The organism is Plantibacter sp. CFBP 8775 (assembly GCF_014839505.1).
GTDB classification, from domain to species: Bacteria; Actinomycetota; Actinomycetes; order Actinomycetales; family Microbacteriaceae; genus Plantibacter; species Plantibacter auratus.
This window is the reverse complement of record NZ_JACYNV010000001.1, coordinates 509,969-619,093: the sequence shown is the minus strand read 5'-3', so window position 1 is coordinate 619,093 and position 109,125 is coordinate 509,969. Positions and strand designations below refer to the sequence as shown.

The 109,125-nt window shown below is 69.7% G+C and carries 117 protein-coding genes and 1 pseudogene (2 of these 118 only partly in view); 61 read left to right on the top strand and 57 right to left on the bottom strand.

Annotation, left to right across the window (positions count from 1 at the left end):
* Both IFR14_RS02925 and IFR14_RS02920 read left to right on the top strand, forming a co-directional pair.
* Positions 1-548: the end of a serine hydrolase domain-containing protein gene (locus IFR14_RS02925; protein WP_191940161.1), read on the top strand. Its footprint begins 925 nt before the window's first position; only the last 548 of its 1,473 coding nucleotides appear in the window; the start codon falls outside the window, past its left edge; it ends in the stop codon at positions 546-548.
* Positions 549-745: 197 nt separating this feature from the next.
* The gene (locus tag IFR14_RS02920) at positions 746-1,750 is read left to right on the top strand and encodes a zinc-dependent alcohol dehydrogenase (RefSeq protein WP_191940160.1); all 1,005 of its coding nucleotides are present in this window, start codon (positions 746-748) and stop codon (positions 1,748-1,750) included.
* A gap of 44 nt (positions 1,751-1,794) precedes the next feature.
* Here IFR14_RS02920 and IFR14_RS02915 read toward each other — a convergent pair whose 3' ends face one another.
* The 4 genes from IFR14_RS02915 to IFR14_RS02900 form a co-directional block, all read right to left on the bottom strand.
* On the bottom strand, positions 1,795-2,769 hold the full coding sequence (locus IFR14_RS02915) for a LacI family DNA-binding transcriptional regulator (protein WP_342365628.1): 975 nt from the start codon (positions 2,767-2,769) through the stop codon (positions 1,795-1,797).
* Positions 2,770-2,863: 94 nt separating this feature from the next.
* Positions 2,864-3,763, bottom strand: a complete 900-nt coding sequence (locus IFR14_RS02910; protein ID WP_079704633.1) for a carbohydrate ABC transporter permease — start codon at positions 3,761-3,763, stop codon at positions 2,864-2,866.
* Positions 3,760-4,824, bottom strand: coding sequence for a carbohydrate ABC transporter permease (locus IFR14_RS02905; RefSeq protein ID WP_191940159.1), 1,065 nt, complete (start codon positions 4,822-4,824; stop codon positions 3,760-3,762). The genes IFR14_RS02910 and IFR14_RS02905 overlap by 4 nt, the downstream gene beginning before the upstream one ends.
* A gap of 89 nt (positions 4,825-4,913) precedes the next feature.
* Positions 4,914-6,215 carry an ABC transporter substrate-binding protein gene (locus tag IFR14_RS02900; RefSeq protein ID WP_446728072.1) on the bottom strand — a complete coding sequence of 434 codons (1,302 nt, stop codon included), beginning with the start codon at positions 6,213-6,215 and terminating at the stop codon, positions 4,914-4,916.
* Between the two features lie 235 nt (positions 6,216-6,450).
* Here IFR14_RS02900 and IFR14_RS02895 point away from each other — a divergent pair, with 235 nt between their 5' ends.
* The gene (locus tag IFR14_RS02895) at positions 6,451-7,299 is read left to right on the top strand and encodes a DNA/RNA non-specific endonuclease (RefSeq protein ID WP_191940157.1); all 849 of its coding nucleotides are present in this window, start codon (positions 6,451-6,453) and stop codon (positions 7,297-7,299) included.
* Between the two features lie 28 nt (positions 7,300-7,327).
* On the opposite strand, the gene IFR14_RS02890 is transcribed toward IFR14_RS02895, so the two are convergent.
* Positions 7,328-7,828: a MarR family winged helix-turn-helix transcriptional regulator gene (locus tag IFR14_RS02890; RefSeq protein WP_079704629.1), complete on the bottom strand. Its 501-nt coding sequence runs from the start codon at positions 7,826-7,828 to the stop codon at positions 7,328-7,330.
* A 106-nt stretch (positions 7,829-7,934) separates the two neighbouring features.
* Positions 7,935-8,546: a TetR/AcrR family transcriptional regulator C-terminal domain-containing protein gene (locus IFR14_RS02885; RefSeq protein ID WP_079704628.1), complete on the bottom strand. Its 612-nt coding sequence runs from the start codon at positions 8,544-8,546 to the stop codon at positions 7,935-7,937.
* Between the two features lie 94 nt (positions 8,547-8,640).
* Between IFR14_RS02885 and IFR14_RS02880 the strand changes: the two genes are divergently transcribed.
* The 8 genes from IFR14_RS02880 (at position 8,641) to IFR14_RS02845 (ending at position 13,928) form a co-directional block, all read left to right on the top strand.
* Positions 8,641-9,246 (top strand): biotin transporter BioY, encoded by a 606-nt coding sequence (locus IFR14_RS02880; protein ID WP_191940156.1) that lies wholly within the window; start codon positions 8,641-8,643, stop codon positions 9,244-9,246.
* Positions 9,243-10,400, top strand: a complete 1,158-nt coding sequence (locus IFR14_RS02875; protein WP_191940155.1) for a class I adenylate-forming enzyme family protein — start codon at positions 9,243-9,245, stop codon at positions 10,398-10,400. Before IFR14_RS02880 ends, IFR14_RS02875 begins: the two co-directional genes overlap by 4 nt.
* Positions 10,393-11,541 carry a thiolase family protein gene (locus IFR14_RS02870; protein WP_191940154.1) on the top strand — a complete coding sequence of 383 codons (1,149 nt, stop codon included), beginning with the start codon at positions 10,393-10,395 and terminating at the stop codon, positions 11,539-11,541. Before IFR14_RS02875 ends, IFR14_RS02870 begins: the two co-directional genes overlap by 8 nt.
* Entirely contained in the window at positions 11,538-12,248 is a 711-nt protein-coding gene (locus IFR14_RS02865) for an energy-coupling factor ABC transporter ATP-binding protein (RefSeq protein ID WP_159877003.1), read from the top strand. The genes IFR14_RS02870 and IFR14_RS02865 overlap by 4 nt, the downstream gene beginning before the upstream one ends.
* A 4-nt stretch (positions 12,249-12,252) precedes the next feature.
* Entirely contained in the window at positions 12,253-12,849 is a 597-nt protein-coding gene (locus IFR14_RS02860; protein ID WP_191940153.1) for an energy-coupling factor transporter transmembrane protein EcfT, read from the top strand.
* On the top strand, positions 12,846-13,175 hold the full coding sequence (locus tag IFR14_RS02855; protein ID WP_191940152.1) for a CHY zinc finger protein: 330 nt from the start codon (positions 12,846-12,848) through the stop codon (positions 13,173-13,175). Before IFR14_RS02860 ends, IFR14_RS02855 begins: the two co-directional genes overlap by 4 nt.
* A gap of 100 nt (positions 13,176-13,275) precedes the next feature.
* A complete protein-coding gene (locus IFR14_RS02850) occupies positions 13,276-13,542 on the top strand; it encodes a hypothetical protein (protein WP_191940151.1) in 267 nt (88 codons plus the stop codon).
* Entirely contained in the window at positions 13,539-13,928 is a 390-nt protein-coding gene (locus IFR14_RS02845) for a PIN domain-containing protein (protein ID WP_191940150.1), read from the top strand. Before IFR14_RS02850 ends, IFR14_RS02845 begins: the two co-directional genes overlap by 4 nt.
* Before the next feature lie 99 nt (positions 13,929-14,027).
* On the opposite strand, the gene nhaA is transcribed toward IFR14_RS02845, so the two are convergent.
* Entirely contained in the window at positions 14,028-15,329 is a 1,302-nt protein-coding gene (gene nhaA, locus IFR14_RS02840; RefSeq protein WP_191940149.1) for a Na+/H+ antiporter NhaA, read from the bottom strand.
* A gap of 160 nt (positions 15,330-15,489) precedes the next feature.
* On the opposite strand from nhaA, the gene IFR14_RS02835 reads away from it, so the two are divergent.
* The 3 genes from IFR14_RS02835 (at position 15,490) to IFR14_RS02825 (ending at position 18,143) form a co-directional block, all read left to right on the top strand.
* A complete protein-coding gene (locus tag IFR14_RS02835) occupies positions 15,490-16,218 on the top strand; it encodes a VIT1/CCC1 transporter family protein (RefSeq protein ID WP_137242670.1) in 729 nt (242 codons plus the stop codon).
* A gap of 199 nt (positions 16,219-16,417) precedes the next feature.
* The gene (locus IFR14_RS02830) at positions 16,418-16,591 is read left to right on the top strand and encodes a CsbD family protein (protein ID WP_086472763.1); all 174 of its coding nucleotides are present in this window, start codon (positions 16,418-16,420) and stop codon (positions 16,589-16,591) included.
* Positions 16,592-16,871: 280 nt separating this feature from the next.
* Positions 16,872-18,143, top strand: a complete 1,272-nt coding sequence (locus tag IFR14_RS02825) for an HNH endonuclease signature motif containing protein (RefSeq protein ID WP_191940148.1) — start codon at positions 16,872-16,874, stop codon at positions 18,141-18,143.
* A gap of 514 nt (positions 18,144-18,657) precedes the next feature.
* On the opposite strand, the gene IFR14_RS02820 is transcribed toward IFR14_RS02825, so the two are convergent.
* Entirely contained in the window at positions 18,658-19,311 is a 654-nt protein-coding gene (locus IFR14_RS02820) for a hypothetical protein (RefSeq protein ID WP_191940147.1), read from the bottom strand.
* A gap of 207 nt (positions 19,312-19,518) precedes the next feature.
* On the opposite strand from IFR14_RS02820, the gene IFR14_RS02815 reads away from it, so the two are divergent.
* Complete coding sequence (locus IFR14_RS02815) at positions 19,519-21,039, top strand: glycosyltransferase family 39 protein (protein WP_191940146.1); 1,521 nt, start codon at positions 19,519-19,521, stop codon at positions 21,037-21,039.
* Positions 21,040-21,043: 4 nt separating this feature from the next.
* A complete protein-coding gene (locus IFR14_RS02810) occupies positions 21,044-21,541 on the top strand; it encodes a GtrA family protein (RefSeq protein WP_137242673.1) in 498 nt (165 codons plus the stop codon).
* Between the two features lie 10 nt (positions 21,542-21,551).
* Here the strand turns inward: IFR14_RS02810 and IFR14_RS21105 are convergent, their stop codons facing one another.
* Positions 21,552-22,043 (bottom strand): MarR family winged helix-turn-helix transcriptional regulator, encoded by a 492-nt coding sequence (locus tag IFR14_RS21105; RefSeq protein ID WP_079704614.1) that lies wholly within the window; start codon positions 22,041-22,043, stop codon positions 21,552-21,554.
* 122 nt (positions 22,044-22,165) lie between these two features.
* Between IFR14_RS21105 and IFR14_RS02800 the strand changes: the two genes are divergently transcribed.
* The 11 genes from IFR14_RS02800 (at position 22,166) to IFR14_RS02750 (ending at position 32,540) form a co-directional block, all read left to right on the top strand.
* Positions 22,166-23,389 (top strand): TerC family protein, encoded by a 1,224-nt coding sequence (locus IFR14_RS02800; RefSeq protein WP_079704613.1) that lies wholly within the window; start codon positions 22,166-22,168, stop codon positions 23,387-23,389.
* A 129-nt stretch (positions 23,390-23,518) separates the two neighbouring features.
* The gene (locus tag IFR14_RS02795; protein ID WP_079704612.1) at positions 23,519-24,109 is read left to right on the top strand and encodes a TerD family protein; all 591 of its coding nucleotides are present in this window, start codon (positions 23,519-23,521) and stop codon (positions 24,107-24,109) included.
* 58 nt (positions 24,110-24,167) lie between these two features.
* Positions 24,168-24,746: a TerD family protein gene (locus tag IFR14_RS02790; protein WP_079704611.1), complete on the top strand. Its 579-nt coding sequence runs from the start codon at positions 24,168-24,170 to the stop codon at positions 24,744-24,746.
* A 52-nt stretch (positions 24,747-24,798) separates the two neighbouring features.
* Complete coding sequence (locus tag IFR14_RS02785) at positions 24,799-26,010, top strand: toxic anion resistance protein (RefSeq protein WP_079704610.1); 1,212 nt, start codon at positions 24,799-24,801, stop codon at positions 26,008-26,010.
* Positions 26,011-26,065: 55 nt separating this feature from the next.
* Positions 26,066-26,581, top strand: coding sequence for a hypothetical protein (locus IFR14_RS02780; RefSeq protein ID WP_079704609.1), 516 nt, complete (start codon positions 26,066-26,068; stop codon positions 26,579-26,581).
* On the top strand, positions 26,581-27,132 hold the full coding sequence (locus IFR14_RS02775; protein WP_064295863.1) for a TerD family protein: 552 nt from the start codon (positions 26,581-26,583) through the stop codon (positions 27,130-27,132). The genes IFR14_RS02780 and IFR14_RS02775 overlap by 1 nt, the downstream gene beginning before the upstream one ends.
* Positions 27,133-27,135: 3 nt before the next feature.
* A complete protein-coding gene (locus tag IFR14_RS02770; protein WP_191940145.1) occupies positions 27,136-27,993 on the top strand; it encodes a hypothetical protein in 858 nt (285 codons plus the stop codon).
* A gap of 2 nt (positions 27,994-27,995) precedes the next feature.
* Positions 27,996-29,189, top strand: coding sequence for an HpcH/HpaI aldolase/citrate lyase family protein (locus tag IFR14_RS02765; RefSeq protein ID WP_138945983.1), 1,194 nt, complete (start codon positions 27,996-27,998; stop codon positions 29,187-29,189).
* The gene (locus IFR14_RS02760; protein WP_191940144.1) at positions 29,186-30,580 is read left to right on the top strand and encodes a phosphoribosyltransferase domain-containing protein; all 1,395 of its coding nucleotides are present in this window, start codon (positions 29,186-29,188) and stop codon (positions 30,578-30,580) included. Before IFR14_RS02765 ends, IFR14_RS02760 begins: the two co-directional genes overlap by 4 nt.
* A complete protein-coding gene (locus IFR14_RS02755) occupies positions 30,577-31,731 on the top strand; it encodes a cysteine protease StiP domain-containing protein (RefSeq protein WP_191940143.1) in 1,155 nt (384 codons plus the stop codon). Before IFR14_RS02760 ends, IFR14_RS02755 begins: the two co-directional genes overlap by 4 nt.
* Positions 31,728-32,540 (top strand): HAD family hydrolase, encoded by an 813-nt coding sequence (locus tag IFR14_RS02750; RefSeq protein WP_191940142.1) that lies wholly within the window; start codon positions 31,728-31,730, stop codon positions 32,538-32,540. Before IFR14_RS02755 ends, IFR14_RS02750 begins: the two co-directional genes overlap by 4 nt.
* A 12-nt stretch (positions 32,541-32,552) precedes the next feature.
* Here IFR14_RS02750 and IFR14_RS02745 read toward each other — a convergent pair whose 3' ends face one another.
* Genes IFR14_RS02745 through mobA form a run of 3 tightly spaced genes read right to left on the bottom strand, consistent with a single transcriptional unit; the run spans position 32,553 to position 34,734 of the window.
* Positions 32,553-33,791, bottom strand: coding sequence for a molybdopterin molybdotransferase MoeA (locus IFR14_RS02745; RefSeq protein WP_191940141.1), 1,239 nt, complete (start codon positions 33,789-33,791; stop codon positions 32,553-32,555).
* Positions 33,788-34,060 (bottom strand): DUF6457 domain-containing protein, encoded by a 273-nt coding sequence (locus IFR14_RS02740; protein WP_191940140.1) that lies wholly within the window; start codon positions 34,058-34,060, stop codon positions 33,788-33,790. The genes IFR14_RS02745 and IFR14_RS02740 overlap by 4 nt, the downstream gene beginning before the upstream one ends.
* Positions 34,057-34,734 carry a molybdenum cofactor guanylyltransferase gene (gene mobA, locus IFR14_RS02735; RefSeq protein WP_191940139.1) on the bottom strand — a complete coding sequence of 226 codons (678 nt, stop codon included), beginning with the start codon at positions 34,732-34,734 and terminating at the stop codon, positions 34,057-34,059. Before mobA ends, IFR14_RS02740 begins: the two co-directional genes overlap by 4 nt.
* A gap of 93 nt (positions 34,735-34,827) precedes the next feature.
* Between mobA and fdhD the strand changes: the two genes are divergently transcribed.
* The 5 genes from fdhD (at position 34,828) to IFR14_RS02710 (ending at position 39,573) form a co-directional block, all read left to right on the top strand.
* Positions 34,828-35,706, top strand: a complete 879-nt coding sequence (gene fdhD, locus IFR14_RS02730) for a formate dehydrogenase accessory sulfurtransferase FdhD (protein ID WP_191940138.1) — start codon at positions 34,828-34,830, stop codon at positions 35,704-35,706.
* Positions 35,703-37,994, top strand: coding sequence for an FdhF/YdeP family oxidoreductase (locus tag IFR14_RS02725; protein ID WP_191940137.1), 2,292 nt, complete (start codon positions 35,703-35,705; stop codon positions 37,992-37,994). Before fdhD ends, IFR14_RS02725 begins: the two co-directional genes overlap by 4 nt.
* A 211-nt stretch (positions 37,995-38,205) precedes the next feature.
* Positions 38,206-38,655: a hypothetical protein gene (locus tag IFR14_RS02720; RefSeq protein WP_191940136.1), complete on the top strand. Its 450-nt coding sequence runs from the start codon at positions 38,206-38,208 to the stop codon at positions 38,653-38,655.
* Between the two features lie 38 nt (positions 38,656-38,693).
* Positions 38,694-39,083 carry a helix-turn-helix domain-containing protein gene (locus IFR14_RS02715; RefSeq protein WP_191940135.1) on the top strand — a complete coding sequence of 130 codons (390 nt, stop codon included), beginning with the start codon at positions 38,694-38,696 and terminating at the stop codon, positions 39,081-39,083.
* 46 nt (positions 39,084-39,129) lie between these two features.
* Positions 39,130-39,573, top strand: a complete 444-nt coding sequence (locus IFR14_RS02710) for a hypothetical protein (RefSeq protein ID WP_191940134.1) — start codon at positions 39,130-39,132, stop codon at positions 39,571-39,573.
* Positions 39,574-39,980: 407 nt separating this feature from the next.
* Here the strand turns inward: IFR14_RS02710 and IFR14_RS02705 are convergent, their stop codons facing one another.
* The 4 genes from IFR14_RS02705 to IFR14_RS02690 form a co-directional block, all read right to left on the bottom strand.
* Positions 39,981-40,241, bottom strand: a complete 261-nt coding sequence (locus IFR14_RS02705; RefSeq protein ID WP_191940133.1) for a hypothetical protein — start codon at positions 40,239-40,241, stop codon at positions 39,981-39,983.
* Positions 40,242-40,331: 90 nt separating this feature from the next.
* Positions 40,332-41,276, bottom strand: a complete 945-nt coding sequence (locus IFR14_RS02700; RefSeq protein ID WP_191940132.1) for an alpha/beta fold hydrolase — start codon at positions 41,274-41,276, stop codon at positions 40,332-40,334.
* A 209-nt stretch (positions 41,277-41,485) separates the two neighbouring features.
* Positions 41,486-42,643, bottom strand: a complete 1,158-nt coding sequence (locus tag IFR14_RS02695; protein WP_191940131.1) for a hypothetical protein — start codon at positions 42,641-42,643, stop codon at positions 41,486-41,488.
* A gap of 132 nt (positions 42,644-42,775) precedes the next feature.
* Positions 42,776-43,177 (bottom strand): (R)-mandelonitrile lyase, encoded by a 402-nt coding sequence (locus IFR14_RS02690; RefSeq protein ID WP_191940130.1) that lies wholly within the window; start codon positions 43,175-43,177, stop codon positions 42,776-42,778.
* A 133-nt stretch (positions 43,178-43,310) separates the two neighbouring features.
* On the opposite strand from IFR14_RS02690, the gene IFR14_RS02685 reads away from it, so the two are divergent.
* Positions 43,311-44,204 carry a DUF808 domain-containing protein gene (locus IFR14_RS02685; RefSeq protein WP_079704599.1) on the top strand — a complete coding sequence of 298 codons (894 nt, stop codon included), beginning with the start codon at positions 43,311-43,313 and terminating at the stop codon, positions 44,202-44,204.
* Between the two features lie 24 nt (positions 44,205-44,228).
* Here IFR14_RS02685 and IFR14_RS02680 read toward each other — a convergent pair whose 3' ends face one another.
* Entirely contained in the window at positions 44,229-44,723 is a 495-nt protein-coding gene (locus tag IFR14_RS02680) for a GNAT family N-acetyltransferase (protein ID WP_079704598.1), read from the bottom strand.
* 172 nt (positions 44,724-44,895) lie between these two features.
* Between IFR14_RS02680 and IFR14_RS21100 the strand changes: the two genes are divergently transcribed.
* Positions 44,896-45,792 (top strand): alpha/beta hydrolase fold domain-containing protein, encoded by an 897-nt coding sequence (locus IFR14_RS21100; RefSeq protein ID WP_191940129.1) that lies wholly within the window; start codon positions 44,896-44,898, stop codon positions 45,790-45,792.
* 73 nt (positions 45,793-45,865) lie between these two features.
* On the opposite strand, the gene IFR14_RS02670 is transcribed toward IFR14_RS21100, so the two are convergent.
* Complete coding sequence (locus IFR14_RS02670) at positions 45,866-46,177, bottom strand: metalloregulator ArsR/SmtB family transcription factor (protein ID WP_064295846.1); 312 nt, start codon at positions 46,175-46,177, stop codon at positions 45,866-45,868.
* Positions 46,178-46,242: 65 nt separating this feature from the next.
* On the opposite strand from IFR14_RS02670, the gene IFR14_RS02665 reads away from it, so the two are divergent.
* Entirely contained in the window at positions 46,243-47,142 is a 900-nt protein-coding gene (locus IFR14_RS02665; protein ID WP_191940128.1) for an NAD-dependent epimerase/dehydratase family protein, read from the top strand.
* A 51-nt stretch (positions 47,143-47,193) separates the two neighbouring features.
* On the opposite strand, the gene IFR14_RS02660 is transcribed toward IFR14_RS02665, so the two are convergent.
* The gene (locus tag IFR14_RS02660; RefSeq protein ID WP_198425022.1) at positions 47,194-48,252 is read right to left on the bottom strand and encodes a LacI family DNA-binding transcriptional regulator; all 1,059 of its coding nucleotides are present in this window, start codon (positions 48,250-48,252) and stop codon (positions 47,194-47,196) included.
* A 166-nt stretch (positions 48,253-48,418) separates the two neighbouring features.
* On the opposite strand from IFR14_RS02660, the gene IFR14_RS02655 reads away from it, so the two are divergent.
* Complete coding sequence (locus IFR14_RS02655) at positions 48,419-50,854, top strand: glycoside hydrolase family 2 TIM barrel-domain containing protein (RefSeq protein ID WP_191940127.1); 2,436 nt, start codon at positions 48,419-48,421, stop codon at positions 50,852-50,854.
* A 51-nt stretch (positions 50,855-50,905) separates the two neighbouring features.
* On the opposite strand, the gene IFR14_RS02650 is transcribed toward IFR14_RS02655, so the two are convergent.
* From IFR14_RS02650 to IFR14_RS02640, 3 genes are all read right to left on the bottom strand, one after another.
* On the bottom strand, positions 50,906-51,892 hold the full coding sequence (locus IFR14_RS02650; protein ID WP_191940126.1) for a hypothetical protein: 987 nt from the start codon (positions 51,890-51,892) through the stop codon (positions 50,906-50,908).
* 64 nt (positions 51,893-51,956) lie between these two features.
* Entirely contained in the window at positions 51,957-52,925 is a 969-nt protein-coding gene (locus tag IFR14_RS02645) for an alpha/beta hydrolase (RefSeq protein WP_124768177.1), read from the bottom strand.
* A gap of 188 nt (positions 52,926-53,113) precedes the next feature.
* On the bottom strand, positions 53,114-53,869 hold the full coding sequence (locus IFR14_RS02640) for an SDR family oxidoreductase (protein WP_124768175.1): 756 nt from the start codon (positions 53,867-53,869) through the stop codon (positions 53,114-53,116).
* Positions 53,870-53,969: 100 nt separating this feature from the next.
* Here IFR14_RS02640 and IFR14_RS02635 point away from each other — a divergent pair, with 100 nt between their 5' ends.
* Positions 53,970-54,815 carry a helix-turn-helix transcriptional regulator gene (locus IFR14_RS02635; RefSeq protein ID WP_191940125.1) on the top strand — a complete coding sequence of 282 codons (846 nt, stop codon included), beginning with the start codon at positions 53,970-53,972 and terminating at the stop codon, positions 54,813-54,815.
* A gap of 21 nt (positions 54,816-54,836) precedes the next feature.
* Here IFR14_RS02635 and IFR14_RS02630 read toward each other — a convergent pair whose 3' ends face one another.
* Complete coding sequence (locus IFR14_RS02630; RefSeq protein ID WP_191940124.1) at positions 54,837-55,253, bottom strand: hypothetical protein; 417 nt, start codon at positions 55,251-55,253, stop codon at positions 54,837-54,839.
* 105 nt (positions 55,254-55,358) lie between these two features.
* Between IFR14_RS02630 and IFR14_RS02625 the strand changes: the two genes are divergently transcribed.
* From IFR14_RS02625 to IFR14_RS02600, 6 genes are all read left to right on the top strand, one after another.
* Complete coding sequence (locus IFR14_RS02625; RefSeq protein ID WP_191940123.1) at positions 55,359-55,928, top strand: hypothetical protein; 570 nt, start codon at positions 55,359-55,361, stop codon at positions 55,926-55,928.
* Positions 55,929-55,990: 62 nt separating this feature from the next.
* Positions 55,991-56,803 carry an isocitrate lyase/PEP mutase family protein gene (locus IFR14_RS02620; protein ID WP_191940122.1) on the top strand — a complete coding sequence of 271 codons (813 nt, stop codon included), beginning with the start codon at positions 55,991-55,993 and terminating at the stop codon, positions 56,801-56,803.
* Positions 56,804-56,964: 161 nt separating this feature from the next.
* Positions 56,965-57,255 carry a hypothetical protein gene (locus IFR14_RS02615; RefSeq protein WP_137242696.1) on the top strand — a complete coding sequence of 97 codons (291 nt, stop codon included), beginning with the start codon at positions 56,965-56,967 and terminating at the stop codon, positions 57,253-57,255.
* 196 nt (positions 57,256-57,451) lie between these two features.
* Positions 57,452-58,351, top strand: coding sequence for a pentapeptide repeat-containing protein (locus IFR14_RS02610; protein WP_191940121.1), 900 nt, complete (start codon positions 57,452-57,454; stop codon positions 58,349-58,351).
* A gap of 34 nt (positions 58,352-58,385) precedes the next feature.
* Positions 58,386-58,919, top strand: coding sequence for a hypothetical protein (locus tag IFR14_RS02605; RefSeq protein WP_137242698.1), 534 nt, complete (start codon positions 58,386-58,388; stop codon positions 58,917-58,919).
* 133 nt (positions 58,920-59,052) lie between these two features.
* Complete coding sequence (locus IFR14_RS02600; protein WP_191940120.1) at positions 59,053-60,954, top strand: FAD-binding monooxygenase; 1,902 nt, start codon at positions 59,053-59,055, stop codon at positions 60,952-60,954.
* Between the two features lie 3 nt (positions 60,955-60,957).
* Here the strand turns inward: IFR14_RS02600 and IFR14_RS02595 are convergent, their stop codons facing one another.
* The gene (locus tag IFR14_RS02595; RefSeq protein ID WP_191940119.1) at positions 60,958-62,004 is read right to left on the bottom strand and encodes an NAD(P)-dependent alcohol dehydrogenase; all 1,047 of its coding nucleotides are present in this window, start codon (positions 62,002-62,004) and stop codon (positions 60,958-60,960) included.
* 46 nt (positions 62,005-62,050) lie between these two features.
* Between IFR14_RS02595 and IFR14_RS20725 the strand changes: the two are divergent.
* A pseudogene (locus tag IFR14_RS20725) lies at positions 62,051-62,539 on the top strand (TetR family transcriptional regulator); the annotation flags it as partial.
* Here IFR14_RS20725 and IFR14_RS02585 read toward each other — a convergent pair.
* The 5 genes from IFR14_RS02585 to IFR14_RS02565 form a co-directional block, all read right to left on the bottom strand.
* Complete coding sequence (locus IFR14_RS02585; RefSeq protein WP_191940118.1) at positions 62,486-63,898, bottom strand: acyltransferase family protein; 1,413 nt, start codon at positions 63,896-63,898, stop codon at positions 62,486-62,488. The pseudogene IFR14_RS20725 and the gene IFR14_RS02585 overlap by 54 nt on opposite strands.
* Positions 63,899-64,016: 118 nt before the next feature.
* Positions 64,017-64,685 carry a response regulator gene (locus IFR14_RS02580; protein WP_086472721.1) on the bottom strand — a complete coding sequence of 223 codons (669 nt, stop codon included), beginning with the start codon at positions 64,683-64,685 and terminating at the stop codon, positions 64,017-64,019.
* Positions 64,682-65,917: a sensor histidine kinase gene (locus tag IFR14_RS02575; protein ID WP_249406887.1), complete on the bottom strand. Its 1,236-nt coding sequence runs from the start codon at positions 65,915-65,917 to the stop codon at positions 64,682-64,684. The genes IFR14_RS02580 and IFR14_RS02575 overlap by 4 nt, the downstream gene beginning before the upstream one ends.
* A 5-nt stretch (positions 65,918-65,922) precedes the next feature.
* On the bottom strand, positions 65,923-66,603 hold the full coding sequence (locus IFR14_RS02570; RefSeq protein WP_191940116.1) for a DedA family protein: 681 nt from the start codon (positions 66,601-66,603) through the stop codon (positions 65,923-65,925).
* 129 nt (positions 66,604-66,732) lie between these two features.
* Positions 66,733-68,052: an ammonium transporter gene (locus IFR14_RS02565; RefSeq protein WP_191940115.1), complete on the bottom strand. Its 1,320-nt coding sequence runs from the start codon at positions 68,050-68,052 to the stop codon at positions 66,733-66,735.
* A 167-nt stretch (positions 68,053-68,219) separates the two neighbouring features.
* Here IFR14_RS02565 and IFR14_RS02560 point away from each other — a divergent pair, with 167 nt between their 5' ends.
* Positions 68,220-68,756: a GrpB family protein gene (locus IFR14_RS02560; RefSeq protein WP_191940114.1), complete on the top strand. Its 537-nt coding sequence runs from the start codon at positions 68,220-68,222 to the stop codon at positions 68,754-68,756.
* 28 nt (positions 68,757-68,784) lie between these two features.
* Here the strand turns inward: IFR14_RS02560 and IFR14_RS02555 are convergent, their stop codons facing one another.
* Positions 68,785-69,171 (bottom strand): hypothetical protein, encoded by a 387-nt coding sequence (locus IFR14_RS02555; protein WP_191940113.1) that lies wholly within the window; start codon positions 69,169-69,171, stop codon positions 68,785-68,787.
* Between the two features lie 116 nt (positions 69,172-69,287).
* Here IFR14_RS02555 and IFR14_RS02550 point away from each other — a divergent pair, with 116 nt between their 5' ends.
* A complete protein-coding gene (locus IFR14_RS02550) occupies positions 69,288-69,824 on the top strand; it encodes a phosphoribosyltransferase family protein (RefSeq protein ID WP_191940112.1) in 537 nt (178 codons plus the stop codon).
* 53 nt (positions 69,825-69,877) lie between these two features.
* Here the strand turns inward: IFR14_RS02550 and IFR14_RS02545 are convergent, their stop codons facing one another.
* From IFR14_RS02545 to IFR14_RS02505, 9 genes are all read right to left on the bottom strand, one after another.
* Positions 69,878-70,219 carry a hypothetical protein gene (locus IFR14_RS02545; protein WP_191940111.1) on the bottom strand — a complete coding sequence of 114 codons (342 nt, stop codon included), beginning with the start codon at positions 70,217-70,219 and terminating at the stop codon, positions 69,878-69,880.
* Positions 70,209-70,979, bottom strand: a complete 771-nt coding sequence (locus tag IFR14_RS02540; protein WP_191940110.1) for a TetR/AcrR family transcriptional regulator — start codon at positions 70,977-70,979, stop codon at positions 70,209-70,211. Before IFR14_RS02540 ends, IFR14_RS02545 begins: the two co-directional genes overlap by 11 nt.
* A 104-nt stretch (positions 70,980-71,083) precedes the next feature.
* A complete protein-coding gene (locus tag IFR14_RS02535; RefSeq protein ID WP_191940109.1) occupies positions 71,084-71,815 on the bottom strand; it encodes an RES domain-containing protein in 732 nt (243 codons plus the stop codon).
* A complete protein-coding gene (locus IFR14_RS02530; RefSeq protein WP_085511227.1) occupies positions 71,815-72,204 on the bottom strand; it encodes a hypothetical protein in 390 nt (129 codons plus the stop codon). The genes IFR14_RS02535 and IFR14_RS02530 overlap by 1 nt, the downstream gene beginning before the upstream one ends.
* 102 nt (positions 72,205-72,306) lie before the next feature.
* A complete protein-coding gene (locus IFR14_RS02525) occupies positions 72,307-73,305 on the bottom strand; it encodes an alpha/beta fold hydrolase (RefSeq protein ID WP_191940108.1) in 999 nt (332 codons plus the stop codon).
* Between the two features lie 5 nt (positions 73,306-73,310).
* Positions 73,311-74,672, bottom strand: coding sequence for a type III glutamate--ammonia ligase (gene glnT / locus IFR14_RS02520; protein WP_191940107.1), 1,362 nt, complete (start codon positions 74,670-74,672; stop codon positions 73,311-73,313).
* Between the two features lie 192 nt (positions 74,673-74,864).
* Positions 74,865-75,911, bottom strand: coding sequence for an NAD(P)-dependent alcohol dehydrogenase (locus IFR14_RS02515; RefSeq protein ID WP_191940106.1), 1,047 nt, complete (start codon positions 75,909-75,911; stop codon positions 74,865-74,867).
* A 142-nt stretch (positions 75,912-76,053) separates the two neighbouring features.
* Positions 76,054-76,587, bottom strand: a complete 534-nt coding sequence (locus IFR14_RS02510; protein WP_191940105.1) for a hypothetical protein — start codon at positions 76,585-76,587, stop codon at positions 76,054-76,056.
* A gap of 33 nt (positions 76,588-76,620) precedes the next feature.
* The gene (locus tag IFR14_RS02505) at positions 76,621-76,989 is read right to left on the bottom strand and encodes a VOC family protein (RefSeq protein WP_191940104.1); all 369 of its coding nucleotides are present in this window, start codon (positions 76,987-76,989) and stop codon (positions 76,621-76,623) included.
* Between the two features lie 63 nt (positions 76,990-77,052).
* Here IFR14_RS02505 and IFR14_RS02500 point away from each other — a divergent pair, with 63 nt between their 5' ends.
* A complete protein-coding gene (locus IFR14_RS02500) occupies positions 77,053-77,499 on the top strand; it encodes a MarR family winged helix-turn-helix transcriptional regulator (protein ID WP_191940103.1) in 447 nt (148 codons plus the stop codon).
* Between the two features lie 8 nt (positions 77,500-77,507).
* Here IFR14_RS02500 and IFR14_RS02495 read toward each other — a convergent pair whose 3' ends face one another.
* On the bottom strand, positions 77,508-78,638 hold the full coding sequence (locus IFR14_RS02495) for an epoxide hydrolase family protein (RefSeq protein ID WP_191940102.1): 1,131 nt from the start codon (positions 78,636-78,638) through the stop codon (positions 77,508-77,510).
* A 109-nt stretch (positions 78,639-78,747) separates the two neighbouring features.
* On the opposite strand from IFR14_RS02495, the gene IFR14_RS02490 reads away from it, so the two are divergent.
* Entirely contained in the window at positions 78,748-79,329 is a 582-nt protein-coding gene (locus IFR14_RS02490; RefSeq protein ID WP_191940101.1) for a hypothetical protein, read from the top strand.
* Positions 79,330-79,390: 61 nt separating this feature from the next.
* Here the strand turns inward: IFR14_RS02490 and IFR14_RS02485 are convergent, their stop codons facing one another.
* The 4 genes from IFR14_RS02485 to IFR14_RS02470 form a co-directional block, all read right to left on the bottom strand.
* On the bottom strand, positions 79,391-79,927 hold the full coding sequence (locus IFR14_RS02485; protein ID WP_191940100.1) for a GNAT family N-acetyltransferase: 537 nt from the start codon (positions 79,925-79,927) through the stop codon (positions 79,391-79,393).
* Positions 79,928-80,322: 395 nt separating this feature from the next.
* Positions 80,323-81,291, bottom strand: a complete 969-nt coding sequence (locus IFR14_RS02480) for an NAD-dependent epimerase/dehydratase family protein (protein WP_191940099.1) — start codon at positions 81,289-81,291, stop codon at positions 80,323-80,325.
* Positions 81,288-83,966, bottom strand: coding sequence for an alpha/beta fold hydrolase (locus IFR14_RS02475; RefSeq protein WP_342365626.1), 2,679 nt, complete (start codon positions 83,964-83,966; stop codon positions 81,288-81,290). Before IFR14_RS02475 ends, IFR14_RS02480 begins: the two co-directional genes overlap by 4 nt.
* Positions 83,960-84,946, bottom strand: a complete 987-nt coding sequence (locus IFR14_RS02470; RefSeq protein WP_194718740.1) for a 3-oxoacyl-ACP synthase III — start codon at positions 84,944-84,946, stop codon at positions 83,960-83,962. The genes IFR14_RS02475 and IFR14_RS02470 overlap by 7 nt, the downstream gene beginning before the upstream one ends.
* A 228-nt stretch (positions 84,947-85,174) precedes the next feature.
* Between IFR14_RS02470 and IFR14_RS02465 the strand changes: the two genes are divergently transcribed.
* Positions 85,175-86,248 (top strand): hypothetical protein, encoded by a 1,074-nt coding sequence (locus tag IFR14_RS02465; RefSeq protein ID WP_137242714.1) that lies wholly within the window; start codon positions 85,175-85,177, stop codon positions 86,246-86,248.
* Positions 86,249-86,326: 78 nt separating this feature from the next.
* Positions 86,327-87,553 carry a pyridoxal phosphate-dependent aminotransferase gene (locus tag IFR14_RS02460; RefSeq protein WP_138945938.1) on the top strand — a complete coding sequence of 409 codons (1,227 nt, stop codon included), beginning with the start codon at positions 86,327-86,329 and terminating at the stop codon, positions 87,551-87,553.
* Between the two features lie 93 nt (positions 87,554-87,646).
* Here IFR14_RS02460 and IFR14_RS02455 read toward each other — a convergent pair whose 3' ends face one another.
* Positions 87,647-88,315, bottom strand: coding sequence for a YitT family protein (locus IFR14_RS02455; protein WP_086472703.1), 669 nt, complete (start codon positions 88,313-88,315; stop codon positions 87,647-87,649).
* A gap of 91 nt (positions 88,316-88,406) precedes the next feature.
* On the opposite strand from IFR14_RS02455, the gene IFR14_RS02450 reads away from it, so the two are divergent.
* Complete coding sequence (locus tag IFR14_RS02450; protein WP_191940098.1) at positions 88,407-88,898, top strand: Lrp/AsnC family transcriptional regulator; 492 nt, start codon at positions 88,407-88,409, stop codon at positions 88,896-88,898.
* Positions 88,899-88,903: 5 nt separating this feature from the next.
* Here the strand turns inward: IFR14_RS02450 and IFR14_RS02445 are convergent, their stop codons facing one another.
* Positions 88,904-90,139, bottom strand: a complete 1,236-nt coding sequence (locus tag IFR14_RS02445) for an MFS transporter (RefSeq protein ID WP_342365625.1) — start codon at positions 90,137-90,139, stop codon at positions 88,904-88,906.
* 82 nt (positions 90,140-90,221) lie between these two features.
* Here IFR14_RS02445 and IFR14_RS02440 point away from each other — a divergent pair, with 82 nt between their 5' ends.
* Together IFR14_RS02440 and IFR14_RS02435 are read left to right on the top strand one after the other, a co-directional pair.
* Complete coding sequence (locus IFR14_RS02440) at positions 90,222-90,536, top strand: ArsR/SmtB family transcription factor (RefSeq protein ID WP_064295809.1); 315 nt, start codon at positions 90,222-90,224, stop codon at positions 90,534-90,536.
* 101 nt (positions 90,537-90,637) lie between these two features.
* Positions 90,638-90,955 carry a DUF7882 family protein gene (locus IFR14_RS02435; RefSeq protein WP_191940097.1) on the top strand — a complete coding sequence of 106 codons (318 nt, stop codon included), beginning with the start codon at positions 90,638-90,640 and terminating at the stop codon, positions 90,953-90,955.
* 192 nt (positions 90,956-91,147) lie between these two features.
* On the opposite strand, the gene IFR14_RS20720 is transcribed toward IFR14_RS02435, so the two are convergent.
* Both IFR14_RS20720 and IFR14_RS02425 read right to left on the bottom strand, forming a co-directional pair.
* A complete protein-coding gene (locus IFR14_RS20720) occupies positions 91,148-91,432 on the bottom strand; it encodes a hypothetical protein (protein WP_241160991.1) in 285 nt (94 codons plus the stop codon).
* A 446-nt stretch (positions 91,433-91,878) separates the two neighbouring features.
* Positions 91,879-92,400 carry a MarR family winged helix-turn-helix transcriptional regulator gene (locus tag IFR14_RS02425; protein ID WP_191940095.1) on the bottom strand — a complete coding sequence of 174 codons (522 nt, stop codon included), beginning with the start codon at positions 92,398-92,400 and terminating at the stop codon, positions 91,879-91,881.
* A gap of 131 nt (positions 92,401-92,531) precedes the next feature.
* Between IFR14_RS02425 and IFR14_RS02420 the strand changes: the two genes are divergently transcribed.
* From IFR14_RS02420 to IFR14_RS02405, 4 genes are read left to right on the top strand one after another with little or no spacing between them, the layout of a single operon-like run.
* Positions 92,532-92,834: a hypothetical protein gene (locus IFR14_RS02420; protein ID WP_079704558.1), complete on the top strand. Its 303-nt coding sequence runs from the start codon at positions 92,532-92,534 to the stop codon at positions 92,832-92,834.
* A 7-nt stretch (positions 92,835-92,841) separates the two neighbouring features.
* A complete protein-coding gene (locus IFR14_RS02415) occupies positions 92,842-93,393 on the top strand; it encodes an RNA polymerase sigma factor (protein ID WP_085511244.1) in 552 nt (183 codons plus the stop codon).
* Positions 93,390-94,007 (top strand): hypothetical protein, encoded by a 618-nt coding sequence (locus tag IFR14_RS02410; RefSeq protein ID WP_240043982.1) that lies wholly within the window; start codon positions 93,390-93,392, stop codon positions 94,005-94,007. The genes IFR14_RS02415 and IFR14_RS02410 overlap by 4 nt, the downstream gene beginning before the upstream one ends.
* Positions 94,007-94,390 (top strand): hypothetical protein, encoded by a 384-nt coding sequence (locus tag IFR14_RS02405; RefSeq protein WP_191940094.1) that lies wholly within the window; start codon positions 94,007-94,009, stop codon positions 94,388-94,390. Before IFR14_RS02410 ends, IFR14_RS02405 begins: the two co-directional genes overlap by 1 nt.
* 6 nt (positions 94,391-94,396) lie before the next feature.
* On the opposite strand, the gene IFR14_RS02400 is transcribed toward IFR14_RS02405, so the two are convergent.
* Positions 94,397-95,335: a DMT family transporter gene (locus tag IFR14_RS02400; protein ID WP_137242724.1), complete on the bottom strand. Its 939-nt coding sequence runs from the start codon at positions 95,333-95,335 to the stop codon at positions 94,397-94,399.
* Between the two features lie 72 nt (positions 95,336-95,407).
* On the opposite strand from IFR14_RS02400, the gene IFR14_RS02395 reads away from it, so the two are divergent.
* The gene (locus IFR14_RS02395) at positions 95,408-96,331 is read left to right on the top strand and encodes a LysR family transcriptional regulator (RefSeq protein ID WP_191940093.1); all 924 of its coding nucleotides are present in this window, start codon (positions 95,408-95,410) and stop codon (positions 96,329-96,331) included.
* A 90-nt stretch (positions 96,332-96,421) separates the two neighbouring features.
* Entirely contained in the window at positions 96,422-97,603 is a 1,182-nt protein-coding gene (locus IFR14_RS02390; protein WP_137242726.1) for an alcohol dehydrogenase catalytic domain-containing protein, read from the top strand.
* An 84-nt stretch (positions 97,604-97,687) separates the two neighbouring features.
* On the opposite strand, the gene IFR14_RS02385 is transcribed toward IFR14_RS02390, so the two are convergent.
* From IFR14_RS02385 to IFR14_RS02375, 3 genes are all read right to left on the bottom strand, one after another.
* Positions 97,688-99,124, bottom strand: coding sequence for a glucose-6-phosphate dehydrogenase (locus IFR14_RS02385; protein ID WP_191940092.1), 1,437 nt, complete (start codon positions 99,122-99,124; stop codon positions 97,688-97,690).
* Between the two features lie 372 nt (positions 99,125-99,496).
* Complete coding sequence (locus IFR14_RS02380; protein WP_079704551.1) at positions 99,497-100,297, bottom strand: sugar phosphate isomerase/epimerase family protein; 801 nt, start codon at positions 100,295-100,297, stop codon at positions 99,497-99,499.
* 398 nt (positions 100,298-100,695) lie between these two features.
* Positions 100,696-100,899, bottom strand: coding sequence for a three-helix bundle dimerization domain-containing protein (locus tag IFR14_RS02375; protein WP_064295795.1), 204 nt, complete (start codon positions 100,897-100,899; stop codon positions 100,696-100,698).
* A 214-nt stretch (positions 100,900-101,113) separates the two neighbouring features.
* On the opposite strand from IFR14_RS02375, the gene IFR14_RS02370 reads away from it, so the two are divergent.
* Positions 101,114-101,557 (top strand): YciI family protein, encoded by a 444-nt coding sequence (locus IFR14_RS02370; protein ID WP_191940091.1) that lies wholly within the window; start codon positions 101,114-101,116, stop codon positions 101,555-101,557.
* Between the two features lie 22 nt (positions 101,558-101,579).
* On the top strand, positions 101,580-102,854 hold the full coding sequence (locus IFR14_RS02365) for an RNA polymerase sigma factor (protein WP_191940090.1): 1,275 nt from the start codon (positions 101,580-101,582) through the stop codon (positions 102,852-102,854).
* Between the two features lie 18 nt (positions 102,855-102,872).
* Here IFR14_RS02365 and IFR14_RS02360 read toward each other — a convergent pair whose 3' ends face one another.
* From IFR14_RS02360 to IFR14_RS20715, 5 genes are all read right to left on the bottom strand, one after another.
* Entirely contained in the window at positions 102,873-103,508 is a 636-nt protein-coding gene (locus tag IFR14_RS02360) for a DUF805 domain-containing protein (RefSeq protein ID WP_137242731.1), read from the bottom strand.
* Between the two features lie 70 nt (positions 103,509-103,578).
* A complete protein-coding gene (locus IFR14_RS02355) occupies positions 103,579-103,791 on the bottom strand; it encodes a helix-turn-helix domain-containing protein (RefSeq protein WP_137242732.1) in 213 nt (70 codons plus the stop codon).
* Positions 103,791-104,276 carry a DUF2975 domain-containing protein gene (locus tag IFR14_RS02350; RefSeq protein ID WP_137242733.1) on the bottom strand — a complete coding sequence of 162 codons (486 nt, stop codon included), beginning with the start codon at positions 104,274-104,276 and terminating at the stop codon, positions 103,791-103,793. The genes IFR14_RS02355 and IFR14_RS02350 overlap by 1 nt, the downstream gene beginning before the upstream one ends.
* A 199-nt stretch (positions 104,277-104,475) precedes the next feature.
* Positions 104,476-108,321, bottom strand: a complete 3,846-nt coding sequence (locus IFR14_RS02345; RefSeq protein ID WP_191940089.1) for an OmpL47-type beta-barrel domain-containing protein — start codon at positions 108,319-108,321, stop codon at positions 104,476-104,478.
* A 186-nt stretch (positions 108,322-108,507) separates the two neighbouring features.
* Positions 108,508-109,125 carry the 3' portion of an OmpL47-type beta-barrel domain-containing protein gene (locus IFR14_RS20715; RefSeq protein WP_342365624.1) on the bottom strand. Its footprint extends 5,643 nt past the window's final position, so only the last 618 of its 6,261 coding nucleotides appear in the window; its start codon lies off the right edge, out of view; it ends in the stop codon at positions 108,508-108,510.

The window sequence follows — 109,125 nt, the reverse complement described above, 5'->3', positions numbered from 1 at the left end:
AGCACCTGTTGCCGGCCTTCGGGACGGGCGAGGCCTCCGACGCGGTGCGCGGTGTGAGCACAACCGCCGATCAGGCGTTGCTCGAACGCCTGGCGGGGCTCGCCCTGCCGCCGCTCGACGCGTCGGACGAAACCGGCGCGGCTTCGTCACTGCGCGAGCTCGTCGGACGGACGTTCTCGGCCGCCGCCGATACCGGCCTGGCGCAGCTGACGGCGCTCGAGGTGACGGCGGGCGAGGGTGACGACATCGTGCTGGTCGTGCACGAGGGCGACGACCGGGTGGAGCTCGTCCCCGGTGTCGGCGCGTGGCGGACGCATGGACCGATCACGGCGAGTGCCGCCTGGGGCACGGGCGGCGAGGACGGAGCGCGGGTCCTCCGCGTCGACGCGATCTTCATCGAGACACCCCACCGCATGCACCTCGAGATCGACCCGGCGTCCGGCACCTTCGACGCCTGGTGGGAGACGACGCCGCTCCGGACCTCCCGTCTCGCCGAGGTGCAGCGGCCGAGCGCGGTCGTCGCAGGCGGAGGCAAGTCGTCCTGGTGAGCTGACGCGGGCGAGCCGAGGCCACCCGGCCCGACTGCCCTTCGACAGGCTCAGAGACCAGAGCGTCCCGAGCACACCCCCTCCGGTCACTGAGCCTGTCGAAGTGCCCACGAGGACACCGCGTCCTTCCGCATGCAGATCGACGGCGGCATACCCCCACTACGCTCTGACCAGCGCCGTCACGACGAGGAGACCGCATGAGAGCCGTACGCATCACCGCACCGGACGAGGCCACCGTCCTCGATCGACCGGATCCACAGGCCGGACCGGGTGAGGTCCTCATCCACATCGAGCGCGCAGGACTCTGCGGCACCGACGTCGCGCTCTTCCGAGGCACCATGCCGTACCTCGCCGACGGCCGCACGACCCTGCCGCTCCAACCCGGCCACGAGTGGGCCGGTCGGGTGGTCTCGGTGGGCGAGGGTGTCACCTCGACTGCAGCGGGAGACCTCGTCACCGGTGATACCTTCATCGGGTGCGGCACCTGCACGCTCTGCGCCACGGGGCGACACCATCTCTGCCCCGACCACCTCGAACTCGGCGTCCTCGGACAACTGGAGGGAGCCCTCGCAGAACTCCTCGTCGTCCCCGAGCGCGCCGTCCATCACCTCCCGGCCGGGGTCGACGCGGACCTCGGCGCGATGGTCGAACCCGCCTCCTGCTCACTCCGTGGCGTCCGACTCGCGGCAGTGGGGCCCGGCGACCGCGTGCTCGTCTGGGGCGCCGGCACGCTCGCCATGTTCGCCGCGCTCTTCGCCGCGGACTCCGGGGCGTCCGTCACGGTCGTGGCCCGCCGTGAGTCCGATCGGCGGTTCGCCGCGGACTTCGGCCTGGCCACGCGCGATCCGGCCGACCTCGGCGACGAGCGCTTCGACGTGATCATCGAGGCCACGGGTTCGGCCGAGGTCACCCGTCGCCTCCTCGACAACGCCACCGCCGGCGTCCGCGTCGCACTGCTCGGCGTGCCCGGCGGCGACTCGGGGCTGCCATCAGGCAGACTCATCGCCCTCGACGCCACACTCCACGCGGTGCTCGGCGGATCAGATTGCATCGATGAGGCGGCGCGACGGTTCGCCTCCATGGGCGACACGGTCCGGCGATTGATCGGCTCCGTGATCACCCTCGAGGACGTGCCCCGGGCGCTCGCCGCGGGACTCCCCCGCGCGGCCGGCTCCGGACCGAAGACGCAGATCCGGTTCTGAGCAGGCGGTGGAGCGGGATGCACACCGAGGTGCGCTCCACCGGCTCACACCGAGGCGCGCTCCACCAGTTCGCACGGGATCGTCGTCATCTCGGGGACGTCCTCACCGGCGATGAGCCGGTGCAGCGTCTGCACGAGCAACGCCCCCTTCTCAGCCGTGCGCAGATCGACCGTCGTCAGCGCCGGATAGGCGTCGACCGCGAAGACGTTGTTGTCCACCGAGGTCATGGCGATCCGCGTCGGAACCGGGATCCCGCGGTCGCGGAGCACACCGAGCGCGCCCGTCGCCATCTGCGCCGACGCCGCGAACACCGCATCGACCTGCCGGCCGTCTGCGAGGAGCCGTTCCATCGCGCGTGCGCCGCTCGTCGGCGTGAAGTCACCCTCCTCCTCGGGTCCCGGCTCGAGTCCCGCCTCGAGGAGGGCGCGCCGCCACCCGGCACGGCGGTCGATACCGGCCGCGGTGTCGAGCGGGCCGGTGATCGTGGCGATGCGGGACCGACCGGCCTCCACCAGACGCCGGGTCGCCAGGGCGCCCGCCTCCACGTTGTCGACGTCGACGACATGTCCAGGTGGCGTCGTCTCCTCGAGCGCCCGCACCCCGAACACGACCGGGAGGGACGTCGACAGCTTCGCGTACGCCTGCATGCTCGTGTGATGCGAGAGGACGAGCGCGCCGTCCACGTTGCCACCGGTGAGGAACCGACGGGTCTTGTCGGGGTCGACGTCCGACTCGATCAACAGCGTCAGCGTGTAGTCGGTCGACGACGCGTACATCGCAGCCCCCTGGATGACCTCGGCGAAGTACGGGTCCGCGAAGAACTCGGCGGTGCGTTGCGGGATGACCATCGCGATGGTCTGCGCCCGCCGACGCACCAGGCTGCGCGCCGCGCGGTTGGGGACGTAGTGCAGCTGCTCGACGGCGGCGTTCACGGAAGCCACCGCCTCCGGCGTCACCTGGGAGGACCCGTTGATGACGCGGGAGGCGGTGGACTTCGAGACGCCCGCGAGCGCTGCCACCGCGATGAGCGTGGGGACGGTGGAGTCCGTCTCGGTGTCGATGGTGTGTCTCCTCAGTCGTGCCGGTGTGAAGACACTGTATGCGGCGCGGGCGTCATCCCTTGACCGCGCCCTGCATGATGCCCGCCACGAGCTGCTTCCCCGCGAGGACGAAGAGGATCAGCAGCGGGATCACCGAGAGCACCGCGCCGGCGAGCACGAGCGAGTGGTCCGGGGTCTGTCCGCCGCTCGCACTCAGGGCCGCGAGCGCCGTCTGCACACTCGGGTTCCGCGGACCGAGGACGAGGAGTGGCCAGAGGAAGTCGGTCCACGCGGCCATGAAGGTGAAGAGCGCGAGGACGGCCATCGCCGGTCGGGCGGCCGGCAGCGCGACATGCCAGAAGGTGCCCCACATCGACGCGCCGTCGACGCGCGCGGCCTCGATGAGCTCGTCGGGGATGACGTCGACGAGGTACTGGCGCATGAAGAACACACCGAACGCGGTCACGAGCCCTGGCAGGATCACCGCCTGGAGCGTCCCCACCCACTCCCACTCGGCCATGAGCATGAACAACGGGATGATGCCGAGCTGCGTGGGGATGGCCATCGTGGCGATCACCGCGAGAAGCAGCCCGTTGCTGGCCCGGAACTTCAGCTTCGCGAAGGAGTAGCCGGCGAGGGTCGAGAAGAACACCACCGAGACCGTGATCGCGCCCGAGATGATGACGCTGTTCGCGAGCGCCTGCAGGAACGGGGCGGTCTCGAACACCTTCGCCGCGTTGCCGAGGAAGTTCGGGCCGGGGAGGACGGCGGGCGGCACGAGGTTCGTGTCGGAGGACTGCCGACTCGAGATCACGAACGACCACCACAACGGGAACGCCGAGATGGCGAAGAACGCGATGAGGATGGCGTAGGTGAGGATGCCCGGCCGCTCGTGGTCCTTGCCCTTGCGGTACCGCGGGGCCTCCGTGGTCGCGGTCGGTTCGGTCCGCGTGCGTTCCATCAGGGTGCTCATGCTCGTCCGCCTCGCTGGTCGGTGGTGCTCGTGGTCGTCGAACGCGAGCGGGCCGGGCTGGTGCTGACGGACCGCGTCGTGATGAGGGTCTCGCGCACCTTCGGGATCCGCACCGGACGTGCGTCGTTCGTCCGGATGGCCCTGGTGATGGCGAAGTTGATCAGGCCCGCGAGGATGATCACGAGGAACAGGATCCAGGCGGTGGCGGATGCTCGACCGAAGTCCCGCCTCGGGAAGGCGAGCTCGTACAGGTACAGGACGATCGTCTGGAACTGCCGGTCGGATCCGCCGTTGCTCCGGGGGTCGAACAGCTTCGGTTCCGTGAAGATCTGCAGCCCGCCGATCGTCGAGGTGATGACGACGAAGATGAGCGTCGGGCGGATCATCGGGATCGTGATCGACCAGAACCGTCGGAGCTTGTTCGCGCCGTCCAGCGCGGCGGACTCGTAGACGTCCCGTGGGATCGCCTGCATCGCAGCGAGGAGGATGAGGGCGTTGTAGCCGGTCCACCGCCAGTTCACCATGCTCGCGATGGCGACGTGCGAGGGGAAGACGTCGAACGCCCACCGGATCGGGTCGAGCCCGAAGAGTTCGAGGAGGCCGGCGACCGGTCCGTGGTACTGGTTGAAGATCTGCAGGAAGATGACCGCGACGGCGACCGGCGCCACGATGTACGGCAGCAGGATGCTCATCCGCCAGAACGTGCGTCCGCGGAGCGTCTGGTCGAGGAGGGCGGCGATCAGCGTCGCGATGACGAGCTGCGGCACCGCCGAGAGCAGGAAGATGCTGACGGTGTTGCCGAACGCGTTCCAGAAGAACGGGTCCGAGAGGACGGAGACGTAGTTGTCGAGTCCGACGAAGTCGCCCTGGCCCTTCAACAGATGCCACTCGTACAGCGACACGTTGAAGGTGTAGACGATCGGGAAGATGCCGATGAGGGCGAAGAGGATGAAGAACGGCGCGATGTACAGGTACGGCGAGGCGCGGTAGTCGAAGCGGTTCAGCTTCTGTCTGAACGTCAACGCGGCAGGTGGCCGGCGGACGGTTGCGGTGCTGGTCATGGCTCTGCCAATCCGGGAGAGGGAGCGGGAGGGGTGCCGGGGCGTCCGCGTGCGAACGGACGCCCCGGCGAGCTGCGTCGGAGAGGAGGTCAGCCGACGAGCTGGTCGAGCAGCTTGAGCGCCTCGTTCCAGGCGGTGTCACCATCGGTGATCTCGCCCTGGCTCACCCGGTCGAGGATCGGACCGAACACGTTGTCCTGGATGTTGGAGTCCTCAGGACCCTTCACTTGGGCCACGACCCCCTCGGACCGTGCGGCGAAGATCTCGCCCACCGGTGCGTCGTTGAAGAACGGGTTGGTGGAGTCCTTCACGAGCTCCTGGCCGTCGAGCGTGCTCGGGAACGGACCGGCGAGTTCGAACGATGCGGCCTGCGCCTCAGGGGATGCGAGCCAGAGGGCGAGCTCGGCCGCCTCCTCCTTGTGCTCGGAGTTCTCGGCGACGCCGAGGAACGCACCGCCCCAGTTGGCCGCGCCGCCGGGCATCACGTCGGCGAAGTCCCAACCGCTGTCGGTCGTGCCCTCGTCGTAGTAGCCCTGCACGATGCCGAGCATCCAGCTCGGGCACATGTAGGTCGCGAACTTGCCCTCCTTGGCCTCCGGGCCGACGTCCCAGCCGGGAAGACCGGCACCGAGCCCGGCCTGTTCGGCCTCGACGATCTTCGCGAACTGCTCCTTCAGCACGTCGTTGCCCTCGATGTTGAGGGTCTCGCCGTCGGCCTTGTAGTAGCCCTCCTCCTGCTGGTTCACGAAGGAGTTCCAGAAGAACCGGGGGCTGTGATAGAACGCCTTCCCGGTGGCACCGACGTACTCCTCACCGACCTCGAAGAAACGGTCCCAGGTCGCGTCCTCGCCGCCGAAGTACGCAGCGACCTCGCTGCGCTCGCTCGGCAGACCGGCTGCCGCGAACAGGTCACCGCGGTAGCAGATGCCCTGCGGTCCGATGTCGAGACCGGCTCCGATCACGCGCCCGTCGGCGTCCGTGCCCTGCTCGTACTTCCAGTCCAGCCAGGTGTCCTTGACGTCCTCGATGCCGTAGTCGCGAAGGTCGACGAAGGAGTCGCTGACCTCGGAGATGGTTCCGAGCCAGCCCTCCTCGATGGCCACGACGTCGCTGAGGCCGGTTCCGGCGGCGATCTTGGCGTAGGCGTCGTCGCGCGCTGCTCCACCACCCTCCAGGTTGGTGGCCTCGATGGTGATGTTGGGGTGCTCGTCCATGTACTGCTCGTAGTTGGCGTCGACGCCCATGGTGCCGAACGTGGTGACCGAGAGGGTGATCTTCTCGTCTCCGCCACCGCCGGCGGGGGAACTGCACCCCGATGCCAGGACGGCGAGGATCGATGCCCCCGCGATGGATGCGGCGGCGATGCCGCGGCGTTTGCTGTTCACAGTCACTCCTTTGTGTGTGGGCTTCGGTGTCGGCCGGCCACCCATCCGGGATCCGCGGCGCGACGCCGTGGGAACGTTCCCACGGGCATGCAGGACACACTAAGCGCTGGGTCGGACGAGGTCAAGAGAGCGCTCTCATTTGTTGCGGAACGGGTGCACGATCGTGAACGGCCGGTGACGTCGTGGCCATCGGGCGGGTCCCCCGTTCCGATTCGATCGGATTCATGATCGACTCATTGCCATGACCGGCTTCGATTCAGGCTTCCTCGACCTCGCCGACCAGCTGCAGCTCCCGGCACCCGCCGATCCCGCCGAGCTGGCGCGCCTCCGCCGGCTCGACTACACGCACTTCACCGTGCTCCTCGACCCCGACCGCCGCCTGGCAGCCGCGACCGGGGTCGACATCGACGGTGCCGCCCTCCTCGACCTCGGGCGTGACGACGACTGGCACCTCGACGACCGCGTCCCGGTCGAGGAGCAGGCCGGCCCGGAGCTCTACGCCCGCAACGACCTCGACCGCGGCCACCTCGTGCGGCGGAGGGACCCGGTCTGGGGGCCCGTCGAGATCGCCCGGCAGGCCAACGTCGACACCTTCTGCTACACGAACGCCGCCCCGCAGGCTGCGGACTTCAACCAGTCACTCGAGCTCTGGAACGGCCTGGAGGACCTCGTCCTCGAGTACGCCTCGGCCGGGCGCCGGCGGCTGTCGGTCTTCACCGGGCCGGTGTTCGCCGACACGGACCCGCTCTACCGCGGCGTGCAGATCCCGCGCCGGTTCTGGAAGGTGGCGGCGTGGTCGAACGACGGAGCGCTCGCGGCGAGCGGCTACCTCCTCGACCAGTCGGCGCAGCTCGACGACCTCGACCTCGGCCGGTCCAGTGCGATCGACGACACGCACGATGCCACCGCCGTGCCCCCACTCGGCCCGTTCCGGACCTTCCAGCTGCCGATCCTCGACCTCGCGAGCGTCACCGGTCTCGACTTCGGCGCCCTCGCCTCCGCCGACGTCCTCGAGCCGGCTCCCGCGACAGTGCGTCCCGACACCGACACCTGGATCGAGCTGAGCGGGCCGTCCGACCTGCGGTTCTGAGGCAGGTCCGGTCCCTCGACCCAGACCCCTACCGACGCTCGAGCGCCGCGCCGATGACCCGGAGGCTCTCGATGAGCACGGCCACCTGCTCGTGGCTGAGCCCGGCGAGCATCGCGTTCTCGTCGTCCACCAGCCGCCGCATCGCCTCGTCGACCCGCTGCTGACCGAGGGTCGTCAGGACGACGATCTTGCTCCGGCCGTCGGCCTCGTTCTTCTGCCGGGCGACGAGCGAGCGAGCGGCCAGACGATCGAGCTGGCTCGCGAGGTTGCCGCTCGTGATGCCCAGTCGGGTGGCGAGGATGGACGGCGTCAGCCCGTCCGCTCCGTGCTGGCGGAGGATGGAGAGGAACTCGAACTCCCACGGCCGCAGGTTGCTCGCGGCGAACGACAGGCGTCGGACCTCCTGCAGGTGCGGCACGAGCCGGCGGAGGCGGGACACCACGTCGAGCGGTGCGAAGTCCACGTCGGGCAACGCGTTCGCCCAGGCGTCGATGACGATGTCGACGTCGTCGTCATCACCCTTCGCCATCGCCTGCCTCCCTCGCGTCCTGCCTGCACCAACGCTACCGTGGGCCGCCGCCGATCCAGACGGTGGGCGGTTCCATCCACCCTGTGCTATCGCGCACGACGAGCCGTCAGCGGACGGAGAGCGCCGCCAGGCCGTCGACCAGGAGACCGACCCCGAAGGCGAACGCCTGTGCCTGGTCCTCCTGGCCGAGCGGATCCGTCGCAGCGTCAGCCAGCACGCCGACGCTGTCGTACTGCATCCGCTGCTGCTCGTGCGACACGTGCCCGAGGATGAAGTGGAGCAGCACCGTGCCCGCACGTCGACTCGTCGCCTCGTCGAACCCGGCCACCGACACCGCGTCCGTCAGCCGGGTGAGCGCCCGCCCGGAACCGAGCCCGAGCGCGTAGGTGCTCGACACCACCTCGGCCCCGTCGCGATAGGCGAGGAGGGCGTCACGCAGCGCCTCCGCCTCCACGCGCGTCCGCTCGCGCCAATCGGAACCGGCCTCGGACACGGCGTCCACCGGCGCCGGGTGCGCATCGACGATCCGGTCGGCGAGCTCGGCGATGAGGGTCTGCTTGTTCTCGAAGTGCCAGTACAGCGCGCTCGGCTGGACGTCGAGCGACGCGGCGAGGCGGCGCATCGTGAGGTCGGCCAGGCCGTGATCGTCGAGGATGCGGAGGGCCACTTGAGCCACATCGTCGCGCCGATGGCGACGCACTGTTTCGGGACCGGACATGAGCACCACTATAGTGAACGCTGTTCAGGTGAACACCGTTCAGGTGCGATCCACCCGCCCCAGGCGAACCGACCATCCCGACGAAGGACCCAGCATGAGCAGACTCCGGATCGACGCGACCGACATCGCACGCATCGCCGTGTTCGCCGCCATCGTGGCCGCCCTGGGCCTGCCCGGCGCGTTCTCGGTGCTCGGCGCGGTGCCCATCACGGCGCAGACCCTCGGCGTCATGCTCGCCGGCGCGATCCTCGGCCCGTGGCGCGGCATGCTCTCCATGCTGGTGCTGCTGGCGCTCGTCGCCATCGGCCTCCCTCTCCTGTCCGGCGGTCGCGGCGGGATCGGCGTCTTCGTCGGACCGAGTGCCGGATATCTCCTCGGCTGGATCGTCGGCGTCTTCGTGATCGGGCTCATCGTGCACGCCGGCGGGAGTCGGCTGCGCTGGTGGCGCACCGCGCTCGGCGTCTTCGCCGGCGGCATCGGCGTCATCTACGCGTTCGGCATCCCGGTGCAGTCGCTCGTCACCCGCCTGCCACTCGGCGAGACCGCCCTGCAGAGCCTCGTCTTCGTGCCCGGCGACCTCGTGAAGGTCGTGCTCGCGACGGTCATCACGATGACGCTCGCCCGCGCCTACCCGCGCGCGTTCCGCAACGCGGCCGGCGCCGGCTCCACGCGTCCCGGCGAGCCCGCCCGGATCGGATGACCGTGCGTCCAGGGCACCTCGTCCCGCTGCGCGGCGGGGCGCCGACCGACCTCGTCCGTCGGGCGCTCGAGGTGCGGGCGGCCGGCGGCGTGCCGTTGATCGGCGACGACCGGTGGAGCGAGTCGTACTGGCGTTCCGTGCGCGACCGCAGCACCGCGTCCGGTCCACAGCCTGGCCAGGGGTGGGCGACGCTGACCTCCGGAACCACGGGCGAGCCGCGCATCGTGCTCAGGACCGCCGCGTCGTGGGCGGACTCCTTCCCGGCCGTCGGCGCGCTGCTCGACCTCGGGCCGGACGACGTCCTGGCGCTGTCGTCGCCGCCCGCGTCGTCGCTGTCGCTGTTCTCGGTCGCCCATGCGGCCGCCGTCGGTTGCTCGCTCGCCCTCCCGACCACCCACGCGCTCACCCCCGACGACGCCCGTGACGCGACCCGGTTCCACGGGACCCCGAACGGCCTCCGGGCACTGCTCGACGGCGAGGTGCCGCCCCGCCTGCGGGTGGCGTTGATCGGAGGCGCCTCACTCGACCCCGGACTCCGCGCCAGGGCGGAGGACCTCGGCATCCGTGTCGTGTCCTACTACGGAGCCGCCGAGCTCTCCTTCGTGGCGGTCGACGACGGCGCCGATCCGGATCGACCGGGCCTCCGTGCCTTCCCCGGCGTCGAGCCCGAGGTCCGCGACGACGACGTCCTCTGGGTCCGATCGCCGTTCATCGCGACCGGGTACCTCGAGGGCGACGGCCCGCTCCGACGCGACGGTGACTGGTCCACCGTCGGCGACCGCGCACGGATCGACGACGGGATCGTCACGCTCCTCGGCCGATCCGACGATGCGATCCTCACGGCCGCGGCGACCGTCATCCCCGCCGATGTCGAGGAGGCTCTGCGCCGACTCGACGAGGTGGACGACGCCGTCGTGCTCGGTCTGCCGAACGCCGGGGTCGGATCGCTCGTGACGGCCGTGTTGGAACTGCACCCGGGCGCGCGTCCGACCCGCGCGATGCTCCGCGACGCCCTCGCACCGTTGCTGCCGCCGACCCATCGGCCCCGACGGTGGTTCGTCGTCGACGAGCTGCCCCGCACCGTCACCGGCAAGGCAGCCCGCGCGGAGCTCGCCGACCGACTCGCGGCAGGGACGGTGGCGTCCCTTGACTGAGTCGCACGCCCTCCCGCGCATCGTCGCGGCCCGACGGACGCCGATCGCGACGCGCGGGCGCGCCCTCGCCGCACTCACGGTCGAGCAGCTGGCGGTCCCCGTCGTCCGCGCCGTGCAGGACGATGCGACGCACGTCCTGGGCCTGCCGCCGGTGGTGGCGGACGTCGTCCTCGGGAACTGCATGGGCCCCGGCGGCAACCCGGCCCGCGTCGCCGCGCTCGGGGCCGGCCTCGGCTTCGACGTTCCAGGGTTCACCGTCGACCGGCAGTGCGGCAGCGGCCTCGCGGCGATCATCGAGGCGTCCACGGCGATCAGCGCCGGCGACCATCGGCCACGGATCGCCGGCGGTGTCGAGAGCGCGTCGACCGCGCCGACCCGTTCCGTCGACGGCGTCGCCTACGCACGCGCACCGTTCGCACCGGCGGGATGGCACGACCCCGACATGACCCGCGCCGCGGAGGACCTCGCCGAGCACGACGGGATCTCCCGCGAACGCCAGGACGCCTACGCGGCGCGGAGCACGCATCGTGCGGCGAGCGCCGTCGCCGCCGGACGGTTCACCGACGAGCTCGTCGCGCTGATCGGGGCGGCGGAGCACGATGAGGCGCCGCGCAGCGGGATCGAGCGACTCCTCCCCCGGTTCACGCCGCTCTTCACCGACGGCTCCCTCACCGCAGGCAACACCTGCCGGGTGAGCGACGGTGCGGCCGCCGTGCTCGTCATGCCCGGCGGGCCCGCCCACGGGAGCACGACTCCCGGTCTCGCCGTCCGGGCGCACGCCGTCGTCGGCTGCGACCCGGCACTGCCGGGGATCGGGGCCGCGCCGGCGATCCTCGACGCCCTCGATCGGGCCGGCGTGGACCTCGCGCAGGTCGCCGCGTTCGAGATCGTGGAGGCGTTCGCGGCCCAGACGCTCGCCGTGCTCGACCGACTCGGTGTCGCCGAGGACGACGAGCGTCTCTGCGCCGACGGTGGCGCCCTCGCGCTCGGTCATCCGTGGGGCGCGAGCGGTGCGGTCGCCGTGGTCCGCCTGTTCTCGCGGCTCGTCCGCGGCGGGGCTCCGGCGGGCACGATCGGGGTGGCGGCAGCGTCGGTCGGTGGCGGTCTCGGCGTCGCCGCGGTGTTCGAGGTCGTGCGATGATCGGGGACATCGACCAGTCATCCGCCATCCGTCTCGACGGCGTCACCGCACGTCTCGGCGACACCGTCGCACTCGACGACGTGACGCTCCACCTCGACGATGCGCGCATCGCGGTCATCGGGGCGAACGGCTCGGGGAAGTCCACCTTCGCGCGGCTCGTCGGCGGCCTCACCCGGGCGACCCTCGGCAGCGTCCAGGTCCACGGGGTCGACGCAGCCAAGGACACGGCGACCCTCCGACGACTCGTCAGCATCGTGTTCAGCAACCCGGACGCGCAGATCGTCATGCCGACGGTGGCGGAGGACGTCGCGTTCTCGCTCCGCGGCACGAAGGCGTCGAAGGCCGACATCGCCGCGCAGGTCGCCGATGCGCTCGACGAGTTCGGTCTGACGGCGCTCGCCGACCGGTCCGCCTACGAACTCTCCGGTGGCCAGAAGCAGTTGCTGGCGCTCTGCGGGGCCGTGATCCGCCGGCCGGCGCTGCTCATCGCCGATGAACCCACCGCCTACCTCGACGCCCGCAACAGCGCCGCCGTCGCCGACCACCTCCTGCATCCCGAGGCGGGCCATCAGCTCCTCCTCGTCACCCACGACCTGGAGCTCGCCGCCCGCTGCGACACCGCGCTGCTCTTCGACGGTGGCCGGGTCGTCGCGCAGGGCGCACCGGACGACGTGATCGCGGCCTACCGCGCGAGTCTGCGGGCGTGACCGCGTGATCACCCTCTACCGTCCTGGCTCCGGCTGGCTCCACCGCGCGCCGGCCGGCCCGAAGGCGCTCGGCATCCTCGTCGTGGTGCTCGCGATCTCGCTCCTGCCGACGAGTTGGTGGACCGCGGGCATCGCCACCACCGTGACCGTCCTCGCCTACCTCGCCTCGGGCCTCGGCCTCGGCGAGCTCGGACGGCAGCTCCTGCTCATCCGCTGGATCATCACGATCACGGTGGCCGGCCAACTGCTGTTCCTCGACGTCGAGTCCGCCGTGTCGAACACCTCCCGGATCGTCGCCGCCATCCTGCTCGCGGCGCTCCTCGTGCTGAGCACGCGCGTCGCCGACCTGCTCGACGCCTTCGAGCGCGTCCTCCGGCCCCTGGGTCGCTTCGGTGTCGATCCCTCCCGCATCGCACTGATGCTCGCCGTCGCCATCAACACGGTGCCGGTCCTCGCCCGCCTGGCCACGAGCGTCCGGGAAGCGCAGCGGGCGCGCGGGGCCGGGTCGAACCTCGTGACCTTCGTCGTGCCGTTCCTCGTGGTGTCGCTGAAGCACGCAGACGAGCTCGGTGAGGCCCTCACCGCCCGGGGCGTCCGATGAGCGGCGACGACACCGTGCGCGTCCTCGGCAAAACGGTCGACGACGAGACGCGCTGCGTCCACTACGCGACCGCGCTCGACGTCATCGCGATCCGCTTCGCCTGCTGCGGCGAGTACTACCCGTGCCACCTGTGCCACGCGGAGTGCGCCGACCACCCGGCCGAGCAGTGGCCTCGCGAGCAGCGCGACCGCGAGGCGATCCTGTGCGGCGTGTGCTCGACGGAACTGACGATCGACCGCTACCTGGAGGTCGACGCCTGCCCGAACTGCGACGCCCGGTTCAATCCTGGCTGCCGCCTGCACTCGGCGTACTACTTCCAGCCGTGACCGGTGACGCTCACTGCATCGAGCCCACGGTGCACGCTCGGGAATCGCGCGGTCGGCAGAATTCGGTGTTACACCGAAACGCGCAGTGTTACACTGAATTATGCCCACGAAGCACGCTCGCACGAACCTCACCCACACGCCGCAGGTGAAACACGCACTCGAGGTCGCTCGGATGCACTGGCCGAACGAGGATCGTGAGAGCGCCTTGCTGTTGAACCTCTTGGATGCAGGGGCGAAGGCGCTTGAAGCCGGTGAGCAGTCCACCGCGGAGCGCCGTCGCGCGCGCATCCTCGACACAGCGGGCAGGTACACCGGACTGTATGAAGCCGATTACTTGGATCAGGTCCGCGAAGGCTGGGCCGAGTGATCGTCCTCGACGCGGGCGTTCTGATCGGTTTCCTCGATGGGTCGGATGCTCACCACGGCGCCGCTGTCGCCCTGCTCGAAGAACACCCCACCGGCTACCTCGTTCACCCACTCACCGCTGCCGAGATCCTGGTGGGGCCCGCGAAACGCAATCTCGAGGATCAGGTTTGGCACGACCTGAGAGGCATTGGCGTCGAGGTGGCCGAACTCGGCTCCGACGAACCGCTCGCCCTGGCCCGACTGCGAGCACAGTGGGGGCTGAAGATGCCCGATACGTGCGTTCTCGCCACGGCAGAGAAGTACGATGTCTCCCTCGCGACCTTCGACCGTCAATTGGCCGGCATCGCGAGCCGCGCCGGCCGCCTGATCCCTGATCTCGGGTCGTGACACCGCAGCGCTGCGCGAGGCGCTCCAGCCACACTCTTCCGGAAGCCACTCCCACACGATGCGGTACCACCCTGCAGGGCTCTGATCGGATGCCCGCACCTACCTCGGCGCTTGCTCGGATCCAGCCGTGACCGCACGCCGGTAGACGCGGTTGCGGGCGGCGAGGATCGCGGCACCGATGGCGGCGGCGATGAGCGAGCCGGCGAGCACACCGACCTTGACGTGGTCGTCGGACGCACTGCCGACGCCGAAGGACAACTCACCGACGAGCAGCGACACCGTGAACCCGATGCCCGCGACGAACGCCATCCCGACGAGGTCGACCCAACGGATCGACGGGTCGAGGCCGAGGCCGGGCAGGCGGGTGACGAGGAACGTCGTCACGAGGATGCCGATCGGCTTGCCGAGGACGAGCCCGGCGATGATGCCGAGCGCGATGGTGTCCTGGAAGGACTCGACGAGCCCGGAGATCCCGCCGATGACCACGCCCGCGGAGAAGAAGGCGAAGATCGGGACGGCGACCGCCGTGGAGACGACGCTCCAGCGATCGGCGAAGTGCGCAGCGAGGCCTTCGTAGACCGGGCGCCCCTCGGCGGTGGTCCCCACCTGGACGCGGGCGCGCTTGGTCGAGAAGACGGGCACCATGAAGCCGAGCAGCACGCCGGCGACGGTCGCATGGATACCGGAGGCATGGATGAGCGCCCAGGTGCACAGACCGAGCGGGATGAGCACCCACCAGGCCCGGACGCCGCGCTGGACGAGCACGGCGAAGACGGCGAGCGGCACCGCGGCGAGCGCCAGCGGCAGGAACTCGATGTGGTCGGTGTAGAAGATCGCGATGATGCTGATGGCGATGAGGTCGTCCACCACGGCGAGCGTGAGCAGGAAGGTCCGCAGTGCCGGCGGCAGGAACTTGCCGACCACCGCGATCACCGCGACGGCGAACGCGATGTCCGTGGCGGCCGGGATCGCCCATCCCTGCAATGCGTCGGGCCCGGCGCTCAGGTTCACGAGGACGTAGATGACGGCGGGCACGGCCACTCCGCCGACCGCGGCGGCGATGGGGAGTACCGCGGTCTTGGGGTTCCGGAGCTTGCCGGCGACGAACTCCTCCTTGAGCTCCAGACCGACGACGAAGAAGAAGATCGCGAGGAGTCCGTCGGCCGCCCAGGCACCGACGGAGAGGTTCAGATGGAGCGCCTCCGGACCGAAGGTGAAGTCCCGGACGCTCAGGTAGAACTCGGAGGCGCCGGTGTTGGCGAGCACGAGCGCGAGTGCGGTGGCGACGACGAGGAGGGCACCACCGACGGTGTCCTGTTGGAGCGTCTGGTGGATGCCTCGCCAGATCGAGTGCGGGGCCTGGTCGGCCGGCAGGTCGTGGGAGCGGTGCGCGTCGGGCATGCGGATCCTTCGGGTGAGGGTTCGGTCGAGCAGCAGAGCGATCTCGATCGATCGCCCGCCGACCAGACTTCCCGGCGCACCAGCCTCCATTCTAGGCGATCGGGTGGGGGATCGGCCGGGAACCGTGCGCAGGCGGCCTGCGCAGTGCTTGGATGCATCCATGAGCTCCTCACCACCGACCGGCGGCCACCCGGACGAACCGCACCGCGGTGACCTCGCGGGCCGCTTGAACTGGCTCCGTGCGGGTGTGCTCGGCGCGAACGACGGCATCGTCTCCGTCGCGTCCCTCGTCGTCGGAGTCGCCGGTGCCACGACCGACAGCGCCCCGCTCCTCGCAGCGGGTGTCGCGGGGCTCGTCGGTGGCGCGATCTCCATGGCCCTCGGCGAGTACGTGTCGGTGAGCAGCCAGCGGGACAGCCAGCGGGCCCTCATCGCGAAGGAGCGGCGGGAGCTCTCCGACGACCCCGAGGCGGAGCTCGCGGAACTCGCCGGGATCTACGAGGCGAAGGGGCTCCAGCCGACGACCGCGAGGCGGGTCGCCGAGGAGCTGACCGCGCACGACCCGCTCACGGCACACCTCGAGGCCGAACTCGGCATCACCGAGGACGCGGTCGTCAGCCCGTGGGCGGCCGCCGGCGCGTCGGCGCTCGCCTTCACGATCGGGGCGCTGCTCCCCCTGCTCGCGATCCTGCTGCCGCCACCCGAGGTGCGCGTCCCGATCACCTTCGTCGTCGTGCTCATCGCGCTGGCGCTCACCGGCTTCACGAGCGCGAGGATCGGCGGCAACCCCGCGCTCCGCCCGACCGTCAGGGTCGTGGTCGGTGGAGCGCTCGCCCTCGCCGTCACCTTCGCCATCGGCACCCTGCTCGGCACGAGCGGCGTGGTCTGATGGCCAGGGTCCTGGCTGTCGGGGACGAACCGACGACGGGTGTGCTGGTGCAGCGGTCCGGGGAGTTCTCTGGGAGTCTGCTGGAGCCCCGCCCGGACGTGGAGCTCCCGGGTGTAGAAGTGAAGAGCGTCCACCAGGTCGCCCTGTCGGATTCGATCAGTGCGGATCGACAGCCCGAAGAACATGTGAGGAGCACCATATGAGCGCAGCAGACAAGATCAAGAACGCCGCCGAAGACCTCGCGGGCAAGGCCAAAGAGGCCGTCGGCAAGGCGACCGACAACGACAAGCTCGTCGCGGAGGGCAAGGCCGACCAGGCCAAGTCCGACGTGAAGCAGGCCGGTGAGAACGTGAAGGACGCGTTCAAGAACTGACCTCCCGATCACACGAACGCCGGTGCCCCGCTCGGGTCACCGGCGTTCGTCTGTCTGCGGGGGGGGGGGGGGGGCGACTCGGCTCACCGCCCCCGGAGAAACCCCGCCAACCCGGTGGACCTCCCCCGGTCCCTGAGCCTGTCGAAGGGCCCACGGAGACCCTCCTCCAATCCGGCACTCCTCCCCCGGTCCCTGAGCTTGTCGAAGGGCACACGAGGATGTTCCACAACCAGCTCGACTCAGCATCTGGAATGTCAGTGGTCCATGGTGGACTGGTCCCATGACCGAGACCACCACCACCGCGATCCGCGCGAGCGACGAGTACGCCGCGCGGCTGGTGGAGTTCTCGGATGCGTGGGCGGAGCTCCACCGGCAGCAGGCCGCCCTGGACGCGAAGAAAGCGCGCCTCCTGGCCCGCTCCGCCGCCTATGCGGACGCGTTCGCCGACGCCACGGTCCCGGCGATCTTCCCGCCGGCCGAACGGCAGGACCTCTCCCGCCGCTCCACTTGCGCGGCCCTTGCGATGGCGACGCGAACGCCGGAACGGACGATCCAGCGTGCGACCAACGACGCCGAACGTCTCGTGAACGACGCACCGGCCGTGCTGGCGTCGCTCGAAGCGGGCCGCATCTCGGCGCGGCACGCACAGGTGATCACCGACCAGCTCTGCGACGTCCCACCCGCGGGCCGGGCCGCGTTCCTCGAAGCAGTCCTCCCCGTGGCGGAGCGCATGACCGCCGCCGGGCTCAAGGGCCGCGCCCGAGTGCTGCGCGAGCGACTCCACCCCGAGTCGATCACCGCTCGAGCGGTCCGCTCCGAAGCCGACCGCCGCGTCGAGTTCGAACCGGCCGCCGACGGCATGGCGTGGGTGCACCTGTTCACCACGGCGCCGATCGCGCAGGGCATCGTCGAGCGCGTCGAGGCGGCCGCGGCCGAGTCATGCAAGGCCGGTGACACCCGCACCTGCGCCCAGCTGCAGGCGGACGCCTTGGCAGCCCTCGCACTCACCGGCGTCACGCCCGACGACGTCATGTCGAGCCCGGTGCTCCCGCACCCCATCGAGGTCCAGGAGCACATCAAGCCAACGGTGCAGATCACGGTCCCGGCGCTGAGCATGGCCGGCGTGAGCGACGCCCCGGCGACGCTGGACGGCTACGGCCCCATCGATCCGGAGACCGCGGCACGTATCGCGGTGAACGCACCCAGCTTCGCCCGGATCCTCGTCCAACCCGAAACCGGCGCGATCCTCTCCGTCGGGCGGAACCAGTACCGCGTTCCGGCCGACCTGCAACGCGCGGTGCGGCTACGGGACGGCACTTGTCGGGCACCGGGCTGTGGGCGACGAGCCAGGGCCTGCGACCTGGACCATTCGATTGCCTGGCAAGACGGCGGCCCGACAGATGTCGGCAATCTCGCCTGTCTCTGTCGACATCACCACCGGATGAAGCATCTGCCCGGGTGGAACCTCGACCACGGACCCGGCGGGGTCCTCGACTGGACGACACCCGACGGGAAACACCATCGGACGGCACCCGATCCGGCACCGTTCTGACCCCCCGGTCCCTGAGCCTGTCGAGGGGTTCCTCGTGGGCACTTCGACAGGCTCAGTGACCGGGGAATGTCAACCCGCGACGTTTCGGTCCCTGCGCCTGTCCAAGGGCACTCCGGTTGCGCCACCTCAGTGACCGGGAGAGGTTCACCCGCGATGCTCCGGTCCCTGAGCTTGTCGAAGGGCACTCAGGTTGCGCCACCTCAGTGGCCGGGAGAGGTTCACCCGGAACGCTCCGGTCCCTGAGCCTGTCGAAGGGCACTCCGGTTGCGCCACCTCAGTGACCGGGAGAGGTTCACCCGCGATGCTCCGGTCCCTGAGCCTGTCGAAGGGGAGTTCGGGCCGCATCACCTCGGTGACCGGGAGACGTGGGCCCGGAAGCGCTCCGGTCCCAGAGCCTGACGACGTGCCGGACGGCATCCTCGTGGGCACTTCGACAAGCTCAGTGACCGGGAGAGGAGCACCCGGACCGCCCCGGTCCCTGAGCCTGTCGAAGGGCACTCAGCCCGCAGTACAGCTAGTCCTTGATGAGCAGGATCGGGTCGCCGTCGAAGGAGTCGTAGGGGTTCGGGTCGGTGAAACCGCCTTCGTACATGAGGCCAGCCGGAGCCTTGCCACCGGCGGGAGCCGCCGCGACGTAGCACTGCGTGATCGGCGCGCCAGCATCGAACTCCTCGGTGAACGACTCGGATCCGCACTCGTCCCACCCGATGAGTGTGGCCTCCTGGACCTTCTCGCCATCGGCGTCGACGGGCGAGAAGGAGGTCGCGTCGCTGTTGAACGCCACCGGGTCGCCCGACACCTTGGTCATCTCGAGCCGGATGAGCGTGATGTCGTAGCCGTCGAGTTCTCCGCCGTCGAACTGCGTCTTGAGGAACGCGACCTGGTCGGCCGTCGCGGGGGTGACCTCGGTCAGCTTCGCGCTGATGAGCGCGGTGACGCCGTCGGTGCCCTGCGACTCGTAGACGATCGGCTCATCGATCCCGACCTGCGCTCCAGGCTCGGTGACCTCACCGTCCGCCGATCCGGTCGAGGTCGGCTTCGACGTCGCAGACGACGAAGCCTTCTCCGTCGGCTTCGCGTCGGGGGCCGACGGCGTGGAGCATCCGGCCAGCACGAGCATGGCTGCGACGGGGAGGGTGATCAGGGCGGTGACGCGGGAGAGCTGCATCGGGATTCCTTTCGGCGGCGGACTCCAGCAGTCTGTCCCGCGCGCCGTTGCCGCGCGATGGGGACAACTCCCCACCGGGGCGGCCGGGCTCCTGCCGTGGGGTCCCGGCAGGATCCCCCGCGGCCTCTCAGGAATCTCTCTGCTGGCGTTCATCCGAGCGGCGGACGATGAGACGACGCGCCAGGTTGTCGCGTCCGAGGGGAACCCATGACTGCGACGATCACCGTCCCGACCGCGCCCTCGCGCCGTCGGTGGGACGCCCTCCACACCCTCCTCGGCGGCCGCGTCGCACCCTGGGTCGTCGGCCTGTTCGCCACCCTCGTCTCGCTCATCGGCATCGGCACGCCGTCGTACTGGGGTGACGAGGCGGCGAGCGTCCTCGCCGCCGAACGCCCCCTCCCCGTCATGTTCGGGATGATCGGCCACATCGACGCCGTCCACGGCCTGTACTACGCGTTCCTGCACGTCTGGACCGGTGCCTTCGGCACCGCTGAGGCCGTCACGCGGTTCCCGAGCGCGATCGGCGTCGGCTTGGCCGCGGCCGGCACGGTCGTGCTCGCGCGGTCCATCTTCACCCCGGCGATCGGCATCACGGCGGGCCTCGTGTTCGCCGTCATCCCCCAGGTCACACGGATGGGCGCCGAGACGCGTTCCTATGCGCTGGGCATGGCCGCGGTCGTGTGGCTGACGGTCTGGTTCGTGTCGCTCGTGCGCCGCCGGTCCACGTCACGCCGCAGCTGGGCGTTCTTCGCCATCGCGAGCGCCGCCTCGATGTACCTGTTCCTGTACCTCGCGATGCTCCTTCTCGTGCACGCCACGTGGATGGTGCTCCAACGCCCCGGGCGGAGGGTGATGCGAGCGTGGGGCTGGTCCCTGGTCGGCGCACTGGTCCTCGGCGCTCCGATCGTGATCGCGGGCATCGCGCAGCGCGAGCAGATCGCGTTCCTCGGCAGGCGGGACTACGCGACGCCGGAATCGGTGCTCGTCGGCCAGTGGTTCCAGACGCCGGTGTTCGCCGTGCTCGCGTGGCTACTCATCGTGCTCGCTCCCATCGGGGTCCTCGTGGTGCGCCGATCGTCCCGGCAGCGTCGCGCCCTGGCGATGATCGCCGTCTGGGCGCTCGCACCGACCGCGCTGCTCATCATCGGCAACACCCTCGTGACGCCGATGTACAACCTGCGCTACGTCACCTTCTGCGTCCCGGCCGTCGCGATCATGATGGCGCTCGGACTCCGGACGATCGTCGACCTCCTGCCGAAGCGGGTGGACCGCGCGGTGGCGACCGCGGTCGGTGTCGCGCTCGTGCTGGCGCTCGCGATCCCGGTCCTCGCGGAACAGCGCGGCCCGTTCGCGAAGGACGACGGCAGCGACCTCCGGCAGACCGCGGAGATCGTCCAGGCCCATGCCTCGCCGGGCGACGCGGTCGTCTTCGACCAGTCGGTGAAGCCCTCGCGCAAGTCGCGGCTCGCGATCGACCTCTACCCGCAGGCCTTCGCCGGCCTCGACGACGTGGCGCTCGAGACGAGCTACCGCGACCGCCCCGAGCTCTGGGATCTCGCCGCGCCGCTGTCCGAGATCCACGACCGGCTCATCGGCCACGACACCGTCTGGGTCGTCGAGGGCTCGAGCACCTCTCCGAACGTGGCGGACCTCGAGGCGCTCGGCTACCACGTCGAGCAGCGGATCCCCGTCCACCGCAGCATCGTCTTCGAGCTGGTCAGGTCGTGACGCGATGGTGATCCGATCCATTCCCGATGCGCGCGCGCTGCTCCGGCGACCGATCGTCCGCGAGGTCGCCGCCTTCGGCCTCGTCGGCGGCGCCGGCTTCCTCGTCGACGTCGGGGTCTTCAACCTGCTCGCGTACACCGTGTTCCTCCACACCGGCACCTCCGGGCTGCTGGTGGCGAAGGGCATCTCCACGACGCTCGCCATCGTGGCAAACTGGGTGGGCAACCGGCTCCTCACCTTCCGCGCGCATCGGCGCTCGGACGTCGCCCGCGAAGCGCTCGAATTCGGTCTGGTGAGTCTCGCGGGCGGCGCGATCGCCCTGGCCTGCCTCTGGGTCTCCCACGACGCGATGCACCTGACGACGCCGCTGGCGGACAACGTGTCGGCGAACATCGTCGGGCTGGCCCTCGGTTCCGCGTTCCGCTTCGTGCTCTACCGCTTCTGGGTGTACGGGCCGCGGGCGGAGCGGACGGGACCGATCCCGGTGCGCATCGACCCGTGAGGCCGTAGAGTCAGCGACTCGCGTTGTGCTGCGAGACGGCGTCGCTGACCCAGGAGAACTCGTCGACGAACCGCGAGAGCAGCCGGGCGAGTTCCGCTCGATCGCGCTCGCTCCACTTGCCGACGAGGGTGTTGTAGACCTGCTGCGCCGCCTGCCGGTGTCGTTCGAGGGCGGTCCGTCCCTCGTCCGTCGCGCTCACGAGCACCGCGCGGCGATCACTCGGATCCGTCGCCCGGACGACGAGACCGCCCTCCTCGAGGCGACGCACCTCGGCCGTCGCGGTCGACTTGTCGACGTCCATCCAGCCCGCGACCGTGGACATGCGGATCGGCCCGGCGGTGATGACGTATTCGAGGAGCCACGCGTCCGTGGCGGTGAGGGCGGCACCCTCGGCGTCGTGCAGTGAACGCCGGTTGTCGGCCCTGGTGGACCACCGGAGCACCGTCGCGAGGGACGCCTGGATGACGGCTCCCGCCTCGGCGGGGTCGACGTCATCGCTCATAGCTGAATTCTTTCTGAATACGTGCGTTCGGGTGTTGGTTCGACCATACCAACTATATAGTGGGACGGCACCAACTAAACATCACCCGTCCCCCACCTCGAGCGCTGCGGAGAACACAGCCCATGGAAATCCCCGGATACGTCTGGCTGCTGACGATCGTCGGCATTCTGGCCCTCCTCGCCTTCGACTTCATCTTCCACGTGCGCAAGGCCCACGAGCCGACGCTGCCGGAAGCCGCGAAGTGGTCGGCCCTCTACGTCGGTATCGCCATCGTCTTCGGCCTCGGCGTCCTCTTCTTCGGCGGTGGCACACTCGGATCCGAGTACTTCGCCGGCTACATCACGGAGAAGGCCCTGTCGGTCGACAACCTCTTCGTCTTCCTCATCATCATGTCGAGCTTCCGCGTGCCGCGGGCCGACCAGCAGAAGGTGCTCCTCTTCGGCATCGTCTTCGCCCTCATCGCCCGCACCGGCTTCATCTTCCTCGGTGCCGCCGCGGTGAACGCCTGGTCCTGGCTGTTCTACATCTTCGGCGCGTTCCTCATCTTCACGGCGATCAAGCTCCTCCGCCCGGAGGAGGAGAGCGACGACGCGAACAACTTCGTCATCCGTCTCGCCAAGCGTCTCTTCAAGACGACCGACCGCTACGACGGCGACAAGCTCGTCACCATCGAGAACGGCAAGAAGGTCCTCACGCCGATGCTGCTCGTCATGGTCGCCATCGGCGGCACCGACCTGCTCTTCGCGCTCGACTCGATCCCCGCGATCTTCGGCCTCACGCAGAACCCGTACATCGTCTTCACCGCGACGGCGTTCTCGCTGCTCGGCCTCCGTCAGCTCTACTTCCTCATCGACGGCCTGCTCGACCGCCTCATCTTCCTGAGCTACGGCCTGGCGGCGATCCTCGGATTCATCGGTGTGAAGCTCGTCCTGCACGCGCTCCACGAGAACACCCTGCCGTTCCTCAACGGTGGCGAGCACATCCCGGTGTTCGAGATCAGCACTGGCCTGTCGCTCATCGTCATCATCGGCATCCTGACCGTCACGGTCCTCGCCTCGCTCCTCAGCCCGGCCGGTCGTGCACACACGATCATCAGCGACGCCCGCACCCAGGCGAAGAAGATCGTCGACCACGCCGACTCCCCGGAGGACATCCCGGACGGTCACCACGTGGACGAGGTCGAACTCGAGACAAGCTACACCCGCATGGTCGAGCGCCAGAAGTCGTTCGCGAACCTGAAGCCCAAGCACCAGGCGAAGGCGGCCGACGACGAGGAGCTCCAGCGGCTGCTCGCCCGGGCCCACGAGCTGCAGGCGAAGAGCTCCGACTCCCGCGGCCTGCTCTGAACGGGCCGGGAATCCGGGCGCTCGCCCGGCTGAACCGATAACGTGGACGTGCGCTCCCAGCTTCGGCCGGGGGCGCACGTCCCACACCTCACCACCAGCAACACGATGAAGCATCTAGGAGACGGAACCATGGGTCTGAGTCTGGAAAAGGGCCAGTCGCTCTCACTGACGAAGCAGGACGGCGGTTCGCTCACGCGGATCCGCCTCGGTCTCGGCTGGGACGGCGTCGCACCGGTGAAGCGCGGCTTCTTCGGCCGCTCGTCCGCACCCGACATCGACCTGGACGCCTCAGCGATCTTCTTCGACGCCACCGGCAAGGTGCTCGACACCATCTGGTTCCAGCAGCTCGCGAGCAAGGACGGCTCGGCCAGCCACACCGGCGACAACCTCACCGGTGCCGGCGACGGCGACGACGAGACGATCCTCGTCGACCTCTCGAGGGTCGCCCCGTCCGTCCAGCAGATCGTGTTCGTGATCAGCAGCTACAGCCGCCAGACCTTCGACACCGTGCAGAACGCCTTCAGCCGGATCATCGACGACTCGACCCCCGGCTCGCCCGAGGTCGCCCGCTACCAGCTCACCGACTCCGGTCCGCACACCGCGATGATCATGTCGAAGGTCTCGCGCGAGGGCAACGGCTGGACCTTCAAGGCGATCGGCGAGCGCGCCAACGGGCGTTCCGTCATGGACCTCCTCGGCCCGGCCGCCCAGGCCCTCTGAGCACCACCCGCAGCAGTCCCCCGCGCGCCAGCGCAGTTCCGAAGGAGAAGCGATCACCATGGCAGGACTCACCCTCGAAAAGGGCAACAACCTCTCGCTCACCAAGACCAGCCCCGGCCTGACGGTCGCGACGGTCGGTCTCGGGTGGGACCCGCGCACCACGAGCGGTGAGGCCTTCGACCTCGACGCCTCCGCGCTGCTCGTCGGCGCGAACGGCAAGGTGCGCTCCTCCGCCGACTTCATCTTCTACAACCAGCCCGCCTCGGCGGACGGCTCCGTCAAGCACCTCGGCGACAACCGCACCGGCGACGGCGAGGGCGACGACGAGCAGATCTCGGTCGACCTGAACGCGGTCGGGGCAGACGTCGAGCGCGTGATCATCGCCGTGTCGATCGACAAGGCCGACGAGCGTCGCCAGAACTTCGGCCAGGTCCGCGGAGCGTACTGCCGCATCGTCGACCAGGACGGCACCGAGATCGTCCGCTTCGACCTCAGCGAGGACGCCGCCCCCGAGACCGCCATGCTGTTCTCGGAGCTCTACCGCAACGGATCCGAGTGGAAGTTCAAGGCCGTCGGCCAGGGCTACACCACCGGTCTCGCCGGCATCGCCGGCGACTTCGGCGTCCCGCTCGGCTGAGCACCGACGCCTCCACCACGAGCAAGCCACACACGAGAGCAAGGTCGACCGTATGAGCACGCCACTCACTCCGCCAGACGCCAACGAACAGGCAGCAGCCTCCCTCGTGCTGCACGCTCCGGATGCACCGGACGTCGTGCAGGCCGAAGAGGCACCGGGCATGGTTCCGGTCCCGGCCGAGCGCCAGACGGAGATCCAGCAGCAGGCGCGCTCCTTCGTGACGGAGGTCGCGACGCTCGACCCGCGCTCGCCCGAGTTCACGCAGAAGATCGAGGGTATCTCCCAGATCGGCGGCAAGGAGATGGTGCAGTCGAGCGGGTACTCCTCCCGCATGCTCGACCGCTCGTCGACCTCGGTCGCCGGTGCGAAGCGTTCGGGTGACAGCGCGCAGATCAAGGTCGCGACCACGCTCGGCGACCTCCGCAGCACCGTCGAGGACCTCACGCCGAACCAGGCGGACCTCGGCGTCGGCCGCAAGATCCTCGGGTTCATCCCGGGCGGCAACAAGCTCGCCAAGTACTTCCAGAAGTACGAGTCCGCGCAGACCCAGCTCGACAAGATCATCAAGTCGCTCATGGCCGGCCAGGACGAGCTCCTCAAGGACAACGCCGCCCTCGCCGGCGAGAAGGTCCAGCTCTGGGAGACGATGCAGGCGCTCAGTGAGTACGCCGTCTTCGCGAAGGCGCTCGACGCCGCCTGCGTCGCCAAGATCGACGAAGCCCGCTCCTCCGGACGCATCGAGGAAGCCCAGAAGCTCGAGGCCGACGTCCTCTTCCCCGTCCGCCAGCGCCACCAGGACATCCTCACGCAGCTCGCCGTCTCGGTGCAGGGCTACCTCGCGATGGACCTCATCCGCAAGAACAACCTCGAGCTCATCAAGGGTGTCGACCGCGCTCGCACCACGACGATCGCCGCCCTGCGGACCGCCGTCGTCGTCGCGCAGGCCCTCGCGAACCAGAAGATGGTCCTCGACCAGATCGACGCGATCAACACCACGACGAACAACATGATCCTGCAGACGAGCGAGATGCTGAAGGACCAGACCACGCGCATCCACCAGCAGGCCTCCACCGCAGGTGTCAGCGTCGAGACCCTGCAGCGCGCGTTCGACAACGTCTTCCAGACCATGGACGCGATCGACACCTTCCGTGCCGAAGCCGCCAAGAACATGGAGGGCACCGTCAACGCGCTCGAGTCTGGTCTCGAGAAGGCGAAGCCGTACCTCGAGCGCAGCCGTCAGGCCGAGCAGCGCGAACTGCGGTAGCCTCACGCTCGGGTGATCGGGCGCACGGGTCGCTGAGGACGAAGGGGGACGAGGGATGGCATTCGGACGACTGCTGAACGCACTGCGGACCGGCGGGGCCGAGCCGCTCGGCGTCGTCGACGCCACGCCGGCGCCCGTCGGTGAGACCGAGGACGAGCAGACGGCCCGGCACCTCGATGAACTCCGCGACTCGGTGCGCTCCGTGGGGCGCGACCTCCCCACGCTGCTCACCTCGCAGCTCCGACAGATCGACGACCAGTTGCGCCTCGTCGTCGCGACGATCGCCGACCAGGGTGCGTCGACCGAGCAGCGCGTGCTCCTCGCCGCGATGGTGACGGACTACCTCCCCAGCCCGCTGCGCTCCTTCCTCGCGCTGCCTGCCGCGGACCGCACCGACGACTCCCGCAGCACGATCGTCTTCGCCCGTCAGCTGGAGCTCATCGAGGAGACCATCCGCGACCTCCTCAACCAGATCCGCATCGGCGCGATCGCCGAACTCTCGACGCACGGTCGCTTCCTCTCCGACAAGTTCCAGGAGCCCGACGCCGGTCTCGTGCTGGGGGCGCACTGATGGCGTCGCTGATCGCGGGCGCGAACGCCGCGCTCACCGCCGAGAACCCCGGTCTCGACGCCGTGCTCATCGGGTTCGGCTGGGACGTCATCGCGAGCCGCGGGCCGCAGAGCGAACCCGTGCCGCTGGCGATCATGTGCGGCGACGACGGCAAGGCGCTGTCCGACGACCACCTCGTGTTCTTCAACCAGGTCGAGAGCCAGGACGGCGCTGTCACCTTCTCGTCCGAGGCCGACGACGAGGAGATCGACGTCGAGCTGTCGCGCGTGCCGGACGCCGTGTCGAAGATCGCCTTCCTGCTCTACATCGACCCCGACGTCCGCGGTCCCGGCGACTTCTCGCCTGTGCGCTCGGCGTTCGTCCGCGTCGCCACACCCGATGGTCGGGAGCTCGTGCGCTTCGACGTGCCGATCGCCGAGGTCCGCAGCAGCCAGGCGCTGCTCCTGGCCGAGCTGTACCGGCACCGCTCGGACTGGAAGTTCCGCGCCCTCGGGCAGGGGTACGCCGGCGGGCTCGCCGGCGTGGCGCGCGACTTCAGAATCGACCTCTGAGCCGTGCCGCTCAACACCTCCCCGGTGCGACGGGACATCGACTACCTCCGTCGTCGGGTGAAGCCGAGGCCTGCGCCGGTTGCGCAGGTCGAGCCCGTCGCGAGCACCCCTGCGGTACCTGCTCCGGCAGCGCCCGCCGCGTCCGCAGCGCCGTCGACGGGACTCACGCTCGGCGGGCCGTCGACGCCCGCCGCCGCACCCCCTGCCCCGGCGGCATCGGCAGCGCCGTCGGCAGCGTCGGCACCGTCGGCACCGTCGACGGGGCTCTCGCTTGGCGGGCCCTCGACGCCCGCCGTGGTGACCCCCTCGGTGAACGCGGCGTCGCCGCCCCCGTCGACGCCCAGCACCCCACAGCCCTTCCCTGCCCCGACGGCCGAGGAGGTCCGCGTCCTCGACGACGAGACCCCGCTGGTCCGGCTCGACCCGCGTCAGTCCGCGATCGGCAGCCTCATCGTCGGCGGAGCGACGGCGATCGTGTGGGAGACCGTCGAACTCGTGACGGGAGTCGCGACCGCCGACGGTATCGACGGCACACCGGTGACGACGCCCGGCAACCGGCCGCTGCTCGGCTTCGACGGCGGCGACGCGATCCTCGCGCTCCGGCACGTGCACCTCATCCGGCGGGCGTTGTTCGTCGGCACAGCCGGCCACCCACTGACGGTGCAGCTCTTCGACGGCGAGAGCTTCGCCGCGGCTGACGACACCGGCGCACCGCCGGTCGTCTCGCTGTTGCGCATCGGGTCGAGACTCGAACTCCGCCTCGAACCCCTTCCCGCCGAGATCCCCCTCGAGACGCTCCTGCAGCAGTTCGGCTTCGAGCCGACGCCGTACGTCGTCGCCCGCGAACCCCGGAGACGATGACCATGCGCCACTTCAGTTACGTCGACGACAAGCGCGCGTCGCGGCTGTTCCACAAGCTCCCGAGCCCCATCAGCATCGACTCCCCACCGGAACACGTGGCGGCGGCACTCGGCGCCACGCTCTACAGTCCCGGCACGCGCCCGACGCTCGCGAAGGACGTCGTGAAGCAGGCGAAGCACGGCTGCCTGAGCATGGTGCTGTGCCTCGAGGACTCGGTCCCCGACGACGCGGTCGAGTTCGCCGAGACGAACGTCGCGGAGGCGATGCAGCAGCTCGCCGCCAAGAGCTCGGGGTCCAAGCGCCCCGTGCTGCCGCTGCTGTTCATCCGCGTCCGCACGCCCGAGCAGCTCGAGCGGGTCGCCGGGCTCCTCGGTCCGGGACTCGACCTCTTGAGCGGCTTCGTCATCCCCAAGTACGAGAACAGCGACGGGGTGGCGGACCGCTTCTTCGAGGCGCTCGGTCGCGTGCAGCGCGACTACGGGCAGGACGGGTCGAACGGCGCGCGTCGCCTCCGGGTCATGCCGATCCTCGAGTCGCCGCGGATGATCCACCGCGAGACCCGCGACGACACCCTCTCCGGGATCGTCGACGTCACCAAGGCCCACCGCGAGGACGTCCTGGCGGTCCGGATCGGCGCCACCGACCTCTCGAGCGCCTTCTCGCTCCGGCGCTCGCGCGACCTCACCGTGTACGACGTGAAACTCGTCTCCTCGGTCATCGCCGACGTCGTCAACGTCTTCGGTCGGCCGGGCGACGACTTCGTCATCACCGGCACGGTCTGGGAGCACTTCCACAACGCGGAGCGGCTCATGCGCCCGCAGCTGCGCATGACGCCGTTCCAGGACGCGAACGAGGCGCAGCTGCGTCAGAAGCTCCTCCTCAAGGGACTCGACGGCCTCATCCGCGAGATCGCGCTCGACCAGGCGAACGGGTTGCTCGGCAAGACGGTCATCCACCCGAGCCACGTGCCGGTCGTCCACGCGATGTCGGTCGTGAGCCACGAGGAGTACGTCGACGCCCTCTCGGTCGTCGGCGACGTGGGTGGCGGCGCCAACGCCTCCCCCTACCGGAACAAGATGAACGAGATGAAGCCGCACCAGGCGTGGGCGCGCAAGACCCTGCTCCGCGCGGATGCCTTCGGGGTGGCAGCGGAGGAGACGACCTTCGTCGACCTCCTCGAGACGAGCATGCGGTGACCGTATGGACGGGCCGCTTCGTCAGTGACGCCGTCGGCATCGGCCTGCGCTCGGACGCGTCCCGAAGCCTGATCCCGGTGGAGGACCTCGTCGGTCTCGCGCTCCGCGACAACCCCAAACGCGCGCAGCTGCTCGTGTCGACGGTCCTCGCCAAACACGTGCCGACCGTGCCCGGTCTGGCACTCGCCGCCGGCGAACTGCTCGGGCTGCTGGTGCGGAGCGCGCTCGACGGCAGCGATCCGGAGACGACTCCGTTCGACACCGTGGCGCAGCTCCTGGCCCGTCGGGAACGGCCGGACGCTGACGGTCTCGCCGCCCTCACCGCCGTCCGCGAGCACCTCGCCCAGCTCCGCGATGCGGCCCCAGTGGCCGGGCCGGAGCTCGTCACCGTCGGCTACGCGGAGACGGCGACCGGGCTCGGCCACATCGTCGCCGACGCGCTCGGCTCGCCGTACCTCCACTCCACGAGACACGAGGCGGACGTGCCCTTCACGCCGTTCGAGGAGGAGCACTCGCACGCGAGCGACCACCGCCTGTACCCGAGCGACCCCGCGTGGGCCACGGTCGGTGGCACCACGGTGCTCGTCGACGACGAGTTGAGCACCGGACGCACCGTGCGCAACACGATCACCGCGCTGCACGCCACCACGCCGCAGGCGCACTGGGTGGTCGCCGGCCTCATCGACCTCCGTTCGGATGCGGACCGGCAGCGCTTCGACGACCTCGCCGACAGCCTCGGCACCCGGATCACCGTCGTGGCGCTCGGCGTGGGTGCCGTCGACCTTCCGGAGGACGTCCTCGCCCGAGCGCGAGCGGTCATCGACGCTGCACCACCCACGTCGGCCGCTGAATCGACCACAGCCGGCGACGTCGTCGTCGTGGACGCCTCCGACCTGCCGCCCGTGCGGAGCGCGCGCTTCGGTGCGCCAGGACGCCTGGACGACGCGGTGACCGCCGCGATCGCCGACCGGGTCCTTCCGGAGCTGGCGGACGGCGAGGTCGTGGTGCTCGGCTCCGAGGAGTTCATCGCAGTACCGCTGGCCGTCGCCGCCCACCTCGACCGCACCCGCGGAGCGACACGCTTCTCCACCACCACGCGGTCCCCCATCGCCGTCATCGACCGTGACGACTACGCCATCGCGAGCGCGGTGTCCTTCACCAGCCACGACCGTACGATCGACGGCTTCGGACCCCGCTTCGCCTACAACCTCTCGCGCGGCGGCTCGCGGTTCGCGGCGGTGGTCCTGTTCCCGGAGCCTGGCGCCGACCGCGAGCTCCTGCTCCGGCCCGACGGCGTCGTCGAGGCGCTGCGGACCGTCACCGACCACGTCATCGTCGTCCTCATCACCGAATCCGTCCCGACCCCAGCCGAATGGAACCCCGCACCGTGACCATCGACGCCGCCGCCCTGCCCGAGCCGCTCACCGGACCGGACTTCGGGTCCTACGACGCCTCGGAGGTGCGCTGGCTGCTCACCGACCTCGGCGACACCCGCCTCGAGGCCGACGCCTCCGAACGCGAGGCCGCGATCCAGAGCGGTCGCGCGCACTACGCCGAGTCGCTGCCCATCGAGTACCTGCCCTCCCCCGAGTACGAGGAGCTCTACCGGGACGCCCTCGCGCGGTCGAGCCGACGTCTCGCGGTGGCCGTCGGCGTCGTCACCGACCTCGTCCTGGCGTCCCGCGAGAACCGGCCGGTGCTGGTCTCCCTCGCCCGCGCCGGAACGCCCATCGGGATCCTCATGCGTCGCTGGGCGAAGGAGGTCCGCGGGATCGACGTGCCGCACTACACGATGAGCATCGTGCGCGGTGTCGGCGTCGACGGGACCGCGCTGCGCTACCTCGCGGCGCACCACGACCCGGAGCAGATCGCGTTCGTCGACGGCTGGACCGGCAAGGGCGCCATCGCCCGCGAACTGACGGCGGCGCTGGAGCTCTTCGCCGAAACCGACGGCATCCACTTCTCCGACGAACTGGCGGTCCTCGCCGACCCCGGACACTGCGTGCCCGTCTACGGCACCCGCGACGACTACCTCATCCCCTCGGCGTGCCTGAACTCCACCGTCTCCGGCCTCGTGTCCCGCACGGTGTACAACCGCGAGCTGCTCTCCGACGACCAGTTCCACGGTGCCAAGTTCTACCGCGAGCTGAGCAGTCACGACGTCTCCGGCGCCTTCCTCGACGCGGTCTCCAGCCGCTTCGCCGAGGTGGTCGACGACGTCGCAGCGGGCGTGGAGGAGGCCTCCACGGCCGATCGCGAACCGAGCTGGATCGGCTGGGAGGCCGTCGAGCGGATCCGGGAACAGTACGACATCCCGACCGTGAACCTCGTGAAGCCGGGTGTCGGCGAGACCACTCGCGTCCTGCTCCGCCGGGTGCCGTGGAAGGTGCTCGTGTCGCCGGACGCCCTCGACGACGTCGCGCACGTGCTCCTGCTCGCCGAGCAGCGCGGTGTGCCGGTCGAGGTCGTGCCTGGGTTGCCCTACAGCTGTGTCGGGCTCATCAACCCGTTGAGCGACGCCGCGGCGGGAGACGCCCAGTGAGCGCCCTCGTCGCCTGCGACCTCGACCGCACCCTCATCTACTCGCCGAAGGCGTTCTGGCTCGAGACACCGGACCCCGAAGCGCCGTCGATCGTCGTCTCGGAGCTCTGGAACGGCGTGCCGATCTCGTTCATGACGCGCGAGTCGGAGCGACTGCTGATCGAGCTGCGCTCGCGGGCCGTGTTCATGCCGGTCACGACGCGGACGGTGGCGCAGTATCAGCGGGTGCAGCTGCCGGGCGGCGCGCCCGCGTATGCGATCACGAGCAACGGCGGCGAGATCCTCGTCGACGGCGTCCCGGACGCTGACTGGCGCGACCGGGTGCGAGCGCACCTCACCGACCACACCGCTCCGCTGGACGAGGCGCTCGCGCGCTTCGAGGAGCTGGCGTCGCCCACCTGGATCCTCAAGACGAACGTCGCGGATGCGCTGTTCTTCTACTCGATCGTCGAGCGCGACGCGATCCCGGCGGGCTGGCTCGAACAGGTCGAGCAGGAGTGCGAACGGCTCGGATGGACGGTGTCCCTGCAGGGACGCAAGCTCTACTGCGTACCCCGGACGCTCACGAAGCACGATGCGGTCAGTGAGGTCGCCCGCCGCCTCGGCGGACCACTCGTCCTCGCGGCCGGTGACTCGCTCCTCGACCAGTCGATGCTGGAGACCGCCGACCTCGCGTTCCGGCCGGCGCACGGCGAGCTCGACGACGAGGGCTTCACGATCGACACGTTGACGGTCACCGAGCGGCGCGGCATCCTCGCCGGCGAGGAACTGCTGCAGCTGATGACGGCGGCAGCCGTCCGGGGCCGCTGACCCGAGGCCCGATCACCAGGGCAGGTCGAGACTCGGTACCAGGCCGCCCGCGGCCGCGCCGGAGCCCGGGCACACGAGCACGCCGTCGGCGTCGGCGAGCCCGCGGAGCATGGCTGCCCCGTGCCACGGCGTCGGCTCCGCATGCGGCGTCGCCGAATCGGGATCGTGCACCGAGCGGTACGGGCGCAGCACCGTCCCTGAACGGACCCCGTCGACGGGCGTCGCGAGCACCGCCGGTCGCAGGGCCGGGAGCTCGAGTCCCTGGAAGCCCGCGAGCACCGGGTGCACGAGCGTGAGGACACTGAGCAGTGCGGCGAGCGGGTTGCCGGGCAGCCCGACGAACAGACGACCGTCCGGCAGCCGGGCGAGCAGCGCCGGGCCACCCGGGCGGACGTCGACGCCGTCCACGAGAAAGTCCGCGCCGGCGTCGCGGAGCAACGCTCGGACGTGATCGGCTCGGGAGTCGCCGGTACCACCCGTGGTCACGACGAGATCCCGCTGGTGGCGGGCCGGGACGCCGACCGCGCTCGTCAGCCCGAGGGCGTCGGCCGTGGTGGACGCGTCATCGCCGACACGGACGCTGGACGTGACGACGCCACCGAGCGAGGCGATCACTCCCGGGAGCGATGGACCGAAGCTGTCGCGCACGAACCCGGGCGCGGGCACGCCGCTCGTGACGACCTCGTCACCCGTGAGGACCAGGCGGACCCGCGGCAGCGGCATGACGGACACGCGGTCGAAGCCGGCACCGGCGGCGACCGCGAGGTGCACGGGACCGAGACGCGTGCCGGCGTCGAGGACGGTCGACCCCGCGGGTGACTCGGTTCCGGCGGGCCGGATGTGCCGCCCCGGGTGCGGCTCCTCGCTCGGTGCGGACGGCGCGAGGTGGAGGCGAGCTGATCCCGCGCTCTGCTCGACCACGCCGTGCTCGAGCTGGAGCACGGCCTCGGCGCCCGCCGGGATCAGTCCACCGGTCAGGACGTCGACCGCGACACCGTCGCCGAGTCCGACCGATCGTGCGTGCTCGGCGTCTCCACCGGTCAGCAAGGTCCACGGGCCGACCCCGGCCACCGCCCAGCCGTCCATCGCCGAGGAGGCGTAGTGCGGGATCGCGATGGGCGAGACGAGCGGCGCCGCGACGACATGTCCGAGAGCCTCGGAGAGCGCCAGGGTGTCGACGACGTCGGACCGCTGCGCGGCACCCGCCGCATGCGCGATGCTGCGGGCGTCCGACCAGGAGGACCTCGTCATGCGGTCGAGTCCGAGGCGACCAGCCGTTCGACGGCCTCGGTCGCGGCCTCGGCGGCGGCGACCGGATCCGTCCCGCTCGCGAGCGCCTTCCCGACGGCGATGCCGACGAGGTAGGTGGTGAGCGGGGCGGCCGGACGCCGCACGGCGTGCGCGGCCGTGCCCGCGAGTCCGAGGACGGCGTCGATGTCGACCGCGATGTCGCCGAGCTCCAGCTCGGCGGACACCCGGTCGGTCCAGTCGGCGAGGACGGCATGCAGGTCATCGGTCATGGGAGACGCTCCTCAGGGTCGGCGGTCGGCGTGGTGGACGCGGTCGGCGCCGGCGAATCGACGGCGGTGACGACCCCGAGTTCGGCGGCGTCGGCCCAGGTGTCGACGTCGGCCGAGCCGCCGTCGGGAATGGGCACCTGGCGGAGGACGAGTCCGGCGAGCAGCTGGCGGACGGAGACACCCGCGAGGTCACCGCTCGGCTGCGACGCCCGGAGTGCGGCGACCCGGCGTTCCAGGGCCTCCCGGTGGTAGACGGCGAGCAGCGGCTGCTCACGACCGGAGTCGTCCACCGCGACCCAGCCGTCGGTGTCGGTCCCGGTCGCGGCTGTGGCGGCGTCGAGCACCGCGGCGAGCGCCGATGCGGCATCCGGCATGTCGCAGGCGAGGACGGCGACCTGCGCGGGACCCTCGGCCGCGACGTCATCACGCAGGGCGTCCAAGCCTGCGGCGATGGCCGCGGCAGGGCCACCGAAGACGGGGCGCTCGCGGACGAAGCGGACTGGATCAGTCGTCTCGACCTCGGGGCCGACCACGACGACACGGCCGCCGGCCGCCCGCGCAGCATCGATCGCGAGCTGGAGGAGCGTCCGGCCGTCGCGGAACAACGACGCCTTCGCGACGCCGCCGAGACGGGAGGACCGCCCTCCCGCGAGGATGATCGCGTCGACGGACATGGCACCAGCCTAGGCCGCGATCCAGCCCCCGAGGCGGCTGCGGATCCGGTGAGGCACCTTGCCCTCGTCCGATGGGGGTGATAGCCATGAGCCATGACTCGCATCACGGCGCGCAGACGCGTCACCCGCATCACGGTGGGACAGCCCGCACGCACCCGCGAGGACGTCCTCGCCGTCGAGGAGCCGCTCGAGATCCGCGTCGGTGGTCGTTCGCTCGCCATCACGATGCGGACGCCCGGCCACGACGTCGACCTCGCGATCGGCTTCCTCGTCTCCGAGGGCGTCATCGGTCGGGGTGACGACGTCCGGACCGCGCGCTACTGCGCCGGCGCGACAGACGAGGGCGTCAACACGTACAACGTGCTCGACGTCGCCCTGTCCCCCGGCGTCCCCGCCCCCGATCCGAGCCTGGAACGGAACTTCTTCACCACCAGCTCGTGCGGCCTCTGCGGCAAGGCGAGCATCGACGCCGTCCGGACGAGCTCGCTGTACACCGTCGTGGACGACGACTTCCGCCTCGACCCGGCGCTCCTCGTGACCTTCCCCGACCGCCTCCGGGCACAGCAGGCGGTCTTCGAACGCACCGGCGGTCTGCACGCGGCCGGCCTGTTCGACGCCCGCACCAGCGAGATGCTCGTGCTCCGCGAGGACGTCGGCCGACACAACGCCGTCGACAAGGTCGTCGGATGGGCGGCGAAGGAGGGGTTGCTCCCGCTCCGCTCCATGGTCCTGATGGTGTCGGGGCGCGCGAGTTTCGAGCTCACGCAGAAGGCCTCGATGGCCGGTATCCCGATGCTCGCCGCCGTCTCTGCTCCGTCGTCGCTCGCCGCCGAACTGGCCACCGAACTCGGGATGACGCTCGTCGGCTTCCTCCGTGGCGACTCGATGGTCGTCTACAGCGGAGCGCACCGGCTCGCCGACCCGCCCGAAGGCTCGGCACCAGCAGCACTCCAGACCGGAGCGAACGCATGAGCGCCGAACCGCCCGTCGAGGACGTCACAGACGCCGACATCGAGGTCACCCACCCGAAGCACGTCGCCGTCGGCCTGCCCGGCATCCTGCACTCGATGGAGCCCGCCCTCCGGCAGCTCGGACCGAAGCGGACCGCGGAGCTCTTCACGTCGATCAACCAGCGCGGCGGCTTCGACTGCATGAGCTGCGCCTGGCCCGACCCGGACGACCGCAAGAAGCTCGAGTTCTGCGAGAACGGCGCGAAGGCCGTCATCTGGGAGGCGACACCGGTCGTCATCCCGAGCGGCTTCTGGGCCGAACACTCGCTCACCGATCTCGCCGACAAGTCGGAGTACTGGCTCGGCATGCAGGGTCGGCTGTCGGAGCCCGTCTACAAGCCGGCCGGTTCGGACCACTATCGGCCGGTGAGCTGGGACGAGGCGTTCGCCATCGTCGGCGAGCAGCTGCGCGGTCAGGAGTCCCCCGACGAAGCCGTCTTCTACACGAGCGGCCGCGCGTCGAACGAGGCGGCCTTCGTCTACCAGCTCTTCGTCCGCGCCTTCGGGACCAACAACCTCCCCGACTGTTCGAACATGTGCCACGAGTCCACCGGCACGGCGCTCGGCGAGGTCATCGGCGTCGGGAAGTCGACCATCCGGTACGAGGACTTCGAGCAGGCCGACCTCATCATCGTCATGGGCCAGAACCCGGGCACGAACCATCCGCGCATGCTGACGGCGCTCGAGGACGCGAAGCAGGCGGGCGCGACGATCGTCTCGGTGAACCCGCTCCCCGAGGCGGCGCTCGAGCGGTACAAGAACCCGCAGACGGTCCGCGGCATGGTCGGGCGCGGCACGGTCATCTCCGACCAGTTCCTGCAGATCCGGCTCGGCGGCGACATGGCGCTGCTGCAGGCGGTCTCGAAGCGGGTCCTGGAGGCCGAGGCGGCGGCTCCGGGGACGATCCTCGACCACGCGTTCCTCGCCGAGCACTGCCTCGGACTCGAGGAGCTGACGGCCCACCTGGCCGACCTCGACGAGGCGGCGGTGCTCGAGGCGACCGGCCTCACGAGCGAGCAGATCGATGAACTCGCCGAACGCTACATCGCCTCGAACGCGACGATCGTCACCTGGGCGATGGGTCTGACCCAGCACAAGGCGGCGGTCAACGGGATCAAGGAGATCATCAACCTGCTCCTCCTCCGCGGGAACATCGGTAAGCCGGGCGCCGGTGCGTCGCCGATCCGCGGGCACAGCAACGTGCAGGGCGACCGGACGATGGGCATCTGGGAGCAGATGCCCGAATCCTTCCTCGCTGCAATGGAGCGCGAGTTCGCGGTCCCGATGCCACGGGAGCACGGGGTCGACGCGGTGAACGCGATCCGAGCGATGCAGCGGGGCGAGGTCCGCACGTGGATCTCGCTCGGCGGCAACTTCGTCGCGGCGATCTCCGACACGGCCGCTGCCGAGGCCGCGATCCGCGGAACGCAGCTGTCGGTGCAGATCTCCACGAAGCTCAACCGGTCGCACGCGGTCACGGGCGAGGCGGCGATCATCCTGCCGACCCTCGGGCGCACCGAGATCGACCTGCAGGCGAGCGGACCACAGATGGTCAGCGTGGAGGACTCGGTGTGCGCGGTCCACGCCTCGCACGGCCGCATCCCGCCGGCAGCGCCCGGTCTGCTCTCCGAGGTCGCGATCATCACGCGCCTCGCGCGCGCGACGCTCGGTGAGGACTCGGGCATCGCCTGGCAGGCGTTCGAGGACGACTACGACACGATCCGCGAACACATCGGACGGGTCGTGCCGGGCTGCGAGGGGTACAACGAGCAGATCCGCCGCGAGGACGGCTTCGTCCTGCCGAACGGACCGCGGGACTCCCGCACGTTCACGAACCCCGAGGGGCGCGCCCTGCTGACGGTCAACGAGCTCGAACCGATCCACTGCCCGCCCGGTCGGCTGCTCCTGCAGACCCTGCGCTCGCACGACCAGTTCAACACGACGATCTACAGCCTGAACGACCGGTACCGCGGCATCAAGAAGGGCCGGAACGTCGTCTTCGTCAACCCGGACGACCTCCGCGACCTCGGCCTGGAGGACGGGCAGACGGTGGACGTCTTCAGCGAGTGGGCCGGGCAGCCGGATCGGGAACTCCGCGGCTTCCGCGTCGTCTCCTACCCGACCGCTCGTGGATGTGCCGCAGCGTACTTCCCCGAGGCGAACGTCCTCGTCCCGCTCGATTCGACGGCCGACCGGAGCAACACCCCGGTCTCGAAGGCGATCGTCGTGCGGTTGCAGCCGGCCGCCTGACACCCGGAGCGACGTCGGCGCGGGCGACGGTCTGAGCGGTTCATTCGTACGCGCGGAGGAGCTGCCAGCTCGGGTTACATGAGACTGGTTGCGGGCACGAGAGTCCGCAGTCGACGACGTCCGAGCGCATTTCAGGACTCCTCGATCGCTGGCCAGAAATTAAGTGGTGAACCCGACCTGCAGGGCCGTGGTACCCCGGTAGCATGCTCGCATGGGGAAAAGGGCCAGAGCTGGCAGCGATTCGCGATGCTGCTCCGAGACGTCGCCGCCCCTCGTCTGGCAGGACCTGGTCGATACAGCACATCCGTCAGTCGTTGAGTTCACGGACTGGTTGAGCAGCCTTCAGCCGTTCGCTCGCGACTTCGTGACCGGGCAGATCGCGGGCCTTATGGACGAAGCATCGAGCGGGCGCCTCGAAGACACGGGCGACGAGAAGACGCCCATTAAGCCTGCCCATCCGAACCCGGAAGTATACGAACTGCGGTCAACTCAGCTCAGTAAGAAGCTCCGGTTCTACCACGGAGAGCCGAACCAGTTGCCGTCGTTCTTGGTAGCTCTCCACATGCACATCAAGACCACGACCGCCGCCCAGCGGCCTGAGATCGCGCACGCCACCTCCAAGTACGTCCAGGGGGCCAAGACCAACTGGGGCGTCGTCTAGGTTGCACAACTCGCAGGTTGTGGCGGTACGATGCACTCATGGCCTTCCTAGCGCAGATCCTTGATGCGGCCCGCTCGTCCATCCACCACCAACGTTCGCGGCTGCTCGCCAAGAACGACTTTAAGTATCTTCGAGACCTCGTGTCGGCGCGTCGTGCAGCCGGGCTTTCGCAAGAGGACGTCGCGGAGCGCATGGGCGTCTCACAGCAGGCAATCTCGAAGATCGAGCGATACGACAGCGATCCGAAGCTATCCACCCTCCGCCGGTATGCCCATGCCGTCGAGGCAGTGGTTGAACACCAGGTATCTCCGGTGACTGAGCAGACCATATGGCGCGGCGCGACCCCACGCTTCGTGCTATCGGGCGCCTCCGAGCCGCAGCGTACATACATTGCGCCCAAGAGGACTGACTTTGCCCTCGCCGGCTGAGGTACCGATTGCTCGAGAGCTCGATGACATTCACGAGCTCTTAGAGATGGTCGACCTTGCTGACATTTTGGTGCACGAAGAACGGGCCCGGCGCATAGTTTGGACGACCGAGGAATCCAGTGAGCATGATTTCCCGCTCACCGACAACTCGCTCGCGACACAAGTCGAGGGAACCTCTTTGCGATTCAGGTTCCGGATGATCTTCGCTGACCAGAACGCCGAGTTCGTGGCGGACATCGAAGCGGCGTACGAGGCCGAGGAAGCCGTAGTACTCACTGAGTCACTCACGGCAGATTTCGCATCTCGTGTGGCGTTTATGGCCGTGTATCCGTTCCTAAGGTCGTCTATCTTCTACTCAGCGCACCGATTGGGTCTTCCGGCTCCACTCCTCGCCATGGTGAAGCAAGGCGAGTTCGCAGTTGGCGACAACATGTCGCCGGAGCAGGTGCAACTCACCTTCGGCCATCAAAAGAGCGACTTGTCGCACTAGGTTTGCGCGATCGTAACTTGATCGGCCTCATGCGCGTTCGGCGCCTCGCAGCCGGCCCCAAGCGGGTCACTTACACCGGGAAACAACGCACACGCCTAACAGGCTGAATCCGAATTGCCTTCGCAGTTCCAAGACACACTAAAACCGTCGCACCCAATGGAGCGGCCCGTCTCACTTCAGCGAGTGGGCCGGGCAGCCGGATCGGGAACTCCGCGGCTTCCGCGTCGTCTCCTACCCGACCGCTCGTGGATGTGCCGCAGCGTACTTCCCCGAGGCGAACGTCCTCGTCCCGCTCGATTCGACGGCCGACCGGAGCAACACCCCGGTCTCGAAGGCGATCGTCGTGCGGTTGCAGCCGGCCGCCTGACACCCGGAGCGACGTCGGCGCGGGCGACGGTCCGAGCGGTTCATTCGTACGCGCGGAGGAGCTGCCAGCGTCCGCGCGCGGCGTCGAGTCGGATGTCGAAGACGAAGGACCGGCCGTCTGCAGCGGTCGCCTGGAACCGCCAGGCGGGGGTCGCCGCGGGCGGATGGGTGACGAACGAGACGTTCGGCTCGAGCGGGGTCGGGGTGTCGGTGACGAGGTACCGGGCTCCGTCCCAGAACAAGCGCTCCGGCACGCCTGCCGACGTCGTCCAGACCGCGATCTCGGTGCTCGTGATCAACATGCGTGGCCTCCCGTCGTTCGAACATACGTTCGATAGAGAGTGAGCCTAACCCGACATCCGACGACACGCCAGCCCGGATCAGCCGGGGATTCAGTCTCCCGGCGTGTCGGCGAGGAACCGCTTGATGTCCTCGCCCATCACCGTCGCCTCGGTGTGGTGCAGGTAGTGGCCGCCGTCGAGTCGGACGAGTTCACTCCGGTCGACTCCGGCGAGCTGCTCCTCGTGAAGGGGCACCCAGTCGGAGAGTTCCGGGTCGTCGCCGACGACGAACATGAGGATCGGCAGGTCGGCCGGGAACGCTTGGGATCGGGCCGCCTTGAAGTTGCCAGGCGTGTGGGCGATCTCGTCGAGCAGCGTCGGCGACATCGCATTGCGGTTCGTCAGGATCGCGAGTTGGCGCTTCGTGGCGGCGTCGTACGGGAGGCCCTCGTACGGGTCGGGCGCGCTGGCGGTGAGGAGGCGGAGGATACCGAGGGCCTTCAGCGTCTCGACGCCGTCGGTCGGTGTCGGCTCGTCACTTCCGGGCTGGGTCGGGACGCTCGTGTCGATCCCGATGAACGCCGTCACCTCGGCGCGGAACCGCTCCAGATACTCGAGGGCGTAGATACCGGCGATCGAGTGTCCGGCGAGGACGTAGCGGTCGATGCCGAGGTGCTGCAGGGCGGCGTGCACCTCGCCGGCGATGTTGGCCGAGGTCCGGGGCACGTCCGTCTGATCACTGAGGCCGTAGCCGAACGGCTCGACCACCACCACCCGGTACTGATCGCGGAGCTCGTCGACGAGCGGCTCGAAGTCGAGGCCGGGTGCCGCGGTGCCCTGCCCGGGCAGCAGGACGATCGTCTCGGCGCCGGAACCACTGACGACGACGTTCATGTCCTTGCCGTCGACGTCGACCAACTGCCCATAGGGCTGCAGGTCGCCCGCTTCCGACGAACTCGCGACGGCGTTCACGATGCTCGTCGTCGCGAGACCCGCTGCGATGAGGCCGGCGATCGTGGCGATCGAGATCAGTGGAACCTTCAGGAGCTTGCGCATCGTCACCCATCGTGAGGAGTCGGCGGCGGGCGGTCGCACCGCGCCGATTCCATCCTCACGGAGCGAGCGCATCGCCACATCCGCCGCTGGGCGAGGACGTGCCCGACGCGGCTACGCAGTTGTGCGCAAGCAGAGCCCGGTTATGAATGCGACCGACGACGGAGCCGGCTGGAAGCGGTCAGCATCCAGCCGGCTCCTGGTCGATTCGCCTACTCGGCGGGCGGCGGGCTCTGCGGCTGCTGCGGCTCCGTCGGCTGCTTCGGTTCCTGCGGACGCTGCTCGTGCTGCGTGGGCGCGGGCGGAACCGGCGACGACGGGACCTGCGGCTGCGGAGGCCCCCACTGCTGCGGCGCGGGCTGGGCCGGAGCAGGCTGCCCGGGTGCGGAGCCCTGCCAGGACGGCGTGGGCCACTGCTGGCCCGGCTGCTGCGGGGCGGGCTGCTGCGGAGCCGGCTGCCCCTGGTAGCCCTGCCCGGGGTGCCCCTGCCCATACTGGCCGGGGTTCGGCTGGCCAGGGTTCGGCTGGCCGCCATACGGCTGCTGCTGCCCCTGGTACGGCTGCTGCGGGTACGGCTGCTGGGGGTACGGCTGCCCCTGCAACGGCTGCTGCGGCTGCTGTCCTGGGTAGCCCTGCTGGCCCTGGTATCCCTGCTGACCCGGGTAACCCTGCACGGGGTAGCCAGGCGCGGCCTGCTGGTAGACCTCCGGACGGTACGGCTGCTGCCCGTAGCTCACCCGCTCGCCCTCCGGCTTCGGCGAGAACGCCCGCACGATCACGGGGATCACGGCGGAGATCGCCGCAGCGAGCGTCGTGGCCGCGGCGATGCGCCACCACCAGTCAGCCCAGGTGCCCTCGGGGAACGCCATGGGCAGCACGAGCACGAGGACCGTGGCGATGATGAGCGCGATCGTCACGATGCCGGTGGCCCTGACCACGCTGGACGTGGCGCGGGTGACGAAGTGGAGGAAGTACACCTGGATGATGATGAGCGCCAGACGCACGATGATGAGGATGCCGAGGAACAGCATGATCTGCGTGGACCAGACGAACCCGTCGGAGGTGTTCGGCGGCTGGAGCCACCCGTTCCACAGCTTCAGGAGGCCGACGGTGACGAGGAAGATGTTCACCAACGTCGACACCGCGAGGTACCACTTGTTGGGTCCGTGGCCGGCTGCGGCGTCGAGCGACACGGCACCGACGAAGGCCGCGAGCAGCAGCAGCGTGAGCCAGACCCGCCCGGCGATGTCGGCCTGATCGCCGACGATGATGAAGTATCCGCCGATGATCGCCGCTGCGACGAGCGTTCCGATCGTCAAGGTCAGCGCGAGCACGGCCGACCGTGAGCGGCGCGGTGTGGTCTCGACCATTCGAAATCCCCAATCTGTCGTGAGTGCCAACAGTACCGGGGTGGCATCCGCATGGAAGGGAGGCCTCCCTACCCCTGGGGAGGACGCCGGCTTCTCCACAGCGGAGAAGCGGGGTCGAGGTCGGGCAATCGGTCAGGGGCGGTGGTAGTCGGCTTCGGCGACGTGCTCGAGCCAGGTCGTGCTCGCGGCCGGGTCGTCCGCCCGTTCGAACATCGCGAGGTGCTCCATGTAGTCGTCGGGCGTGGCTCCGTGCCAGTGCTCCTCGCCGGGTGGGGTGTAGACCGTCTGACCCGGCTGGACGACGAGAACGGCACCGTCGCGCGTGCCCATGAGGGCGGCTCCCTCGGTGACGTGGAGGGTCTGCCCGTTGGCATGCGAGTGCCATGCGGTGCGGGCGCCGGGGAGGAACCGCACCTTTGCGACCACCATGTGCTGGCCGTCCTGCTGCGGCGCGGCCAGCAGGTCGAGGTAGACGTCGCCGGTGAACTGCTCGGCGGGGTTCTTGATCGTCGCGGGTTTCGGTTGGATCTGCATACGGACGACGCTACGGCCGTGCACGTCGGCGAGGGAGTGTCCAGCAGTACACCCTTCGGCGATCGCGACAGTACTGTGGACTCCGTCCCCGCCGAGCCCGCAGCGGTGTGACCCCCGAGCCAAGGAGAAGCACATGTCGGTCGGCCTGCTCGCCGTTGTCGATGACATCCTCAGCGCAGCCCTCAAGGCGAGTGCGAAGACCGCCGGCGTCGTCATCGACGATGCGGCCGTCACCCCGCAGTACGTGCAGGGGCTCACCCCCGCGCGGGAACTACCGGTCGTGTGGCGGATCGCCCGCGGCAGCCTCATCAACAAGTTCGTCATCATCATCCCGATCGCCCTGCTGCTCACGGCGTTCGCGCCCTGGGTGCTGCCGTTCCTCCTCATCATCGGAGGCACCTACCTCTGCTTCGAGGGTGCGGAGAAGGTCATGGAGTGGTTCGGCATGCACCACGCGGAGGCGGAGGAGGACGTCCGCGACGAGAAGAAGCTCGTCTCCGGGGCGGTCCGCACCGACCTCATCCTCAGCACGGAGATCATGCTCATCTCCCTCGCCAGCCTCGACTCGGGGCTCGGCATCTGGATGACACTGGGCGCCCTCCTGGTCATCGGCCTCGTCATGACCGCGGTCGTCTACGGCGCGGTCGCCCTGCTCGTGAAGATCGACGACATCGGACTCCGGCTCATGAAGAACCCGTCACGCGGCGTCCGCCGCACCGGCGCACGGATCGTCGCGTCGATGCCCGCGGTCTTCCGCGTCATCAGCATCGTCGGCACGGTCGCGATGCTCTGGGTCGGCGGCCACCTCGTGATCGCGAACCTGGCCGAGACGTTCTGGCACGGACCGTACGACCTCCTGCACGTCGTCACCCACGCGATCGAGGCCGCCGGACCGGTCGTCGTCTGGATCGCCGACACCGCGATGTCCGCCGTGTTCGGACTCGTCCTCGGTCTGATCGTCGTCGCGATCGTGACCGGGATCTCGCGCCTGCGGTCACGGAACCAGCCCGCGAAAGCTACTCACTAGCGGAGGCAGCCGCGCTGCCGAGCGTCAGCGGAGCGGGCGGGCGTAGCAGAGCGACATCGGGATGACCTCGTACGGCGAGTAGATCGGGATGGGCTCGTAGCCGAGCCACTCGTAGAGCCGCACGGCCTCGGGCTGGCGGTCGCCGGTCTGCAGGATGAGGCGGGACGCCCCCTCGGCACGGGCGGTGTCCTCGACGGCGGTGATCAGGCGCTTCGAGACACCCCGGCCGCGGTGAGCCGGGAGGGTGACGACGCGCTTGAGCTCCCATTCACCGTGCAGTCGGCGCAGGGCGGCGTGGCCGACCGGCTCGCCGTCGATGAGGGCCAGGAAGGTCGCACTGATGTCGGCAGGATCGACGGTGAACGCGGTCAGCGCCCGCTCGGCGGCCTCGGGGTCCCAGTCCTCCCAGGCCGACGCGTACCGTGCGTCCATCTCCTCGTCCATCGCGGCGCGGAGCCGCACGGCCCGCTCGTCGTCCCAGGCGACTCGCTCGATGACGACGGGGTTCAGCTCGGGCATGCGGTTCCTTCGGGACGGGCTGCTGCGGCGCGATCGGCACGTCGACGCCGTCTGCCAGTGTCCCACGACGAAGACCCGTCGGAGCGCTTCACCTCCAGCATGACGGGGACTCCTGCCCAGCCTGCGCTGCTACCGTGGCGAGACCCAGGAACCCGTCAACCGCGGAGGCACCGTGCTCACCATCCCAGGCGTCGTCGTCGGCCCAGCGCTCCGACTCATCCGCGCGAACCGCGCCTTCGTGAGTGAGGCCGGCGCGCGCCGCCGGATCCGGGAACGCACCCTCCGGCCGGCGTCCTACGGTCCACCCAGCACCCTCCGCAGCGACGTCCGGGTCGACGTCGAACGTTTCGGAGAGTGGCCGGTGTACACCGTGTCCCCCACGCGACGACCGGCGATCGGCGGGGTCGTGTACGCGCACGGCGGCGGCTGGGTCGGCGAGATCGCACCGCAGCACTGGACGCTGGCGGCCACCATCGCCGCGGAGACCGGCGCCGTGGTCACACTCCCGATCTACCCGCTCGTGCCCTACGGCACCGCGGCGCTGGCGCAGAACGGCGTCGTCGAGCTGGTGCGGCGCAGCATCGAGCGGCACGGGCCGACCGTCCTCGCGGGCGACTCGGCCGGCGGTCAGATCGCCCTGTCGGCTGCGCTCCGACTCCGGGACGAGGGCGTCGTCCTGCCGATGACCACCCTGCTGTCACCGGCGCTCGACCTCACCTGGAGCAACCCGCGGATCCCCCTCGTGCAGCCGAGCGACCCCTGGCTGGCGACGCCCGGTGGGCGCGTGTTCGCGGAGCACTGGCGCGGCGATCTGGACATCACCGATCCGACCGTGAGCCCCCTCTTCGGCGACTTCGCCGGGCTCGGACCACTCACGCTCTTGAGCGGGACCCGCGACGTCCTCAACCCCGACGCAGAGCTGCTCGTCGACCGAGCCGAAGCGGCCGGCGTCACCGTCGACTACCACGAGGGCACCGGACAGTTCCACGTCTGGGCACTACTGCCGACCCGCGCCGGAGAGGCCGCCACGCAGACGATCGTCCGCAGCGTCACGCGCGGGCTGCGCTGAGTCGCGCGAAACGGCTCGAGATCGCGGCGGAATCGGACATCTTCGGGCGACTCAGCGCCGGATCGAGACCGAGCTACGCGGTCCGGCGCTTGCGGACCTCACGCAGGACCATCTGCTCCGGGCACACGGTGGACAGGAAGTCGCCCACCGACAGCGCGAGGCGCTCACCGACGAGTGAGTAGAGGATGCGGTTCGCATCGCGGCGCTCGGAGACGAGGCCCGCCTGGCGCAGGACGCTCAGGTGCCGGGAGATGGTCGGACCGGTGGCGTCGAAGCGTGCGGCGATCTCCCCCGCGGCGAGCTCGCCGTCCTTGAGGTCCTGCAGGATCTGCCGCCGCGTCGGGTGAGCGAGCGCGGCGAAGATGTCCGACGCTGTATCTGCCATGTTTGCAATCTAGCACAATTGCGATATACAGTTTCGCTATATTGCTAACAAGCGAAGGAGACAGCATGCGAGTGGCCATCACCGGTGGGACCGGGTTCGTCGGACGACACCTGACTGAGCGACTGCAGCACGACGGGCACGAGATCGTCGTCGTCTCCCGACGCACCGGCGTGGAGATCGACGACGTCGAGGCGTTGACCGCCGCGTTCGCCGACTGCGACGCGGTCGCGCACTGCGCCGGGATCAACCGCGAGCTCGGCGAGCAGACCTTCCAGCGCGTGCACGTCGACGGCACCCGGGCGGTCGTGGACGCGGCCCGCCGCGCCGGCGTCGGTCGCATCGTGCTGGTGAGCTTCCTCCGCGCGCGCCCCGACTGCGGCTCCGGGTACCACGAGACGAAGTGGGCGGCCGAGGAGATCGTGCGGGGCTCGGGCATCGCGCACACCGTCCTCAAGTTCGGCATGATCTACGGCGCAGGCGACCACATGGTCGATCACGTCACCAAGGCCGTCCGCACCTTCCCGGTGTTCGCGACCGTCGGCTACCGCGAGCGCCGCGTGCGTCCGGTGCCGGTCGCGGACGCCGTCAACGTCCTCGTCGCAGCACTCGAGGGCCGGGTGTCGGAGCCGACCGTCGCGGTCATGGGCGCCGAGGAGCTCGAGCTGGGTGCGGCCGTGCGCCGGATCGCGCACGTGGCCGGACGCCGCCCGCTGTACGTCCCGGTCCCCGTGTGGACGATCCGCCTGCTCGCGCGCGCGACGGAACGCCTCATGAAGACGCCGTTGGTGGCGAAGGCGCAGGCGCAGATGCTGGCGGAAGGAGTGAGCGAGGCGGCCCCAGCGGCACCGGAACTCCCCGCGGACCTCCGTCCCTCACGCCGCTTCGACGAGTCCCGGATCCGTGCCGCGCTCCCCGTCGGCCGCTTCACGCTCCACGACCTCCGCCTGCCGCGCTCGTCCCGCTGAGTCGCCCGAAACTGCTCGAAATTCGGGCTGAAACGCACAGATTCGGGCAACTCAGGGCGTCGAGGGCGGGACCGGCCCCGTCGACTCCCGCGCGATGAGCGTCGTCGCGAGCTCGAGGTGATGGGAGAACGGCCGCTCGCCGGCATGCAAGCGGAGGACGGTGTCGACCGCCGCCCGGCCGATGTCGTGCATCGAGGTGTGGACGGTCGTCAGGAGCGGAACGGTCAGCATCGCCGAGTACGTGTCGTCGTAGCCGACCACGCTCACGTCCTCCGGCACGCGGAGACCGGCCTGGACGACCGTGCGGATGACGGCGAAGGCGTCGGCGTCGTTGGTCGCGAACACGGCGGTCGGCGGGTCGTCGAGTGCGAGCATGCGCTCGACCGCCCGCGCCGAGGTGCCCATCCCCTCCTCTGAGACGAGCTCTGGGTCGAGCCTGACACCGGCCGACAAGAGCGCCTCTCGATAGCCGATCGCCCGCGCATGAAGGCCGGGATTCGCCGGATGTCCGCCCACGAAGGCGATCCGCCGATGCCCGAGGCCGACGAGGTGCTCGACCGCCTGCTGCCCGCCGGCGGCGTGGCTCGAGCCGATACTCGCGACCGAGCGGTCGAGCGGATCCGGCGAGTCGACCGCGACGAGCGCGATGCCCGCGTCGAGGCAGGCATCGACGACGTCGGCGGCGATGGGGGTCGTGACGACGATCATGCCGATCGCACCTCGCGCCGCGACGCCGTCGACGAAGCTGCGGTCGAGCGCCACCTCGTCTCCGGTCGCATCCGTGGAACCGAAGCCGGAACCGGGCGACAGCACCCGCGTCACGAGATCGACGTCCGACCGCTGTGCCGCGGCGACCATGCCGTCGAGGACACGGAGGGAGTAGACGCTGTGCAAGGTGTCGAACACGACGTGGATGCTTCGTGGAGCACCGGGGATCGACCGGGGTGTCGGGCGGTACCCGAGCTCGCGGACGGCCGTCTCGACCCGGGCACGGGTCGCCTCGGACATGCCCGAACGACCGTTGATCACCTTCGAGACGGTCGCGATCGAGACACCGGCGCGCTCTGCGATCGACGCCAGCGTCGGACCCGTCATGGGTGTGCGTGCCATGGAGCCCCTCCCTCGTCCCGCAGCGGGCAGCCGTCGGTCGCGCCCAGCATAGCGAAACAGTTTCGAATCGAGGCATTGACGACGCCTGGCCGCTCAGCCTACCTTCGGGGTCAGGGCGCACGACGCCGAAAGACTTTCGTCATCCCGATCTGCACTGGAGCACGTCATGACCACCATCCCGTTCACCGGCGACTGGATCGTCCGCGCACCCCGAGGCCCGTTCGCCGCCGTCCAGGGCGGTGCCGACGACTCGCTGGCCGTGACCCTCCCGCACGACGCGCTGCGCGATACCGAGCGCTCGCCGGACGCAGTCGCGAAGGGTGGAGCCGCCTACTTCCCCGCCGGCGCGTTCAGCCAGGTGAAGACCTTCGAGGTCCCCGCCGAGTGGTCCGGTCGCATCGTCCGGCTCGAGATCCAGGGCGCGTTCCGTCACGCGATGGTGTACCTCAACGACGAGTTCGCCGGCAATCGTGCCGACGGCTTCGCGCGCTTCTTCGTCGAGCTCACCCCGTTCCTCCATTTTGGCGAGACGAACACGCTGCGCATCGAGACCCGCGCAGGGCAGGACTCCCGCTGGTACGCCGGAGCCGGGCTGCACCGCCCGGTCCTCCTGCACGTCGACGAACCCACGCACGTCGAACCCGACGGTGTCCGCATCACGACGATCCGGATCGAGGATGACCAGGCGGTGCTCGAAGTGGCGACGACCATCGTCAACCGGGGTCTCACCAGGAGCGCGCGCGTCCTCGCGACGGAACTCGCCGGCCCAGACGGGAGGGTGGTCGAGGGCGAGCGCACGCCGGTCACCGTCGCGCCAGGCGGTAGCGCGCTCATCCGCCAGCGCCTGTACGTGCCGGACGCAGCCCTGTGGAGCGTCGACTCGCCGGCACTGTACTCGGCGAGGACCTCGCTCGAGGTCGACGACCGACCCGACGAGGCGGCCGTCGTCCACACGGTCCACGGCATCCGCACGGTCACCGTCGACCCTCGGAAGGGTCTCCGCATCAACGGCGAGCCGGTGCTCCTGCGCGGCGCCTGTGTCCACGGCGACAACGGTCCGCTCGGTGCAGCGTCGATCGCGCGCGCCGAGGAACGGCGTATCCAGCTCCTCAAGGACGCCGGCTTCAACGCGATCCGCGCGGCCCACAATCCGGCGTCGCCCGCCATGCTCGACGCCTGCGACCGCATCGGCATGCTCGTCATGGACGAGGCCTTCGACATGTGGGGCCGGGGCAAGACGGACCACGACTACTCCCTCGACTTCGCGCAGTGGTGGCGGGCCGATCTGGAGTCGATGGTGGCGAAGGACATGAACCATCCGAGCGTGATCATGTACTCGATCGGCAACGAGGTCGTCGAGGTCGGCACCCCGCACGGTGCGATCCAGGCGCGGGAACTCGCCGAGCACGTGCGCGCGTTGGATCCGACACGACTCGTGACGAACGGCGTGAACGCGACCCTGGCCGTGCTCGACGATCTGGACGACATCATGGCGTCGGACCAGGGGTTGAACGAGCTGATGGGCGAAGCGGGCGCGAACATGATGACCCTCATCGGATCCTCCGACGCCGTCACGACGCGCACCGAGGAGTCCAGTGCAGCCCTCGACGTCCTCGGTCTCAATTACGCGGACGGCCGCTACGCGAGCGATGCCGAGCGGTTCCCGCACCGCGTGATCGTCGGCTCGGAGACCTTCCCGACGCAGATCGGCGACCTCTGGCCGCTCGTCGAGGCGAACCCGAACGTGATCGGCGACTTCACCTGGACCGGCTGGGACTACCTCGGCGAGGTCGGCATCGGTGCGACCTCCTACGCTGAGGACCCGGAGGCGAACGGCGCACTCGAGCGCGAGTTCCCCTACCTCACCGCGTGGTGCGGCGACTTCGACATCACCGGCTGGCGGCGGCCGGTGTCGTACTACCGGGAGATCGTCTTCGGTCTGCGGTCCGAGCCGGCCATCGCGGTGCTCCGACCGGAACGGCACGGGCAGACGATCACGATGCAGTCGCCGTGGGCATGGAGCGACTCGGTCGACTCGTGGACATGGCCCGGTTTCGAGGGCGCGCCGGTGACGGTCGAGGTCGCCGCCGATGCCGACGAGGTGGCTCTACTGCTCGACGGTGTGGAGGTGGCGCGTGGGCCGGTGGGTGGACGCCGGCCGAAGCTCGCCGAGTTCGAGACCGTCTACCGGCCGGGCACGCTCGAGGCGGTCGCGTTCCGCTCGGGCGCGGAGGTCGGACGCACCGCGCTCGTCTCCGCCACCGGCCCGACCAGGCTCGTGGCGACCGCCGACCGGACGACGCTCCGCGCCGACGACACCGATCTCGCCTTCATCGCGATCGAGCTGCGGGACGCGGCCGGCGTCCTGGTCACCGGCGCCGACCGCGAGGTCTCGGTTAGCGTCGCGGGCGAGGGTCGGCTCGCGGGCTTCGGAACCGGCACCCCGAAGACGACCGAGCGCTTCGACGCGACCACGCGCACCACCTTCGACGGACGGGCGCTGGCGATCGTCCGGCCGAGCGGGCCCGGTGCCATCACGGTGACGGTGAGCGGTGCCGGCCTCGACGACGTCGTCTTGGATCTGGAGGCAGCGGCTCGCTGAGTCGCCCGATTCTGCACGGATATCGCCGTATTCCGTGCAGAACGGGGCGACTCAACGCCCCATGGATCTGAGCAGCAGCGAGGCGAGTTCGTAGCGCGCCCGGCCGACCGGCTCACGAGGGTCGTATCCCAGGATCCGGGTGAAGTGCTCGTGCTTGCCCTGCAACGTCGAGTGGTGCATGCCGAGCTCCTGCGCTGCTGACCGCACACTGTCGCCTCGCACCAGCGCGTCGAGCACCCGCACGGCACGATCGTCGAGTGCGGCGAGCGCCGAGACGTCCGGCACCCCAGCGGCGGTGGCGGCCAACTCCCGGACCGCGTCAGCGAGGATACCGAGGTCCGCGATGTCGACGACCCGGTGGGAGGCGTCCGTCATGCTGATGGCCAACTGCGCGTCCGCCCACGATCGCACCAGCTGGGTCGCGACGCCCGGGCGTCCGATCCCGGCGACGCCGTCGACAGTAGACGGTCCCGGCACCGAGTCGGGACCGCTGATGATCGTCGCCCGCAGCACGCCACCGGTGCCGACCGTGAGGGCCGACGGACCGCCCTGCGGGTGCACCGACGGTGACGTCGCGATCACCCGCAGGGCGGAGCCGGAGAGGGACAGTCGTTCGGCGGCCTGCGATCGTTCCGACTCGGAACGGTCGGCATCGAGCAGGATCTGCACCGACGAGTCCGCCTGCGGGTGACGCCGCGACCGCAGTAGGGCCACGGCGAGCGCGAACCGTTCGAGCACGATCGCGTCGTTGGCGTGGGCGACTCCGACGCGTTCCAACCAGACGGACCCGTCACCGGCGACCGTGCGCGTCGGCCAGTCCGCGGATTCGACGGGCAGCCGGTGGCCGGCAGGATCGACGCGGACGGCAGCCTCCGGGGTACGCGCTCCTGCTGGCACCCCGGCCAGAACGGCTGCTCCGCGGGTGAGCGCTTCGGTGTTCACCCCGCCCGCGACGAGCGCGTCGAAGTAGGCGATGACCTTCAGACCTTCACTCGCCTCGGGATCCAAGGCGGTGAGGCGGCCGACGAGTTCCTGCATGGCGTCACTCCGATGTGCCTGTGACGACCCAGCATAGGGAACCGGGCCGTCACAGGCGATGACCTCAGGGCGCGAGCAGGCGAGCGACCCAGGCGTTCCGGGCGGCGGTCATGGCCCGGGCGAGTTCGGCGTGCGGCGCGAGCATGTCGAATCCGTGGAACCCACCCGGCCACACGTGGAGCTCGGCTTGGACGCCGGCCTGCCAGAGCGACGTCGCGTAGGCGACGTCCTCGTCACGGAAGACCTCTGCACTGCCGCAGTCGATGAAAGCGGGTGGCAGGCCGGTCAGATCGGTTGCGCGTGCCGGGGCGGCATAGATGGAGACGTCGTCGCCTCCGACACGGTCGCCGAGCAGTGCGGTCCAGCCGGTGATGTTGCTGCCCCGGTCCCAGACGCCGACCCCGTCGATCTGCGTGGTCGAGACGGTGGCGTCGCGATCGTCGAGCATCGGGTAGATGAGGACCTGGCCGGCGAGCTCCGGACCGCTCCGATCGCGGGCCAGGAGCGCGACACCAGCGGCGAGCCCTCCACCGGCGCTCGCTCCCGCGATGATGAACCGAGCCGGATCGATGCCGAGTTCCTGCGCGTGCTCCGCCGTCCAGACGAGTGCGGCGTAGCAGTCCTCCACCGGGTACGGGTCGGGGAACTCCGGTGCGAGTCGGTACTCGACGGTGACGACCGTGGCGTCGAGTTCGACGATCCACGGCAGGAACTGGGCGAGCCCCACGAAGCGGTCGCCCATGATCATCCCGCCGCCGTGGGTGTGGAACACTCCGGGGCCGGTGCCGATCTTGCCGGCTCGCGCGAGCACGGAGACGGAGATCTCGGCACCCTCGTACCCGGCGATGCTCAGATCGCGGCGCTCGACCCCGGCTTCGGCGAGCATCTCGTCCACGGGGAGCGAGACCGGCGACGCCTGGCGCAGCATCGGGATCATGTCGGCGGTGAGGGTCGAGGGCATCAGATCGCCGACGGCGGCGAGGACCGCGGCGAGCTCGGGATCGAAGGGCGGGTGGTTCGCGGTCGCGGTCATGATGAACTCCAATGTCCACAGCGGATGACGGTATCCCCAGTCTGCTGCTCGCGACGGCCCGACTCACCCGCCGAACGTGCCCGTCTTCCCGGCATCGCACCGCCATCTGGCGGGCTCCGGACGCGCTGAGTCGCCCGATTCTGCACGATCTCAGCCTGATTCGTGCAGATTCGGGCGAACGAACGCGCCTAGTGCGGGTCGAGGCGGTTGAGCATCGCGACGGTCTGGTCGTACTCGCCGCGGACCTCGGCGTAGCGCAGGAACTTGACGTTCTCGACCTGGATCTCCGTGGCGTCGGGCTGCGACTCGATGAGGCCCATGACCTCGTCGGCGAACGCGTCGAGTGGCATCGCGAAGTCGCTCTCCTCCTGGCCGGGCATGAGCGAGGTGCGGACGGCCGGCGGGACGAGCTCGACGATACGGACGCCCGTGTCCGCCAGCTGGAGGCGGATCGACTCGCTCAGCATGTGGATGGCCGCCTTGCTCGCGTTGTAGGTCGGCGTCACCCGCAGCGGGGTGAAAGCGAGGCCCGAGGAGACGGTCATGATCGTGGCGTCCGGTCGGCTGCGGAGCTGCTCGATGAACGCGCCGATGAGCCGGATGGGCCCGAGGACGTTCGTCGTGATGATCTCCTCGGCGGTCGCGACGAAGTCGGAACCGGTCCAGTCCTCGCCGCGCATGACGCCGGCCATCGTGATGAGCACGTTCATCTCCGGGTGCTCCGCGATGACCTGCTTCGCCGCGGCTTCGATGCTCGCAGGATCGGCTGTGTCGATCCGCACGGTGTGGAGGCCGGGCTCGTCGGCGGCGATCGACTCGAGGAGTTCGGTGCGTCGCCCGCCGATGATGACGGTGTTGCCGGCTGCGTGGAGGCGTCGTGCGAGAGCGAGGCCGATGCCGCTCGTCGCGCCGGGGATGAAGACGGTGTTTCCGGTGATCTGCATGCATCGAGTCTCCGTCGGTGACGACGGCCGCACCAGGGTGCGGCGATCCATGGATCCGCGATCCCTGGATCACCTGGCCGCGGAGGCGGATACTGGCGGGATGGATCGCCCAGCGCTCGCCGACTTCCTCCTCCGACACCGATCGACGTTGCAGCCCGCGGACGTCGGTCTGAGCAGCGGACCTCGGCGACGGACGGCGGGGCTCCGACGCGAGGAGGTCGCGCAGCTCGCAGCGATGTCGACCGACTACTACGCGCGGCTCGAGCAGCAGCGGGGTCCGCAGCCGAGCACGCAGATGCTGGGTTCGCTCGCGCGGGCGCTCCGGCTGAGTGCCGAGGAACGCGACTACCTGTACCGGATCGCCGGACACAACGCGCCGACCCGCCTCGCAGCGACCGACTACGTCGCGCCGGCGCTCCTGCGCGTCCTCGACCGGCTCACCGACGCACCCGCGCTCATCCTGTCGGCGCTCGGCGAGACGCTCGTCCAGAACGATCCTGCCCGGGCGCTGTTCGGTGATGCGAGCCGGTACCGGGGCCTGGAACGCAGCGCGATCTACCGCTGGTTCCTGCACCCGGAGGAACGCGAGCGATACCCCTCCGAGGACCGGGACCGGCAGAGCCGAGCGCAGGTCGCGTCACTCCGTGCGGCCTACGGCTCGCTGGGGGCGCAGTCGCCGGCGGGCGAGATCGTCGAGGCGCTCTCCGGGCACAGTGAGGAGTTCCGGCGACTGTGGGCGACGCATGAGGTCGGGCGGCGGTTCGAGGACCACAAGGTGCTCATCCACCCCGAGATCGGCCCCATCGAGCTGGACTGTCAGGCCCTGTTCACCGAGGACCAGTCGCAGGCACTCCTCGTCCTCACGGCCGCACCGCACACCGAGGCCGCAGGCAAGCTCAAGCTGCTCGCCGTCCTCGGCACCCAGACCTTCGAGGGTGCGCGGTAGCGGAAGCGCCGGCCGAACGGTTCAGGCCGTCGGTGCTGTCCGCAGCTTCCGACGCCGGGCAGCCCCGCCGATCGCGACGCCGACGACCCCGACGATCACCGGGACGACGAGCCCGAGGACGACGACTGCGAGGAGCGCCAGGACGAAGCTCGGCATCAGCCCGCCGCCGATCAGGTCGACCACGAGTAGCGGGATGAACGCGAGCAGCACGAGCCAGGCGAGCCCCGGCTGACGCGACACCGCGAGGATGCCGACCGCGAGCCAGACACCCGCACCCCACAGGAGGAGGCCGAGGGTGAAGCGCCAGGAGTCGTACGCCTGGTACGGCAGGAGTTGCGGACCGGGTGCGGCCAGATCCGGGTTGCCGATCACGACCAGCGAGGCGACCACGAGGCCGACGGCGGCGAGCACGAGGGCAAAGACACCGAAGACACGCACGGCTACCTCCTAGGGGGACGAATTCAATCAGGTGCGGCCCAGCCAACCACACCGAGGGGAGATGTCCCCATTCCCTGCCCGTCGCGCACCGCGTACGTTCGAGGGATGGACGACGACGGACACACCGAGACCGGCGAGCAACCACACGCACCGGAGCAGCACAAGCTGCTGATCGAGTGGCTGGAGATCATGCACCCGCGCCTCGCACGATTCGAGGACTTCCTCACACCGCGCGAGGTCGTCACCGATTACTCGCGGGACTCGCTCGTCTCCCTCGAGCGGCTCATCCTCCACCGTTGGCCGGACCGCCACGCCTTCGCGCAGGAGCAGGACACCGATTTCAACGACGGTGCCACGCGATACATCGGCGAGACCTACCTGCGGATCGCCGGGGGCGGGTGGTTCGTGAACCACGATCCGAAGTTTTTGTACTCGGGTCGGCTCTGCATCCTGCTCGACGTCGAGATGCCCGTCCCGATCTCGCCGCTCAACCTGATCACCACGATGCTGAGCCGACGCACCGGCAACGTCCTCACGAGGATCTGGGACGGGCAGACGAGGAAGATCGCAGAGCTGCGGGCGGCCAACCCGGGCTGGGAGCCGAAGCGCGAGCCGTTCCCCGGCGCGATCCCGATGTCCCGCTTGAGCTCAGCCCTCACGCCTTCCGTCCGCTGACCCCCTGGGTCTCAGCCACCCACGCGGTCGAACGGCCAGGCGAGATGTGCTGGACTTGCCTGATGACCACACCGCTCGAACGCGCGCTCGCCCTGCAGGCGATGCACGTACCCGGAGACCCGCTGATCCTGCCGAACGCCTGGGACGTCGCCTCCGCCCGCACCGTCCTGGCGTCCGGCGCCCGCGCCATCGCGACGACGAGTGCCGGGGTCGCCTGGTCGCTCGGGTACCGCGATGGGAACGAGCTGACTCGCGACGTCGCCCTCGATACCGTGCGACGGATCGCATCGTCGGTGTCCGTCCCGGTCACCGCGGACATCGAGGGCGGCTACGGAGAGACACCGGACGAGGTCGCCAGCTCGATCGCCTCCTGTATCGACGCGGGCGCCTCCGGCGTGAACCTCGAGGACTCGCTCCGCCCGATCGCGGAACAAGAACGACGGATCGCGGCAGCATGCTCTGCCGCTGACGAGGCCGGTATCCCCCTCTTCATCAACGCCCGGATCGACACGCATCGACTCGGCGACATCGGAGACGACCGTTGGTTCGACGAGACGGTGACGCGTGCCGCCGCGTATGCACGGGCCGGCGCGAGCGGGATCTTCGTGCTCGGTGCCCTCCGAGCCGACACGATCGAGCGGCTCGCCGATGCGACGACCCTGCCACTCAACGTCGCCTTCGGTCCGGGAACGCTGACGATCAGCGAGCTCGCGAGAGCCGGCGCGAGTCGCATCAGCGCTGGTTCGTCGATCGCGGAAGCCGCTTACAGCCTCGCGCAGCAGTGGGCGACGGCGATGCTCGAGACGCCCGATGCGGCTCCCGCATCACCGCCCACGCTCGGCTGGGCCGCACTGAACCAGCTCATCCGGGACTGAACGCCCGCGAGCGAAACCCCGCAGCACCGGACTGTCTCCATCGACGCGTCGGAATGGTCGTGCGGCGCGGGAACGCGACCTGGGCTGAGAACACCTCTGCGCTCAGGACGTAGGCAAGCCGGTCGCGAGCGGCCACAATGAAGTCAGGCGGAAGGCGGACCATGGACAATGATCTGCGAGGCGGCACGGATCCGGAGGCGATCCCTGCAGGCATCGTGGGCGCAGTGATCCGGGTTGCGGTCTCCCTCACCCTTGCGGCCATCCTTCTCGCGTTGACTCCGGTTGTTGCTGTGTCCGACGGCATACCGTCCTGGGTTGCCATCGTGATGTTCGGAGCCGCGCTGGTGGCCGTCATTGATGGGTTGCGCACATCGGTGATCTGGTGGCGCCAGAAGGCGCCCACCGATTGGAAGACCCGGCTGGCGACGGCGCGATCACGGATCTGGCCGTAGGCCCGATCCGACGCCCTCCGATACCCTGAGGGCAGTGAACCGTTCTTTCGCTCTGTGACCCAGAGGCCTTTCAGCGACACCCGTTCGCTCCTCCCACGAGGGGCGGTGATTTCGTGCGCCCGGAACGGGAGCTCCCTGCGGAGTTCCCCTGCACCCCGGCCCCCACTCGAAACCACTCCGGAAAGAACACCCACGCATGACGTCCATCGACGCTTCCTCCACCCCCTCCGACGACCGCTCGGCTCTTCGCGCGAACTGCGCTGACTGCTTCGCGCTCTGCTGCACCGCCTTCGGGTTCCAACGATCGACCGACTTCCCGATCGACAAACCGGCAGGCACGCCCTGCCTCAATCTCGCAGACGACTTCTCTTGCACCATCCATGAATCCCTGCGCCCGCGAGGGTTCCGCGGATGCACCGTCTTCGACTGCTTCGGCGCGGGCCAACTCGTCTCGCAGGAGCTCTTCGGCGGCACGAGCTGGCGGGAACGCCCCGAGACGAGCGCCGAGATGTTCGCCACGTTCTCCGTGGTGCGCCGACTGCAGGAGATGCGCTGGTACCTCGTCGAAGCCGCCGAGCGGACGGCCGCGTCAGACCTGGTGGTGCACATCGGCCGACTCCGCACCGGGATCCAGCGGATCCTCGACAGCGGCACCTCCCAGATCCTCGCCTGCGACGTCGAGTCCCTCCGCGCTGACATCCGAAGTGTGCTGATCGACGTCAGCGAGGAGGCGCGGGGCGGGTACCTGGCCGGCGACGACGCCGAGCCGGACGACGACCTCCACCCCTCGGCAGACCTCGCCGGCCGCGACCTGCGCACTCGTCGTCTGTGCGGAGCAGACCTGCGCGGGGCTATCCTCATCGGCGCAGACCTCCGTGGAGCGGACCTGGCGGGCGTCGACCTGCTCGGCGCCGATCTCCGCGGTGCACGACTCGACGGAGCCGACCTCTCGGACGCCCTGTTCCTCACCCAGATGCAGCTCGACGCGGCTCTCGGCGACGAGTCGACGCTCCTGCCGACCGCCCTCGACCGACCGGGGCACTGGACGACGGCGCGTCGCGCTTCCTCTCCGACAGATGGGGAGTTGTCCCCGTAGGCCTCGGGCGGCCGTCCCCGATACCGTCGATGACATGATCCGCATGCACCGCACCCTCGCCTTGACCGCCCTCGTCGCAGCGACCGTCGGAATCGCCCTGACCGGGTGCTCGAGCCCGCAGCAAGCCCCCGACGACGCCCTGGCGCTCGGCACGGGTGTGGCCGTCGAGGTCGGGACGGGCGTCGAGATGTCGTTCGCCATCGACGACGTCCGGGAGGGGAAGCTCAGCGACCTCGCCGAGATGGGCGTGCAGTCGACGCCGTCGGACGAGGGGAAGACCCCGTACTTCGTCACCTACTCGGTCACGCTGACGGACGGCGACATCAAGGACGCCGACCGCTCCGCACTCCCCGTGCCGACGACGGACGAATGGAAGCTCAGCGGCACGGGCACCTACCAGCCCATCAAGGTCCTGGGGCAGTTCGACTGCACTCCGGACGGCAACGCGACGGCCGGGGTATCCCCCGACGCCCCGCTCGTCGCCTGCCAGGCCTTCCTCGGCGACAAGGACGCCCTGCCCACGGTCATCGAGGTCAAGGACCTCGGCACCTGGGCGACGAAGGACTGAGCTCCCGCGACTCGAGCTGCACCTGCACCGGCGAACGGTCTTCCACCGTGCGCCGGTGCAGGGTAGTGTCTGCCGTGCGATAAGCGAACAGTGTGTTCCATTATCGAATTCTTGACGATGAAGTGAGGAATCGATGCAGTTCCACCACCACGGCTACGTCTCCGGTGATCCGCGGGTCCTGCCCGCAGCGGGCGTCGGGGTCGATCGACCCGAGGACCTCCCGGACGAGGTCGACGTCCTCATCGTCGGCAGCGGGCCGGCGGGCATGATCGCGGCCGCCCAGCTGTCCCGCTTCCCGTCCATCACCACGCGCATCGTCGAGCGTCGACCGGGACGCCTCGCGATCGGTCAGGCGGACGGCATCCAGGCCCGCAGTGTCGAGACCTTCGACGCCTTCGGCTTCGCTGAGCGCATCACCGCCGAGGCGTATCGCATCACCGAGATGGCGTTCTGGCAGCCCGACGCGGAGGACCCAGGTCGGATCGTCCGCGGCGCCCGACCACTCGACGACACCACCGGCGTCAGCGAGTACCCGCACCTCATCGTGAACCAGGCCCGAGTGCTCGACTACTTCGCCGAGTACATGGCGAACGCCCCGACCCGGATGCGACCCGACTACGGGTGGGCGTTCCAGGGACTCGAGATCGACGACGACGCGGAGTACCCGGTCGCGGTCACGCTGCTGGACACGAGCGACGAGTCCGCCGGCGAGACCAGGACCGTCCGCGCGAAGTACGTCATCGGAGCCGATGGTGCCCGGAGTGCCGTCCGCCAGGCGATCGGCTGCACCTTGGCCGGCGACCAGGCGAACCACGCGTGGGGCGTCATGGACGCCCTCGCCGTCACCGACTTCCCCGACATCCGCACGAAGTGCGCCATCCAGTCGGGTTCCGGCGGCAGCATCCTGCTCATCCCTCGCGAGGGCGGACACCTCTTCCGGATGTACGTCGATCTCGGCGAGGTGCCGTCGGGCGGCAGCGAGGCCGTGCGGTCGACCTCGATCGAGCAGATCATCGACCACGCGAACACCATCCTGAGCCCCTACCGGCTCGACGTGAAGCATGTCGCCTGGCACAGCGTCTACGAGGTCGGCCATCGCCTGACGGACCGCTTCGACGACGTCCCGATCGACGAACTCGGCTCGCGCACGCCGCGTGTCTTCATCACCGGTGACGCCTGTCACACCCACAGCGCGAAGGCCGGGCAGGGGATGAACGTGTCGATGCAGGACGGCTTCAACCTGGCGTGGAAGCTCGGCCACGTGCTCGAGGGCCGGAGCCCCGAGAGCCTGCTGGCGACGTATTCGGCCGAGCGTCAGGTCGTCGCCCGGGAGCTCATCGACTTCGACCGCGAGTGGTCGAGCCTCATGGCCAAGCGGCCGGAGGAGTTCGACGATCCCTCCGAGCTCGCCGACTTCTACGTACGGACGGCGGAGTTCCCGGCGGGCTTCATGACCGAGTACACCCCGTCGGAAATCGTCGGCGAGGCGACCCACCAGCACCTCGCGAGCGGCTTCCCGATCGGCAAGCGGTTCAAGTCCGCACTCACCTCGCGCGTCGCGGATGCCAACCACATCCATCTCGGACACCACGCCACGGCCGACGGGCGCTGGCGGATCTACGTCTTCGCGGATGACGCCTCGCCGTCGTCGGGCCGATCGACGGAGCTGGCTGCCTGGCTGCAGGACGCACCGGAGTCGCCCCTCCACCTGGTCCCCGACGGCGTGCTGGCCGACGACTGGTTCGACGTGAAGATCGTCTACCAACAGCGCCACACCGACATCGACCTCGGCGCCGTCCCGCCGGTGTTCCTGCCGCGCGTCGGCCCGTTCGACCTCATCGACTACGAGAAGGTCTACGCCCGCCATCCCGACGTCGACATCTTCGCCGAGCGCGGCGTCGACCGAGCGGGTGCCGTCGTCGTCGTGCGTCCGGACCAGTACGTCGCCCACGTGCTCCCGCTCACGGCCACCGCGGAGCTCGCGGCGTTCTTCGACGGCGTGATGGGACGACAGGCGACGACCGCGAACGCCTGATCGTCAGGCGAGCTCGGCGTCGATGTCGGCGAGGTCCAGCACGAAGCGGTACCGGACGTCGTTGCGGGCCAGCCGATCGAGCGCGACGTCCACGTCGGCTGCCGGGACCACCTCGACGTCCGCTGTCACGCCGTGGGTGCCGCAGAAGTCGAGGAGGTCCTGCGTCCACCGGCGACCACCGCTCCCGGCCGCCGTCAGACGCTTCCGGCCGAGGAGCAGGTCCATGGCCTGGATGTCGATCGGGCCGAGGTAGCCGAGCGAGCAGAGCGTCCCGTCGAGGTCGAGGACGCGGAGATACGGCACGAGATCGTGCTCCACCGAGACGGTGTCGATGACGAGGTCGAGGCTGCCGGCTGCCGCAGCCATGGCGTCGGCATCGGTCGAGACCACCACTCGGGACGCCCCGAGCCGCAGCGCATCGGTCGCCTTGCCCTCAGACGTCGTGAAGACGGTGACCTCGGCGCCAAGCGCGCGACCGAGGCGGACGGCGAGGTGACCGAGACCCCCGAGGCCGACGACGCCGAGTCGCGTCCCCTCCCCCACGCCGTTGGTGCGAAGTGGCTCCCAGACGGTGATGCCCGCACACATCAGGGGTGCGACACCGGCCGGGTCGAGGGAGGTCGGGCGGTGGTAGACGAAGCTGTCGCGCACGACGTAGCGCCCGGAGTACCCGCCGAGCGTCGTGCTGCCGTCGACGCGGTCGCGGCCGGCGTACGTGAGCGTCGGGAACTCGACGCAGAAGTTCTCCTGATCGCGCAGACACATCGTGCAGGTTCCGCACGAGTCGACGATGTTGCCGACGGCGACGGCGTCGCCGGGCGCGAAGGACGTCACGTCCGAGCCGACGGCGACGACTTCGCCGACGAACTCGTGACCGGGCACGAGCCCCGCACCCGGGCCCACGGAGGCGAGCGCGTGCAGGTCGCTGTGACAGACGCCGCAGTGCGTGACGCGGACATCGACGTCGTCCGGTCGGAGCTCGCGGCGTTCGATGACGGTCTGCTGGAGCGACCGAGGGGCGGCCGTGGACATGAGGGCGGTTGTGCGCATGCGGTCGATACTACCTACTAGTTGGTAGCATCGATACACTCGATCGATGAACACCGCAGAACAGACTCGTCAGCGCATCCTCGACGCCGCGACCGAGGAGTTCGCCACCCACGGCATCGCCGGCGCACGGGTGGACAGGATCGCCCAGCGCTCAGGCATGAGCAAGCCGATGATCTACGCCTACTACGGCGCCAAGGACCAGCTGTTCGACGCCGTCTTCGACGCGCATGTCATCGCCAACGGCGATCGGGTGCCGTTCACGGCGGCCGAGCTCCCCGAGTACGCGGCCAGGCTGTACGACGACTACCTCGCCGATCCTGCGCTCGCCCGCCTCGTCATGTGGAAGCGGCTCGAACGCGAGAGCACCGGGTACCTCTACAGCGGCCTCGAGGACCACGACCTCCGTCATCTCCGGGACATCGAGGCTGAGCAGCGAGCGGGATCGATCCGTCCCGACCTCGACCCGGCCGACGTCTGGGCGCTACTCATCTCGACCGCGGCGACGTGGGCGCAGGCGTCCATGACGGTCGTCGCCACGTCCGCCGACGCACCCGAGGTCCACGACCGTCGGCGCTCGGCGCTGGCTGCGACGATCCGCGACGGTCTCTGCACTCAGGAGTAACGCGGCGAGGATCAGCACGACGGCGAGCACCGCGGTGAGCACCGTCGTACCGATCACGAGGAGCGCCACGATCGCGCCCAGCCCCAGGAGGACTGCGATCGCGAGTCGCCGTCGTGCACCGGTCGCGACCGGGCTCGGAACCGCCTCGACGCGGGCGAACACCGTCGCGACCAGTGCGGTCAGTGTCAGTGCCACCGCCAGCCAGAGGGGCCGTCCGAACCACCACCCGAGGCTGTCCGGCGCGGGGAGGGCGATGCCGGTCGTCAGTGCGAACACGGCGGACACGCCGGCCATGGCGAGGAGCACGGGCATGTGCCAGAGGTAGATCGTCATGGCCCGCGTGGTGACGAAGGCCGTCACCGCCGCGACCCTGGGCCGCCGGCTGAGCCTCGTGAGCCGGTCCCGCAGGAGCGACAGCAGTGCCGTGTGCGCGACGCCGACGAGCAGGAGCGCCGCGGTGGGCGGGTTGATGTTCGCGATGAGGTCACTCGAGTACACGCCGGTCCACCAGGTGACGACGAGGACGACGACCGCCCCGACACTGGCGAGCGCCCGGACACGCCGGCTGAGCGCGCCGATCGAGCCGTCCGCCAGGAAGAACCCGAGTTGCTGGAGCGCGGTCCAGACGAGGACGAGGTTTAGGAATCCGAGGGCGTCGACGCCGGTGGCAGCGCGCAGGACGTCGACCAGCACGGCGGCCGCGGCGAGCGACACGATCGACCGGAGCGGTGCGCGCTCGTGGGCGGCGGCGAGTGCGGGCAGCAGTGCCTGGCAGAGCAGGAAGACGCCGAGGAACCAGAGGGGCTGGCCGAACCGGAAGCCTGCCATGGCGACGAGGTCGGCGGGGACACCGGCCAGAGTCAGCATCGCGAGTGCGGCTCCCACACAGCCGATGGTCACGACCGCGGGGAGCAACAGGCGGTGCAGCCGTGCCGCGACGAACGCCGAGGCCGGCACCCCTCGCGACCGCTGCCGACGGAAGGCGATCAACCCCGCGAACCCGCCGATGACGAAGAACAGCGGCATGACCTGCAGGACCCAGCTGAGCGGCGCGATCCACGCCGTGCCGTCGCTCGCGTTCTCGAACACCGGGCCGGCGGCGGTCACCGTCACGCCGACCATCATCGCGTGCAGGACGACGACCCCGACGATGCAGCAGGCACGCACGAGGTCGATGCCCGTGTCGCGGACGCTTAAGACGACGACTGCGGATGCGAGCGCGGGTCTGGGCCCTGGTTCGGCGAGCTGCGGTGGGGTGTGGGTGATGGCCATGACGGTCCTCCTCGGTGATGTCCGAGGAGGTTATGAACGCGGTACCGAAGGGCACATCACCCGGCGGTGTCGTCGCGCCCCGTACCCAGGGGTGAGGCGCCGACGCGCGGAGTCCGGGTCAGGACGGGGCGACGAGTCCGGTGTCGTAGGCGAAGATCACGGCCTGCACGCGGTCGCGCGCGCCGACCTTCGCGAGGACCTTGCCGACATGGGTCTTCACGGTCTGCTCCGCGATGAACAGGGTCGCGGCGATCTCGCTGTTCGACCGCCCATGGCCGATGAGGACGAGCACCTCTCGCTCGCGCTCGGTGAGCTCCGCCAGCCGCGCGGCGCCATGCGAGGCGCGGGGCTTCTGCGCGGCGAACTGGGCGATCATCCGCCGGGTGACGCTGGGAGCCAGCAGTGCGTCACCGGCCGCGACCACCCGCACGGCGTGCACGAGATCCTCGGGCAGCGCGTCCTTGAGGAGGAAGCCGCTCGCCCCGGCCTGTAGGGCGTCGTAGACGTAGTCGTCGATGTCGAAGGTGGTGAGCATGATGATGCGAGGGACCTTCGCCGCCGGGTAGCCCGGGCCGAGGATGCGCTTCGCCGCCTCGATGCCGTCGAGCTCGGGCATGCGGACGTCCATGAGGATGACGTCGGGGTCGAGCCGCGCCGACAGCGTGACCGCTTCGGCACCGTTCGCGGCCTGCCCCGTCACCCGGATCCCGTCGTGGGCGTCGAGGAGCGCGGCGAACCCGGCTCGGACCATGGCCTGGTCGTCGGCGATGAGGACGTCGATGGTCACAGGCGGTCCTTCGTCGAGCTGGATCGGGGGCGGGATGGCGTCGAGGTCGGCTCGCCGGTGGGCAGCACGGCCGTCACGAGCCAACCGCCTGCGCCGTCGGGGCCGGCGTCGAGGGTGCCGTCGAGGAGGGCGGCGCGTTCGAGCATGCCGCGGAGGCCGTGTCCGGCGCCGTGCTCCCCAGGACCCTGCGCATGACCGTTGTGGATGCGCAGCTGCACCGCGGTCGCATCGACCCGCACGTCGACGACGATGGGCGCGCCCGGTGCGTGTCGGACGGCGTTGCTCATCGCCTCCTGCACGATGCGGAACGCCGCGATCTGCACGGTCGGAGGGACGAGGACACCCTCGTCGCCGCGGTGCATCGAGAGGGTGATGTCGGCGCCGACGCGACGCAGACCGTCGGCGAGCGCCGGGAGGTCGTCCAGGCCCTGTTGCGGCGCGAGTTCTGCGACCTGGTCCTCGGTGCGCAGGACGCCGAGCAGACGCCGCATCTCGACGAGCGAGCCGCGCGCGGTGGCGGCGATGTCGTCGAACTCCGCTGCGGCGTCCTCGGCGAGGCCGGGCACGCGGTACTTCGCCGTCGAGGCCTGCACCTGGATGACAGACATGCTGTGCGCGACCACGTCGTGGAGCTCGCGGGCGATCCGGGTGCGCTCCTCGACGAGCACGCGCCGGGACTGCTCGGCGGCGGAGATCTCACGCTCCCGGGTCAGCTCCTCCCCCACCCGCACGCGTCCCGAGACGAGCAACGCCACGAGGTACGCCACCCCCGCGACGGATGACGCGACGATGAGGTCCGCGGCCATGGCGGTCGCGTCGGCGGCGGACGGGACGAGGAGCGCCGCGACGAGCGAGCCCGCGATGCCGACGAGCAACGGGATGAGTCCCAGCAGCCAGTCGTGGAGGAAGGTGACGACACCGACGAACACGGCGAAGGCGATGAGCGCGGGCACCGACCATGGCCACGGCCACACCGGATCGTGGTCGGGCGAGGCGACCAGCGGGAGCACGAAGGCCGCCGCGGAGAACAGCACGACCGCGACGCGTGGGAGCACGACGGACAGGAGTGGCGCGCCACAGACCGCGGCTCCGAGGAGGAACGACGCCGGGAGCACGGTGCCGTAGAGGAGGCTCTGGATCGGAACGAGGACGCTCAGCAGGACGACGCCGACGCCCGCGAGGACGAAGAGTCCGACGGTGCGGCGGGAGGTGCCGCGCGCCGTCCGATCCATGAGGGTCATTGTCCCATCAGCGCCAGGGCCGGCGGGTGCTCCTCGGTGTCTGACTCCGCCGGCGTCCCGTCGCCGGCCGCATCGGACCGCTCACGGCGACGACGACGGATGGCTGCGACCCGGTCGACGACCAGACCGAGGACGAGCGCGACGCCCACACCGAGCACGGAGCTGAGGAACGGCTGGTCCTCGAAGAGCTTGCCGGCGACGACGCCGATGATCGCGCTGTACGCAGCCCAGGTCGCTCCTCCGATGACACTGAGCGGCAGGAACCGTCGCCACGGGTACCGGAGGGCACCGGCGGACATGTTGACCACGACGCGGCCGACCGGGATGTACCGTGCCCCGAGGATCAGCGGGGCGCCTCGATGCCCGAGCGTCCGCCCTGCCCGATCGAAAGCCGCCGCGATCCGGGGACGCCGCATCCACGCGAAGCGCGTCGTGCCGACCCCGCGGCCGATGAGGTAGGCGATGTTGTCGCCGATCGCCGCACCCACGGCCGCGACGGCGCAGAGGAGCAGGAGGTTCGATCCGCCGGTCGAGACCGCGACGGCTGCCGCGGCGACGAGCACCGTCTCGCTCGGGATCGGCGGGAAGAACCCGTCGATGACCGCGGTCGCGAACATCACCACGTACAGCCACGGTGAGGTCACTGCGTTGAGGATGAGCTCGTTGATGACGTCCATGCTCCGACGCTACGAAGCGGACGGCGCCGCAGCATCACCCTGGGGTATCGCGGACCCCCTACCCCGGTGGTGTTCTGCGGCGCCGCCGGTGCCGGTCCTCGCCGGTGCCGGTCCTCGCCGGTGCCGGTCCTAGTCGACGACGGCCGGGACCTTCGGTTCGGCGTGCCCACGCGGGGCGAGCGCTTCGTGCGTGCTGACCTCGTAGGCGTTCTCGGCGTGGAGGACGACGTCGAGACCCCGTGCCTCCGTCTCGGCCGAGACTCGGATGCCCATCGTCTTGTCGAGCACCTTCGCGAGCACCCAGGTGATGGAGAAGGTGTAGACGAAGACGGCGACGATCGCGAGCGCCTGCTTGCCCAGGAGCAGGAAGCCGCCACCAGCGAGGAGCCCCTCTCCACCGCTCGGCGCGAGCGGCACGGCGAGGACACCGATGAGGAGGCCACCGACGACGCCGCCGACGAAGTGCAGGGCGGTGACGTCGAGGGCGTCGTCGAAGCCGAGGCGGACCTTGAGGCTGACCGCGAAGTAGCAGACGACCGCTGCGGCGGCACCGATCGCGAGCGAGCCGAGCGGGGTGACCGCACCGCACGACGGCGTGATGGCGACGAGTGCGGCGATCGCGCCCGAGCAGGCACCGAGGGTGGTGGGGTGACCGTCGCGCAGCTTCTCGACGACGAGCCAGACGATGACGCCCGCGCAGGTCGCGGCGACGGTGTTGAAGACGGCGACGGCGGCGTTGTTGTCCGCGGCACCGAGGGCGCTGCCGTCGAAGCCGATCCAGCCGACGAAGAGCAGGCCGGCACCGAGGAGCGTGAGTGGGAGGCTGTGCGCCTTGGGCTGCGACGGGAAGCCGTTGCGCTTGCCCAGGACGATGGCGAGGGCGAGGGCGGCGACCCCGGAGTTGACGTGGATCGCGGTGCTGCCGGCATAGTCGATCGAGCCGATCGTGTTCGCGAGCCACCCGCCCTGCACGCTGCCGTCAGCGGAGTCGAAGGCGAAGACCCAGTGCGCGACCGGGAAGTAGACGAGCGTCGACCAGACACCGGCGAAGACCATCCATGCGCTGAACTTCATCCGACCGGCGGCAGCACCGGCGACGATCCCGATCGTGAGACCGGCGAACATCAGGTGGAGTGCGGCGAGCGCCAGCGGCGGGAGCGCGCTTCCCTCGGGGGCGACGAGCAACTGGCCGAGGCCGGGGTACTCGGTGGGGTCGCCGACGAGCCCGAGGCCGCCGAGGCTGTCACCGAAGACCATCGAGTAGCCGAAGGCCACCCAGAGGATCCCGACGAGACAGAACGACGCGAAGATCATCATCATCATGTTCATGGTGACGCGACGGCTGACCATCCCGCCGTAGAACATCGCCAGGCCGGGCAGCATGAGTGCCACGGCCACCACCGCCGTCAGGAGCCATGCCGTGTTGCCCGCGATTGCAGCCGTGTCCATCCGGACCTCCAGGGTTCGCGCGGGATCCGAAACGGACGACCGCATTTTCAATAGGTCATCCAATTGTCGTGACGACCGGTTTCAATGCAGTATCGAATCCGTTTCGTGTTCGTTACGGGTTCGCGTGTCAGGTCCGGACGGGTTTCGCCCCTCGGCAGACTTGAAAGATGGACGACGTCGACGTTGAGTGGTTCGATCAGCCGCTCGAGGAAGCGGTCGAGATCCACGACGCATCCGACGATTGGGCCGACATGGGCAGGCACTGGGAAGACCTGCTCAAGGACTCGCTCCACCCCCTCCCCGCCCACGTCGATCACGTCGGCTCGACCGCGGTCCCCGGGCTTGCCGCCAAACCGGTCATCGACATGCAGATCCAAGTGCCGGACATCGCAGATGAACCCGCCTACCTACCCGCCCTGGAAGAGCTAGGGATGGTTCTCCGCGCTCGCGGTGCGAACTTCCGCTTCCTGCGACCGCCCGCGGGACGCCCACGGAATGTGCACATCCACGTCTGCGGAATGGACTCGGTCTGGGCCAAGGAACACCTCGCCTTCCGAGACGCTCTTCGAGGGAATCCTGGCCTGGCACGCGAGTACGAGCGCATCAAACGAGGATTGGCAACGACCGTTTCGGAACGCGCCGACTACAACCGCGGCAAGGAGTCGTTCATCCGAGAGTTCGTCGCGAGGCACACATCTCCCTGACCCGAAACTCGACGCAGGGAGATGTGCGTCACAGAGGCCAGTCGTCGGGGTACCGGAACGGAACGGCGACGATCTGCACGTCGTCCTCATAGGTGAGGCGGCCCGGCGTCATCGTTCGGAGCTCGCCCCAGGGGATGTCGTATCGATCGAGGAGTGCGAGATAGCCGCCGGTGAGAGTGAGGAGATCGATAGCCGTCTCCCTGAACCACGATCGTGCGCCAGGGTGTTCGTAACTGCCCGGCGAGACGAGGGATGGGTTCGCGTATGCGGCATTCAGCCGATCGTTGCTTTGACGCCACCATGCCGCGTCCTTCCCCGACAGCCGCCCGGTGTCATGCAGCCCGTTCGCCATGGCGAACACACCGGGGAAGCGGCCGTTTCGATTCGGAACGGCACTCTGGAAGCGAACGAACATTCCTCGACTGTACGCAGGAAGTCGAGCTCGTCAGCGGGGCGCGTGACAGCCGGCTGTGCTCCGCCCAGTGGGAGCAAGGGCGTCCCCAGGGCGTCCGACATCGGTACGGTGGGCAGATGAATCAGTCGCTGATCGACGGAGCCCGCACTCACGTGCGGGACCACTTCCGTTGGATCGACGGCGACGCGGACATCTGGAGCATGTTGCAGCGTGGCTCCTCCTTGAAGGCGGTCGTCGATGGCCTCGCTGCCATGGCGGCGATCGACCGTCCAGACCTGATCGTCGGCATCGAGTCGCGTGGGTTTGTTCTCGGTCCCGCCGTCGCACTGCAACTTGGCGTGGGTTTTGTCGCGGTCCGCAAGGACGGGGCCATCTTCCCTGGTCCGGTCGTGCGAAGGCAGACCGAGCCGGATTACCGAGGAAACCGACGCACCCTTTCCATCCGTCGCGATCACGTCATGGCTGGCACGCGACTCGTACTCGTCGACGACTGGGTGGAAACCGGCAACCAGGCCACCGCGGTCAGCCGGCTCGTCGACGAGCTCGGCAGCGAAGTCGTGTCCGTCGTGACGATCGTCGACGAAACGAGTGAAGTGGTCCGCCACCACCTTCCTCGTCTACGAAGCCTGCTTCGTGCGGGCGACCTGCGCTGAGGCTGCACCCGCGCGCCGGGCTGCAGGCGTGACCAACGCCGGATCCCAGCGAATCATGCAATGCCGAATCGGGCTGGTTCGGCACTCGCCTGCGTCCAACTCGAACCAACCAGCGGCCTCCAGCCGAACACTGCGGACTCGACGTCTTGTTCCTCCCGCCCGCGCAGGAGCCACTCCACATCCCACTCCCTCATGAGCAGCATGAACGAGCCGGAATCGGGGATGAATCGCTCGTCAGGCACGGTCGCTTCTGGGGGCGTTTCGACAATCACCGTCCACCACGGCTCGACCGTCTCCGGATAGACGAGAATGTGCCGTCCGTTCAAGGCACCCGCTCGTATCAACCCCAGCCGTCCCTGTTCGCCCCAGAACTCGGACTCGGTCTCAGCGACCATCAGTGCTGCCCGCTCTCACGCCTCCCCCGACAGCGAGGTCGAGTTGGAGCGCAGCCCGCTCGACGTCGGCGAGCGCAGCGCGGTCGACAAGGAGGCTGTGGAGGGTGGCGGAGGCGGTGCGCCGCGCGAAGGCCCTGATGCGGTCCGTCTCGCTCGCACCCTCGGCGGCCTCGACCGGCGGGTACTGGGCGGCGATGTCGCCGGAGCCATAGCGGTAGGCCTTCTGCATGCCCTCGTTGGCGTGGAGTGCGGCCGCTGCCGCCCACTCCGGCGTCTCGCTGCCGCCGAGCACGAGGGTCCCCTGCTCGACGCCGTCGCGGATGAGTCCGGCGACGAACGAGAACAGCGTGCGGTAGTCGTCCCAGAACGACGCGAGGTCGTCAGGGTGCTCCGCCGCGAGCCGCTCGATCTCGTTGTAGTCGAAGGGCGCCTCGCAGATCGCAATGCCGTCCTCGTAGAGGACGCGGTAGAGCTTCGCGGGAACATCAGCCTCGATCGGACCGAGGGCCTCCGCAGCCCCGACCGACTGGCGGTTCGAGGCGGCGGTCGCCCGCAGCACCTCGCGCTTGTTGGCGAACCAGTAGTAGAGCGACGACTGCTTCATCCCGCACGCCTCGGCGAGCATCGTCATGCTCGTGCGCTCGTACCCGCGCTCCGCGAACAGCCTGGTCGCGACCTGGATGATCTCCTCACGAGGATCCTCGGCGGCGATGCCGCTCGCGCGAGGACGACCGGGCGATGCTCCTGTGCGGCCGGCCATCGATCACCACTCCCTGCTCGCGGACACCTCCGCCAATCCTACGGGCGGGCGGCTCGACGGCCTTGAACACTCACGATCGTCCCATCGGATGGGACGTGGTGACACTAGGCGATGGTCAGGTTGTGGAGGCGCAACACTCTCAGAAGATCTGGGGACTGCAGGTGAAGGACATCGATGTCGATGTTGTCCAGCCTCGCGCTCGTGATGCCATCATCCGCCTGTTCGAAGATGGCCCAGAGCACGATGTCCGCTCCATGGCGGGATCCGAATTGGATGCCGTCGAACGGTCCGCCATCGCTGGCGTCTCGCCCGAGAATGAAACGGCCCACGCGCTGGGTGAGCGCACGAGGCTGGCTGTTCTGCAGCGCTGAGCTGTCGAAGTCGCTCAGGCCGAACTCCTGGATGGCCATTGCAGCGAACGAGTCGCGTAGAGCTGCGATCGTTCGAGAGTTCGCCACGTCGCAGTAGCGACCGGCGAGGTCTGCGGGACCCACCCTGCGGTTACTGAACCAGGAGGCGTCGACCGTTCCTGCATCGACGGTGGGATAGAGCTCGTCGTCGCTGTCACTCACCTCTATTGCGGCCATGGCCGCGACAACTGCTGGGTCCGGCCGAAACCTGGCCAGGATCTCGACGAGGCAGCCATACAGGGAGTCCCCCGCATAGAGCGTTCGATAGGAGCCATCCTCTGAGTCCCATCTCCCCGTGAACCGACCTCCGTTGGCGAGGCTCCAATCGGTCCAAGCCCATGGGTCGGGTCCGTAACCGACTCTGAAAACCGTTCCTGGGCTGTCGCGAAAGACGAATCGAGGTCCTGACTCAGACTCAGCTGGCACTAGCCCACCGCGGTGAATGCTCGTGCGGCTGCAATCACCCGCGGGCCGACCTCTTCGATGTCGCCTTCGCGGATCAGGCGAGCCGGTGACTCGTCATCGAGCTGAGGATTCAGCCCTTGAAACCAAGACTGCGCGATACGCGGGTGGTCACGTTCAATGAGGATGCCGGCGACCTGGAGCGCGGTCCGGAGGCGCAACTCGGTGGCAGCAGACGGAACACGTGTTCCCTCCGCCCACTGCCGAACGGCTCGGGTCTCGCGCACATTGCCAAGGTAGGCGAGCAGCTGGGCTCCGAGGATTCCACGGAGGTCCTCGACGAGTTCAGGCACTTCCGCACGGATCGATCGCTGGAACGCGCCCAGACCAGGAGTCGAGTTCGTGATCGTCATGCTCCGAGCTTAGCGCTGTACCAGCTTGGATCACACCCACAATCACACACCTCGCACGTAAGCCATTCTCGATGAGAGTGACCACACAGATCCAGCGGCGGCTCACCTTTCGCCCAGCAGCTCCCGCATGGCCGCCCCGATCACGGCCGTCTCGGCCGCACGCATGCCAGGCCGCCCCGCGACATGACCGAGGTCGGACTCGATGATCCGCACCTCGCTCCGACGCATCATCGCCGACTCCAGGACGTTGTCCTCGACGGTGAAGTAGAGGTCGGTCGACGACGGCATGACGATGCTCCGCGCACGCACGCCCCCGAGCGCCTCGGCCAAACCGCCCTCGACCCCTCGCCCGGGATCCGCCCGCTGCCAGGTGCGCAGCATCGCGAGCAGGTCGTTCGCGTCCCACCGCTCGTGGTCGGCCGCCCAGCCCTCGAGGAGGTCGGCGACGTCGGCGTACCCGAGCTCTCGGTAGGTCCCGTCGCGGAAGAACGCCTGCGAGTAGGCCCACCCCGCATACACCGTCCCGAATGCGCGGAGTCCGGCCCGCGGCGGTGTCGTGTAGCGGCCGCCATCGAAGGCCGGATCTGCCCGGAGCGCCGCCTCGACACCCGCCAGGAAGACGGCGTTGTGGGGGGAACACCGCGCGGCACCGGCGACGGGGAGGAACGCGTCGACGAACTCCGGGTACCGCACCGCCCACTCGTACGCCTGCAGCGCGCCCATCGACCAGCCGGCGATCAGCCGCCAGCGACGAACACCGAGGTGCTCGGCGAGCTGCCGTTGCGCACGGACGTCGTCGCCGATCGAGACCTCGGGGAACGCGGCACCGCGCACCTCCTCAGCCGCGTTCGACGGCGACGTCGAGACGCCGTTGCCGAACAGGTTCACCGAGACGATGAACCAGCGGGCCGGGTCGAGCGCCCGGCCCGACCCGATCCACGGCTCGTAGCTCGCGTGCGTCCCGGTGTAGTAGCTCGGGAGCAGGACGGCGTTGTCGCCGTCGGCGTTCAGCGCGCCCTGCGTCGTGTACGCGAGCCGCGCCTCCGGGAGGTCCGCGCCGGACTCCAGTGCGAACCTCCCGAGGTCGAGGACCTGGTGCATCGGGATCAGAAGAACTTCAGGTAGCGGGCGGTCTCCCAGTCCGACACGTGCGCCTGGTACTCGTTCCACTCCTGGCGCTTGTAGTCGATGAACGCGTCGTACATCGCGTCGCCGAACACGGCACGCGACAGCGAGTCGGTCGCGAACTCGTCGACGGCCTCGCCGAGGCTGCGCGGCAGCATGCCGATGCCGAGCTGCGCGACCTCCGCCTCGGTGTAGTCGTACATGTTCTCGGTGTGCGGCGCTCCCGGGTCGAGGTCCTCGCGGATGCCCTCGAGGCCGGCCGCGAGGATGAGGGCGGCACCGAGGTACGGGTTGCAGCTGATGTCGGCCGCCCGGCACTCCACGCGCCCGCCCTGGAGCGGCACGCGGAGCATGTTGGTGCGGTTGTTGTTGCCGTAGCTCACGAACACCGGCGCCCAGGTCGAGCCCGACATGCTGCCCTGACGCACGAGGCGCTTGTAGCTGTTCACCGTTGGCGCGATGACCGCAGAGAGCGCCGGCGCGTGCTTGAGGACGCCTGCGATGAACCTGTAGCCGAGCTCCGAGATGCCGCAGCCGCGCGGGTCGTCGTCCGTTTCGAAGAGGTTCTCACCGGTCTCGATGTCGGCGAGCGACATGTTGAAGTGCGCTCCGGAACCGCTGCGGTCGGCGAACGGCTTCGGCATGAAGGTGGCGAAGTAGCCGTGCTTGCGGACGATCTCGTTGGCCATGAGGCGGAAGAACACGGCGCGATCGGCCATGGTGAGCGCGTCGGAGTAGTTGAAGTCGATCTCGAACTGCCCCGGTGCGTCCTCGTGGTCGAAGGAGTAGACGCCCCAGCCCATCTCCGTCATCGCCTCGACGAGTTCGGTGAGCCAGTCCAGGTTGTCGAGCGCCGCGGTCGCCGTGTAGCAGGGCTTCGCGAGGTCGTCGCGGTCGCTGACCTCGGTCACACCCTCCGGGGTGTCCTTCAGGACGAAGAACTCGGTCTCGATCCCGAGGTTGAAGGTGAAGCCCATCTCGGCCGCCGCATCGAGCTGGCGCTTGAGGATGTTGCGCGACGCCGCCTCGAACGGCTCGCCCTTCGTGTAGAGGTCGCTCGCGAAGAAGGCGACGTCCTTCCGCCACGGCAACTGCACGGCGCTGTCGAGGTCGGGGCGAGCGGAGAGCTCCTCGTCGCTGATCGCCTGCGGGAGGCCGTCGAGCGCGGCCCCCGTGAAGAGCTCCGATCCCCCGGCCATGCGCTCGAGGTGCGACAGCGGGACGAACTTGGTCTTGATGCTGCCGTGCATGTCCACGAAGCTCGCCATCGCGTACTTGACGCCGGCCTCCTGCAGGCGGGCGCGGACGGACTCCACGGTGGTAACGGTCTCGACGACGGTCATGGGATGCTCCTCCGGTTACGTCGCTGCCCTCGCCGCGACTCATTTCGATACTGTATTGAAAGTATGCGTGGGTGGAGTTTCGATGCAGTGTCGAAAGTGTTTCCGGGGTGTGAACCCTGCGCCCAGGTGCACTGAAAACACGGAACCGGCGCCCGCCGCGAGTACGACGGACGCCGGTTCCGGGAGTCGTGGTTACGGAACGATGACCGCACGCCCGCGGATCGTGCCCGCGTGCAGATCCTCGTAGGCCTTCGGGGCGTCGTCGAGCGAGTACGGCTGCACCTCGACGTCGACCTTGCCCGCCTTCGCGAGCTCGAAGACCTCGATGAGCTCGCTCCGCGAACCCCAGTACGGCACCCGGACGGCGGCGTCGTAGGCGATCGACCCGAAGCCGATGGTCGCCGATCCGCCGCCGATGCCCACGATCGTCACGTCGGCCTCCATGGCGGCGACCGCGGTGGCCGTGGCGATCGTCGGGTTGGCGCCGACGAAGTCGAACACCGCGTCGACCCCGACGCCACCGGTCAGCTCGCGGATCTTGCCCGCGGCCGACTCGTCGCTGATGAGCGTGACGTCGGCGCCGACGTGCTTCGCCAGCTCGAGCTTCTCGTCGCTCACGTCGAGGACGATCACCGTCGCGCCGGAGAGCGCCTTGAGCATCTGGATGCCGACGTGACCGAGGCCACCGGATCCGATGACGACGGCGAAGGTGCCGGCACCGAGCTTCGGCAGGCTGCGCTTGATCGCGTGGTACGGCGTGAGGCCGGCATCGGTGAGGGACACGTTCTTCACGGGGTCGAGGTCGCCGATCGGCACCAGGTGACGCACGTCGTCGACGATCATGTACTCGGCCATCGAGCCCTGGCTGCCGAGTCCGGGAGGACGGATCCCCTCGGCGACGGCGTTCGTGCAGTAGTTCTCCTTGCCCTGCGAGCAGTTCAGGCAGTGACCACAGCCCCACGGTCCGTAGACGGCGACCGCGTCGCCGATCTGCAGGCTCGTCTCGACACCCTCACCGAACGACTCGATGACGCCGGCGCCCTCGTGTCCGAGCGTGAGCGGCAGCGGGTACTGCTGCGCGAGGTAGTCCTCCTCGGGGAGGCTCATGACGTAGTCGTCGGAGTGGCAGACACCGGCGGCGGTGACCTTCAGGAGGATCTCACCCGGCCCCGGTGTCGGCTTCTCGATCTCGACGACCTCGGGGGCCGAGCCGATCTTCGTGTACCGCAGTGCCTTCATGGTGAGACATCCTCCTCGAGCGTCGGAACCGCACGCCGCAGTCGCTCACTAAGCGACGTGTGTCAGATAAGTCTGACCATTCCAGTATGCGCCTCGATCCGGCGTCCGGCACCCCGTTGACAGCCCGGGCCGTCGACACCCGTCAGGACGGTTCCCAGGCCAGGACGACGTCGAGGAGTTCGGTTCGCGACAGACCACCGTCGACCCGGAGGACCGGTTGCGGCAGGGTCGCGAGCCAGGCCTCGTGCGACGCCCGACTCCGGCCGTCGAACGCAGGGTCGTCGTAGCCGCTCGCCCATTCACGGAACTCCCGCCACGCACGGTCGTCATGCGGTTCGCCGGCCCGCCGCTCGATCTCTCGGGCCTCCAGACGCCGCAGCCGCTCCGCCGGATCGAGGGTCACGAAGACGATCGCGTCGCATTCGGCGACGATCTCGTCACCCCAGCCGGGCATCGAGCCCGACAGGACCCAGGCCTCGCGCGGTACGAACAGCTCGCGCATGAGCCGCACCCGCTCCGCGTCAGAACGCTTGGTCACGTAGGGCGGATCCGTCGGGACCCAGAAGTAGTCGTCGGCGTCGGCGTGCGGGACGGACCAGTGGTCGGCGAGCGCCCGCCCGAGCGTGGTCACGCCACTGCCACTCGCACCCATCACATGCACTCTCGATCGTCGCATCCGTCCATTCTGACCGGTCGGACGCGGACGAGCTCAGGCGCGGTCGTGGAGGGTCAGCTGGTAGCCGTCCGGGTCGGCGAAGGTGAAGGTGCGACCGAACGGGCCGTCGATCGGCGCCGAGACGATCGTGTGGCCGTCGGCGACGAGGGCGTCGTGGATCTCCTGGACGTCCGTGGCGTGCAGCCAGATCGCCGCGCCGATCCCAGGCTGGGGTGCGGAGGCGAGATCGGTTCCGGGGACGATGTCGCGCAGGGCGAAGGCGGTCGGCGACGTCTCGAAGACGACCGCGTGCGGCGGGCCGGCCTGCGAGCGGACGAGGCCGAGGTACTGCTCATAGAAGGCCTGCGAGGGGTCGAGGTCGGCGACCTGGAGGGAGATGAAGTCCGGTCCGGTGACGGGCATGATGTGCGTCCATTTCTGTCGTGTCAGTTATCTGACACACTCAGCCTATGTCAGAATACTGACATGAGTCAAGACGGGATCGAACTGGACACCTCGCTGGGGTACCTCCTGAAGGAGGCGTCGAGCGCACTCCGCTCAGCGATGGAGGCGGTCCTGCGGCCACTCGGCATGACGATCACGCACTACTCCTGCCTCGAACTCCTCGCCCAGCGACCTGGACTGTCGAACTCCGAACTGGCCCGCGGCGCCTTCGTCACCCGTCAGTCGATGAACGTGCTCCTGCAGGCCCTCGAGCGCGACGGATTTGTCACCCGCCCGGAACAGGCCCCCGTCGGCAAGGCACTGCCGACCCGACTCACGCCGCTCGGTCGTGAGCGCCTCGCGCAGGCGACCGCTGCCGTGCGATCGGTCGAGGTCCGGATGCTGAGCGGCCTGACCGCTGATCAGCAGCGGGAGGCACTCGTCGTCCTGCGCAGCATGATCCGATCACTTCGCGACGACGAGCGCTGAGGCGCCCGTCAGTCGGTGATGGGAAGGGTCTCCACGAACGCCTGGATCCGGTCCGCCACAGCGACCGGGACCTGCCAGGCCGTGAAGTGCGCCCCGCGATCCAGTTCCGTCCAGCTCCGGATGTCGCTGTACGCCCTCGCCGCGTAGGAGCGCGGGAGTCCGCGTTCGCCCGTCTGCACGGCGACGGCCACAGGCACCTCGATCAGCGGGAGTTCGGGCTGCTTCGGGTGGTCGCGATACGGCCGGAACGATGATCCGATGCTCTGCGTGAACCAGTACAGCGAGACCGTGGTCAGCAGCTCGTCGTCGGTCCACCAGTCACCCTCTCCCGCCCACGCGAGGAGCTTCTCCGCGATCCATGCGGCGAGGCCTACCGGCGAGTCGTTCAGGGCCGTCGCGAGGATCTCGGGCCTGGTGGCCTGCACCCGCGCATAGGCGAGACCGCGAGCCCACTCCTGGTCGTGTCGATCGAGCCAGTCCTGCTCCTCGGCGGTGAGGTCGCGCGCTCGGGACGCGGACGGGAAGGCGGCGTGCGTCGCGAACTGGCCGATGACCGATTCGGGATACAGGGCCGCGAGCCAGTCGCTCGTCGTCGACCCGACGTCCTCGCCGTAGGTGAGGTAGCTCGCGTGCCCCAGCACCTCCGTCATGAGTGCGTGCATGAGTTCGGCGACCACCGGGCCGGTGAACGGCCGGTCTGCGAGGGGCGCTGAGAACCCGTACCCGGGCTGCGAGGGGACGACGACCTCGAAGCCGAGTGTCCGGCCGTCGCCGAGGTCGACGGTGCGTCCTGCGAGTTCCTTCGCCAGCGGCAGCATCTCGATGAAGGAGTATGGCCAACCATGGAACGCGATCACCGGGACCGTCACCGTGACGCCGTCCGGTGCCGGTAGCCGCGCGACGTGCAGCCGCTGCCCGTCGACCTCCGCCTCGAACTGCGGCACGTCATCGAGCTCGCTTTCGATGCGCCGCCAGTCGAAGCCGTCCCGCCAGTGGTCGACGAGCGCCCGCAACCGGTCGAGCGAGAGGGCGCTCTCCTCGCCGGCGTCACCGATCGCGGCGGGGAGGCGAACCGCGTCGAGTCGCCGCCGCAGGTCCTCGAGGTCGGCATCGGGCACCTGGATCCGGAACGAACGCATGCGCTCGATGCTAGAGCAGACGTCCGACAGGGATGAACGATGCGCAGCGACGGCGTGTGACCCCGACGCCCTGGTATCATTTAGCTATAGCTAATGATCGGGGGAGTCGATGAGTACGCTGATTCGGGACACGATGAGCGCTGCGGGGACGAGCGGGGCCGAACTGGCTCGGCGCCTGCACGTCACGCCTGGGGCGATCTCGCAGCTCTTGAAGTCCGAGGAGGACGCGACGATCAAGCTGGCATCGCTCGAGCGGGCAATGCGCGCCCTGGGGAAGGACATCGTCATCAACGCGGTCGAGTCGTCATCACCCGCCGCTCGGTTCTCGCCCGCCGGGGTCTCCCAGGCGATGAGCGACGCACTCATCGAGGGAGATCGCACCTTCGCCCTCCGCCTGCTGACGCAAGCGGCGCAGAAGGTCGCAGTCGAGCCCGACCTTGCGACTGATCCGCTGTTCGCCAGACCTCCAGAGCAACTCCCGGACACCGGATGGGACACCCTGTTCCGGGCCCATTACGGCCGAGCACTGCCTGATGCGCTCACCGCACGATGGCCCGAGCTGACGCCGCTGCCCGAGCCATGGTTCGTCTCCCAGTTCGACAGCCTGCGGGAGCGTGCGCGCACCCGCTCGCCGGAGCACTTGCGGCGCCTCAACATCTTCATCGACGAGCAGAGCCTGAGCCGCGCGTGAGCCGTGAGCCGCAGTTGGATCCAGGTTTCGTCCGCCAGTTGATGCGGGAGCTCCGGACCTCCTAACGAACCGGAAAGAGCAGATCGCCGTCAGGCGCCGGGTCAGTCGCCAAGCGGGCGTGCAGCTCGACATCGAAGCGATCGTCGCCGTACGCGAGCTTCTGCCGTTCGATGCCCTCGGCGAGGAAGCCGGCCCGTGTCGCGACCCCGCAGGACGCAGGGTTGTTGACCCGATGCCCCAGCTCCAGGCGGAACAGCCCCTCGCGGAATGCGTGATCGGCGACCGTCCTGACCGCTCGCGTCGCGAGACCGCTGCCCCGCGCACCCGCGATCAACCAGTAGGACAGCCAAGCTGTGGAGTGCCGACGGTCGATCGCGGAGACACCAACGTTGCCAACCACCGAACCGTTGCGGACGACCGCCCAGTTGAGCCGGGACTCGGAAGAGGTCAGCGCGCGCTCGATGAACTGGACCGCGTCCTGGACCGTCGACAGGTCTGCATGGCCGAACTGCGGAGCCAGGTCGACGTTCTCGACGAAGGCGGCATGGAGCGACTGCGCATCGTCAGCGTCCCACGGGCGCAAGAACGTATCGACCATGCGCCCAGTCTGGCAGCCGCCGCATCGCCGGGTATTGGCGCGGGTCCACTGATGACACCGCCCGTCGCGACGCGTACCATCTTCGGTACCGGGCTCCCTCGCCCGGTTGTGGCCCAGACCCCGCCGCCGCTTGAGCCGGCACCCGAATGTCTGGATCGCAGCGGCGGGGGCTGGGTTCCGGTACCCAGGTTCGGATAGCCATCTTGCGAACGGACCGAGCATTCCGCCGAAACGACCGGATCCAGCGCGTAAGCTGATCTGCATCGGGCTCCCTCGCCCGGTTGTGGCCCAGACCCCGCCGCCGCTTGAGCCGGCATTCGGGTGTCTGGAACGTTGCGGCGGGTCTGGTTCTGAGTATCAGCGACCGACTGCAGGACACCTGCCCGGTGTCTGATTCAGGCGCGGTAGTGCGCCGCCAGGCGCTCGAGGCCCTCGTCGATCGAGACCGCCGGCGTCCAGTGCAGGGCCGCGCGGGTCTGACGCTGGTCGAACCAGTGGGCGGTCGACAGCTGTTCCGCGAGGAAGCGCGTCATCGGCGGCTCATCGGCGCCGGGGCGGATGCTCCACAGGCGCTCGACGAGCCCACCGGCAGCTCGGGCGACACCGGCGGGGACGCTGAAGGCGGGCGGCTTCACGCCGGCAGCACGGCAGATGCCTGCCAGCAGCTCGCCGACCGGACGCGGCTCGCCGTTGGTCACCACGAACGCACGACCGTGTGCCGTCTCGGCGTGTTCGAGCGCCGCCGCGATTGCCGACGCTGCGTTCGCGACGTACGTGCTGTCGATGAGGGCGGTGCCGTCGTCGAGCAGCGGCAGGCGGCCGCGGCGGGCGCGGTCCACGATGCGCTCGACGAGCTGCGGGTCACCCGGACCCCAGACGAGGTGCGGCCGCACGACGACGACCGCGAAGCCGCGACGGTCCCGCGCGAGGGCGTGCAGTTCGCCCTGCGCCTTCGTCCGCGCGTACTCCCCGCGTGCCGCGTCCGGGTCGGCCGGTTCCGCACCGACACCCACGAGCGCCGAGCCACCGTGCGCGACGGACGGCGAGGAGATGTGGACGAACCGTGAGACACCCGCGGTCTCGGCCGCGTCGAGGACGACCTCGGCCCCGGTGACGTTGACCCGCTCGAACTCCGCCGGATCACCCGCCAACGAGACCTTCGCGGCCAAATGCACGACCGCGTCGACACCGTCCATCGCCGACTCGACGACGGCTGCGTCGGTGATGGATCCCCGCACCTCCTCGACGTCGGTGAGCGCGGATGGCCCACGCTGCAACACCCGGACGCGATGTCCACCGCGGAGCAGCTCGAGGGCGACCTCGCGGCCGAGCATGCCGCTCGCGCCGGTGACGAGGACCGTCACGGGGTGCTCAGCCGTTCACCGGCCAGGATGCCTTCCGCCCACACCGACAGGCGGGTGCGGTCGATCTTGGAGTTGTGGCGGATGTCCGTCGGCAGCTCGGGTACGACGAACACCGCGACGAGCGGCTGCGTCGAAGCGTCCCGCACCTGCGCGGCGAGCTCCGCCTCAGCGAGCTGGACCCGCTTCGTACCCGTGGTCGTCTCGACGATCGCGACGCACTGGCGGAGACCCTCGGGGCCGACGCCCACGACGGCGGCGCGGCGAACGAGCGGCACCGTCTCGATCGCCTGCTCCGGTCCGACCGGAGCGATCGGTCCGTCCTGGGTCGCGATCACGTGCGGCAGACGGCCCTCGATCCAGAGGCGGCCATCGGTGTCGAGATGCCCGACATCGCCGGTGCGGTGCCAGCGTCCGTCATCGGCGACGTCGCGGACGGCGGCCCGGTCGGTCAGCCAGAGCCGGTCGTACTGCGACTTGAGGTGATCGGCCGAGATGATGACCTCGCCCAGGCGGTCCGCGTCCTGCGTCGGCGCACCCGTGGCGCGGCCGGCCTCGTCGAGCGGGCTGATGCGCACGTCGACGCCGCCGATGGGCGTCCCGACGCACACACCCGTGTGCTCGGTGTCCTCGTCGGGCAGCGTGTCGAGGGTGATGTCCGCGACGAGCAGGCACTCGGTCATGCCGTACACCGCGTGTGCAGACGCGTTGGGCAGGACACCCACGAGTGCCGTGAGGAGCTGGCGACTGACGGGCGCGCCCGTCGAGAGCACGGTCCTGACGCCCTGGAGCGCCTGGCGGTCCGTACTGTCGAGCGCGTCGGCCGTCGCGACCACGTTCAGGATGGCGGCCGGCGAGAGGAACACGATGTCGGCGTCCGTCTCGGCCACGGCGGCAGCGACCGCTCGAGCGGTGAGCGTCCGCGGCGCCGAGATGTCCATCTCAGGCGTCGAGGAACGGGCCCCGAGCGCCGGGCCGAGCAGCGCGAAGGGCGCGAACCCGGTGACGAGTCCCGAGTCGGCGGTGATCGCGAAGTGCTCGGAGAGGACGTCGCGCAACGACGACAGCTGAGCATGGGTGTACTTCACGCCCTTCGCCGGGCCGGTCGATCCCGAGGTGTACAGGATCGCCGCGAGGTCGGTCGGGCCGGGTTCGCTGGGCAGCTCAGGCGTCGTGCGGGTGTCGAGCAGGTCCTTGAGGCTGTACGAGACGCCGAGCGCTGCTGCTGTCGCGCCGGGGAGGCGTGCGGCTGAGACCTTCACGCCGGGCCAGCCGAGCGCCCGGGCTGCGGCGAGCCCCTTGGTCTCACCGATGACGTACGCGGGCCACGCGCCTCGGACCGCGCGGTGGAGGCCCTTGACGCCGAGACCGGCGTCGGCGACGACGACGACCGCGCCGATGCGCAGGCAGGCGTAGATCACGGCGGTGAGCGTGGCACCGGGCGTGACGAGCAGCGAGACGCGGTCGCCCCGTCGCACGCCGATGCGGTGCAGGCCGGCGGCCAGGCGCGTCACGCGGTCGTCGAGTTGCCGCCAGCTGACGCGACGGGCCGCACCCGAACCGCGCTGTTCGACGATCGCATCGCTGTCGTCGGTACGCCGCTCGTCCAATCGCCGCCAGAGCGGTTCGAAATCGGGCTGCTCGGTCGTCGCGGCGGCGGACTCCATCGGAGCCGCTTCGACCGGCGCGCCCTGCGGCAGGCGGTCGTCGAGCCAGGTGAGCAGCGATTCCGCGACCGGGGCGTCCTCGATGACGAGGTGACCCGCGCCGGCGAAGCGGTGGACCTCCGCGTGCGGGAGGCGGTCGGCGAGGTCGTCGAGGTAGCGGTCGCTGAAGATCGGGTCGCGCGGACCCCACAGCATGACCGCCGGGACGCGGAGCTGGGCGACGTCGTCGGCGAGGCGCTCGAGGCGCGGGAAGCTGACATGCTCCGGGGTCGCCGGGATGTCGGCGACGAACGCGCCGATGCCGCGACGGCGCGCGGGCGCGGAGTACGGGCTGCGGTACGCGTCGCGGACGTCGCGGTCGAGCGGCGGGGACGCGAGCGACAGCGTCGTGTCGAGGAAGGCGGTCGTCTGGACCGAGCCGGCGCCGAGCATGCCGCGAGCGCCGGCGAGCCGCAGGGGTGCGGGGATCGGGGTGCCCTCCGGGTGGTGCACGGCCGTGTTGAGCAGCATCGAACCGACGAGGAGCTCCGGGTGCTCGGTGGCCCAGCCGAGGGAGATGACGCCGCCCCAGTCGTGACCGAGGGTGACGACGGGACCGGTGAGGCCGAGCGCGTCGGAGAAGGCTGCGAGGTCGGCGATCCGCTGTTCGAGCGTGCGGGCGACCTCCGTGCGCTCCGACCAGCCCATCTCGAGCTGGTCGACGGCGACGACGCGCCAGGCGGTCCCGCCGGCGTCGGCCTGCTCGACGGACCGGGTGACGAGCGAGCGCCAGAGGTACGACCAGGTCGGGTTGCCGTGGACGGCGAGGACGGTACCGACCGGTTCGACACCGGCTTCGCTGAGCGCGTCGGCGGTGTCGAGGTAGTGCCAGTTCCTCGTCACACCGTCGTCGGCCAGTCGACCGGGGACGTCGAGGCGGTGCGAGTACCGCGCGGGCAGGCCCGGCAGACCGGCGGCGCGCACGCCCATCGTCCGCAGGCCGACGTTCGCGGCGACCGTGCCCGCTACCACGCGAGTTCCATGAGGCCGGTGTTCAACCCCGAGCCGACGCCCATGAGGAGGACGCGGTCGCCCTTGTTCAGGGTCGACTGCTGGTCGGCGAGGGTGATCGGGATGGAGGCCGGTCCGACGTTGCCGAGGTAGGGATAGGTGACCGGCACGCGACTGCGGTCGAGCGAGGCGGCCTTCACCATGGAGTCCGTGTGGATGGACGACACCTGGTGGGTGATGTAGCGGTCCATCTTCGACCACCGCCACGAGTCGCCGGCGGCTTCCTTCCACGCGGAGACGACGAGGTCAAGCCCGCCCTTGAGGAGCGCTCGGGCATCGGTGAACATGCCGTCGACGCTGCCGACGCAGAGGTGGTTGAACTCCGTCGCAGCGCGGGTGACGCCGCCGAGGATGCGGTGTCCCTCGGGGTGACGGTCGGCCGGCCCGATGACGGCGGCGGCGGCCCCGGAGCCGAGGGTGAGGGAGGCGAACTCGCTCATGAAGTCGTCGCGATCGATGGTGCTGCCGCTGAGGCGCTCGATCGTGTTGGCGTGCACCTCGCTCGCGTCCTCGCCGTTGACGATGAGCGCGTACTCGATCTGGCCGGACTCGATCATCGCGGCCGCCATGGTCATGCCGGTGACGAAGCCGAGACAGGCGTTGGCGATGTCGAAGTTGATGGCCGAGCTCGGCAGGCCGAGGCCGTCGTGGATGCGGACGGCGACGGAGGGCTCGAGGTGCTGCCGCGTCACCGAGGTGTTGATCATGAGCCCGATCTGCGAGGGCGAGATGCCGGCCTCGGCGAGCGCACGGCGACCGGCCGACACCGTGGCGTCGTCCGAGTTCTCGCCGGGCCCCCAGTGTCGTCGCTCGACCACACCGGCGACGCGTCGCAGGATGCCCTTCGGGAGGCGGGCGCGTTTCATCGCGGCCGCGAGGCCCTCTTCGATCTCGACCGAGGTCACCACTGCGGACGGCAGCGTGCTCGCCACCGACAACATGGCCACATTGTCGAATCGGGTAGTTGCGTTTCCGGTCACGATTCCTCCGTGCCTCTGACCAGGCAGTCTTGACCGCCAGCGTCTGACGGTACTCCTCTACCCTGAACGTGGACGAATCGTGTCCCCGTTGTTGACAGCGGGTGCCCAGCGGGACAGCGCGCGGGGCGTCCGCCTAGGCTGGTGGACGCGGCCCATTCCGCCGGTGCCGCCTGATCGGAGGATGTCCCGATGGTGGTCCGCCCCTACTGGTTGAAGCGCGCGAGCATCGAGGAATTCGAGGCGGCCTACGACCCCGGGACGTGGCCCTCGTACACCGATTCGACCGGCCTGCCGCTGGTGGCCGAGGCGATGTCCAACCAGGATCCGGCGACGCGCGCGTTCATCGCCGGGCGGCTCCTTGACGACGGGGCGGATGCGACGGTCGTCCTCGACGAGGGGTACACGCTGCTGCACGTCCTGCTGGCGCAGCGCGCCCGGGACCCCGAGGTCGACCCTCCGCTCGTCCGTCGCCTCATCGCCGCCGGTGCCGACGTGAACCGGCCCGCCGGACGACACCAGCGCCGCCCGGTGGAGGAGGTCGACCACCCGAAGCTGTCCGAAGCGGAGCTCGAACCCTACTACCGTGCGTTCTTCGACCAGCCGGGCCTCGAGCTCCTCGCGCCCGACCCGCACGGGCACTCGGTGCTCGACCGCGCGCGCTCGAGTCGCTTCCGGCGGCCGCAGCTGTTCGACCTGGTGACGGTGTATCTGGATGCGGCCGGACTCGCCCCCGCCGCCGAGGCGGTGACCCGCACGGCGACCTGGCAGAACCTCGACGAGCTCCGAGCCGTCTACACCCCAGGCCTCGCGTCCGCGGTCGACGAGAACGGCGACAGCCTGCTCCACGCCGTTCTGCGCAATCCCGACCTCACCGTCCGCTCCACGTTCGTCCCGCAGCTGCTGGCCGACGGTGCCGACGTCGCCCTGCTCACCGCCGAGGGCGACAGCGTCCTCCACCTCGCGCTCGACCGCTCCGGCGCGCGGGAGGCCGAGCAGGACGCCCGGGTGCTCGGCGCACTCATCAGCGCGGGTGCCGATGTCAACGCGTCGTCACCGGCGAACGGTGTGCCGCTGACCGCGCTCGCCGGGCAGGGCAACTTCCCCGAAAGTCGGCTCGAACCGCTGTACGACGTACTCCTCGCCGCGCCTGGCCTTGACCCGGCCGTCGACCTCGCCGACGGCCGCACCGCGCTGGATGTCGTCCGCACGGCACGGCCTGCTCGTCCGGTGCTCCTCGCCCGCCTCGAGGCCATGGTCGCCTGACACCGGAGCCGACCGCGGGAGCCGCGATCCTGCAATCGGCACTGCCACGCGCGCAGGTCGCCGCAGTAGCCTGTGGGGATGACCACCCGCCGCACCCTCGACCAGTCCTCCAAGCTGAAAAGCGTCCTCTATGAGATCCGGGGGAAGGCCCTCGTCGAGGCCGTGCGTCTCGAGGCCGACGGGCACCGCATCCTCAAACTCAACACCGGCAACCCCGCCATCTTCGACTTCGAGGCACCGCACCAGATCGTGCGCGACATGATCGCCGCGCTCCCCCACTCCCACGGGTACAGCGACAGCCGCGGCATCCTCTCCGCGCGCCAGGCTGTTTCCTACCGCTACGAGGAGATGGAGGGGTTCCCGCGGGTCGACCCTGAGTGGGTGTTCCTCGGCAACGGCGTCTCCGAGCTCATCACGATGACGATGCAGGCCCTGCTCGACGACGGCGACGAGGTCCTCATCCCCGCGCCCGACTACCCGCTGTGGACGGCGATGACGAGCCTCGCGGGCGGCACCCCGGTGCACTATCGCTGCGATGAGGAAGCAGACTGGGCGCCGGACATCGAGGACATCCGCTCCAAGATCACGCCGAACACCAAGGCGATCGTCGTCATCAACCCGAACAACCCCACGGGTGCGGTGTACTCCCGCGAGGTGCTGGAGCAGATCGCCGGGGTCGCACGCGAGCACGGGCTGCTGCTGCTCGCCGACGAGATCTACGACCGCATCCTGTACGACGACGCCGTCCACATCCCGATGGCGACCGTCGCCCCCGACCTCCTCTGCCTCACGTTCAACGGCCTGTCGAAGACCTACCGCGTCGCCGGCTACCGGTCCGGCTGGCTCGTCATCACGGGGCCGCGTGACCACGCGCGCGGCTTCCTCGAGGGCATCAACCTCCTGGCCTCCACACGTCTGTGCCCGAACGTGCCGGCGCAGCACGCCGTGCAGGCGGCGCTCTCCGGCGTGCAGTCGATCGACGCCCTGATCGCACCGAGCGGTCGCCTGCTCGAGCAGCGCGACGCCACCTGGGCCGGCCTCAACTCGATCCCCGGCGTTTCCTGCACGAAGCCGATGGGTGCGCTCTACGCCTTCCCGCGCCTCGACCCGGAGGTCCACGAGATCCACGACGACGAGCTGCTCGTCCACGATCTGCTCGTGGCGGAGCACATCCTGCTCGTCCAGGGCACGGGCTTCAACTGGCCGGACCCCGACCACCTGCGGGTCGTCACCCTGCCGGAGGAGCGCGTCCTCACCGACGCGATCGAGCGGCTCGGCAACTTCCTGTCCTCCTACAAGCAGTAGGCGCCGACAAGCAGGAGGCGCGGCAGCAGGACATCGGCGCGGTAGCAGGACGTTCGCGAGCAGCGCGTCCTGCTGCCGGGCGGATCTCCTGCCCTACACCCCGAGGTAGCGACCCGGCCGGTGGTTGAGCGCGAGGATGAGGTTCAGGAGGACCGCGCCGAGCGCCGAGACGAGCACGTTGAGCGGCGGCACGGCGACGAGTGACACGAGCACCACCACGGTGTCGACGGCCATGAGCACGTAGCCCGCGCGGATGCCGAACCGGTCCTGGAGGATCAGCGCGACGATGTTGAACCCACCGAGACTGGCTCGGTGTCGGAACAGGATCAGGATGCCGACGCCGCAGAGCACGTTGCCGACGACGGCCGCGTAGAACGGGTCGATGTGCCCGACCGGCAGGAACAGCGGGTGCACCCCGGACAGGACGGACACGAGCACGATCGCGCCGCCGCTCCGCAGCGTGAACACCCAGCCCTTGCCGCGGATCGCGAGCAGGAAGAACGGCAGGTTGATCGCGATGAACAGCACCGGGAACGGCACGGGCGCGAGGTAGCTGACGAGGAGCGACAAGCCGGCCGTCCCACCGGTCACCGCCGATCCCGCCTTCAGGATGAAGAGGCCGAACGACACGACCGTGACGCCGACGAGCAGCCCGAGGATGTCCTCGACCACCCCGTGTCGAACCGGAGACGGTGCCGGGGCAGGCGTGGAGGGAGCCTGCTGCGCGCTCGACGTCGCGGCGCTCGGCTGCTGGGTGCTCATTCCGCCAACGATGCGTCAGCTCGTCGTCTTGCGCAACACGAGTAGAATGCAGTGGTCATCGTGCTCGATTTCCAGCCCGAGAGTGAGCAACATGCCTCATCCCGCGACCATCGACCACCTCGACGCGCGCATCCTGACCGCGCTCGACGACGACCCGTCCATGACGGCGCTCGCCCTGGCACGCACCCTCGGCGTCGCGAGGAACACCGTCCACGCCCGTCTGCGCCGACTCGAGACGAGCGGCGCACTCGGCGCCCCGAGTCGCCGGGTGCGACTGTCGGCGCTGGGCTACCCCCTCACCGCGTTCATCGAGATCTCCATCCGGCAGGACCTCGCAACCGAGGCCTACGCGGCCCTCGAGTCGATCCCGGAGATCGTCGAGGTGCACGCGACCACCGGCGACGCAGACCTTTTCGCGAAGGTCGTCGCGCACGACACGGAGGACCTGCACCGCATCGCCGGGGTGCTGCTCGCGGCTCCGGGCGTGGTCCGGACGAACACGAAGGTCTCACTCATCGAGGTCATCCCGTACCGCGCGTCGACCCTCCTCGATCGCCTCGCCGAGGGGCCGTCAGTGCGCTGAAGCCGTCAGCGCGCTGATCGGGCACGCACCACGGCGGCCGTGCCCGCGGCGATCGCGACGACCGTGCCGTAGCCGAGGACCGTGGCGTGGAGCCCAATGGCCGAGGCGAGGAGACCGGCGATGACGGCCGGGACCCCGAAGGACAGGTAGGCGACGATGTACAGCGCGGCGAACAGCTCAGCGCGTTCGTCGGCCGGCGCGAGCGGGACGAGCGAGGCGATCGTGCCCATGAACGCCGTGCCGAACCCGGTGCCGGCGATCACGACGGCGACCACCGCGATCGGGAGCGACCCGAGGATCAGGGCGACGAGCAGGAGCACGGTCCCGGCGGACAGCGCGGACGCCCCGTAGACCGCCGCGACGACGGGTCGGCGACGGTGCAGCACCGCGGCGGCGACGGCCCCAGCGGCCGGCAGCAGCCCGATGAGGAGCGCCCCTCCGAGCTGGCCGTCCACGCCGAGTTCCGTGTGCATGATGCTCGGCCCGAGGGAGAGGAACAGCCCGCCGGTCGCCCACCCGCCGAGGACGATCGGGATGCTCACGACGAACAACCGTCGGGCGTCGACGGGGACGGCTGCGCGGGGACGGATGGCGCGGGCCCATCCGGGAGCGCGGGCGGAGGTCTCCGGCACGATCCAGATTGACGCCGCGATGAGCAGATAGGCGACCGCCAGCGGCAGGAACGTCCAACTCGACGGATCGGCGACCGTCTGCAGGAGGACGCCCGCGAGGATCGTGCCGGCGGCGAGACCGATCATCGGTGCGATGGCGTTCAGCAGGGTCGCCGCTCGTGGCCGCTCGGGCGGGGCCAGATCGATGATGGTCGCCGACAGCGTGGAGAGCAGCGCCCCACTGGCGAGCCCTTGGAGCACGCGCGCGAGGTACAGCAGTGCTCCGGAGTCGACGTGCCAGAGGAGCAGCATGCTCGCGGCGAGCACGACGAACCCTGCGGTGATCACCGGGCGGCGTCCGAGGTGGTCCGAGACCGAGCCGATCGTGAGGAGTGCTACCAGCAGGGCGAGCGCGTAGGCCGAGAAGGCGATGGTGACGCCGATCGGGCCGATGCCGAGCCGCTCCTGGAGCTCCGGGTAGAACGGTGACGGAGCGCTGGCGCCGGCGAGCATGAGCGTGCTGCCGAGGCCCGCGAGGACGAAGCCGAAGCGACGGCGCGGAATCGCGGGCACACCGGTGGCCGCGGTGGGCACGGGTCGGGTCGAGGGTGACGGGGTCGTCGTCTGCACGGGGCGGCATCCTTTGGTTCCAAAAATGTCGAACGATTGGACGATACGCGCTTTCCGCTGATTGTTCAACTATTATCGAACCATGCCTGCACCAGCCGATCTCACGCACCCCGACCGCGAGGCGATCGAGCTGCCGGCCGTGCTCTTCGCGCTCAGCGATCCCGACCGACTCGAGATGGTGCGGCAGCTCCGGGACGGGCCGATGGACGCCGCGAACTGCACCGCCCTCGACCCCACGATCCCGAAATCGACGAAGTCCCACCTCATGAAGGTGCTCCGCGAGGCCGGCGTCATCCGGAACGAGCCGAACGGTCGCCACCGCACGCTCACCCTGCGGCGTGACGACCTCGACACCCGGTTCCCGGGCCTCCTCGACGCCGTCCTCGACGCCGACTGACCGGTGCCCCCGCCCCTCGGGTTCGCCGCTCGTGGACGGGAGCTGCCAGAATTGTCGGCGCGGTGATCCACCGCACACACGACGACAGGGGGCTGGGGAACATGGGAACGCTGCGGTACGGGAACGAAGCACTCGAGCTCGAGGACCGGACCCTCGCCCATGTGCAGATGGTCGTCGTCTCCAAACTCCGCAAGGGTGAGGCGTTCCTCCTCTCGTGGACGATCGACCCCGCACACGGCTCGGGCCGCTACGCGATCTGGATCGAGACCGGCGTCCCCATCGTCTTCCGGTTCACCGGCTCCCGCCCGGTCGCGCTCAACCGCGCCTGGTTGCAGGCCATGCTCGACCGCACCTACACGCCGGCGGGGCTCGAGCTGATGCCGGAGACCGACTACCCGGAGCTGTCCGCCGACAACTGAGGCGCGGCCGCCGGCACGATCCCGAGTAGCACAAGCGGTCCGACCGTTCAAGCACCGGTCGTCCGACACGTGCTCGATTACCATCGGATCATCGAAGGTCGGGGACTTCTGAGAGTCGGCTCGAGCGGTGCCTGGAGGGCCCGCAGCGCGCGGTCGAAATCGTCGAAGACATTCGGAGGCGGGTCACACGGATCAGACCGTGCGGCCCGCCTCGTATCTGCGATCGCCGCTTGATGCAACGGCGCTCGACGACGCGTCGAGCAGGATGGTCGCGGACGCACGCGGGCCGAAACGCTCGGCGAAGTCAATCTCATTCGGGAGCCAGACATCGCGCCACAACGATTCGTGGTCGCGGCCGAGTCGTTGATCGCGAGCCATTCCGCGCTCGGCGGCGGTGTTCAGGTCGACATCACACCACACGGTCACGTCGAGACTGGGAAGCGCCTCAGGGTGCAGGAGCCCGATGAGGTCGACCACGAGGATATCCGCCTTCGGGAGCGACTCCGGCGCGCCGAGGGCCCGTGCCGACCAGTCATACCGACGGAACTCGCTCTCTTGACGCGCCCGGAACGGATCCAACACGGTGGTCACGAGGCGTCGACGATCCACCCCGTCCCAGTCGGATGACCGCCTGTGCGAGCGAGCCGGGTCGAGGAAGTCGTCGCCCCTGATGCGCGCCGCCCGTGGGAGTTCCGCGACCAGACTTCGCGCGAGTGTCGACTTCCCTGAGCCGCAGTAGCCCGAGATGCCGACAGTGATGGGATGCGCCGTTTGCTGCGAATGACTCTCGACATGGTCGATGAGGGCGCGATATTCCATATGTTGACCATACAAGTGACCAGTCCACGCTGGGTAGGCCGAAGACTCTCGCTCTGCCGGTGGCGGCCTGCGCCTGTGCCGCTCGCGGCAAGTGCCGGGGCGGCTCAGGGCTGCGGCTGCCCCTCGGGCTCGGTGCGGTCGATCGAGTCGACGGCCTCGCGCATGCGGTCGAGGAAGTCGACGATGCCGGCCGCGATCTCCGGTTCGATCCCGGTGGTGGCCTCCATCATGCGGTGGTGCATGTGGCTCAGGGTCTTGCGGACCTCCGAGTCGGCGAAGTCGGTGGTCGAGACGGTGACGCGGCGACGGTCGGTCTCGCTCGGCCGACGGACGACGTGACCCGCCGCCTCCAGGCGGTCGAGCATGACCGTGACCGATGAGGTCTTGATGCCGAGGTAGGCACCGAGATCCGTGGGGCTGACGAGGCGGTGCTCCTGCTTGGCGCGCAGCATGAACCGCAGCGCGAGGAGGTCGTTCTCGCCCATGTGCATCTCGTCGCGGGTCCGACGACGCATGGCGGCCTCGGCAGCACGGTACAGACGCATGGCCTCGAGCATGCGGCGGCCGCGCTCGTGCTCGTCCTGTTCGTACCAGTAGTGCTGCGCGTCAACGGCTTGGGCGGTCATGAAGTCCAACAGTAGTGGTTCTCGTAACGAGATTGTCTAGCGGAGTCTGGATCGCGATGTCAAGTGGGGTACATGCAGACGCATGAATAGCTAGATTCTCTAACAACACGAACGTTGAGCAAGGAGCAGTCATGAGCACGGTGTTGGAGCGAGGCACGGGGACCACGGTCTCCTGGGCCGAGCCGGACGCGACCCTCTGGGTCGCCTCGGTCGACGGCGAGTACGCCGGCATGGTCGAGTTCCGGGACGGCCGCTTCGTCGCCGCCTCGAGCACCGGCAAGGATCTCGGGGTCTTCGTCTCCCTGCTCCGCGCCAAGGAGGCGGTGGAGAACGGCCCGGCGAAGACGCTCCAGTTTCCGTACGTCGCCGCTGTCGCCGCGTCCGCGATCGTGTCCGCGACCGCCGTCGCCTTCACCGCGTTCGCCGTCCTCTAACCACTCCGTGAAGCGCTCGCTCGAGGTGCTCCCGGACGGCATCCTCGCCGAGCGCGCCGCCGACGGAGACGCCACCGCCTTCGAGGTCCTCGTCTTCCGGCACGGTTCCCTCATGCGCGCCTACGCCGTCCGCGTGCTGGGCAACCAGTCGGAGGCGGAGGACGTCGTGCAGGACGTCCTCATCCAGGCGTGGGGCCAGCTGGACCGACTGAACGACCCGAACGCGGTGAAGTCCTGGCTGATGCGCATGGTCTCGAACCGGGCGATCGACCGCATCAGACGCCGCCGCGAACACAGCGAGATCGAGGATTGGAATGCCCCCGCCCCGTCCCATCAATCCCCGGAACGGGTCGTCGAGGTGCGCATGCAGATGAGCGCCCTCGCATCGGTCCTCGACCGACTGCCCGCCATGCAGCGCGAGTGCTGGATGCTCAAGGAGACGGGCGGGCTGTCGTACGTCGAGATCGCCGAGTCGCTCGGGGTCCCGGCCTCGACGGTGCGCGGCCAGCTCGCGCGGGCCAGACAGACCGTCCTGCGGGAGATGGAGGTGTGGCGATGAACGACGACGACCACGAGTCCATGCTCGACGACCTGGCCGGCGCCGACCTCGACGGGCACACCATCGATGAGCTCTCCGACTACCTCGACAGCGGCCGTGAGCCCCTCGACCCCGACATCGAAGCCTCCCCCGGCTGCCAACTCGCCCTCGACGCCCTCCTCCGACTGCGCACCCAGACCTGGGCACTGCTCAAGTCGGAGGCGGCGACGCACTCCGAGCAGGACCGCTCCTGGATGCACGCGGTGCTCCAGAACATCTCGCTCGAGGCGCACGCCGGTCGGGACATCCCGCTCAGGCACCCCGACCCCGAGGTGCACCTGCGCATCACGGAAGGCTCCGTCCGCACTCTGATCCGCGGGGTGGGCGACAGCGTCGGCGGGGTCATCGTCGGTCGGGTCCGCCTCGACGGCGATGTGACGACCCTGGACGCGCCGATCACGGTGGCGATCACCGCCTCGGCCGCGTTCGGCAACAACCTCGAACGGCTGTCGCAGCTCATCCGGGATCGCGTCGTCGCGGAACTGGCCACGCACACCGAGCTCAACGTGGTCGCCGTCGACGTCACGATCATCGACATCCACACGCAGCGCGTCGCCCGGCCGGAGGACTCCTGATGGACACCGATGCCGCACTCTCGCAGCAGCTCACCGCCGCCGTCGCCGCGACACCGGGGGTCACGACGGTCTACGCGTCCGGGTCGCCGATCCGTGCGGTCCTGCGGACCGTCGCCGACGCGGTCGGTCGCGACGACGAGGAGCCGACGAAGGTGGCGGTCGGTCGCGGAGCCGACGGTGCGCTGACGATCGGCGCGACGATCGGTGTGACCGACGGGGCTCCGGTCCCGGCGACCCTCCGTCTCGTCGGCGACGCGATCCGCGGCGTGCTCGCGACGTCGATGGCGGAGACGCCGATCCATGAGATCGACGTCCGCGTGTGCCGGATCGAGGACGCAGCACCGCTGGGAACGCCGCTCACGGGCGCGGCGACCACACCGTAGACCCCGTCAGACAGGCGCCGGCTCCTGCTGCACCGTGGGTGCCGTGCCGGTCGTCCGCGCGCGGTGGCGGCGTTCGATCGCCTGGCCGACATAGCTCGCCACGATGATCAGCGCCGCACCGAGCGCACCCAGCGGGCCGATCACCTCCCCCGCGATGAGCACGCCGACGAGGAGCGCCCAGACGGGTTCCGTCCCCATGAGGATGCTCGCGCGCGACGCCGAGGTCCGCCGCACCGCCCACAGCTGGACGACGAAGGCGAACACGGAACACAGCAGACCGAGGAACAGCACGTCCAGCCAGCCGCGCAGATCGAGCAGCGTGACAGCCGCAGCGAGACCGTCACCGGCGATGAGGCTGAACGCCCCGGCGCACACGAGCATCTGGACGAACACCACGCCGAGCGTGCTGTCGGTTCGACCTCGCGTCAGGTGCGCACTCGACGTCACGTGCACCGCACGGACGACGGCGGCGGCGATCACGAGCGCGTCGCCCACGGTGGGTGCGCGGAGACCGCCGTCCGACACGAGCAGCGCGACACCGACCACGGCTGCGACCGCGGCGACGAAGTAGGACCTCGGGAGCCAGGACCGCGACGCGACACCGTCGAGCACCGGCGTCATGACGAGCGCGAGGCTGATGAGCAGCCCGGCGTTCGTCGCCGAGGTCAGGTGCACGCCCCACGTCTCGAGGCCGATGATCGCGGCCTGCGAGCAGCCGAGTGCCGCCGCAATCAGCAGGCCCCGTCCGCGAGGGAGCCGCTCCCGTCGCACGAGACAGATGAGCCCGATGGCGATCACCGCCACGAGGAACCGCAGGGCGACCGCGGCCGGCACACCGGTGACGGCGGCGAGGTCCTTCGCCGCGAGGAAGCTGGCGCCCCACACCGCCGCGACCCCGACGAGCAGCACGTCGACGATGAGTTCGGAGGGTGCGCGGCGGGCCATGCCGCTACTCTCCTGGAGACGGACACGACAGAACAACAGGCAGTGTCTGGATCGACGATGAAGGAAAAGCTTATGGATCCCGTGCGCCTCCGCCTCCTCCGCGAACTCGGCGACCGCGGCAGCGTCGCCGCGGTCGCCGCAGCCATGCACGTCAGCGCCTCGGCCGTGTCGCAGCAGCTCGCCGCGCTGCAGGCCACCATGCCGGTGCCGCTCACCGAGAAGCACGGGCGTCGCCTCGTCCTCACCGAGGCCGGCGAAGCCCTGGCCGTCGCCGCCGCGCGCGTCGAGGAGGCACTCGCCGAGGCCAGGGACGCCGTGGACTCCTTCCTCCAACACGAGCAGCGCCCCGTGAGCGTCTCCGCGTTCCACAGCGCGGGGCTGGCGTTCTTCGGACCGCTGCTCGCGGGCGGCCCCATCCCCGGAGCCGACGCGACCGGTCCGGTTCCGCGGCTCCTCCTCGCCGACGCCGACGTCGCGCAGGACCGGTTCGCCGGTCTCACGGCGGACTACGACCTCGTCATCGCCCACCGGCTCCCGCACGAGCCGGCCTGGCCGCTCGACCGCCTCGTCGTGACGCCGCTGCTCGTCGAACCCCTCGACATCGCGATGCACGAGGCGCATCCGCTGGCCGCGCGGTCGGAGCTGCGACCGGAGGATCTGCGCGACGAACGTTGGATCTCCACGCATGAGGGGTTCCCGCTCGCCGGTGTCCTCCACCACCTGGGAGCGCTGAGCGGCGAGGCGCCGCGGATCGACCACCGCATCAACGAGTTCTCGGTCGCCGCCCAGGTCGTCCGCACCGGGGCTGCGATCGCCGTCATGCCGCGCACCACGGCGGCACCGTTGGCCGTCGACGGCATGGTCCTCCGACCGGTCGCCGGCGCGGTCCTCGTCCGGCACGTCGACGTCCTGGCGAGACCGGAGGCGATGGCGCGATCCGCGGTCCGGTCGGTGCTCGCCAGCCTCCAGCGCGTGGCCGCCGACGCGGCACGCTGAGCTCGTATCAGCCCTCCGACGAGACGTCCACCCCCGGTCGCCCGACGCCCGGGAGGCGCAGGGTGGACGGACAACGACGAAGGAGCATCCATGCGCGCACTCACGTACCAGGGTCGCCGGTCGGTGTCGGTCGAGACCGTCCCGGACCCCGCGATCACCGCCCCCACCGATGCGATCATCCGTGTCACCTCGGCAGCCATCTGCGGCTCCGACCTCCACCTCTACGAACTGTTCGGCCCGTTCCTCGACCGCGGTGACGTCCTCGGCCACGAGACGATGGGTGTCGTCGAAGCCGTCGGCTCCGAGGTCACCCGCGTCGCGGTCGGCGACCGGGTCGTCATCCCCTTCACCATCGCGTGCGGCGAGTGCTTCATGTGTCGCAACGGGCTGCAGTCGCAGTGCGAGACGACCCAGGTGAAGGAGCATGGCAGCGGCGCCTCCCTGTACGGCTACACGAAGCTCTACGGCCAGGTGCCGGGCGGACAGGCCGAGTTCCTGCAGGTCCGACTCGCCGACGCGAACTGCATCGTCGTCGGTCGCGACCTGCCCGACGAGTCCTACCTCTACCTGAGCGACATCCTCCCGACCGCCTGGCAGGGCGTCGAGTACGCCGGGGTGCCGGACGGCGGCTCGATCACCGTGCTCGGCCTGGGCCCGGTCGGCCAGCTCGCGGCTCGCATCGCCAAGCACCGCGGTCTCGAGGTCTTCGCCGTGGACCCGGTGCCGGAGCGCCGTGCCCTCGCCGAGCGCTACGGCATCCGTGCCCTCGACCTCTCGGACGACGTGGTCGCTGAGCTCCGCGACGCCACCGGCGGACGAGGCCCGGACGGGGTTGTCGACGCCGTCGGCATGGAGGCCCACGGCTCACCGATCGCGGCTGCGGCACAGACGGCCGTCGGCGTGCTGCCCGACGCGATCGCGCGACCGGCCATGGAGCACGCCGGCATCGACCGGCTCGCCGCGCTGCACACCGCGCTCGAGCTCGTCCGCCGTGGCGGCGTCGTGTCCCTGAGCGGCGTCTACGCCGGTGAGGCGGACATCATGCCGATGAAGTCGATGTTCGACAAGCAGGTGTCGCTCCGGATGGGTCAGTGCAACGTCGCCCGCTGGATTCCGACGCTGCTCCCCCTCGTCGAGGACAGCGCCGATCCGCTCGGCGTGCTCGACCTCGCGACCCACCGGGTGCCGCTCGCCGAAGCTCCGGCGATGTACGAGACGTTCCAGAAGAAGGAGGACGGCTGCATCAAGGTCGTCCTGAAGCCGTCGGCGTAACCGCCCACTGCACGAAACGACCCGCGCCGATCATTCGGCGCGGGTCGTTTCGTGTCAGGCGGTCAGCACGGCGTCAGCGCCCGATCACCAGTCCGTCGGACCGGCGCTCCCCGCCTCGTACTCCTCGAGCGGCGTTTCGCCGGCGGCCCAGGCGGTGACGACCGGGGTGACGATGCGCCAGCACTGCTCGGCGATGTCGCCGCGCACCGACAGCAGCGTGTTCTCCTGCAGGAGGCCGGCGAGCACCTGCGCGTAGGCGCTCAGGGTCGCGGCTCCGGGATCGGCCTCGAGCTCGACCCGGCGCAGGCCGTCGACGTCGTCGGCTCCGGTCACGATGAGGTCGAGGTGCACCGCACCGCCCTTAAGTGACATCCGGAGGACGGTGTCGGAGTGTCCGTCGGGAGCGTCGAGCCCCGCCGGCGCGGCCGAGGGTCGGAAGTGGACGGCGACCTCACGGCGTGGATCGCCGATGCCCTTGCCGGAGCGCAGGACGAACGGCACGCCCTGCCAGCGCGGGGTGTCGACCTGGAGCAGGAGCTGTGCGAGCGTCTCCGTCTCGCGGGAGGCGTCGACGTCGGGCTCGTCCACATAGGAGGGGAAGAGCCGGTCGCCGACCCGGCCCTCGGTGTAGCGGGCGCGACGGGCCGTCGACGGATCGTCCTTCCACAGCCGGACGGCGCCGAGGACCTCGGCGATGCGGTCGTGGACGTCGGTCGGCGTCACCGCGTCCGGCCGCTCCATCGCGGTGAGGGCGAGGACCATCAACAGGTGGCTCTGCAGCATGTCGCGGAGCGCGCCGGTCTGGTCGTAGAACGCCGCACGACCCTCGAGCCCCAGCTCCTCGTCGTAGAGGATCTCCACCTTCTCGATCTGTTCCGCGTTCCAGCCCGCCTCGAGGAGTCGGTTGCCGAAGCGGAGGCCGAGCATCCCGAGGACGGTCGCGTTGCCGAGGAAGTGGTCGATGCGCCACAGACGCTCCTCCGGCACGACCTCGGCGAGCGCCGCGTTGAGCGCCTGGGCGTCGGCGAGGTCGTCGCCGAAGGGCTTCTCGATGGCGATGAGGAGGTCGTCGGGCAGGTCGATCTGCGCGAGCGCCTCGGCGACCTTACGCCCGGCGGACGGTGGGAGCGCGATGTAGAGGATCGGCGAGCCGGTGCAGGCGTCGAGCAGCGCACGCAGTTCGTCGGGGTCGGAGGCGTCGGTCGGGATGAACTCCGTCGTCGACACCAGCGCGTCGACGGTCCGGGCGCCGATGCCGGCGTCCTCGAGGCTGGCGCGGACGGTCGCACGCCACTCCTCGTTCGGTTGCGGCGTGCGGGCGGCGCCGATGATCTGCAGCGAGATGTCGCGTGCGGCGTCGACGACCTCGCCGAGGCCGGGGATCAGGAGCCGCTTGGCCAGGTCGCCGTTGGCGCCGAGGATGGCGATGGTGCGCTTCGTCGGTTCCAGCGACTCCGCGTCCGGGATGCCGGGTACGGTGTCGGGATCGGGCTGGGTGGTGGTGTCGGACTGGTCGCTCATGATTCCATCCTGACCGAGAGCCGGATGATCGTCGTGGGGTTGCGCACGCCCGCGCCCCGGTCACTGAGCAGCACTCGGTCACTGAGCCTGTCGAAGTGCCCCCGAGCACACGTCCACGGCCACAGAACGACTCCCCGTAGGCCCTTCGACAGGCTCAGGGAACGGGCGCCCCGCTCACCGAGCCGACCTCGGTCACTGAGCCGACCTCGGTGACTGAGCCAACTTCGGTCACTGAGCTTGTCGAAGTGCCCCCGAGCACACGTCCACGGCCACAGAACGACTCCCCGTGGGCCCTTCGACACCTCGACAGGCTCAGTGCGGCGCAGCTCAGGGAACGGGTGTCCCGGTCACTGAGCCTGTCGGAGGGCGCGCCTACTTGTCGTTCTCGGCGAGCCAGGCGTAGGACTCGGCGACGCCGCCGAAGATCTCCTTGCTGTAGCCGTCGAACTCCACGACGCGGGTCGCGTGCGGTGCGGCAGCGAGGATCGCCGGGATGTCGACCTGGCCCTGACCCGCGGGCTGCTGGTTCGCGAACGCCTGAGCGAGCGCGTCGGGCACGACGAGCGCACTCTCGCTGCTCGGCAGTGCGGTGGCGATGTCACCGGAGATGATGCCGTCCTTGATGTGCAGGAACTGCACGCGGTCACCGAGCGAACGGAGGAACGCCGGGGTGTCGGCACCGCCGACCGTCGACCAGAAGGTGTCGATCTCGAGGACGACCTCGGGCGACAGCTGCTCGACGAACAGCTCGAAGATCGGGCGCCCGTCGACGTGGGTCGAGAACTCCCAGTTGTGGTTGTGGTAACCGAACTTCAGGCCGGACGCCGCTGCTTGGACGGCGAGCTCGTTGACGCGCTCGGCGAGACGTGCCGCGTCGTCAGCGGTCTGCCAGCGATCGGTGGGGATGAACGGGTCGATGACCGTCCCGATCCCGAGCCGCGAGGCCGCGTCGAATGCGACCGCCGGGTCGGCGGCGTCGATGACAGGCGCGTGGCCGGACGGGGCCGTGACACCAGCGGCGGCGAAGGCGGTCTCGAACTCGGCCGCGCGCTCGACGAACGCGTAGGGCTCGACCTTCGTGAAACCGATCTCGGCGATGCGGGCGACGGCGCCCTGCAGGTCTTCGGCGATGGCGTCGCGGACGGTGTACAGCTGCACGGACGGTGCGCTCATGGGTACTCCTTCGTAGCTTCGGGCGGGCACCGACGGGCGCTTCCCCGCGTGTCTCCCACGGCACGGAACCGCTTCTGTCGACTCGTCGACAAAAGTACCCGAGGCGAGTCTATCGACAGAGACTGGATGTGCGGGTCGTCGGGGTACTCATAGTCTGGAGATTCGACCGACCATCAGCGAGGGTGCACCATATCAGAACCGAACCGGACGAAGCGGAGATCACCACTGCGCGCGATCGTCATCATCGGCGCCCTCACCCTGATCGCCGTGGTCGTCTACGCGCTGACCCTGAACCCGAACGTGTTCACCGTGCTCGTCATCTGCATCGTGATCGTGGTCTCGATCGAGGCGCTGACGAGCAGACCCGACCGGCCGTAGTCCGACCGGTGGCGGGACCGTTACTTCTCGGAGCGCTTGAGGGACTTCTTGACCGCGCGCTCGGCGAGGACGGTCACGTAATCCTGGACAGGACGCTCGGCGAGCGCGCTGACCTCTTCGCGCACGAGCTCGCCGATCCGAGCGGAATCGACCCCCGAGTACTTCTCGCTCAGCTTCGCAGTGAGCTGACGGATGATCTCTTCGTGGTCGATCTCAGTTGCCATGGACTCAGTATCAACCCACAGTTGTTGCCTGGGCTGTGAATCGCGACTTCCGTCCGCCGCTGTTCTCCCGCCGGACACCTGGCCGCCGCGATCCGTTCACCCTCCCCATCGGGCACCCGCCGAGGATATTCTGACCGCGATGTCGATTTCCGTGTTCGCCGTTCGACGTCAGAGCGAGGCGGGCGATCAGCGCCCCTGACGACAGGAGAAGACGATGTCGAAATACATGCTCATCATGCGCAACAGCGGGTCCGTCGAGAAGCTCGAGGACATGGACTTCGAAGCGGTCATCAACGCGATGGGCGCCTACAACGAGTCGATGATCAACGCCGGCGTGATGGTCGGCGGTGACGGCCTCACCGACGCCGCACAGGGAGCCGTGGTCGAGTTCACGACCGAGGCCCCGATCGTCACCGACGGCCCTTACGGCGAACTCCACGAACTCTTCAACGGGTTCTGGACCATCGAGGTGGCCACCCGCGAGGAGGCCATCGAATGGGCCGGCCGTGCGCCGCTCGGCCCCGGCAACAAGATCGAGGTGCGCCGCGTGACCGACGAGACGGACTTCGCCGACCACGCCGACAACGAGTACCTCCAGAAGGAGCAGGAGTGGCGGGCGCAGGAAGGCGTGGCGAAGCCCGCGGCCGACCCGGCCTGAGCACGACCGACGCGAGACGGACATGACCGACGCCGACCTGACCGACACCGGCGCGGCGGACGGCGATGAGGCCGCCCGCCGCGTGGTCGACAGCGTCTGGCGGATCGAGAGCGCGCAGATCGTCGCCACCCTCACGAAGCTGACCGGCGACCTCGGTCTGGCGGAGAATCTCGCCCAGGAGGCGCTGCTGGAGGCCCTCGAGCAGTGGCCGCGCGACGGCGTGCCGCGCAACCCGGGTGCGTGGCTGACGATGGTGGCGAAACGTCGCGCGATCGACGGTTGGCGACGCCGGGCGGCATTGGACGAGCGGTACCGGTCGCTCGCCCGGGATCTTGAGCAGGCGAGCGACCTCGACTGGGAGCCGATCGGGGACGACGTCCTGCGTCTCGTCTTCACCGCCTGCCACCCGGTGCTGTCGCGGGAGTCGCAGGTGGCGCTGACGCTGCGGGTCGTCAGCGGGCTCACCACCCAGGAGATCGCCCGGATGCTCCTCGTCCCGGTGCCGACGGTGCAGGCGAGGATCACCCGCGCCAAGAAGACGCTCGCCGCGGCCAACGTCCACTTCGAGGCGCCGGACCCGGCCGAGTGGCCGCGGCGCCTGTCGGCCGTCCTCGGCGTCGTCTACCTGCTCTTCACCGAGGGGTACGCGGCGACGAGCGGACCGACCTGGATCCGCGCCGAGCTCGCGAACGAGGCGCTGCGGCTGGGCCGACGGTTGGTCGCGCTCGTCCCCCGCGAGCCGGAGGCGCACGCGCTCGTCGCGCTCATGGAGTTCCAGGCCTCACGCTTCGCCGCCCGCGTCGCACCCGACGGCTCCGCGACCCTGCTCGCCGACCAACACCGCGAGCGCTGGGACCGGGCGCAGATCGGCCGCGGAACGGCGGCGCTGGCCCGCGCCGACGCGCTCGGCCGGGGACGCGGCGCCTACGCACTGCAGGCGACCATCGCGCAGTGCCACTCGGTCGCCCCCAGCGTGGACGCGACGGACTGGGAGCAGATCGTGATCCTCTACGAGGCGCTCGAACGGATCGCCCCCAATCCGGTCGTCGAACTCAACCGCGCGATCGCGGTGTCGATGGCGACCGGCCCGGCGACGGCGCTCCGCATCGTCGACGGCCTCGCCGACGATGCGTCGCTGCGGGGGTCGCATCTCATCCCGAGCGTCCGCGGCGAACTGCTCGCACGGCTGGGGCGCACCGAGGAGGCCCGCTCGGAACTCCTGACCGCCGCGCACCTCGCAGCGAACGACCGTGAGCGCGACGTCCTGCTGCGGAAGGCCGCCGGACTGCCGCAGTGAACCGCGTCTCCTGCGACCTCAGCGTCCGGACGACACCTGCGAGGGGCGATCGAAGCGCTGCCCCTCGGGCTTCGACGGCAGCAGCATGAGGACGAGGACGATGATGCTCCCGACAGACGGCACGAGGGTGAGGAAATAGTACGGGCCGGGGAACCCTGCATCGTGCAGGCGCCGCCAGGCGATCGCCAGGCTCGGCACGATGAGCGCCACCCAGGCGACGAGCAACAGTACGACGCCGACGATGAGCAGGACGCGCACGCCGAACCCCATGGGTCCAGGGTCCGCGAGGTCGTATCCGCTCCCGGACAGCCCCTGCTCCTGCGCGGCAGCCGTCGCCGCGGAGACTGCGGTCATGATGGCGCCGATGGTGATCAGCAGCGTCGGGATGAGCATCAGGAGCGTCGTGAGCAGCGCACTCCACCAGTACTCGCTGAGCGACGCGCGACCCGAGAAGTTCGCGTACTGCTTGAAGAACCGCTTGGTCGCCTGGCGGAACGTCGCCCCGTAGAGCGGCAGGGTCAGGTCGTCCGGCGAGCTGGCGCCCCGGGGCGGGGGTGCAGCCCACTGTGGCTGGCCGTACGGCGCCTGGCCATACGGCGGCTGGCCATACGGCAGCTGGGACTGCGGACCTGGAGGGTTCGGAGGATACGTCATGACTGCTTCCGGATCGCTGGTCGAGGTGCCTCCAGTATGCCCGGCATGGCGACCGGGGCATCGGGGCGGATCACTCCGACGCGGCCTCCCAGCGCAAGAGGTCGCCCGGCTGGCAGTCGAGTGCGACGCACAGCGCTTCGAGCGTCGTGAATCGGACCGCCTTCGCACGGCCGTTCTTCAGTACCGCGAGGTTGGCCGGTGTCACCCCCACGAGCTCCGACAGGGTACCGACCGACATCTTGCGGCGAGCCAACATGACGTCGATGTCCACGATGATCGGCATCAGATCACGTCGTCCAACTCGGAACGGAGCCCCTGCGCCTCGATCTCGCGGTCGACGGCCTGACGCAGCAGGGACCGCATGACCACGACCACGAGGGCGACACCGGCGGTCACGAGCGCGGCGCCGCAGAGGAGACCGATGACCCCCGGCGCGATCCCGCCCGGAGCGAGGAGGACGGCGAGCCCGAACGTGAGCAGCGCGGACACGGCGATCGCACCGATGATGACGTCGACGAACCGGAACGAGCGAGCCGAGAAGACCCGCCCCCGACGGACCAGGTCGAGGAGCGCCCAGACACACACGGCGCAGAGCTGGAAGGTGATGATCTCGGCGATCACGATGATCGCGAACAGGGTCCGCGGCACCTCGTCCACGCCGTCGAGGTCCGCCCAGAGCAACGGGACCATCACCACCTGCACCACCAGCGAACCCACCAGAGCGACCGCGAGGATCACCCGCAGCACCAGGACCGTCACTCCGCGCATCGCGCACCTCCATCGAAGAACAATGGAAAGCTATCGTTATTCGATAGATTGCGCAAGCCGACGCCATCCCGCTCCCTGGGCCATTCCGGTCCCTGAGCCCATCCGGTCCCAGAGCCCTTCCAGTCCCCGAGTCCGTCGGGTCCCAGGGCCATCCCGGTCCCAGAGCAATTCCGGTCCCTGAGCCCGTCGAAGGGCGCACTCAACCTCGGAACGCCTCCTGACGACGCCTCGCGACGAGCAGCACACCGGAGAGGAGGGCGAGTGCGGCGATGAGCAGCGCCGCGGACGGCGCGGCGCCGGTCCTGGCGAGGTCGTCGCCACCACCGCCCCCGCCGGCTCCGGGCGCCGAGGCACCGGGGCTTCCGACAGACGTGCCCGGGAGGGCTCCACCGCCCGTCACCTGCAGCGAGGCCGTCGCCGCGCGATCGGTGGTGACACCTCGGAGCTCGACCGTGTGCACCCCGTTCGGCGTCGAGACCGGCACGGCGACGACACCCGAGACGGCACCCGAGCCGTCGGCGGTGAAGGTGGCGAGCCGCACCGGGTCGGAGAAGAGCGTGACCGTCACCTGCTCACCGGCGCCGAAACCCGAACCGGCGACCGCGAGGGAACCGCCCGCCGTCACCGATGAGGCACCGAGGACCACCCGGGCGCCGTCCCCCGGCTCCGGGTCGACGGGCGTCTCGACGACCGTGACGGCCACCGAACGCTCGGCGCCGACATTGCCGGCGACGTCGGTGGCGCGGTACCGCACGAGGTGCTCGCCCGGTTCGTCGAGCACGAGCCCGGCATCGGAGACCGGCGACCAGCCGGCATCGTCCTGGCCGGCACCACCCGAACCCGCGTCGCCCGACCTCACTGCCGCTTCGACCAGGGCGACCCCGGAACCCTTGTCCGTCGCGTCGAACCGCACGGTGACCGGTCCGGTCGCGGGGGCCTCCGGTGTGGTGACCGCCTCGACCTCCGGCGCGGTCGTGTCGATGTCCACGGACAGGGCCACCGGTTCGGAGACGTTCCCAGCAGCGTCGGTCGCGCGGGCCGCGACCACGTACACGCCATCGGCGCCGAGCATCAGCACCCGCGTCTCCGGGTCGAACGCCTCGACCTCCTCCGCCGGCGTCCACGCGCCGTCGCCGAGCCGGAGTTCGACCATCGGGGCGTCGTCGACGTCGTCGTCAGCGTCGACCGCGACCGACACGCCCTCGCGATACCAACCGGCCTCGCCCGTCGGCTCGGCCGGACTCGACGCGAGCGTCACGGTGGGCGCCGTCGTGTCCGGCTCCCCCGCCGGAGCGACCGCGTTCGCCGTGATCTCCAGGATCCCGACGGATCCGCCCTGTTCCGCCGCACCCCAAGCCTGCATGCGCACCCGGAGGGCCGACGTCGCGACCGGTGTGAAGCCCACGGCGTTGGCGACGTCGCGGTCCCGGGTGTACGGGTCCGTGGTGTCGACCGGCACCCAGGAGCCGTCCGCGGCGAGCGTCTCGACCACCCAGCTGCGCGGCGGGATCACCCCCACGTTCGCCTCGTCTGCGGCGTCGGCGAAGAAGTGCACCGACGCGGCGTCGAGCGTGACCTCGCGGTCCCAGCTCAGCTGCACCCACTGGTCACCGACCATCGGCCAGGTGCCCCAGGACGCACCCGAGGCACTGCCGTCGTTGACGGCGTCGACCGTGGTCCACGGCGAGGAGTAGGAGGCGGTCGCCGTGGCGAACGACGCGATGTCGCCCTCGAGCGGGGCGTCCGCCGAGCGCTGCACGGTGATGGCGGTGACCGCCGACACGTTGCCGGCGGTGTCGCTCGCACGCAGGTAGACGTCGTGCGCCTCGAGGTCGAGCATGACCGGCGCGGTGTACGGCTCCCAGGCGTCCTGTCCGTCGACGGCGACCTCGAGGCCCGCGAGACCGGACGCGGTCTCCGGCGCGCCAGGATCGGCGGCCGACGCCCTGACCGCGCGGCTCTCCGCATCGAACGCCGCGTCGACGGTCGGTACACCGGAGTCGATCCGGAACGATGCGTTCCAGACCTCGGAGGTGTTCCCGGCGGCGTCCGTCGCCCGGATGGCCACGCTGTGCGGTCCGTCACCGGTGATCGTCTGCACGGCCGTCCGCTGCCCGGCGACGGCGGTCCAGTCGCCGCCGTCCCGCTGGAACTCGATGAGCGGCGTGGGGTCCGCCGCGTCGAGCGCCGTCGCCCGCAGCGTGACGTCACCGAGGAACCAGTCCCCCGCGCCGTCGACGCCGATCGTCTCGACGTCGAGCGTCGGCGCTTGGGTGTCCTCGGTGACCGTGCCGTCGATGACCGTCACGGTCGCCTCGACGCGGCCGGCCGCATAGCCTTCGGCGGTGCCGAGCACGGTGAAGGATCCGGGCGCGGCGAGCTGGTCCGCGGGGACGGGGTCCCAGTGCACGGTCGCGCGGACGGAGCCGCCCGTCGCGTCGTCGAGGAGCACGGTCTCCGGGAGGAGGGGCTGCGTCCCGGTGATCGTCGACACGACGACCGGCTGATACCCCGTCGTCTCGGCGGCCAGCACGCGCCACTCCTCGACGGCGAGCGCCGAATACGCCGGCGGGTTCGCCCCGTTGGACGAGGCGTTGAGCACCGCCCGGAGCCGGGTGGTGGTGACCGGTTCGAAGGTCACGGTGTGCTCCGCGGTCGTGGAGGTCGGGTAGCCACTCGGGTTCACGACGTCGACCCAGGCTCCGGACTTCCAGGACTGCAGCCTCCAGCTCGACGGGTCGGACACCCCGTTGCCGGTGCCCGGTGCGACGTCGCGGAAGAACTTGATCGATGCGCTGTCGATGCGCACGGGGCGGTCCCAGTCGTACTGGATCCACTGCTGGGCGGGACGCTCCGCCGACCAGCTGCCCCACATGTCGGGCGGCAGCGGGTTCGGTCGGATCGTCTCGTCGTTGAGGGCGTCGATCCAGTACTGCGTCGGGACGGGCTCGTTCGAGGCCGAGGCGGTCGCCCAGGGTGCGACGTTGCGCCGTGGGCTGAGGTCGGGGCCGCGCTCCGGGGTCGTGACGACCTCGCGCATGGTCGGCGGCACGGTCGTGTCGTCCCACTCCACGCTGTCGATGGCGACCGAGCGACGGAAGTGGTTCCCGCCGACGGCGTCGGCCGTGTGGTACGCGATGTACCACTCGCCCTGGAACTCGGTGATGGCCGGGTGCGAGGTCGTGGACGACACGGGGGCGAGGACGCGGCCGCGCTGGGTCCACGGCCCGAAGGGCGAATCGGCCGAGGAGTACGCGATGCACGCGTGGTAGGTCGCCGGGGTGCAGGTGGAGTCGGGTCCGGCGTTGTTCGCCGCGTAGGCGAGGTAGTAGGTGGCGCCGCGCTTGAACAGCCACGCCGCTTCGAAGAAGCCGTCGACACCGGAGGAGATCGTGCGCACGTCACCCGTGAGCGTCACCATGTCGGCTTCGAGCTCGACCGCGCGGAGCTGACTGAAGCTGCCCCAGTAGAGGTAGACACGACCGTCGTCGTCGACGAAGACCGTGGGGTCGATGTTGTGGATCGTGTTGCCGAGGATGGCCTGGGAGATGATCGGGCCGCCGACCGCGTCCGTCCACGGGCCGAGCGGGTCGTCGGCGACCGCGACGCCGATGCCGAACTGGTCCTCCGACGTGCTCGCCGCCTCGTGGACCGGGACGTACCAGTAGAAGCGGCCGTCGGCACCCTCCACGACCTGCCCCGCGTAGGCGCGGCCGGAGGTCGCCCAGTCGAAGACGGTCTCAGGACGCATGAGCGACGGGTGGTGCTCCCAGGTGCCGGAGTCGGGATCGCCGGTGGAGAACGACTGCCACTCGTTCATGATGAAGTCGTTCGTGGTTGGGCCGGCCTCGTCCCGCCCCGCGTAGATGTAGAGCTCGTCGTCGACGACCAGGGTGGCGGGGTCCGCCGAGTACACGGAGCCGTCGCCGATGATGGGGTTCTGCGTGGCCGCCTCAGCCGGTGGTGAACCGACGACGACCGTGAGCAGTGAGGCGAGGACGGCGGTCGCGGCTCCGAGAGCGGCGAGGCGGAGGGGACGGGACACGAGGATCTCCAGTGATCGGTGTGGTGGTGCGGGTGGCCCTTCGACAAGCTCAGGGACCGGGGTAGGGGACCGGGGTAGGGGCTCACGGACCGGGGTGAACGGGCTCAGGGACCGGCGCAGGGGGCAGGGGCGGCAGCCGGGGCAGGCCCGGGGAGCGGGATGCGCTCCCCGTGCCTGCCGAGGCGATCAGACGAGCGGTCCGGTCGGTCCGCGCTCGAGCTGCGTGCGTCCGGCCCGCTGGCGGGCGATCAGCACGGCGGCGGCTCCGAGGAGCACCGCGAGGGCGGCGAGGCGACCGAACGTGGCGGCCTCCTCGGGCACACCGGTCGACGCGATGGCGTCCGGCGTACTGGCACCCGGCGTGATGACGGTCACTTGGGCCGTCACCTCCCCGCCCGGAAGGACCAGGGCGAGCGTGTGGACGCCGGCCGTGATCGTGTACGGGACGGTGAACACCGCGTTCGCCGTGCCGTCGGCACCCACCGTGAGCGTCCCGAGCGTCACCGGCGTCGACCGCAGCTCGACGCGGAACACCGCGCCCGGCTGGGCTCCCGTCAGCGACACCGGCAGCGCTCCGCCGGGGGCCACGCTCGTGACACCGAGTCGCAGCACCTCGTCACCCGTCAGCGAACCGCTCGGTTCGCTCGGGCCGGGCGTCGGCGTCGGGTCGACCGGGGTCGGCGTCGGCTCCGGCGTGACCGGCTTCGCGGGGACGTCGACGGAGACGGACTCCGAGACGTTGCCCGCGACGTCGGTGGCGCGGACGGCCACCGTGGTCGCCGCATCACCCGTGGCGACGGGTGC

Coding starts and splice junctions, on each gene's coding strand:
- IFR14_RS02540 (WP_191940110.1), bottom strand. CDS start 70,979: ATGGCCGGCCGCACAGGAGCATCGCCCGGTCGTCCTCGCGCGAGCGGC.
- IFR14_RS02785 (WP_079704610.1), top strand. CDS start 24,799: ATGAGCACGCCACTCACTCCGCCAGACGCCAACGAACAGGCAGCAGCC.
- IFR14_RS02395 (WP_191940093.1), top strand. CDS start 95,408: ATGGATCCCGTGCGCCTCCGCCTCCTCCGCGAACTCGGCGACCGCGGC.
- IFR14_RS02660 (WP_198425022.1), bottom strand. CDS start 48,252: ATGGCACGCACACCCATGACGGGTCCGACGCTGGCGTCGATCGCAGAG.
- IFR14_RS02800 (WP_079704613.1), top strand. CDS start 22,166: ATGGAAATCCCCGGATACGTCTGGCTGCTGACGATCGTCGGCATTCTG.
- IFR14_RS02485 (WP_191940100.1), bottom strand. CDS start 79,927: ATGGTCGATACGTTCTTGCGCCCGTGGGACGCTGACGATGCGCAGTCG.
- IFR14_RS02515 (WP_191940106.1), bottom strand. CDS start 75,911: ATGAAGGCACTGCGGTACACGAAGATCGGCTCGGCCCCCGAGGTCGTC.
- IFR14_RS02875 (WP_191940155.1), top strand. CDS start 9,243: ATGACCGTGCGTCCAGGGCACCTCGTCCCGCTGCGCGGCGGGGCGCCG.
- IFR14_RS02470 (WP_194718740.1), bottom strand. CDS start 84,946: ATGTTGTCGGTGGCGAGCACGCTGCCGTCCGCAGTGGTGACCTCGGTC.
- IFR14_RS02375 (WP_064295795.1), bottom strand. CDS start 100,899: ATGGCAACTGAGATCGACCACGAAGAGATCATCCGTCAGCTCACTGCG.
- IFR14_RS02680 (WP_079704598.1), bottom strand. CDS start 44,723: ATGCCCGAGCTGAACCCCGTCGTCATCGAGCGAGTCGCCTGGGACGAC.
- IFR14_RS02510 (WP_191940105.1), bottom strand. CDS start 76,587: ATGCGACGATCGAGAGTGCATGTGATGGGTGCGAGTGGCAGTGGCGTG.
- IFR14_RS02880 (WP_191940156.1), top strand. CDS start 8,641: ATGAGCAGACTCCGGATCGACGCGACCGACATCGCACGCATCGCCGTG.
- IFR14_RS02665 (WP_191940128.1), top strand. CDS start 46,243: ATGCGAGTGGCCATCACCGGTGGGACCGGGTTCGTCGGACGACACCTG.
- IFR14_RS02690 (WP_191940130.1), bottom strand. CDS start 43,177: ATGCAGATCCAACCGAAACCCGCGACGATCAAGAACCCCGCCGAGCAG.
- nhaA (WP_191940149.1), bottom strand. CDS start 15,329: ATGCCCGACGCGCACCGCTCCCACGACCTGCCGGCCGACCAGGCCCCG.
- IFR14_RS02650 (WP_191940126.1), bottom strand. CDS start 51,892: ATGCAGGAACTCGTCGGCCGCCTCACCGCCTTGGATCCCGAGGCGAGT.
- IFR14_RS02920 (WP_191940160.1), top strand. CDS start 746: ATGAGAGCCGTACGCATCACCGCACCGGACGAGGCCACCGTCCTCGAT.
- IFR14_RS02365 (WP_191940090.1), top strand. CDS start 101,580: ATGACCGACGCCGACCTGACCGACACCGGCGCGGCGGACGGCGATGAG.
- IFR14_RS02560 (WP_191940114.1), top strand. CDS start 68,220: ATGGACGACGTCGACGTTGAGTGGTTCGATCAGCCGCTCGAGGAAGCG.
- IFR14_RS02795 (WP_079704612.1), top strand. CDS start 23,519: ATGGGTCTGAGTCTGGAAAAGGGCCAGTCGCTCTCACTGACGAAGCAG.
- IFR14_RS02820 (WP_191940147.1), bottom strand. CDS start 19,311: ATGCAGCTCTCCCGCGTCACCGCCCTGATCACCCTCCCCGTCGCAGCC.
- IFR14_RS02570 (WP_191940116.1), bottom strand. CDS start 66,603: ATGGACGTCATCAACGAGCTCATCCTCAACGCAGTGACCTCACCGTGG.
- IFR14_RS02565 (WP_191940115.1), bottom strand. CDS start 68,052: ATGGACACGGCTGCAATCGCGGGCAACACGGCATGGCTCCTGACGGCG.
- IFR14_RS02885 (WP_079704628.1), bottom strand. CDS start 8,546: ATGTCCGGTCCCGAAACAGTGCGTCGCCATCGGCGCGACGATGTGGCT.
- IFR14_RS02390 (WP_137242726.1), top strand. CDS start 96,422: ATGCGCGCACTCACGTACCAGGGTCGCCGGTCGGTGTCGGTCGAGACC.
- IFR14_RS02720 (WP_191940136.1), top strand. CDS start 38,206: ATGGGGAAAAGGGCCAGAGCTGGCAGCGATTCGCGATGCTGCTCCGAG.
- IFR14_RS02810 (WP_137242673.1), top strand. CDS start 21,044: ATGGTGATCCGATCCATTCCCGATGCGCGCGCGCTGCTCCGGCGACCG.
- IFR14_RS02715 (WP_191940135.1), top strand. CDS start 38,694: ATGGCCTTCCTAGCGCAGATCCTTGATGCGGCCCGCTCGTCCATCCAC.
- IFR14_RS02655 (WP_191940127.1), top strand. CDS start 48,419: ATGACCACCATCCCGTTCACCGGCGACTGGATCGTCCGCGCACCCCGA.
- IFR14_RS02725 (WP_191940137.1), top strand. CDS start 35,703: ATGAGCGCCGAACCGCCCGTCGAGGACGTCACAGACGCCGACATCGAG.
- IFR14_RS02610 (WP_191940121.1), top strand. CDS start 57,452: ATGACGTCCATCGACGCTTCCTCCACCCCCTCCGACGACCGCTCGGCT.
- IFR14_RS02350 (WP_137242733.1), bottom strand. CDS start 104,276: ATGCGCGGAGTGACGGTCCTGGTGCTGCGGGTGATCCTCGCGGTCGCT.
- IFR14_RS02625 (WP_191940123.1), top strand. CDS start 55,359: ATGGACGACGACGGACACACCGAGACCGGCGAGCAACCACACGCACCG.
- IFR14_RS02765 (WP_138945983.1), top strand. CDS start 27,996: ATGCGCCACTTCAGTTACGTCGACGACAAGCGCGCGTCGCGGCTGTTC.
- IFR14_RS02905 (WP_191940159.1), bottom strand. CDS start 4,824: ATGACCAGCACCGCAACCGTCCGCCGGCCACCTGCCGCGTTGACGTTC.
- IFR14_RS02640 (WP_124768175.1), bottom strand. CDS start 53,869: ATGCAGATCACCGGAAACACCGTCTTCATCCCCGGCGCGACGAGCGGC.
- IFR14_RS02385 (WP_191940092.1), bottom strand. CDS start 99,124: ATGAGCGACCAGTCCGACACCACCACCCAGCCCGATCCCGACACCGTA.
- IFR14_RS02370 (WP_191940091.1), top strand. CDS start 101,114: ATGTCGAAATACATGCTCATCATGCGCAACAGCGGGTCCGTCGAGAAG.
- IFR14_RS02460 (WP_138945938.1), top strand. CDS start 86,327: ATGACCACCCGCCGCACCCTCGACCAGTCCTCCAAGCTGAAAAGCGTC.
- IFR14_RS02420 (WP_079704558.1), top strand. CDS start 92,532: ATGAGCACGGTGTTGGAGCGAGGCACGGGGACCACGGTCTCCTGGGCC.
- IFR14_RS02645 (WP_124768177.1), bottom strand. CDS start 52,925: ATGACCGCGACCGCGAACCACCCGCCCTTCGATCCCGAGCTCGCCGCG.
- IFR14_RS02605 (WP_137242698.1), top strand. CDS start 58,386: ATGATCCGCATGCACCGCACCCTCGCCTTGACCGCCCTCGTCGCAGCG.
- IFR14_RS02825 (WP_191940148.1), top strand. CDS start 16,872: ATGACCGAGACCACCACCACCGCGATCCGCGCGAGCGACGAGTACGCC.
- IFR14_RS02585 (WP_191940118.1), bottom strand. CDS start 63,898: ATGGCCATCACCCACACCCCACCGCAGCTCGCCGAACCAGGGCCCAGA.
- IFR14_RS02495 (WP_191940102.1), bottom strand. CDS start 78,638: ATGCGTTCGTTCCGGATCCAGGTGCCCGATGCCGACCTCGAGGACCTG.
- fdhD (WP_191940138.1), top strand. CDS start 34,828: ATGACTCGCATCACGGCGCGCAGACGCGTCACCCGCATCACGGTGGGA.
- IFR14_RS02695 (WP_191940131.1), bottom strand. CDS start 42,643: ATGGTCGAGACCACACCGCGCCGCTCACGGTCGGCCGTGCTCGCGCTG.
- IFR14_RS02435 (WP_191940097.1), top strand. CDS start 90,638: ATGGGAACGCTGCGGTACGGGAACGAAGCACTCGAGCTCGAGGACCGG.
- glnT (WP_191940107.1), bottom strand. CDS start 74,672: ATGACCGTCGTCGAGACCGTTACCACCGTGGAGTCCGTCCGCGCCCGC.
- IFR14_RS02405 (WP_191940094.1), top strand. CDS start 94,007: ATGGACACCGATGCCGCACTCTCGCAGCAGCTCACCGCCGCCGTCGCC.
- IFR14_RS02740 (WP_191940140.1), bottom strand. CDS start 34,060: ATGACCGATGACCTGCATGCCGTCCTCGCCGACTGGACCGACCGGGTG.
- IFR14_RS02530 (WP_085511227.1), bottom strand. CDS start 72,204: ATGACGATCACGAACTCGACTCCTGGTCTGGGCGCGTTCCAGCGATCG.
- IFR14_RS02410 (WP_240043982.1), top strand. CDS start 93,390: ATGAACGACGACGACCACGAGTCCATGCTCGACGACCTGGCCGGCGCC.
- IFR14_RS02670 (WP_064295846.1), bottom strand. CDS start 46,177: ATGGCAGATACAGCGTCGGACATCTTCGCCGCGCTCGCTCACCCGACG.
- IFR14_RS02745 (WP_191940141.1), bottom strand. CDS start 33,791: ATGACGAGGTCCTCCTGGTCGGACGCCCGCAGCATCGCGCATGCGGCG.
- IFR14_RS02500 (WP_191940103.1), top strand. CDS start 77,053: ATGAGTCAAGACGGGATCGAACTGGACACCTCGCTGGGGTACCTCCTG.
- IFR14_RS02710 (WP_191940134.1), top strand. CDS start 39,130: ATGGTCGACCTTGCTGACATTTTGGTGCACGAAGAACGGGCCCGGCGC.
- IFR14_RS02815 (WP_191940146.1), top strand. CDS start 19,519: ATGACTGCGACGATCACCGTCCCGACCGCGCCCTCGCGCCGTCGGTGG.
- IFR14_RS02505 (WP_191940104.1), bottom strand. CDS start 76,989: ATGCCCGTCACCGGACCGGACTTCATCTCCCTCCAGGTCGCCGACCTC.
- IFR14_RS02895 (WP_191940157.1), top strand. CDS start 6,451: ATGACCGGCTTCGATTCAGGCTTCCTCGACCTCGCCGACCAGCTGCAG.
- IFR14_RS02400 (WP_137242724.1), bottom strand. CDS start 95,335: ATGGCCCGCCGCGCACCCTCCGAACTCATCGTCGACGTGCTGCTCGTC.
- IFR14_RS02465 (WP_137242714.1), top strand. CDS start 85,175: ATGGTGGTCCGCCCCTACTGGTTGAAGCGCGCGAGCATCGAGGAATTC.
- IFR14_RS02775 (WP_064295863.1), top strand. CDS start 26,581: ATGGCGTCGCTGATCGCGGGCGCGAACGCCGCGCTCACCGCCGAGAAC.
- IFR14_RS02685 (WP_079704599.1), top strand. CDS start 43,311: ATGTCGGTCGGCCTGCTCGCCGTTGTCGATGACATCCTCAGCGCAGCC.
- IFR14_RS02890 (WP_079704629.1), bottom strand. CDS start 7,828: ATGGCGAAGGGTGATGACGACGACGTCGACATCGTCATCGACGCCTGG.
- IFR14_RS02360 (WP_137242731.1), bottom strand. CDS start 103,508: ATGACGTATCCTCCGAACCCTCCAGGTCCGCAGTCCCAGCTGCCGTAT.
- IFR14_RS02595 (WP_191940119.1), bottom strand. CDS start 62,004: ATGCGCACAACCGCCCTCATGTCCACGGCCGCCCCTCGGTCGCTCCAG.
- IFR14_RS02355 (WP_137242732.1), bottom strand. CDS start 103,791: ATGCCGATCATCGTGGACATCGACGTCATGTTGGCTCGCCGCAAGATG.
- IFR14_RS02700 (WP_191940132.1), bottom strand. CDS start 41,276: ATGCGCAAGCTCCTGAAGGTTCCACTGATCTCGATCGCCACGATCGCC.
- IFR14_RS02440 (WP_064295809.1), top strand. CDS start 90,222: ATGCCTGCACCAGCCGATCTCACGCACCCCGACCGCGAGGCGATCGAG.
- IFR14_RS02620 (WP_191940122.1), top strand. CDS start 55,991: ATGACCACACCGCTCGAACGCGCGCTCGCCCTGCAGGCGATGCACGTA.
- IFR14_RS02555 (WP_191940113.1), bottom strand. CDS start 69,171: ATGTTCGTTCGCTTCCAGAGTGCCGTTCCGAATCGAAACGGCCGCTTC.
- IFR14_RS02865 (WP_159877003.1), top strand. CDS start 11,538: ATGATCGGGGACATCGACCAGTCATCCGCCATCCGTCTCGACGGCGTC.
- IFR14_RS02855 (WP_191940152.1), top strand. CDS start 12,846: ATGAGCGGCGACGACACCGTGCGCGTCCTCGGCAAAACGGTCGACGAC.
- IFR14_RS21105 (WP_079704614.1), bottom strand. CDS start 22,043: ATGAGCGATGACGTCGACCCCGCCGAGGCGGGAGCCGTCATCCAGGCG.
- IFR14_RS02615 (WP_137242696.1), top strand. CDS start 56,965: ATGGACAATGATCTGCGAGGCGGCACGGATCCGGAGGCGATCCCTGCA.
- IFR14_RS02425 (WP_191940095.1), bottom strand. CDS start 92,400: ATGACCGCCCAAGCCGTTGACGCGCAGCACTACTGGTACGAACAGGAC.
- IFR14_RS02835 (WP_137242670.1), top strand. CDS start 15,490: ATGAGCTCCTCACCACCGACCGGCGGCCACCCGGACGAACCGCACCGC.
- IFR14_RS02545 (WP_191940111.1), bottom strand. CDS start 70,219: ATGGTCGCTGAGACCGAGTCCGAGTTCTGGGGCGAACAGGGACGGCTG.
- IFR14_RS02790 (WP_079704611.1), top strand. CDS start 24,168: ATGGCAGGACTCACCCTCGAAAAGGGCAACAACCTCTCGCTCACCAAG.
- IFR14_RS02910 (WP_079704633.1), bottom strand. CDS start 3,763: ATGAGCACCCTGATGGAACGCACGCGGACCGAACCGACCGCGACCACG.
- IFR14_RS02600 (WP_191940120.1), top strand. CDS start 59,053: ATGCAGTTCCACCACCACGGCTACGTCTCCGGTGATCCGCGGGTCCTG.
- IFR14_RS02490 (WP_191940101.1), top strand. CDS start 78,748: ATGAGTACGCTGATTCGGGACACGATGAGCGCTGCGGGGACGAGCGGG.
- IFR14_RS02550 (WP_191940112.1), top strand. CDS start 69,288: ATGAATCAGTCGCTGATCGACGGAGCCCGCACTCACGTGCGGGACCAC.
- IFR14_RS02380 (WP_079704551.1), bottom strand. CDS start 100,297: ATGAGCGCACCGTCCGTGCAGCTGTACACCGTCCGCGACGCCATCGCC.
- IFR14_RS02635 (WP_191940125.1), top strand. CDS start 53,970: ATGGATCGCCCAGCGCTCGCCGACTTCCTCCTCCGACACCGATCGACG.
- IFR14_RS02830 (WP_086472763.1), top strand. CDS start 16,418: ATGAGCGCAGCAGACAAGATCAAGAACGCCGCCGAAGACCTCGCGGGC.
- IFR14_RS02705 (WP_191940133.1), bottom strand. CDS start 40,241: ATGTTGATCACGAGCACCGAGATCGCGGTCTGGACGACGTCGGCAGGC.
- IFR14_RS02850 (WP_191940151.1), top strand. CDS start 13,276: ATGCCCACGAAGCACGCTCGCACGAACCTCACCCACACGCCGCAGGTG.
- IFR14_RS02455 (WP_086472703.1), bottom strand. CDS start 88,315: ATGAGCACCCAGCAGCCGAGCGCCGCGACGTCGAGCGCGCAGCAGGCT.
- IFR14_RS02780 (WP_079704609.1), top strand. CDS start 26,066: ATGGCATTCGGACGACTGCTGAACGCACTGCGGACCGGCGGGGCCGAG.
- IFR14_RS02450 (WP_191940098.1), top strand. CDS start 88,407: ATGCCTCATCCCGCGACCATCGACCACCTCGACGCGCGCATCCTGACC.
- IFR14_RS02575 (WP_249406887.1), bottom strand. CDS start 65,917: ATGGATCGGACGGCGCGCGGCACCTCCCGCCGCACCGTCGGACTCTTC.
- mobA (WP_191940139.1), bottom strand. CDS start 34,734: ATGTCCGTCGACGCGATCATCCTCGCGGGAGGGCGGTCCTCCCGTCTC.
- IFR14_RS02525 (WP_191940108.1), bottom strand. CDS start 73,305: ATGCACCAGGTCCTCGACCTCGGGAGGTTCGCACTGGAGTCCGGCGCG.